Annotated in this window: 60 protein-coding genes (1 of these 60 only partly in view); 29 read left to right on the top strand and 31 right to left on the bottom strand. The window is 61.1% G+C overall.

Translation table 11 applies throughout. The annotated features are described in order from the left end of the window. Positions 1-1334, top strand: a 1334-nt coding sequence (locus tag VHX65_11645) for a hypothetical protein (protein HEX3999196.1), incomplete at its 5' end; no start/stop codon positions are given. 708 nt (positions 1335-2042) lie between these two features. Here the strand turns inward: VHX65_11645 and ilvC are convergent. After that, positions 2043-3047 carry a ketol-acid reductoisomerase gene (gene ilvC, locus VHX65_11640; GenBank protein HEX3999195.1) on the bottom strand — a complete coding sequence of 335 codons (1005 nt, stop codon included), beginning with the start codon at positions 3045-3047 and terminating at the stop codon, positions 2043-2045. 139 nt (positions 3048-3186) lie between these two features. Continuing rightward, positions 3187-3750 carry an acetolactate synthase small subunit gene (gene ilvN, locus VHX65_11635; protein HEX3999194.1) on the bottom strand — a complete coding sequence of 188 codons (564 nt, stop codon included), beginning with the start codon at positions 3748-3750 and terminating at the stop codon, positions 3187-3189. 176 nt (positions 3751-3926) lie between these two features. On the opposite strand from ilvN, the gene rpmE reads away from it, so the two are divergent. The 10 genes from rpmE (at position 3927) to ftsY (ending at position 14988) form a co-directional block, all read left to right on the top strand. Then, positions 3927-4196 carry a 50S ribosomal protein L31 gene (rpmE, locus tag VHX65_11630; GenBank protein ID HEX3999193.1) on the top strand — a complete coding sequence of 90 codons (270 nt, stop codon included), beginning with the start codon at positions 3927-3929 and terminating at the stop codon, positions 4194-4196. A gap of 257 nt (positions 4197-4453) precedes the next feature. Then, positions 4454-5527 carry a peptide chain release factor 1 gene (gene prfA / locus VHX65_11625; GenBank protein ID HEX3999192.1) on the top strand — a complete coding sequence of 358 codons (1074 nt, stop codon included), beginning with the start codon at positions 4454-4456 and terminating at the stop codon, positions 5525-5527. Positions 5528-5713: 186 nt separating this feature from the next. Then, positions 5714-8779, top strand: coding sequence for a DNA polymerase I (polA, locus tag VHX65_11620; GenBank protein HEX3999191.1), 3066 nt, complete (start codon positions 5714-5716; stop codon positions 8777-8779). 67 nt (positions 8780-8846) lie between these two features. After that, positions 8847-9599, top strand: a complete 753-nt coding sequence (locus VHX65_11615) for a hypothetical protein (protein ID HEX3999190.1) — start codon at positions 8847-8849, stop codon at positions 9597-9599. Positions 9600-9634: 35 nt separating this feature from the next. Further along, positions 9635-10090, top strand: coding sequence for a type II toxin-antitoxin system VapC family toxin (locus VHX65_11610; GenBank protein HEX3999189.1), 456 nt, complete (start codon positions 9635-9637; stop codon positions 10088-10090). Between the two features lie 163 nt (positions 10091-10253). Continuing rightward, on the top strand, positions 10254-10853 hold the full coding sequence (gene coaE, locus VHX65_11605; GenBank protein HEX3999188.1) for a dephospho-CoA kinase: 600 nt from the start codon (positions 10254-10256) through the stop codon (positions 10851-10853). A 464-nt stretch (positions 10854-11317) separates the two neighbouring features. Then, the gene (gene rho, locus VHX65_11600) at positions 11318-12760 is read left to right on the top strand and encodes a transcription termination factor Rho (protein HEX3999187.1); all 1443 of its coding nucleotides are present in this window, start codon (positions 11318-11320) and stop codon (positions 12758-12760) included. 48 nt (positions 12761-12808) lie between these two features. Continuing rightward, on the top strand, positions 12809-13279 hold the full coding sequence (gene ribH, locus VHX65_11595; GenBank protein HEX3999186.1) for a 6,7-dimethyl-8-ribityllumazine synthase: 471 nt from the start codon (positions 12809-12811) through the stop codon (positions 13277-13279). Between the two features lie 201 nt (positions 13280-13480). After that, complete coding sequence (nusB, locus tag VHX65_11590; protein HEX3999185.1) at positions 13481-13894, top strand: transcription antitermination factor NusB; 414 nt, start codon at positions 13481-13483, stop codon at positions 13892-13894. 53 nt (positions 13895-13947) lie between these two features. Further along, entirely contained in the window at positions 13948-14988 is a 1041-nt protein-coding gene (gene ftsY, locus VHX65_11585) for a signal recognition particle-docking protein FtsY (protein HEX3999184.1), read from the top strand. Positions 14989-15114: 126 nt separating this feature from the next. On the opposite strand, the gene VHX65_11580 is transcribed toward ftsY, so the two are convergent. Continuing rightward, a complete protein-coding gene (locus VHX65_11580) occupies positions 15115-15393 on the bottom strand; it encodes a DNA-directed RNA polymerase subunit alpha C-terminal domain-containing protein (GenBank protein HEX3999183.1) in 279 nt (92 codons plus the stop codon). 711 nt (positions 15394-16104) lie between these two features. On the opposite strand from VHX65_11580, the gene VHX65_11575 reads away from it, so the two are divergent. Then, a complete protein-coding gene (locus VHX65_11575; GenBank protein ID HEX3999182.1) occupies positions 16105-17436 on the top strand; it encodes a hypothetical protein in 1332 nt (443 codons plus the stop codon). A gap of 339 nt (positions 17437-17775) precedes the next feature. On the opposite strand, the gene VHX65_11570 is transcribed toward VHX65_11575, so the two are convergent. Both VHX65_11570 and VHX65_11565 read right to left on the bottom strand, forming a co-directional pair. Further along, entirely contained in the window at positions 17776-18339 is a 564-nt protein-coding gene (locus tag VHX65_11570) for a tetratricopeptide repeat protein (protein HEX3999181.1), read from the bottom strand. A 305-nt stretch (positions 18340-18644) separates the two neighbouring features. Next, positions 18645-19571, bottom strand: a complete 927-nt coding sequence (locus VHX65_11565) for an HDOD domain-containing protein (protein HEX3999180.1) — start codon at positions 19569-19571, stop codon at positions 18645-18647. 394 nt (positions 19572-19965) lie between these two features. Here VHX65_11565 and VHX65_11560 point away from each other — a divergent pair, with 394 nt between their 5' ends. Next, the gene (locus VHX65_11560; protein HEX3999179.1) at positions 19966-20277 is read left to right on the top strand and encodes a hypothetical protein; all 312 of its coding nucleotides are present in this window, start codon (positions 19966-19968) and stop codon (positions 20275-20277) included. Positions 20278-20350: 73 nt separating this feature from the next. Here the strand turns inward: VHX65_11560 and msrA are convergent, their stop codons facing one another. From msrA to VHX65_11545, 3 genes are all read right to left on the bottom strand, one after another. Continuing rightward, positions 20351-20959 carry a peptide-methionine (S)-S-oxide reductase MsrA gene (gene msrA / locus VHX65_11555; GenBank protein HEX3999178.1) on the bottom strand — a complete coding sequence of 203 codons (609 nt, stop codon included), beginning with the start codon at positions 20957-20959 and terminating at the stop codon, positions 20351-20353. 155 nt (positions 20960-21114) lie between these two features. Further along, entirely contained in the window at positions 21115-21423 is a 309-nt protein-coding gene (locus tag VHX65_11550; GenBank protein HEX3999177.1) for a carboxymuconolactone decarboxylase family protein, read from the bottom strand. Further along, entirely contained in the window at positions 21420-21812 is a 393-nt protein-coding gene (locus VHX65_11545; protein HEX3999176.1) for a helix-turn-helix domain-containing protein, read from the bottom strand. Before VHX65_11545 ends, VHX65_11550 begins: the two co-directional genes overlap by 4 nt. Positions 21813-22043: 231 nt before the next feature. Here VHX65_11545 and VHX65_11540 point away from each other — a divergent pair, with 231 nt between their 5' ends. Further along, the gene (locus VHX65_11540; protein ID HEX3999175.1) at positions 22044-23144 is read left to right on the top strand and encodes a trypsin-like peptidase domain-containing protein; all 1101 of its coding nucleotides are present in this window, start codon (positions 22044-22046) and stop codon (positions 23142-23144) included. Between the two features lie 143 nt (positions 23145-23287). Continuing rightward, on the top strand, positions 23288-25078 hold the full coding sequence (locus VHX65_11535; protein HEX3999174.1) for a hypothetical protein: 1791 nt from the start codon (positions 23288-23290) through the stop codon (positions 25076-25078). A gap of 214 nt (positions 25079-25292) precedes the next feature. On the opposite strand, the gene sthA is transcribed toward VHX65_11535, so the two are convergent. Beyond that, the gene (sthA, locus tag VHX65_11530; protein HEX3999173.1) at positions 25293-26699 is read right to left on the bottom strand and encodes a Si-specific NAD(P)(+) transhydrogenase; all 1407 of its coding nucleotides are present in this window, start codon (positions 26697-26699) and stop codon (positions 25293-25295) included. 225 nt (positions 26700-26924) lie between these two features. Here sthA and VHX65_11525 point away from each other — a divergent pair, with 225 nt between their 5' ends. From VHX65_11525 to VHX65_11505, 5 genes are all read left to right on the top strand, one after another. Beyond that, the gene (locus tag VHX65_11525) at positions 26925-27446 is read left to right on the top strand and encodes a phosphatidylglycerophosphatase A (GenBank protein HEX3999172.1); all 522 of its coding nucleotides are present in this window, start codon (positions 26925-26927) and stop codon (positions 27444-27446) included. Between the two features lie 192 nt (positions 27447-27638). Further along, positions 27639-29603: a BatA and WFA domain-containing protein gene (locus tag VHX65_11520; protein ID HEX3999171.1), complete on the top strand. Its 1965-nt coding sequence runs from the start codon at positions 27639-27641 to the stop codon at positions 29601-29603. A 139-nt stretch (positions 29604-29742) separates the two neighbouring features. Continuing rightward, positions 29743-30486, top strand: coding sequence for a class I SAM-dependent methyltransferase (locus VHX65_11515; GenBank protein HEX3999170.1), 744 nt, complete (start codon positions 29743-29745; stop codon positions 30484-30486). A gap of 208 nt (positions 30487-30694) precedes the next feature. Continuing rightward, the gene (locus VHX65_11510; protein ID HEX3999169.1) at positions 30695-31657 is read left to right on the top strand and encodes an aspartate carbamoyltransferase catalytic subunit; all 963 of its coding nucleotides are present in this window, start codon (positions 30695-30697) and stop codon (positions 31655-31657) included. A gap of 198 nt (positions 31658-31855) precedes the next feature. Then, the gene (locus tag VHX65_11505; protein HEX3999168.1) at positions 31856-33142 is read left to right on the top strand and encodes a dihydroorotase; all 1287 of its coding nucleotides are present in this window, start codon (positions 31856-31858) and stop codon (positions 33140-33142) included. A gap of 450 nt (positions 33143-33592) precedes the next feature. Here VHX65_11505 and VHX65_11500 read toward each other — a convergent pair whose 3' ends face one another. From VHX65_11500 to VHX65_11480, 5 genes are all read right to left on the bottom strand, one after another. Beyond that, positions 33593-35290, bottom strand: coding sequence for a hypothetical protein (locus tag VHX65_11500; GenBank protein HEX3999167.1), 1698 nt, complete (start codon positions 35288-35290; stop codon positions 33593-33595). A gap of 88 nt (positions 35291-35378) precedes the next feature. Beyond that, a complete protein-coding gene (locus VHX65_11495) occupies positions 35379-36494 on the bottom strand; it encodes an SgcJ/EcaC family oxidoreductase (protein ID HEX3999166.1) in 1116 nt (371 codons plus the stop codon). 391 nt (positions 36495-36885) lie between these two features. Then, positions 36886-38274: a folylpolyglutamate synthase/dihydrofolate synthase family protein gene (locus VHX65_11490; protein ID HEX3999165.1), complete on the bottom strand. Its 1389-nt coding sequence runs from the start codon at positions 38272-38274 to the stop codon at positions 36886-36888. A gap of 228 nt (positions 38275-38502) precedes the next feature. Further along, positions 38503-39198 carry a hypothetical protein gene (locus tag VHX65_11485; protein HEX3999164.1) on the bottom strand — a complete coding sequence of 232 codons (696 nt, stop codon included), beginning with the start codon at positions 39196-39198 and terminating at the stop codon, positions 38503-38505. Between the two features lie 21 nt (positions 39199-39219). Then, a complete protein-coding gene (locus VHX65_11480; GenBank protein ID HEX3999163.1) occupies positions 39220-40344 on the bottom strand; it encodes a DUF1559 domain-containing protein in 1125 nt (374 codons plus the stop codon). A 452-nt stretch (positions 40345-40796) separates the two neighbouring features. Between VHX65_11480 and VHX65_11475 the strand changes: the two genes are divergently transcribed. From VHX65_11475 to VHX65_11465, 3 genes are all read left to right on the top strand, one after another. Continuing rightward, positions 40797-41735 carry an ABC transporter ATP-binding protein gene (locus tag VHX65_11475; protein ID HEX3999162.1) on the top strand — a complete coding sequence of 313 codons (939 nt, stop codon included), beginning with the start codon at positions 40797-40799 and terminating at the stop codon, positions 41733-41735. Positions 41736-42009: 274 nt separating this feature from the next. Next, positions 42010-43896: an ABC transporter permease gene (locus VHX65_11470; GenBank protein ID HEX3999161.1), complete on the top strand. Its 1887-nt coding sequence runs from the start codon at positions 42010-42012 to the stop codon at positions 43894-43896. A 93-nt stretch (positions 43897-43989) separates the two neighbouring features. After that, entirely contained in the window at positions 43990-45690 is a 1701-nt protein-coding gene (locus VHX65_11465) for a hypothetical protein (protein HEX3999160.1), read from the top strand. Between the two features lie 78 nt (positions 45691-45768). On the opposite strand, the gene VHX65_11460 is transcribed toward VHX65_11465, so the two are convergent. Further along, entirely contained in the window at positions 45769-46308 is a 540-nt protein-coding gene (locus VHX65_11460) for a hypothetical protein (GenBank protein HEX3999159.1), read from the bottom strand. A 337-nt stretch (positions 46309-46645) separates the two neighbouring features. On the opposite strand from VHX65_11460, the gene aroC reads away from it, so the two are divergent. The 3 genes from aroC (at position 46646) to VHX65_11445 (ending at position 49620) form a co-directional block, all read left to right on the top strand. Beyond that, positions 46646-47785: a chorismate synthase gene (gene aroC / locus VHX65_11455; protein ID HEX3999158.1), complete on the top strand. Its 1140-nt coding sequence runs from the start codon at positions 46646-46648 to the stop codon at positions 47783-47785. A gap of 78 nt (positions 47786-47863) precedes the next feature. Beyond that, positions 47864-48256: a hypothetical protein gene (locus tag VHX65_11450; protein HEX3999157.1), complete on the top strand. Its 393-nt coding sequence runs from the start codon at positions 47864-47866 to the stop codon at positions 48254-48256. Between the two features lie 50 nt (positions 48257-48306). Then, positions 48307-49620 carry a hypothetical protein gene (locus VHX65_11445; GenBank protein ID HEX3999156.1) on the top strand — a complete coding sequence of 438 codons (1314 nt, stop codon included), beginning with the start codon at positions 48307-48309 and terminating at the stop codon, positions 49618-49620. A 187-nt stretch (positions 49621-49807) separates the two neighbouring features. Here the strand turns inward: VHX65_11445 and ccsA are convergent, their stop codons facing one another. The 6 genes from ccsA to VHX65_11415 form a co-directional block, all read right to left on the bottom strand. Beyond that, positions 49808-53746 carry a cytochrome c biogenesis protein CcsA gene (gene ccsA / locus VHX65_11440; GenBank protein ID HEX3999155.1) on the bottom strand — a complete coding sequence of 1313 codons (3939 nt, stop codon included), beginning with the start codon at positions 53744-53746 and terminating at the stop codon, positions 49808-49810. 314 nt (positions 53747-54060) lie between these two features. Beyond that, entirely contained in the window at positions 54061-55242 is a 1182-nt protein-coding gene (locus VHX65_11435; GenBank protein ID HEX3999154.1) for a hypothetical protein, read from the bottom strand. A gap of 657 nt (positions 55243-55899) precedes the next feature. Beyond that, positions 55900-56739, bottom strand: a complete 840-nt coding sequence (locus tag VHX65_11430) for a sugar phosphate isomerase/epimerase family protein (GenBank protein HEX3999153.1) — start codon at positions 56737-56739, stop codon at positions 55900-55902. Positions 56740-56830: 91 nt separating this feature from the next. Beyond that, on the bottom strand, positions 56831-57784 hold the full coding sequence (gene epsC, locus VHX65_11425; protein HEX3999152.1) for a serine O-acetyltransferase EpsC: 954 nt from the start codon (positions 57782-57784) through the stop codon (positions 56831-56833). Positions 57785-58027: 243 nt separating this feature from the next. Continuing rightward, on the bottom strand, positions 58028-59227 hold the full coding sequence (locus tag VHX65_11420; protein HEX3999151.1) for an alanine--glyoxylate aminotransferase family protein: 1200 nt from the start codon (positions 59225-59227) through the stop codon (positions 58028-58030). Further along, positions 59217-59813: a hydrolase gene (locus tag VHX65_11415; GenBank protein ID HEX3999150.1), complete on the bottom strand. Its 597-nt coding sequence runs from the start codon at positions 59811-59813 to the stop codon at positions 59217-59219. The genes VHX65_11420 and VHX65_11415 overlap by 11 nt, the downstream gene beginning before the upstream one ends. A gap of 203 nt (positions 59814-60016) precedes the next feature. Here VHX65_11415 and VHX65_11410 point away from each other — a divergent pair, with 203 nt between their 5' ends. Further along, entirely contained in the window at positions 60017-61999 is a 1983-nt protein-coding gene (locus VHX65_11410) for a hypothetical protein (GenBank protein HEX3999149.1), read from the top strand. Positions 62000-62146: 147 nt separating this feature from the next. Here VHX65_11410 and VHX65_11405 read toward each other — a convergent pair whose 3' ends face one another. The 6 genes from VHX65_11405 to VHX65_11380 form a co-directional block, all read right to left on the bottom strand. Then, positions 62147-63385 (bottom strand): pitrilysin family protein, encoded by a 1239-nt coding sequence (locus VHX65_11405; protein ID HEX3999148.1) that lies wholly within the window; start codon positions 63383-63385, stop codon positions 62147-62149. Between the two features lie 139 nt (positions 63386-63524). After that, positions 63525-64754, bottom strand: a complete 1230-nt coding sequence (locus VHX65_11400; GenBank protein ID HEX3999147.1) for a pitrilysin family protein — start codon at positions 64752-64754, stop codon at positions 63525-63527. Between the two features lie 64 nt (positions 64755-64818). Then, a complete protein-coding gene (locus tag VHX65_11395; GenBank protein HEX3999146.1) occupies positions 64819-65454 on the bottom strand; it encodes a hypothetical protein in 636 nt (211 codons plus the stop codon). A gap of 133 nt (positions 65455-65587) precedes the next feature. Further along, positions 65588-66145, bottom strand: coding sequence for a GNAT family N-acetyltransferase (locus VHX65_11390; protein ID HEX3999145.1), 558 nt, complete (start codon positions 66143-66145; stop codon positions 65588-65590). Positions 66146-66318: 173 nt separating this feature from the next. Continuing rightward, a complete protein-coding gene (locus VHX65_11385; GenBank protein ID HEX3999144.1) occupies positions 66319-69384 on the bottom strand; it encodes a hypothetical protein in 3066 nt (1021 codons plus the stop codon). A gap of 550 nt (positions 69385-69934) precedes the next feature. After that, complete coding sequence (locus VHX65_11380; GenBank protein HEX3999143.1) at positions 69935-71362, bottom strand: LssY C-terminal domain-containing protein; 1428 nt, start codon at positions 71360-71362, stop codon at positions 69935-69937. Positions 71363-71608: 246 nt separating this feature from the next. Between VHX65_11380 and VHX65_11375 the strand changes: the two genes are divergently transcribed. After that, positions 71609-72997, top strand: coding sequence for a Gfo/Idh/MocA family oxidoreductase (locus VHX65_11375; protein HEX3999142.1), 1389 nt, complete (start codon positions 71609-71611; stop codon positions 72995-72997). A gap of 21 nt (positions 72998-73018) precedes the next feature. On the opposite strand, the gene VHX65_11370 is transcribed toward VHX65_11375, so the two are convergent. The 4 genes from VHX65_11370 to VHX65_11355 all read right to left on the bottom strand — a co-directional run bounded on the left by VHX65_11370 (position 73019) and on the right by VHX65_11355 (position 78554). Beyond that, complete coding sequence (locus VHX65_11370; GenBank protein ID HEX3999141.1) at positions 73019-74596, bottom strand: NPCBM/NEW2 domain-containing protein; 1578 nt, start codon at positions 74594-74596, stop codon at positions 73019-73021. Between the two features lie 16 nt (positions 74597-74612). Continuing rightward, positions 74613-75962, bottom strand: coding sequence for a mandelate racemase/muconate lactonizing enzyme family protein (locus tag VHX65_11365; protein ID HEX3999140.1), 1350 nt, complete (start codon positions 75960-75962; stop codon positions 74613-74615). A gap of 112 nt (positions 75963-76074) precedes the next feature. Continuing rightward, on the bottom strand, positions 76075-77373 hold the full coding sequence (locus VHX65_11360; GenBank protein ID HEX3999139.1) for an MFS transporter: 1299 nt from the start codon (positions 77371-77373) through the stop codon (positions 76075-76077). Between the two features lie 230 nt (positions 77374-77603). After that, a complete protein-coding gene (locus tag VHX65_11355; protein ID HEX3999138.1) occupies positions 77604-78554 on the bottom strand; it encodes a sugar phosphate isomerase/epimerase family protein in 951 nt (316 codons plus the stop codon). A gap of 216 nt (positions 78555-78770) precedes the next feature. Here VHX65_11355 and VHX65_11350 point away from each other — a divergent pair, with 216 nt between their 5' ends. Then, positions 78771-80993, top strand: the 5' portion of a protein-coding gene (locus VHX65_11350; GenBank protein HEX3999137.1) for a PQQ-dependent sugar dehydrogenase. Its footprint extends 1002 nt past the window's final position; the window shows 2223 of its 3225 coding nt (coding positions 1-2223); it begins with the start codon at positions 78771-78773; its stop codon lies off the right edge, out of view.

Here is an 80993-nt window from a genome sequence, read left to right as displayed (position 1 = left end):
CCACTCTTGCCATGCCCGAACTTGCCGTGACCTTGGTGGCCGTGATGGCCTTTGCCACCGAGGTGACCGGCGCCATGAGTTCCGTGGCCTTTGCCATGGCCCATGTTGCCGTGGCCCTTATGACCGTGGCCCATGCCCTTTATATGACCATGCTTGCCGTGATGACCGGCAGCGTGGGCGCCGCTCTTGCCATGCCCAAACTTGCCATGGCCTTTGTGGCCGTGATGGCCTTTGCCACCGAAGTGACCGGCGCCATGAGCTCCGTGGCCTTTGCCATGGCCCATGTTGCCGTGGCCCTTATGACCGTGGCCCATGCCCTTTGCATGACCATGCTTGCCGTGATGACCGGCAGCGTGGGCGCCGCTCTTGCCATGCCCAAACTTGCCGTGACCTTGGTGGCCATGCTGGCCCTTGCCACCGAAGTGACCAGCACTAGCGCCGTGGCCTTTGCCACGGCCCATATTACCGTGGCCTTTTCGGCCGTGGCCATGTTTGCCATGCTGTCCGGCCTGGCCGAAGCCACCATGGCCGTGACCGCCGCGGCCCCACGCCCCACGACCATGGCCACGTTCTCCGCGACCGTGACCGCCGTGCGTGTTGCCAGCAAATCCACCGTGGCCAGCATGACCGTGGCCAGCATGACCGTGGCCGAACCCGGCGCCGCCGAACCCACCGTGACCATGATGGCACCCGTGATGTCCGGAGAAGCCGGCTTGGTGGCCAGCGAAGCCACGTTGATGGCCGCCGAAACCTTCGTGATGATGACCGTGGAACGATGCACCGAAGGCCTGATGATGGCCGCCGAAACCCCCATGTCCGAAACCAGGATGACCGGCGCCCATGAAGCCGCCTTGATGACCATGCTTGGCGTGATGGCCATGCTTGGCATTGCCTGCGGTCATGCCGCCGGCTTTCTTACCCTTCGCAGCTTCACCATGATGCGCTGGCCCTTGTGGAGCGCCACGATGGGCATGGCCGGCCCAAGCGGCCTCGCCGTGCCCGTGTTTCTTCTTTGCTTCGCCGTCCTTGCCGTCGCCATCTTTCGGAGCATGATGCTCTTTGGCTTCATGCTCTTTGGCTTCGGGATGACGCCCGTCGGCCGCAAGTTGAGCATGCGCTCCATGGTGATGGGCATGACCGAACGCGCCGCCAGGCCCACGTTCGCCGGCCGGTGCCTCCGAGTCGCTCGGCGAAGCGTGATGATGATGACCTTCGTAGGCCGGCTCAGAACCAGGCCCCTGGGCGATTTGCACTTGAAACGTCGGACCGCCAGCTCGCATTGCGGCTTTCAAGGTCGAAAGCTCTTTCTTTTGGTCATCGTTCAAGAGCGATAAAGCCTTGCCGACGTATTCTTTACGCAGATCGAGATATTTTTCGCGGGCCGGGACGAACAGTTTTTCCACAGCCGCCCGATCACCCGACGCTTGCGCCTTTTGGATGTCAGCTTGCGACTTTTCAAGCTCCGCTCGCACTTTGCCCATCATTTCGAACTGGGCTTTCTGATACTCCTCTCGCAGCTCCGAGAGCTTCGTTTTTTGCTCATCCGAAAGCTTGAGATTTTGATCTATGCCCGGCGGCAGCAATTGGGGTGTAAAAGCTCGGAACGCGACCGCTCCGCGAAATCGCGGCCCTGGCCGCGAGGCAGGCCCAGCCTCATCCGCCGCAAAAAACATCAGCGGCGAGGGCTCAATCGACACCAAAGCCTGCTCGTAACTCTTCAACTGTTCAGACGCTACGGCGATGATATTCTTCGAAACGGCAACTGTCGCTTGCGAAACAGCAGCCTTCGAAACAACTGCCTGTGAAGTTGTCGAACTGTTTTCCCGTCGCGGTTCGGCACAAAACGCCACCGCTGGCAACAGTGCTACCACCCCTAGGCTCCGCACCAAACGTGGTAAGCCGATCATTCCAGACGCCTCCTACAAAAAAGGGATCACCGCCAATACCACATTGAACAGCCGGTTCCGTCAAAAGTTTCGTGGTCGCGAAAAAAGATTCCAAGGAAGCTGCTCCCAAACGGCCCATCCCCGCTATGCGACCGATCATACCTCTTTCGACTTGATCCACGGCATTAACCGCCGCAGCCTACGGCCGACTTCTTCGATCGGATGGCTGCGCTCCGCCCGGCGCATGGCCTTGAACGACGGCGCCCCTGCCTTGTTTTCCAAGATCCAGTCCCGTGCAAACTGGCCACTACGGATTTCCGCAAGAATTTTCTTCATCTCGGCCTTGGTCTGGTCGGTGACGATCCGCGGTCCGCGCGTGTAGTCGCCGTATTCCGCCGTGTTGGAAACGCTATAGCGCATATAGTTCAACCCGCCTTGATAAAACAGATCGACGATCAGCTTCAGTTCGTGCATGCACTCGAAATAGGCCATTTCCTCTTGGTATCCGGCTTCTACGAGCGTTTCGAATGCCGCCTTCACAAGTGCACTAACTCCGCCGCAAAGGACGGCTTGCTCGCCAAAGAGGTCGGTCTCGGTTTCTTCGGCAAATGTGGTCTCGATCACGCCGGCCCGCGTGCCGCCGATGCCCTTGGCATAGGCCAGCGCCAATTGCCGCGATTGCTGGCTCGCGCCGGGGCTCAAGGCAATCAGGCACGGAACGCCGCCGCCGCGCTCGAACTCGCTGCGCACGAGGTGCCCGGGCCCTTTCGGCGCCACCAATGCCGCATCCACGCCCGGCGGCGGTTCGACCTGCCCAAAATGGATATTGAAACCGTGCGAGCTGAGCAGCAAATTGCCGGCCTTGAGATGCGGTCGGATGTGCTGGCGATAAATGTCGGCCTGCACTTCGTCGGGCAAGAGAATATTGATCAAGTCGGCCCGTTTCGAGGCTTCCTCGACCGGCATCGGTTCGAAACCATGGCTCACGGCCAAGTCGTAATTTGCGCCGCCCGGCCGCTGGCCGATGATCACCGTGCAGCCGCTATCGCGCAGGTTCTGGGCCTGGGCATGGCCTTGCGAGCCGTAGCCAAGGATGGCAATCGTTTTTCCCTTCAACAGCGACAGATCGGCATCGGAATCGTAGTAGGTCTTTGCGGTCATCGCTGAATTTTTCCTGTGGGCAGTAATTTCCAAGCAGTGACTTCTAGGCCATTTCAAAGCGGAACGGCCGAATAAAAACAGCACGACGACTCGCACGTCCGTGTCGTCATGTCGCGGGTTGCAAACTGGATCACCGAATTCACACCGAGCCGGTTGCACTGGCAAGCGATGCGTCGGAGGCGGATGTGGTGAGCGAATTTACCGGCTTTGCCGCCGCACGGTCGCAGCCACCGCGGACCATCGCAATCCGCCCCGTGCGAACCAATTCGATGATGCCGAACGACCGCATGAGATCGATGAAGGCCTCGATTTTTTTCTCGGGCCCGGCGATCTCGACGATCGCTTCTTCGGCGGCGACATCGACGATGCGACCTCGAAAAATCTCGGCCAATTCGCACACTTCGCTGCGCCGGCCCCCTGCCGGCGCCCGCACCTTGATCAACATCAGATCGCGTTCGACGAAGTCTTGCGAACTGATGTCGACGACGTGCACGACGGTGACGATCTTTTCCAATTGCCGGCTGACTTGTTCCAAGACGCGATCGTCGCCGACGACGACGAACGTCATTCTCGACAGATTGGGGTCTTCCGTGGCTCCGACCGCGAGGCTATCGATGTTGTAGCCGCGCGAGGCGAGCATTCCGCTGATATGAGCGAGCACGCCAGGAACGTTTTGAACCACGGCCGAAATCACGTGACGCATGCCGGAATCCTTGTTTTCCCGAGATTTTGAGTCTCGCATCATAGCCCGTCCACCCCGAGGCTAGCAAGAGACGGTCGCGCTTTCGCGGGGCAAGCGGGCACGCGAAGCACTTGCCTTAGTGCAAATCGATCGGTAAACTTCCGTGTTTCCGCTGATGTCGTGAAGGAACTCCGAACATGAAAGATGGCATCCACCCAAAATACGTCCAAACGATGGTTAAGTGCGGGTGCGGCAATACGTTTACGACCCGCAGCACCGTGCCGGAGTTGAAGGTCGATATCTGCAACGTCTGCCATCCGTTTTACACGGGCAAGCTGAAGTTCGTCGACACCGCCGGCCGGATCGAAAAGTTCAAAACGAAATTCGCCGGCGCCGGTTATGCCAGCCTGAAGCGCGGCAAGAAGCAACCTGCCGACACTGCTGCCGCCCCCGCGGCCGAATCGTAGCCGCAGCCTCTCTTTTCGCCGTCTGCCCGTGGGCGTACAGTGCCGTAGGTCAGGCTTTCCAGCCTGACTGCTGTTTTCGGCTCCGCGTTCTCTAACGCTCGTCGGCCTGGAAAGGCTGACCTACGATGGGCCGACCGCTATTGCCGCCCCGCGCCCGCGGCTGCCATACTTTTGCGTTGCCGAGCCAACGGGGGGAACGCAAATTCGCTATCGCCCCACGCCCGTAGCACTTTTGCCCGCATCCAACAAAAAATCCCATGCGTGACGTTCTCGACCAAAAACTGGCTCGTTTCGAAGAGCTCGAGCGATTGCTTGTCGATCCGGAAGTGCTGGCCAATTCGGCCCGCATGGGTCCAATCGCGCGCGAACACGGCTCGCTGGCCAAGCTGGCCACGAAATTCCGCAAATTCAAGCAGTTGAATTCGCAAATCGCCGAAACGCAGGAAATGATCGCCGGCTCCGATAGCGAGATGCGTGAATTGGCCGAGGCCGAACTGCCGGAGCTCCGTGCCGAGCGAGAAAAATATTGGGACGAACTGCTCGATCTGACCGCCGGCGGTGACGACGCCAATCGCAACCGTTGCGTGATGGAGATTCGCGGCGGCACCGGCGGCGACGAAGCGGCCCTATTTGCCCGCGATCTTTATGAAATGTATCGCCACTATTGCGAATCGCGCGGCTGGAAAATCGAAGTGCTCGAAATGAGCGCCACCGAATTGGGCGGGTTCAAGGAAATCGTGCTCGGTCTTGAAGGCGACAGTTGCTTCGCCGATCTGCAATACGAAAGCGGCGGCCATCGCGTGCAGCGTGTGCCGCAAACCGAAGCCAAGGGCCGCATCCACACCTCCGCCGCCACGGTTGCCGTGCTGCCGGAGCCCGAAGACGTCGAAGTCGAAATCAAGCCCGACGATTTCCGTAAAGATATTTTCTGCGCCAGCGGGCCGGGTGGACAGCACGTCAACAAAACCGCCTCGGCAATCCGGCTTACGCACTATGAAACCGGCTTGGTGGTCCAATGCCAGGATGAAAAGAGCCAACACAAGAATTTCGCAAAGGCCCTCCGCGTGCTTAAGACGCGGCTCTATGAATTGAAGCGGCAACAGGAACACCAGCGCCGGGCCGACGAACGCCGCACGCTTGTCGGGTCGGGCGACCGAAGTCAGCGCATCCGCACCTACAACTTTCCCGACAACCGGCTCACCGATCACCGCATCAACCTGACGCTCTACAAGCTCGACAGTATCTTGGCCGGCAACTTGCAGCCCGTAATCGACGCGCTGCGCGATTTCGACCGCCGCGAACAGCGCGAAGCCTTCGGCAGCATCGATTGACCCTCGGCTTCGCAACACAAGCCTGGTGCGCTACGGCGCGGGCGAGTGTGCTTATCGGCGGGTTTTGAGACAGTGCGTCGCAAGGAATACTCGGCGGCCGCGCTGCGAATAACTAACCGCGAGGCGCGCGCGAACGCTTCTTTCCCCGAACACTGCGCCTGCGCGGCGAGATTGAGTCGATCAACAATGCCTTCGTCAAAAAGCAAAAGTCGCGATCGGCAGACGATGTTGCCGGAAATGGTTGGCACGCCGCCCGGCATTGTCGAACAACCGCCGTCGGTTGCCGTGCCGCAAGCGCCCGTCGCGGTCGCCGAAGAAATTCCCGTCGCTTCCGGTGCGCTGCCGTCGACCGAGGATGCGCAGCTCGGCTTGCCGGAGAGTTTGGCGGGGAAGACGGTGTCTGTCGTCGATTCGTTCTCACTTATTTTCCAGGTCTTTCATGCGTTTCCCGAAATGACCGGGCCGCGCGGTGAACCGGTCGGTGCGGTGCTCGGCTACACGCGCGACATGCTGAACCTACTGGAGCAGCGCAAGCCCGACTATTTGTTTTGTGCGTTCGATTCACCGGGCGGCACGTTTCGTAGCGAGCTATTCGATCAATACAAGGCGCATCGCGGCGAAATGCCCGAAGATTTGCGGCCCCAGATCGGCTCGATCCGCCGCGTGCTCGAGGCGATGGCGATTCCGGTTTTGGCGGCCCCAAACTACGAAGCCGACGACATTCTGGCCACTGTGGCGCGATTGGTCGACGAGCGGGGCGGCGAATGCTTTTTGGTCACCGGCGACAAGGACTGCCGGCAATTGATCACCGAGCGCGTGAAGATTTTCAACATCCGCAAGAATCAGGTCTACGACGCCGCTGCGCTGGCAGCGGATTGGGGAGTCCGGCCGGATCAGGTCGTCGATTTCCAGGCGTTGGTGGGCGATTCGGTCGACAATGTGCCGGGCGTGCCGCTGATCGGCCCGAAACTGGCCCGCGATCTGTTGCAAAAATTCGATTCGCTCGACAATCTGCTCGAGCACATCGACGAAGTGGCGGGGAAAAAGCGGCAAGAAAATCTCCGCGAGCATCGGCAGCAAGCGCTCCTGAGCCGGCAACTCGTACGGCTCGAATCGCGAACGCCGGTGCGCATCGAGTGGGAACGCGGCCGACCGGGTCGATACGATCCGGCCCGGGTGGCGGATATTTTCGCCGAGTTCGGTTTCCATAGCCTAACATCGAAGATGCGCGGGCAAGCCGCCGATGTGCGCTCCGTAGCCGCGCCCATCGAAACCGCGTACGAGACGATCGACACGCCCGACCGGCTCCGCTGGCTGGTTGAACAACTCTCGCAGCAACCCGTGATTTCGCTCGATACCGAAACCACGAGCATCTCGCCGCGCTGGGCCGAGCTGGTTGGTATCTCGTTCTCGTGGCATGATTGCCAAGGCTTTTATCTGCCGATTCGCGGGCCTGCCGGTTCGCGAGTGCTGGATTTACAGCCGACGCTCGATGCCTTGCGGCCAGTGTTGGAAAACCCGGCGATTCGCAAGATCGGACAGAATCTGAAATACGATCTGATCGTGTTCCGATCGGCCGGGATCGAGGTGCGGGGTGTGGCGTTCGATTCGATGCTCGCCAGCTATCTGCTCGACGCCGGCGAACGGAACCACAATCTCGATGAATTGGCCGTGCGGTATCTGAACCACACCACGACGAAAATCAGCGAACTGATCGGCAGCGGCAAAAATCAAAAGCGGATGGATGAGGTTCCGATTCCGCAAATCACGCACTACGCGGCCGAAGATGCCGATATCGTGTGGCGAATTCGCCCGCCGCTCGAGCGGCGGTTGGCCGAAGCTGGCTTGAAGGAGTTGCTGGAAACAGTCGAGGTGCCGCTGGTGGAAGTGCTCGCCGAACTGGAATACAACGGCATCCGCGTCGATTCGGCCCGGCTCGCGGAATTGAGCAAGCAATACGGCGAAAAGCTGGCCACGGCCGAGCAGGAAATTTACGCCCTCGCAGGCCGAAAGTTCAATATCGGCTCGCCAAAACAATTGCAAGAGATTCTCTTCGACGAACTGAAATTGCCGCGACTGCGGCGGACCAAGACCGGCGCAAGCACCGATGCCGACGTGCTCGAAGAACTGGCCCGGCGGCACGAACTTCCGGCCAAGATCATCGAATACCGGCAGTATGCGAAGTTGAAAAACACGTATGTCGACGCGTTGCCGCAGCTGATCCATCCCGCGACCGGCCGCGTGCATGCGTCGTTCAATCAATCCGTGGCCGCGACGGGCCGGCTTAGTTCGAGCGATCCGAATCTGCAAAACATCCCGATTCGCACGCAGGAAGGCCGCGAAATCCGCTCGGCTTTTTTGCCGGGCCAAGACGACTGGCTGCTCGTGGCGGCCGATTATTCGCAGATCGAATTGCGCGTGCTCGCGCATCTCTCCGAAGATGCAACGATGCGGGCCGCCTTTGATCGCGACGAAGACATCCACGCCCGAGTGGCCAGCCAGGTGTATGGCGTCGGGCTCGACGCGGTCACGTCGGAAATGCGGCGCGTGGCGAAGGCGGTGAATTTCGGCGTGATCTACGGCCAGAGCCCGTTCGGCTTGTCGAAAATGCTCGGCATCGATCAGGCCGAAGCGGCGGAATTCATTCGCGCTTATTTCGCCGGCTACCCGGGCATCAGCCGATTCTTGGAAACGATTTTGGCCGACTGCTGCCGGCAGGGCTATGTGAGCACGATCCTCGGCCGGCGGCGAGCGATCCGCGGCGTTCGGCCGCCGAACCTGTCGGCAAATCTGGCCGCCGCACCGGACGACATTGCGGGCGAAGAGGAATCGGCGGGTTCGCCGGAACCCGAAGGGCTGCCCGACGCCGATTTTTCGCCCGCCGACGCGGGGCTGGAGTGGGAACCGATCGACGTGGCGCCGCCGGTGCGGGGCCCAAAATGCATCGCGGTGCCGCAGCGCAATCTCGCCGAGCGAACGGCGATCAACACCGTGATCCAAGGCTCGGCCGCCGATCTGATCAAGCTGGCGATGATCAACATTCATCGCCGCTTGCGAGCGGAGCCCTGGTCGGCGCGGATGCTGCTCCAGATTCACGACGAATTGGTTTTCGAGGCTCCGCTGGCGGAAGTCGATCGTCTGGTGGAAATGGTGCGGCAAGAAATGTCGAGCGTATTGCCGTTGTCGGTGCCGCTGAAAGTCGACGTAAAAACCGGCCGCAACTGGGCCGATTGCGAACCGTGGGGTGTATAGGCCACGGCTTTTCAGGCCGAGAACGGCGGAAATATTCGCCATTTTCGCCCGGGGGACAGGATTTCCCTTGTTTCGTCGTTTTTCAGCTTGCAACTTTTTTATTTTTAACTATCATATCCGGAGCGAGCGGAATTACCGCCGCCGGATGTTATATCTATGCTATGAAAATTGTCGTATGAGTATCGTAAGGACCATTGGGCAAGTGCAGGCGGAACTCGAAGCATTGCTCTCGCGTATTGACTTTTCCCGCGAATCCAAGGCGCTTCAAGCATTCGTTGCTCCAGCAGGAATGGAAGCGCGCGTTTCTCTTCGCTACACGGACGGCCATCGCAAGATACGCCGGACTGCCGACGCATCCTATTTCGATCCGGCGCTGTGCGAGATCGTGATTTCGTTCGAGCCTGCCGAGCAATCAGGCACCGGCGCGAAGGCCTCCATGGCTCCTGGCGGCGCGAGTGATCCGCTGGCGGACTTGGTTCGAACACTGGACGCAGCCGAGCGCGAGCCGCGATTCCGCGAGTTTGTGGGACTCAAAACTTTTCGCGATTCTTTTCTTCCACTGCGAGGTTTTGATTGGGCGCGCGACCCTGATGGGCGGCGTGCCGTCCTCTCCCAGGCCATCGAACAGGGTGTCGTGTTGCGAAACTCCGTTCCCAACCCGCGAGAGCCGAGCTTTCCGACGACCGCGATCCGTGTAAATCGCGACCATCCGGATGGCAAGCGGATCTTGGCTGAATCGGCCGCCGAGCGATCTCTTTTCAGCCCGATCGCACTGCGCGGTCCGGAATTGTCGTCCACCATCCTGGCGGAGCGCCGGTAGGCAGTGGCGATTCTTTCTAGTGGCGATTCTTTCTAGTGGCGATTCTGTATCTTGACACGAGCGCGTTGGTGAAGCTCTACGTGCGCGAGACCGGCACGGAGCGAATGCTCGCGCTCGCGCATCCCGATGCGGGCCACCGCCTCGCGATCGTTTCTTTGTCGCGAATCGAGTTTCGCGCGGCGATTCGCCGCCGCGCGAAGCTCGGCGATGTGGAACCGCTCGTGGCGGAGGGCCTGCTGCGTGATTTCGGACAGCACGCGGCCAACATCTTTCAGGTGCAGCCGCTGAACGACGTGGTTTTGGACGAGGCCGCCGGTGCAATCGATCGCCACGCTCTGCGGGCATACGACGCGGTGCAATTGGGCGGCTGCCTCGCCCTTAGATCGAGCCTGAGGTCGGCAATCGAGGTCCAATTCGTCTGCGCCGACGCGTCACTTTTCGCAGCAGCGTGCGCGGATGGGCTTACGGCTATCAACCCGTGCGAGGAATGACGGCCAGCGGCGCGGGGCACGGGCCGGCATGTCTGCGCAGAAGGCTTGGGGCACATGCGGCGGCCGACACAACGCGATATAATGGGGCCGCAAGCGGGCTCGTGGTCGCCACGCCCCAGCGCCTCTCCGCCGCGGGGAGCATCACGCCTAGCAGCCATTTCCCATGAAAATCATCGGCCTCCTCGGTGGCGTCGCGGCGGGAAAGAGCCAAGTGGCGAGGCTCTTTCAGCAGCGCGGGGCCGAGGTGCTTGATGCCGATACGGTGGGACACGAAGTGCTTCGATTGCCGAGCGTGCGCGAAGCGATTCGGCGGCATTTCGGCCCGAGCGTTTTCGGTCCGGATGGTCAGGTGAACCGGCCGGCTTTGGGCAGAATTGTTTTTGGTTCGCAGCCGAATGCTCCGCAAGAGTTAGCCGTACTGGAATCCCTGACCCATCCGCCTATCCGCCATCAATTGCGAAACCAAGCCGATCGGATGCTAGCAGATGGGGTGCCGGTGGTGATTCTCGACGCGCCTGTATTGCTAAAGGCAGGCTGGGACGATCTTTGCGATGCACTGGTTTTCGTTGATTGTCCCGAGGCGGTGCGGCGAGCGCGGGCAGTGGCACGGGGTTGGATGAGCGAAGATTTTGCCGGGCGCGAAGCCGCGCAGGCACCCGTCGAATCGAAACGAGCGCTTGCGGATTTTGTCGTAGATAACTCGGGCTCTCTGGGGTATACTCAAAACCAGATTGAAAAGGTTTGGCAGACCCTTGTCGGCTAGTCCCACCCTTCCCGGCTCCTGCCGGTAGGCCAGCCCAATCGGCCAATCCCGAAGCGATCGGTGGCGTTCTCACCGGGCGCCAGCCAAAAAAGCCAATTGGTATTCCATCCTGCGGCTTCGTGTCATTTCGCCATCCGGAATTCCCGCCGTCGAACTTTGTTTCGGTTTCGCGTGTCTCGTCGAATGGGCCGCCATGGTCCAAACTTCGCCGGCGACAAAAGTATGCGTCGTGTTCAACCAGTTGGTAATCAACCGCTGGTGGTAGTCGTTGAAAGGCAGGCATTGCTCCTTTCGTCGGCGCGGAAAATGCTTCCGTTCGCTCGATTGCTTGGAGGCCAATCCATTTTTCAACGCCTGATGTGGCGTTCAATTCGCAGGATGTGACTGAACGAAAAAGCTGAATTCACCCGCCGTCGGCGCCTTCAGTGCGCTGACCACTCCGTTTCATTTCAGGAGAGAGTCGCATGTCAGATATTCGCGGATCCCGGGCACGCAAAGCGGCCCCGCCGGTCGAAGACACGCCGCCGTCAATCGATGAATCCCTGTTGGACGAACCGCTATCGCTGGCCGAAGAGCTGGCCGAGGAGGCCGATCGCGGCTTCGTGCGCGACGATACCGATCTTCGCTACGAGCAGGTGAAGCAGGGCGACATTCACATCGCCGAATTGCAACGGATGTCGATGCCGCAATTGATCGACGAAGCACGGCAAGAGAATCTCACCGAAATCACCGGCATCAAGAAGCAAGATCTGATTTTCAAGATCCTCAAAGAGCGCGTAAAGCTCAACGGCCTGATGTTTGGCGAGGGCACACTCGAAATTCTGCCCGATGGTTTTGGATTCCTCCGCAGCCCCGACTACCACTATCTCTCGTGCCCCGACGACATTTATGTTTCGCCCAGCCAGATTCGCCGCTTCGGGCTGCGCACCGGCGCGACGGTTTCCGGTCAAATCCGTCCGCCGAAGGAAAACGAGCGCTATTTCGCGCTCTTGCGTGTCGAAGCGATCAACTATCAAGATCCGAATCAGCTTGCCGAAAAAGTCTTCTTCGACGACCTCACTCCGCTGCATCCCGATCAGCGCATCGTGCTCGAAACGACGCCGGAAGAAGTCAACTCGCGCGTGATCGACCTGATCGTGCCGATCGGATTCGGTCAGCGGGGTTTGATCGTCAGTCCGCCGCGGGCGGGCAAAACCATCTTGCTGCAAAAGATGGCCAAGGCCGTGCTCGCCAACTATCCGGAATGCTACGTGATCATGTTATTGATCGACGAGCGGCCGGAAGAAGTGACCGACATGGAGCGGCAAGTCAAAGGCCGCAATTGCGAGGTGATCAGCTCGACGTTCGACGAAGTGTCGGCCCGGCACATTCAAGTGTCGGAAATGGTGATCGAAAAGGCCAAACGGATGGTGGAATACGGCTACGATGTCGTGATATTCCTGGATTCAATCACCCGCCTTGCCCGCGCCTGGAACGCCGAATGCCCGAACTCCGGCAAGATTCTCTCCGGCGGCGTCGATGCCAACGCCTTGCAGCGCCCGAAGCGATTCTTCGGTTCGGCTCGCAAGGTCGAAGAAGGAGGTTCGTTGACGATCCTCGCCACGGCATTGATCGAAACCGGCAGCCGCATGGATGAAGTCATCTTCGAGGAATTCAAAGGCACCGGCAATCTCGAAATCGTGCTTGATCGCAAATTGGTCGACAAGCGCATCTGGCCGGCGATCGATATCAATGCCAGTGGCACGCGGCGCGAGGAAATGCTACTAGACCCCGAGGAGTACCGCCGTATCTGCTTACTGCGACGCGTGCTGAACGATATGAATCCGCCCGACGCCATGGAACTGCTCACCACGCGGATGCTGAAGACGCGCAGCAATGCCGAGTTTTTGATGAGCATGAAGAGCTAGGGGCGAGGGACGAGGGACGAGTACGGCCGCGAAATGTCGAGAGGGCGCATGGCGAAGACTTTTCAGGGATCGCTCGCTGCTTCGCCCGGCCGGTGGGCGATCGTTGTCTCGCGGTATAATGATTCGATCACCGAGCGGTTGTTGGCCGGCGCCGTCGAGACGCTTGTTTCGCATGGCGTCGCAGGCGAGGCGATCGAGGTGGCGTGGGTTCCCGGTGCGTTCGAATTGCCGCTCGTGGCCGATCGGCTTGCGGGAAGCCGGCAATATGTTGCCGTGCTGGCGCTCGGGGCAGTGATTCGCGGCGAAACCTCGCACGATCAGCACATCAACCGCGCAGTGAGCATGGCCTTGATGGATGCGGGTTTGCGCAGCGGGATTCCCGTCTTGTTCGGTTTGTTGACGTGCGATACGCTCGAACAAGCCATCCACCGCGCCGGCGGCAACATGGGAAACAAAGGAGCGGAGTGTGCCGAGACCGCGTTGGAAATGGTCAGCCTGCTGCGCCAATTGCCGGAGTGAGGGGGTCGCATTATTTCGGAGCACGATATGGAATGGCGCAGTGCAGCGGAACCGCGCCTAAAGTAGCAGGCACACTCCGTGTGCCGTCTGCGCTGCTCTGTGCGTAGCGGCGCGCAGACGGCACACGGAGTGCGCCTGCTCCAATGAGGCAGGTTCGCCATTTGCGATCGAAGTATTAACCACACGTATTGATTTCACACGATGTCGCGACGCAGCCGAGCACGAGAAGTCGCCCTGCAGGTGCTCTACCAGGACGATCTGAATCCGGCCATGAATCCGGGCGTGGCCGATGAGTTCTTGCAATCGCGGCTGCGATTTGCGGAATTGGTCGAGTTTGCTCGATCGCTCGTGGCGGGAGTGCGTCGGAATCGAAGCGAGTTGGATGCGCGGCTTGCCCGCACGGCGGAGCATTGGAGCCTCGAACGGATGGCGACGACGGATCGCAACGTGTTGCGGCTGGGCGCTTATGAAATTCTCTATGCTGACACGCCCGACCGTGTGGCAATCAACGAGGCCGTGGAATTGGCCAAGCGATTTGGCACGGCCCAATCGGCGCAGTTCGTCAACGGTATTCTCGACCGCTTTCTCGAAGGGCACGGGAAGCAGGAAGAATAGGGTGAGGGTGAGGGGGCAGGGTGAGGGAATAACAGCAGCGAGGCGCATGAATAATGGGGCTATTTGATAAGTTCAAGAAACCGGCCGCGGCGGCGACGCCGGTTTCCCCGGCGCCACCAAAGCCGGCCGACGCGCCCGCTACGGAACCGGCCAAGCCGTCCGGCGTCTTCGGGCGGCTTAAGCAGGGGCTCAAGAAGACCCACCAGATTCTCTTCACCGACGTTCGCGACCTGTTCAAGAAGGAAGGTCGGCTCGTCAGCGACGAATTCTTGGAAGAACTCCGCGCGGTGCTGATCAAGACCGACATGGGGCCTGCTGCCGCCGAACAGATTGTTAACCAAATCGGCACCGATTTCCGCGCCCGAGTGGTCCACATGTCCGACGTGATCGGCATTGTCGCGCAGCAGTTGAAGCAGCTCATGGCCCAAGACGCCGCGCCGCTGCGAACCGCGGCCGAAGGGCCGACCGTGATCATGATTGCCGGGGTGAACGGCTCCGGAAAAACGACGTCCATCGCGAAATTGACAAGATTCTTCAGTTCGCAGGGGCAGCGTGTCGTGCTCGGCGCCGGCGATACATTCCGGGCCGCCGCGATCGAACAATTGAGCGAATGGGCCCGCCGGCTCGACGCCCAAATCGTCACCGGAACGCCGGGGAGCGACCCGGCAAGCGTCGCCCACCGTGCCGTGGCCACCGCCGTCGAACAGAATGCCGATGTCTGTATCATCGACACCGCCGGCCGCCTGCAGACGCAGCAAAACCTGATGGCCGAGCTGACGAAGATCCAGCGTGTCATCGCCAAGCGAATTCCCGATGCGCCGCACGAGGTGTTGTTGGTGCTCGACGCGACGGGAGGGCAAAATGGCGTCAGTCAGGCGCGCGGTTTCGCTGCTGCCGTGCAATGCACCGGCATCATCTTGGCGAAGCTCGATGGCACGGCGAAGGGGGGCGTCATCGTGCCGATCCGGCAGCAATTTGCGCTTCCGGTTAAATTCATCGGCACGGGCGAAAAGCCCGACGACTTCGCTCCCTTCGATCCCGAAACATTCGTTGACGCGATGCTCGCCGATTGGGAAGAAGCAGCGGCGAAGTGAGCGGTGGGTCGGGCGGCGATCCGACGCACGGAACCGGCAAGCGAACTCAAGCCCAATCGCCAGCGCGCGCATCTCGCTTGCGGTTTCGCGTGTCGGGCCCATCTTTGGCCAGCCGCTACCTTCGACTCAGATCGCGGCCGTCTCGCAGCGCGATGGCCGGAAGAATCCGATCTTCTCCAGCGCGATATAGACTTCTTCGAGCGTCTTCTCGCCGAAGTTTGAGATACTCAATAGATCTTCGCGCGTCGAGTGCAGCAGATCGTTGACCGTGAAGATGCCGCGTTCTTCGAGGCAATTGGTCGTGCGCACGGATAAGCCGATCTCGGCCGTGCTCATGTCCAAGCGATCGCGAAGATCTCGAGCGGCGCCGGCGCCATGGTTCAATGGAATTCGAGTACGAGGCATCGAGGAATCCCTCCCTGGGTAAGAATGAAACATCCGTTTTCAAGCCGCTGGCGGTAGAACGCATCGCGGCTCAGCCACTGCTCGCGTCGTAGTATAACGATTCGGCCGATTCTGGCTACCATTTTTTCGGCCAAAAATGTGCCGGCCGTGCTGGCAATACCAGCATTAGCGCATGTAACGGCCCGCGACACTCCGTGGCTGCCGGGCGCCATGCCCACGGTTCTGCGTGGACATGTTTTCTCTGCGATGCATGCCCAATCCGCGGCTTCCGGGCCACGAATTTCCGCGATGGAATCTCGGCCGCCGGTTCGCTTGACAATCGCCGACTGCGAGCTAACTTGGCGCCCCGCGTGGTTGCCGCTCCGTACTCGGTTGGGGTTCTGCCGCCTTTGCAGAGTGCGCGTGTCCACGATACGGATTGTGCGATGCGTCGGGCTGCGCGACTTTGTGCCCACCATGCGCGACACACCATCGGCAGCGATTGCACCGTCATCGACTTGAAGATTCTTCGTTCGCGGGGCGCAGAATCCCGCACATTCTCGCCCCACTCCAGACGATCCCTAATTTGCACAAAGGATTGACGCGTACGGGAACGGATTTCCCATCTCTCACGGTTGCCCGTGACCGCGCGATCCGTCTGGCGATCTCTCGCCCCCGGCTCCGCTCGGCCATCGGCAGTATGGAAATGTGTTTCCCAAAGGAGTGTAGAAGATGAGAATCACCAAGTTTGCTTTGGCAATGGCCATCGGTGCAACGGCCACGACCGCGTGGGCACAGAGCCCGACCGGTTATGGAACGGGTCCGGCGCTTCCGCTGCCGGAAATCTCGTCCAGTTGGAATACCGGCGCCGCGCCGACGGGCGTGGTCAGCACCAGCTACAACTCGCCGAGCGGTTCGAGCTGGGATCAAAACCCGCAAGGGGCGATCGTTCATCCCAACACGAATCAACCGGCTCCGCCCCCGGCGACCGACGACTCGGTGCCTTCGGTCGCGACCGCTCCGAGCTATTCGAGCGAACCAACCTGCGGCGCCACGCAACCGTCGTCGAGTTGCGGCTGCGAAGGCGGTTATGGCGGCAACGGCGAATGCGGATGCTGCTGCAATCCGTGGTACGGCTACGCGGGCGGTCTCGTCATGACCCGCACGCAGCCGAACCGCTACTGGACGACCTACAACGAAACGAACAATGCCGATCAGGTGCTGAACACCGCCCAAGCCAAACCGGGCTGGGATGGCGGCGCCGAGTTCACCATCGGCCGCTGCTTGGGCTGCGACAGCCGCATCGAGGCCACGTACTGGGGTGTTTGGAACATGAATGGCTCGGCCAGCATCAGCGGCCCCAACGACCTCGGCACCCCGATGGACACCACCGTCGGCAACGTGATGATCGGCACCCAAACCGCGGACAGCTTCTTCACCCACGCCGATGAGGTGTTGTTGAAGCGCAATGATCAGGTGAACAACGTCGAAATCAACTGGTGCTACAACCCGTGCGGAGCGGATCGTAGCTGCGGCGTGTCGTCGTCGTGGATGGCCGGTTTCCGCTACTTCCGCTTCGATGAAGATCTGCTTTGGACCTCGGTTGCCGCCAATGACTATTACGGCGAAGCTGGGGGCGCGGATCAAGCCAACCTCGAGATCCGCTGCAAGAACGATCTGACCGGTTTCCAGGTCGGTAACCGCTTGGATTGGAGATTCTGCAATCGTTGCGGATTGTTCCTCGGCACGAAGGGCGGCATCTACGGCAACGACATGTCGACGACTTCGAGCCTGTACAGCGGCAGTGGTGTCCAAGGTTTCAATTACTCGGGTCACAAAGAGGGTGTCGCGTTCATCGGTCAGGCCGACTTGGGCCTCACCTACGATTTCAATTGCCGCTGGTCGGCAACGCTCGGCTATCGTCTAGTCGTCGCGTCGGGCCTGGCCCTGTCCGACAATCAGATTCCGTTCTACCTGGCTGGACAAGGCGACTTCGAAGAAGTGAAGAGCAACGGTGATTTGGTCCTCCATGGCGGATTCGCGGGCGTGCAGTTCTGCTGGTAAGTTCTTGATCGTTCGTATCCACCCGGGAGAGACATCCAAGGCGGAATCCGTTCAAAAACTTTCGTTCCCAATTTGCCCCGGCCGGCGGAATGATCCGTCGGCCGGGGTTCTTTTTTTGGCGAACGCCGAGAACACGGCGGACACGCGAAGGCTTGGCCGAAAAATAACTTCTCCACAGGCCCCTCTCCCCTTGCGGGAGAGAGTAGGGCGAGAGGTCCAAAAAGCGGAAGTTATTTTTTGGCCGGGCCGAAACCGCAAGCGAGTCGCGAACCAAGTCGCAAGGGCCGGCGCTGCGCTTGCCCTTGAGCGCGTCTGATTCGCTGCGAATCGCCGGCCGCGCTAAACGATCACGCTCGTCAGGCTCCGAAAGCCGGGGTCATTGCGGATCGGATCGAAATCCGGCTCGCGCTCCGCTAGGGAGCGAAAATCCGAGTCGAGCGCCAACGCTCGCTCCAAGTGATGTAGCGCCAAAGAAACGTTTCCCGCCAAGCTCCAATAGCAGGAAAGGTTATAGTGAATGATGCCCTGATCCGGGCTGACGAGAAGCGATTGTTTCAGCGCCTCGATCGCCAACTCAAGCCGGCCGCTCCGCTTGTAACACCAGCCCAGCGCTAGCCAGCCATCGATCAAATTCGGATCGCCGGCCACGGCGGCCTGTAGAGGCTCGATGGCTTCGGCATATTGTTCGGCGGCTCGAAAAGCCAATCCGCGGAGCAAGAAGGTTTGCGGATTCGGAGTGCTGCGCTCGGCAAGCCGGCTCAACGTGTCGAGCGACCGTTGGGCTAGACGCCGACGAATCGGCGCCGCCGGCACCCAATCTTCACCAAACAGGCCGATCAGTTCCAGATAGCCTTCGGCCTCGCGAAGGATCTGTTGCCGGCGTATTCGTTCGACCGCAACCACGGCGGCGTGCTCCATGTTCCCGTTTGGAAACGCCCAGTGCGCGATCCGCACTTTGCCTCTGCTACATTGTAGCCAACCGGGACTGCAAGCCAAATCCCGGTGGTCCAAATCGCGGAAGACCACAAGCCGCCTGTGGGCCGTGTTGTAGCGAAAAGGCAAACCGGCGCGAAGAGCAGAGCCGCAAAAGCGAAAACGAGTCGGCAAACGGGCCGGCAAAATTCTCTTTTGCGCCCCCCGCCGCGCCGTTGGACACGGCGCTATTGGGCACCCCCCCGAATCGACAGCACCGGCTTCGCTACGTCACCTTATGCCACGACCTCGGCCGCTTGCCGCGCTTCCTTGTGCCAAGCCGCAAGCGTCTTGGCCGGAGCCGCAAGCTTCAACACCGGCGCGAATTCCTTGAACTCGCGATCCGTGCGGTCCAGGATTTCCACCACCGTCGGCCCTTGCGGCAATACCCGGGTGTAGACGCTTTCGAACTCGGCATACTCATGCCAGCCGGCATCGCTTCCCGCAGGTAGCAGTGCCGACAAGCTTACGGCCAATTGCGTCATCTCCGCCGGCGTCGTGGGTTGTCCATGCGGGGTGGAGGTGTGGCGGTAGAGCACGTCGGCGAACGCCTCGGGCATCTTCCATTTTCGGGCCATTGTCGCCGCCGCTTCGGCATGGTTCCAGCCGAAACGCTCGCGTTCGAGATCCGATAGCCGTCGCGGTCCCTCTTCGCGGGCCTCGAGCAGCTTCACGTATTCTTCCGGCAATTCCTTGGCAAGAAGCGGGATCGCCATATCCTGCAACAGTGCCGCGGAAAATGCCTCCTCCGCCTCTTTCAGCCCGAGCAGCTTGCCCATCGCCCGCGAAAACAGCGCCCGCCGCAACGAATCCTGCCACAGGGCCTTCAAATCGAAGGGTCCGCATTTCGGGTTCGGCAACAGGCTGAACACGGCGCTCCATAGCGAGAAGTTCTTGATCGTACGGATGCCAACCAGCGTGATCGCCATTCGCACGTTGCTGATCTCGCGCGAGAATCCGAAATACGATGAATTCACGAATTTGAGAATCTGTCCGGCCAAGCCCGGATCGGCTTCGATCGGCACCGCGAATTCCGGCGGGCCGTTGTCAGGATCGCGCGACAGCTCGAGCAGCTTGATCGCGCTTTGCGGCAGCGCGGGCAGTTGCGCCGTTTGCAGAATCCGGCCAAGATCGAACTGGGAGGGAGCGGTCGGGTTGCTCATCGGGTCAGCCTTCGACTGATTTCTCGGGTTTCGGAAGAACGCGGCGCCTTGCCCGAGCCACGCCGGGCGCGTCGGATAATCTCGCTATTCTGTGCTCCGACAACCTTACGCCATATCTGCCGCTTCAGCAAACCTTTTGGGCAAAACTCGGCCTCGGCGGGCATTTTGGGAAACGCGTGGCGATTTTGCAGCGATGGCGTGTGCAAACCACAACGCAGACCATCATCGGAGATGCGGAAAAATCGGCGCAAAGAGTTTCCGCATCGATCTTTACGGCGCGCCTGGTCGCGCGCCTCGAAATAGTGGTCCGGCGGTTGCTTGCTGATTGGCTGCAACCGTGCGGCGACGGTGCTGGCCGCCGGACTCTTCACCGCCCTTTTTCCGAGAGGCAGCCTTGCGCACGGCGATCTGTTTGTTGCTGTTGCTGGAATGTGTGGTGCTTGGCAGCGCACGCCTCGACATCCAATCCATTGCGCCGTCGACTCCGACCCCCGCCGATTCGCCGTGGCGGCGAACCATTGATGGTTGGCAACGAACCGACGGCTGGCGGGGCAGTGGCCTGGCAGAAGCGCCAATGTCGGCAAGCCGGCTTGCGTCGGGTCGCACACCGCCGCCTCACCCGGCGATCGTCGCGCTATTGATGCTCGGGCTATCGCTATGGTTCCTGATCGCCTTCGCGCCAGCCGAGTACGGCCCAGGAGTCTGAATCGCTAGCAAGGGAATATGCTTTCGTGGTCGGTGCCCCTGCTCAACGTTGCTGTGCGCCCATTTGCGCATATTCACCGCACGTGGCAACTCGCCTCGCCGCGTTTTTCGAGATAGCGCTGGTGATATTCTTCCGCGCGATAGAATTCCGCTGCTGGAACAATTTGCGTGACGATCGGCCGCGCAAAGCGGCCACTTTTGTCGAGCCGCGATTTTGTTTCTTCCGCGGCGCGCTGCTGCTCGGGAGTGTAATAAAAGATCACCGAGCGGTATTGCGACCCGAAGTCGGGTCCTTGCCGGTTTCGCGTTGTCGGATCGTGCATTTCAAAAAACAATTCGAGCAATCGCTCGTAGGACACCCGCGACGAATCGAATTTCACTTGCACCACTTCCGCATGCCCGGTGCGATCGGTGCAAACATCCTTATACGTCGGGTTGACCATGGTTCCGCCTTCGTAGCCGACGGAGGCGTCGACCACTCCGGGCTCTCGGCGAAATTCCGCTTCGACGCCCCAAAAACAGCCGGCGCCGAATGTGGCCGTCTGCAGTCTTGCCGCGTTCGCCGAAGCATCCGTGGATTTTGCTGAATCCCCGAGATTTGAGCTTGCTGCCGTTGACGCCCTTTCATTCGACTCGGCCGCGTTGTTGGTGGAGGACAAATCGTCCGAGGGTCGGGCAGTCATGGCAGTTCTCCTGCGGAATGAGCGGAACGGCGGCTGGGCTTCGACGGTTTCTGCCGTCATTCTATGCCGCTAGGCTCGGCCAGGAAAACGACTGCGGCGAGCCGGCAATATTGGCCGGCGGGCGGAAGCCTCAGGGGCGAGCATCGCTGTGTCGATTAGTCGATCGCGTGCGTGCCGTGTGTCACCGAAGCACCGGCTCGCAATGCCGCGGAAACGAGCACCGCCTCGACGATTTCCTGCTCCGTCGCGCCGATCTTTTTGGCCTTCGCGCTGTGATACTCGATGCAATAGGGACATTGCGTCGTCATCGCTACGGCCACGGCGATCAATTCCTTGTATTTGGCCGGAATCGCGCCGTCGGCAGTCGCCGCTTCGCCCAATGCCTGATAGGCCTTCATCGCGGCCGGGGCCAATTCGGCCATCTTCTTGATTTTCTTCAGATTGGCCATGTCGTATTGGATCATGGGATCGTCTCCTTTTGCGGGTTTTTGTGGCCAGCGAGGAATTCGGGATTTCCGTCGAGAGGGCAATCGTCGGGACTGCATTCCGATTCGTGGCCTTGCATTCCCCATTGGCACATCGCTTCGACCACGGGGCGAAGCGATTCGCCCAGCGGTGTGAGCGAATATTCCACCTTTGGGGGCACTTCGGCGAATACCTCGCGGTGCACGACCCCGTCGCGCTCCATCTCGCGCAGTTGCTGCGTGAGCACCTTCTGCGATACGCCTTTCAAGCCGCGATGCAACTGGTTGAAACGTCTGGTGCCCTGAAACAAGTGCCACAGAATCAATATCTTCCACCGGCCGCCGATCACGGCAAGCGTCCGCTCGGCAGGGCAAGTGGAAAGGGGCATCGGGGTGAGGGTGAGGGTGAGGGTGAGGGTGAGGGATTAGAGCGCGCTGCCGGCTCAATCAGTATTGAAGCTCGCTTGCGGTTTCGCGCGTCGCTTTCGTCGTCCGTTCTACTGCCTGCGTTTCCTTGCGGTGACTATCGCACTCGGCGGTGCGTTCTTTCCTCGCCGCCGCGTCACTATAACATTCTGAGCGGCGGGTATTGAAGCCGCTTATTTCAAAAGGAACCTTTTATGACCAGCCGATTTCATTCATTGTCTGACCCATCCGGAAGCTCATTGCCGTCGGAACGCGGCGAGGAGAGCGGCCAATTATTGCCACGGTTGCCTGGCAACCCCGCAGCAAGCGAAGCCGAAGCGCTCGACGCGTATTCGCAAGTCGTGATCCGAGCCGCGGAAACGGTTGGTCCGGCGGTCGTGAATATCGAAGTCCAACACGCAAGCCACGGCGGCGAACATCGCGGCGGCGAACCCAGCGGCCGGCAAGGCCGCCGCTCCGGTCGACCGCGGATGTCAGGCAATGGTTCCGGCTTTGTGTTCACTCCCGATGGCTTCATCCTGACCAACGATCATGTCGTCCACCGCGCCGAGAAGATCGAAGTAATCTTCGCCGACGGCCGGCGCATGCGGGCCGATCTGGTCGGCAGCGACCCCGAGACCGATCTCGCCGTGGTGCGCGTCGCATCGAACGATCTCACTCCGGCTCGTTTCGGCGATTCGAAGCAATTGCGGCCGGGCCAATTGGTGATCGCCATTGGCAATCCGTACGGCTTTCAGTTCACAGTCACGGCCGGCGTGGTCAGCGCGCTCGGCCGATCGCTACGAGCACGCTCGGGCCGCTTGATCGACAACGTCATTCAAACCGACGCCGCCTTGAACCCGGGCAACTCGGGCGGGCCGCTTGTCTCCTCGCGCGGCGAAGTGATCGGTGTCAACACGGCCATGCTGCTGCCGGCGCAAGGACTCTGCTTCGCGATCGCTTCGAGCACGGCCGAGTTCGTCACCGGGAAGCTGATCCATGACGGCCGAGTTCGGCGCGGCTATCTCGGCTTGGCCGGGCAGGATGTGCCGGTGCCGCGGCATTTGATCCGCTTCCACAACCTGCTCGCCGACAGCGGGATTCTCGTTGTTTCGGTCGAAGAACACAGCCCGGCCGAGCGCGCCGGGATCAAGGAGGGAGATGTGCTGGTCGAATTCGACGGCGAAAAACTGACCGGCATCGACGATCTGCATCGCCTGCTGACCGAGGCCCGGGTCGAACGGCCGATGTCGATCGCGCTCGTGCGGCGAGCCGAGAAGCTGATTCTGGAAGTCGTGCCCGCGGAATCGCGCTGAAACGGCGCGGATGTCACTGCTGGCAAATCCCGGCACGTCGATTTTCCGTTCACCGCTTGAACGTTCGGCTCCGCGAGCGACAATGAACGGCTGGAGAGCGGCGTCGGCCGCCAGGCAACGAGCTAATTTGCAGCGAGGCGGGATTGTTTATCGGGCCGGTGTTTACGCGCGAACTCGTGACCGCCCCGCGGCGGATACGGTTTTACGTTGCCCGAGCCATCTACGTGGCCGCGTTGCTAACGCTGGTTTGCACCGCATGGCTATTGCTCACCGGCACGCAAGACGTGCGCAATGTCGGCGATATGGCCCGCTTCGGCGCGACCGTATTTCAACTTCTCGCGCCGCTCCAGTTGGCGCTGGTGCTGTTCTTCTCCGCGCTGTTGACGGCCAGCGCGGTGGCCCAGGAAAAAGATCGCCGCACGCTCGTATTGCTGCTGATGACGCGGCTGTCGAACAGCGAACTCGTGCTCGGCAAATTGTTTTCCAGCTTGCTGCAAGTTTTGGTGCTACTGATGGCCGCGCTGCCTTTGTTCATGCTGATCGGATTATTCGGCGGAGTGTCGCTTCCGCAAATCGGTTGGGTGTTTGCCGTGACATTGGCCACGGCGCTCGCGGCCGGCAGCATCGGGTCGACGTTTGCGCTGTGGCGGGAAAAGACGTTTCAGACGCTGGCGCTGGTGTTTCTCTTGCTGATGTTTTGGCTCGCCGCGGCGGAACTGCTGATCGCGGCCGGCGGATGGGGAGTACGATGGCATGGCATTTCGGCGGCCGCCTGGGGCGAGGCCATCAGCCCATGGCGGGCGGTGTTGATTGCCGCCCGGCCGAGCGTCGGGCAAGCGGCCGTCATCGGCAGCTACGGATCGCCCGCCCATTTGTTTCTCGGCGTCGCGGCATTGATCACGGTGGCGGCCAATGCCTTGGCAATGCTGCGCGTGCGGGTGTGGAATCCGTCGCGCGAAATTCAATTGCAAACAGCTGCCGGGGAAGATGTTTTCCACAAGCCGGCCGATTCTCAAGCGGCTGATGCATCGCTCGCTCCTTCGCCGCATGCCGCGCCACAGCCGACGCGGCACGTTTGGGACAACCCAATTATCTGGCGAGAAATCCGCACCTGGGCTTATGGCCGCAAGGTGCTGGCGATTCGCGTGGCGTATCTCGTGCTGGCCGCTCTTTCGGCGCTGGGCGTCCACGCGGCGGCCACCGTCGATTTGCCCAATCGTGGGGCCATTGCCTTGGCCCTCGCGCCGCTTCTGGTGCTCAGCTTGATCTTGGTGAATGCGCTGGCCGTCACCTCGATCACCACAGAACGCGATCTCGGGGCTCTCGACCTGTTGCTCGTGACCGATCTGACGCCCGCCGAGTTCCTGTTCGGCAAACTGGGTGGGGTCTTTTATGTCGCCAAGGAAATGATCGTGTTGCCGGCGGCGCTTTGCATTTATCTTTGGCTGGCGGGCGCGACTACGGCAGAAAACGCGTTCTATCTGATCGTGGCCCTGGCGATCGCGGATCTCTTCGTCGCGACGCTTGGCGTCCACGCGGGCCTGACCTACATAAACTCGCGGCACGCGGTGGCCGTCAGCCTGGGCATGGTTTTTTTCCTGTTCGTCGGCATCGCCACTTGCATGCGAATCATGATGTCGTTCGGCGGCTCGTTCGAACTGCAATTGGCGCCCTTCCTCGTGTTCATGGTCGGCGGGGGGATCAGCATGTTCGTGGCGCTAGGACATCGCAATCCGTCTGCCGCAATCGGGTTGGCATCGATCGCTTGCCCGACGCTGACGTTCGTCGCCATCACCAGCTTTCTCCAGCAACAAACGCTGGGCGTGTTTCTGGTGGTCGTCGGGGCCTACGGTTTCACGACCGCGGCAATGCTGATTCCAGCGGTGTATGAATTCGACGTCGCCAGCGGCCGAACGAGCGCCGCGGAAGAATAGAACCGGCCGGGAGCTGCCAAACGGTAGCTCAAATTCCGATGGAAATTGCGGCAAGCACGAATGAGCGAATGACGAGGGCTTTAAGAATGACGAAGCGCGAATGACCGAATGACGAACTAATCGTCCGCTTTGGATCCGTGTTCATCCGCGTGATCCGTGGTTCCCCTCGCTTCGCATTCGCGTCTTTCGTGGTTGCTCTGCCTTCCGCCCGTGTTCAGAATAGCCGGTTGTAGCCGTTGAGGGCGGCGACGCGGTAGGCTTCGGCCATGGTCGGATAGTTGAACGTCGTATTGATGAAATACAGCAGCGAATTCGCACTGCCGGGTTGCGACATGATCGCTTGTCCGATGTGGATGATTTCCGACGCATTGCTGCCAAAACAGTGGATTCCAAGGATTTGCAGTGTTTCGCGGTGGAAGAGCAGCTTGAGCATGCCGGTGGTGCGGCCGATGATTTGGGCCCGAGCGAGGCTGCGGAACAGCGCGTGGCCGATTTCGTAGGGAATTTTCTGGTCGGTTAGCTCCTTTTCGGTGCGCCCCAGCGAGCTGATTTCCGGACTGGTGTAAATCCCCGTCGGAAACTCGCGCACCATGACGTGATCGCCCGCCCCGGTCATCAAGTGCGTCGCAGCGAAGCGACCCTGCATGTAGGCGGCGCTGGCGAGCGAAGGGAAACCGATCACGTCGCCCACCGCGTATATATGTGGCACGGCCGTCTGATACGATTCGTTGATCGAGATCAAGCCGCGGGCGTCGGGCTTGATCCCGATTTCCTCGAGGCCCAGGTTGTCGGAATTGCCGGTGCGGCCATTGGCCCAAAGAATAATGTCGGTCTTGAGTTGCTTGCCGCTTTTCAAATGCAGCACGACGCCGTCGTCGCGCCCTTCGACGCGCTCGTATTGCTCGTTGTGCCGCACGAGCACGCCCAAATCGCGCATGTGATATGCCAGAGCGTCGATGATCTCGTCGTCGAGAAATTCGAGCAGTTTGGAGCGCGTGTTGATCAGGTTGACCTTGCACTCCATGTTGCGAAACATAGTCGTGTATTCGCAACCAATCACGCCGGCGCCGTAGATCGTGATCGATTGCGGCGTTTCTTCCAGGCCAAGGACGGTGTCGCTATCGAAGATGCGCGGATGGTTGAAGTCGATGTCGGCCGGGCGATAGGGGCGGCTGCCGGTGGCGATCACGAATCCATCGGCGGTGATCTGCTGTTTGGCGCCGTGCGGACCTGCGATCTCAATGCGATGCGGATCGACGAAGCGCGCGTGCCCGGAGACCACCGGCACATGATTGCGATCGTAGAACCCGCGCCGCATATCGACCTGCCGATCGATCACGCTGCGCGCGCCGCGCCGCAAATCGGCAAACGAGGCATGAATTGCCACCCCAGCCGCTTTATAGAGCGGATTTTGATTGGCCTCGGTCAGCCGGGTGATCGCATAACGGAGGGCTTTGCTGGGGATGGTGCCGAGATGGGTGCAACCGCCGCCGATCCGCTCGAATCGTTCGACCACGGCGACACGTTTGCCGTGTTTGACGGCCTGCATGGCGGCCCCTTCGCCGCCGGGCCCGGTGCCGATGACCAACACATCGAAGTGGCCAGCCGGGGGTGCGACCATTTTCGTTACCTCGTCCTGAGGATTTTTTTCCGCGAAAATCGAATCCAGGCGAGCAGTATACGAAAGGATCGGGAAAGGCACTAGATGAGGGTTAGGGTGAGGGGACGGAGGACGGACGCGCGAAACCGCAAACGGGTTTCCACACGAATCGAGAAGGCCTCTCGCTTGCGGTTTCATGGGTTGTCCGTTGTGCGCGTGGGCGCGGGGCGGTAGCATCCAGACACGATGGAAACTCAACGAAGCGATCACGCGGGGATTCCTTGGACGGCTCCGTCGGTCGTCTTGGCGACAGGGCTTTGGACCGGACGGATTCCGTGGGCGCCGGGCACATGGGGCGCGCTCCTGGGATTGCCGTTGGCGTGCGGCATCCACAAATTCCCGTCGCCTTGGATGCAAATCGCCTTGACCGCGATGATCTGCCTGGCGGGAGTTCCGATTTGCACCGCGGCTGCGCGGCGAATGGGCGGACGCAAAGACCCGGGCTCGATCGTGTTGGATGAAATCGCCAGCATGCCGATCGTGTTTTTCTTCGTGCCCGCTGCGGTGGTGGGCAAGTGGCCGATTTTGGCGGTGGGGTTCGTGTTGCATCGAATCTTCGACATCAGCAAACCGCCGCCGGCTCGGCAATTGGAACGGCTGCCGACCGGGCTCGGCATCATGGCCGACGATTGGGCCGCCGCCGCGTATGCGTGTCTTGTGTTGCACTTTTTGCATTGGTTCGGGCTGTTTGGATCGATTTGGCGATGAGCAATATTTTTCGGCAAGAGAACGCGGTATCGCCGCGCGTCCTCGCTAACGCTTCGGGCTAGTGTGCATATACTGACCCGAAGCGTCGGGAGCGTTTGCCAGCGTCATACTAGCCCGAAGCGTTAGCGAGCGTGACGGGGTGACAGGCTTTGCGAAATAGCAGATCTGCCACCGACGTGCGAGATTCCGACGATGGAATTCATCAACATGCTTTCCTGGTGGCAATGGGCTCTGTTGGGCACCGTGCCGCCGGCGCTGGTGGCGCTGTATTTTCTCAGGCTCCGCCGCCAGCCGCTCGAAGTCCCCAGCACGTTTCTTTGGAAGCGGTCGATCGACGATCTGACCGTCAATACCCTCTGGCAACGGCTGCGGCGGAATCTATTGCTGCTTCTGCAATTGGTCGTCGTCGCCGCGTTGATGCTCGCCCTGTTGCGACCGAGTTGGCGGTCGAACCGGCTTAGCGGCGGGCGGTATATCTTCCTGGTCGATACCTCGGCGAGCATGAGCGCCACCGATGTAGCGCCAAATCGGCTGGCCGAGGCCAAACGCCGCGTCGGGCAAATGCTCGACGAAATGAACAGCGGCGACAAGGCAATGCTGATCAGCTTCTCCGATCATGCCCGAGTCGAACAAGGCTATACCGACAGTATCCAAGAACTGCGGCGCGCACTGGCCGCCATCGAACCGACGAACCACGGCACATCGCTCGAGGAGGCGTTGCATCTGGCCTCGGGATTGGCCAATCCGGGCCGCAGCGCCACGGAAATAAGCGGCACGCAAGTGGCCGAGCCACTGCCCGCCAAGCTCTATATCTTCAGCGACGGGCGGTTTCCCGACGTGCGCGGTTTTTCATTGGGCAACCTGACGCCCTATTTCGAGCCGATCGGCAATGCGGATGCGGGGAATGTCGGCATCGTCGGTTTCAGCACCGAGCGAAATCAAGACAAGCCGGATCAATTGCAGGCCTTTGCGCGACTCGAGAATCACAGTTCGACGGATGCCTCGGTGTCGCTAGAGCTGCGATTGGACGGCAATCTGGTCGATGCCCGGGACGTCAAAATCCCGGCCAATGGAGCGGATAGCGAGGCCTTCGCGGCGGACCAAGTCGAGAGCGGCGTGCTGCGGTTGGCCCTGTCGCCAGGCGATTATCTGGCCCAAGACAACGAAGCCTGGGCGGTGGTAAATCCGCCGCGGCGGACACGCGTGCTGCTGATTACGCCCGGCGATGTTCCGCTCAGCCGAGCGTTGACGGGTCGGGCGGCCCGGCAATTGGCCGACGTGAGCGAAGCGAAGACCGCCTTCTTGAATACGCCCGATTACGGCAAGCAAGCGGCGTCGGGCGCGCTGGATCTGATCATCTATGACCGTTGCGCCCCGAAACAGATGCCGCAAGCCAATACGCTGTTCATCGGCACACTGCCGCCGCTCCCTACATGGGGCGCGGGCGAAAACGCCGTTCAGCCGCAGATCATCGACACCGATCGGGCCCATCCGATCATGCAGTCGTTGGAACTTGGCGACGTCGACATCATGGAGGGCCGGCCGCTGAAGCCTCCGGCCGGAAGCGTCTGGCTGATCGACAGCAACAAGGGCCCGCTGCTGGCGATCGCTTCCCGCGAGGGATACGAAGATGCGGTGCTGGGGTTCGAGCTGATTTCGGTCGAAAAAAAAGAGACGTTTGCCAACACGACTTGGCCGATCAAGCTTAGCTTCCCCGTGTTTTTGTCGAACGTTTTGCAATATTTCGGCAGCAATCGCGAGGCGGCGATCGGATCGACCTATCGGCCGGGGCAAACGGCAGCGCTGCATGCCGATGGGGGCGGGCCATGGGTGGTCGTGACGCCCAGCGGCCGTGCGTTCGAGATGCCCGCGGGGCGACAAAACGCGTCCCATTTCAGCCGCACCGACGAACTGGGCGTTTACGAAGTTCGCTCCGCGGGCAAGACGATTCATCGGTTTTCCGTGAATCTCTTCGATCCGAACGAGAGCGACATCCGCGCTCGCAGCGACGAAGCGATGAAGATCGGGAATGTCGAAGTCGACGGACGGAGGCATTGGGAGCCGGCACGACGCGAATTGTGGCGAATTTTGCTCCTCGCCGCACTAGGCGTTTTGTTATTCGAGTGGTATATCTACAACCGGCGTGTGTACGTATAGGGTGAGGGAATCGGGTTAGGTGTCAGGACGAGGAGTTGAGAGGTGCGGGGGCCGGTATAGAAAGTGCTGCTGGGGTTTCGGCGGTTTTGACCATTTCTCATTTGGCCGCGAACGATCCCGTTCGCACTAGAAAATCGCCATGCCGCCGCAACAGCCACCGACGGCTCCGCCGCAACAAACACCCACGGCCCCGCAGCGCCGCAAAAACGTCGTAAATATGCTCCTGGAAGACCGCTCGATCGAGCGCGTCAGTTCCGATGAATATCGCGACAAAGTGCGCAGCGTCTACGCCGGACCAAAGGGAGCCCTGCTGGCCACGTGCAGCTTTCTTTCGCTGCACAAGCCGCTCGGCGAACGGCTGCTGCGCGAACGAAAATTCGATCTGCATGGTTGCCGGCAGATCTTGGATGTCGGCAGCGGCGCCGGCCAGATCGCCGGACATCTGCTGAAATACGCCGATCGCGATGCCCAGATCACCTGCATCGATCTGTCGCCGGAAATGCTTCGCCGGGCGCGGCGGATTTTGAAAAGCACTTGGCCGCGATTCGTCGTGGCCGATCTTTCGCGGTTGCCGCTGGCCGATGAGATGTTCGATTGCGTCACGTGCGGCTATGTACTCGAGCATTTGCCAGATCCGCGGATCGGGTTGGCCGAGCTGGCGCGGGTGATGGTTCGCGGCGGCAAGATGCTATTGCTCACGACCGAAGACAGTTTTGGCGGAGCTTGGACGAGTCGCATCTGGTGTTGCCGCACTTACAATCGCGCGGAGCTGCTGCGTGTTTGCCACGAGCTGGGGTTAATCCCGCGGAAGGAACTGTGGTTCACGCAGGTTCACAAGCTCTTCCGCGCCGGCGGAATTTGCGTCGAGCTTGTGAAAGAGTGATCGCCGCACGGGGCGCCGCCCAAGCCCAGGGAAGGCCGCCGGCGCTGTTTTCCTCTTGCATCGCGTCCTCCGGGCCTTCCCTGGGCTTCCGCGCGCCCAGTGATCCCCCAATTCTCGCCTCACCCTCGCCGCTCGACCGCTAGCATGTTAGAATCGTCGCCGTGGCAAAATTATCCAGAAGCCATCACCCAAGCGGCTCTTTTGATCCATGAGCATCGCCACGTTCGAAATCGGCGCCGTCCCGGCGGCTTGGACGCGACGTCATCTGTTGGATCTCGAAAGTCTTTCGGCCGACGAAATTAACATAATCCTCGACACCGCCGTGGCGATGCGCGAGGCCACCGGCGGCTGCCAACAGAAATTGCCGCTGCTTTCGGGCAAAACGTTTGCCAACCTGTTTTTCGAGAATTCGACGCGCACGCGGACGAGTTTTTCGCTCGCGGCCCGGCGGCTCGGCGGCGACACGATCGATTTTTCCGCTTCCGGCTCGAGCCTTTCGAAGGGCGAAACGTTTATCGACACGGGGCGAAACATCGAGGCGATGGGCGTCGATGTCGTCGTCGTTCGGCACAGCACGCCCGGCACTCCGCAATTGCTGGCCCAGAATCTAAGCTGCTCGGTCGTCAACGCCGGCGACGGCTCGCACGAACATCCCACGCAAGGCCTGCTCGATATTCTCACCATCCGCCAGCGAGCCGGCCGCATTGCCGGTCTCACGGTCGCCTTGGTGGGCGACATCGCTCATAGCCGCACCGCAAGGTCGAACATCTGGGGACTGAAAAAGCTCGGGGCGCATGTGATCGTTTGCGGGCCGTCCACGCTGGTGTCGCGGCGGTGGGAAGAATTGGGCATCGAAGTGTCGTACAAGCTCGACGACATTTTGCCGCGGTGCGATGTGCTCAATCTGTTGCGGATTCAATTCGAGCGGCAATCGACGCGGCCGTTTCCTTCGGTTCGAGAATACGCTCTCCTCTATACGATGAACCGCGAGCGATTGGCCCGCGCGAAACAAGATATTTTGGTGTTGGCGCCCGGGCCCATCAATCGCGGAGTTGAAGTGACGCCCGACGTGGCCGATGGCCCGCATTCGCTGATCCTTGAACAAGTGACCAACGGCTTGGCAGTGCGGATGGCAGTGTTATGGCTAATCACCGGCGTCGGAAGCGAATAACGCTTGGCGAACGTAGCCGCAGCAGACGGATGGCCGAGACGGCGGAGCCGCAACCAAAGTAGCAGGCATACTCCGTATGCCGTCGGCGCGCTCTGTGCGCAACCCGCTGTGGAGCGCAGACGGCACAGGGAGCATGCCTGCAACAGTTCACCGGTGGCACGCACGTTTTCCCCTAACCCCTCAAGCCTGTAGCCTTCGATGCCCTCGCTTCTCATCAAGAATGGCCGCGTGATTGATCCCAGCCAACGCATGGATCGAATTACCAATCTGTTGGTGCGCGATGGCAAGATCGCTGCGTATGATGTGCTGCCGAACGGACAAGATGTCGTTGTCGATGCCGCCGGCAAGATCGTGTCGCCGGGCCTGATCGACATGCACGTGCATCTCCGCGAGCCGGGACGCGAAGAAGACGAGACAATCGCCACGGGCACGGCCGCCGCTTTGGCCGGCGGATTTACCAGCGTCGCCTGCATTCCGAACACGGAGCCCCCGATCGACACGCAAGCAACCGTCGAGTTTGTCCGCCATCAAGCCGCACGGGCCGACAATTGCAATGTGTTCGTCGTGGCCTGCGTCAGCAAAGGGCGCGAAGGGAAACAACTCGCCGAGATCGGACAGTTGGTCGAGGCCGGGGCGGTCGCTTTCAGCGATGATGGAGCGCCGGTCTACGATTCAGAACTGATGCGTCGGGCGTTCGAATATTGCCTGATGTTCGACAAGCCGATCCTCAACCACGCCGAGGTGCGCGAGCTGACCGTCGGAGGCGTGATGCACGAAGGGCTCGTGTCGCTGCTGCTCGGGCTGCCGGGAATGCCGGCGGCGGCCGAAGACGTGATGGTCGGCCGCGATATTTCGCTGGCCCAGGCCACCGGCGGGCGAATCCACGTCATGCACGTCTCGAGCGCCGGCAGCGTCGAATTGATTCGCCGGGCAAAATCGCGCGGCGTGCGCGTGACGACCGAAGTCTGCCCCCACCATTTCGTGCTTACAGACAAGTCGCTGCGCACGTTCGATTCGAACTTCAAGATGAGCCCGCCACTACGCGATTCGCACGATGTCGACACGTGCATCGCCGGCCTCGCCGACGGAACAATCGATTGCATCGTCACGGATCATGCCCCGCATGCCCGCGAAAAGAAGATGCTCGAGCTCGACAAGGCGCCGTTTGGCATCGTCGGCTTGGAAACGTCGCTGGCACTCGTGGCTACATGGCTGATCGAGCCGGGCCATCTGGATTGGCCCACCGCGCTGGCCAAGATGACGATCAACCCGGCCCGGGTGCTGGGGATCGACAAAGGAACGCTGGCGATCGGCGCCGATGCCGATATCACGGTGATCGATCCCGACGTGCGCTGGACAATCGATCCAGAGCGATTCCGCTCGAAGAGCATCAACACGCCGTTTGCCGGTTGGAATCTCCGCGGCAGGGCCGACACGGTCATCGTCGGCGGCAGAATAAAATTCACTGCGCGCGACGCGGTTTAGGCATACCGAAGACGTGCACAAGCCCGAAGCGTAAGCGAGGGAGCGCTCCGTTGCGGGCCGCCCTCACGAACGCGATCATCCAAATGTGCATGCGGCTTTTCCGTCTTCAGCGAGACGACGCCATTAGCGATATCGCACGCGTGCACAAGCCCGAAGCGTAAGCGAGGATGCGCTCCGTTGCGGGTTGGCCCTCGCGAACGCGATCATCCAATGTGCATGCGGCTTTTGCCGTCTCCAGCGAGACGATGCCGCCGTTGCGGCGCTCCCTCGCTTACGCTTCGGGTTTGTGTTGCGCCACATCAAAAGATCGCGGGTCGGTAGTGAGACGGCAAATCGTCGGGCGAATCGCTTTGATCATCCCAGACTCCAGCGTTGACGCCGCACTAGGCCGTTGCCCCGCTCAGGGCCAGTCGTGCGAGCGGCAAGGTGCTAGCCGCCGGTCAATACAAGCTATGATCGCGTAAACGTGAGGCCGGGATCGTTCGGATTGTCGCCCGGCATTTTGAAATTGAATTGCCGGTTATTCAACATCGTCACCTGTCCGACCATGGCGGGCGAATCGCCTTGCTTCAGGATCAGCAAGTTGTCGGCGATCGAATATCCGCCGCCAAAGTTGTGCGACTGGCCGCCGGCGGTGTAATTCCAGTCGAATTTCGAATCGCCGCCGAGATTCAAGACGATCGTGCCGCCATCCGGCCGCGTTGCCGTCCAGCGTCCGGTCAGCGCCGCCACGCTCACAGGCACGGCCGAAGGGGTTGGCTCGCCCGGAGCTGCCGAGCCAGTGGAGCCGCCCGGCAGCGGCACATAGCCGGTCGATGTCTCGCCGGGAGATGCTGTTTGCGGATTCGTGAGCGAAGCCAAAAGCTGGGCCGCGAGTTGGTCTTTCGGATTGAGCTGAACGACATCTTGCAACTGTGGAATCGCCTGATCGACGTAACCGCAGGTCAGGTATTCATAGGCCAGGAGGAACCGAGCGTCGGGCTGGTTCGGATGCTGACCGGCATATTGCTCGAGCGCCCGTAATTGTTGCGTGTAAACATCGACGTCTGGATAGAAACTGCTCAGCGTCGTCCAATCCCAGCCCGGGCCGACCGAAAGCGCTGCGTAGATCGAGGCTGCCGCCTGGCGGTAATCGCCTAAGGCGAACAGTGTCAAGCCGCGGAATTCATGCAACACGGCGTCGTTCGGCAACAGGCCAATCGCGTTGTCCACCTGCGTGAGCGCCTGTCGGTAGTCGCCATTCATGAATGCATCTCGGGCTGCCGCGAACGACTGCATCGCTTGGTCCTGCGCTGTCGTCTGGTTGACGCCGGCCGGCGGAGTGGCCAAAACGATCGGCTGCGCATAATCGACGACGGTGCTGCCGAACGTCAGGGGAGCGGTGTAATAGGGGTTGTAATAGGACCAGTAGCCCCAGTTCCAGGGGATCGTCCAAGCCGCGTAGCCAGGCAAATAACCGGCCCCCCACCAGTTATTTCCCCACCACCAAGCCGGCCGGCCATACCAATGGTATCGGCCATTGCCCCAAGAGCCGTGCCAATCGCCGTGATACCACGAGCCCAAAAGCGGATTGCGACCAACTGCTCCAGCGCCGGCGACGACTCCCGTCCGCCCGGTTGCACCGCGGTTGAAATACTCCGGATGATTGACGTACGATGGACGAACACCAAGTGCCGAATGATCGGCGATGCCGGGGCGGCCGAAGAAATCGTAGTGGTTTTGCAGATGGTTATCCAAGCCGATCCGGCCGATCGTGTCTGGCCGCCCTTCGATTGCCGGCCGTTGTGCGAATTCCGGATGATTCTCGAGTGCGGGCCGGGACACATTTGGTCGGGCTACGTTCGTTCTTGAGAATGTCTCGTGCGGTGCCGCGTGAAATTCCGGGGCGCGGGCGACATGGGGCGTGCTGAAAGTCGGTGCATGGCCAAAGCTGGACCGAGCGCCGCCGCCGAAATGTTCGCCCCCGCCGCCGACGTGGGCTCCGCCGCCGCTAAAATGTGCGCCGCCCCCCCGTTCTCCGCCACGAGCGGCAAAGGCCGGCCGAAGGGCAAACGCCGTGGCAGCCGCCATCACAATTGCCGCGGGCAGCATCAACGAAAAACGACGAATCGAATTCGCCAAGGGAACTGTCGTGATTGAAGTATTCATAATTGCACCTTGCTTGCGGTCGGAAAAACAACCGCCGATGGTATTGGTCTTCGTTGGAATTCGAGCCTCTCAAGATTGAGCTGTCCGGCTATTGCCCGATGGTGTTGGTCCGCGTCGCCGTGCTGCTCTCGGGCACCTTCTTCGGCGCAGACGATCGAGATGTCGAAACACCCGGGGCCGGCGCTTGCCGGACGATCGTAATCGGGCCGATGTCGGGAGTCTTTTCGCCGCCCACCAGCCGATCGCGAGATTCCCACGTCATGCGGTGCTTGTGGAGATGCGTGAGGTAGTTGGTTGACGAGGCCGCTTTGCCGTCGCTGGTAACGCCGGCAGTCTTGATGATCCACTGGTTGCCTTCATGGGTCCACGTGCCATCGACGAAGCCTCCTTCGGAATCAAAGGACCAAGAGCGGATCGTTTTTGCCAGCGGATCCCAGCCGAAGCGCTGTGTCCCCTTGATCGCCATTTTGCCTTCGAAATTCGCCGAGAAATCGCCGAGGATGTAGTGATGATCGTCCGACCAGCGATACGACGTGTGGACCACCGAGTCGGGGCTCTCGTCAATCCAGTCGCCGATCAGCCAATGCAATTGCTGCAATTGATCGACGCCGGAGGGTTGCTCTTCCGATAAATCGCGAGCGGTCGCCATCCGCCATTGGCCATTTTGTTTGACGTGAACCGCTTCATACCGCTCCCGCTCGGCGGGTTGTTCACGATCGTGAGTAACCAGCGACGTGCCGGTTTCGACGGCCAAGGTGGGACTCAAAAAATGGATATTCGCGATATCGTCTTTGATCGTCGTCTTCGGATGTTCTTTAAAGATGTCGACGAACTCCGCTTCGATGGCGTCGCGGCCTTGGTGCGTCGTTCCGTCTTCGGCGACGATTTCTCCCTCGGGAATAAACAACGAGGCGATCGCTTTGGCATCGCCGGCGTTATAGTCTTTGCTGAATGCTGCGACGACTGCGCGAATTGCCGTTTCATCCGCGGATTCTTCAGCGTTCGCCAACTGGCCGGACGGTTGGGTCGCAGCATTTGCTTGCGGCTGCGTCGATTGCGGCCGCGTGGATTGTATTTGCGTCGATTGTGTTTGCCCAGCCGGCTCCGCGGCACCTCCGGCCTGGCCGAGCGCGATGCCAGCAGCCGTAATCGCACATAACGCACCGATGCAGATGGGTCGAGTCAGCGTGGCCGATGGTGGCATGCTAATTCCTTTCATTCCGGAAACTCGAGAAGTCTTTCAGGCGGCTGCAACTTAGATGCCGAGCGGGACCAAATGCCCGAGCCACACGCCCCATTTAAGTCAAAAATACGCCAAGAATCGGGTTGGCCAAATAGATTAGTTCCGAGACGCTAGCGATTTCCACGCCGTCAAGCGTGCAAAGAACGTGCACATTGGACTCCGAAACCGCAGAGTTTTCCACAGGCCGCCACGGTTTCTGATCCGTTTCTGATCGGCCCTATTCAATTATAGGAAGCGAGGGAAACGCGATTCGATCCGACCGGTCGCCTTGATAAGATTTAACCCCTGGGAGGGCCGTGAGGCGCCGTCGCTGCGCGCGAGATTCGTGAAGGGTTTTTTTTCCGTCCGGCCGTTACTCGCCCCTCGCCTCTCGTCCCTCGCCCCGAACCACCCCTCTCAGTTCGGCGGCGAGGAAAAACGAGCCGGTCGCGCAAATCAGATGATCGTCGGTCGCCAATTCGCATGCGCGGCGCCAAGCCAACGCGGGCGTATCGCAGAGCTCGTGCGGCGTTGCAAAGATCGACGATGCCAGAGCTGCCAGTTCGTCGATCGAAACGCTACGCGGATTGGTGGTGTAGCGCGTCAGCAAAACGTGATCGAACCGTGGCAGCAATAATTCGAGCATTTCGCGGACCTGTTTGTCTTGCGTGGTGGCAAAGATCAAGATTCGCGGCGCCGACGTCGAAAAGCTCTCGTCGAGCGTTTGTAATAACGAGGCCACGGAAGCGACGTTGTGAGCCGCATCCACCACGACAGCCGGCCGCCGGCGAACGATCTCGACGCGCGCCGGCCAATGCACTTCCGCGAGCCCCCGGCGAATTGCCGACTCGGAAATCTGCCAGCCACAGGCGCGAATCTGCTCGATCGCCGCCAGCGACACCGCCGCATTGGCGGCTTGATGTCGGCCCACCAACGCGAGCCGCAAATCTGCATAGCGGACAATGCCGCCGCTGGTCGGCATCAAAAAATCGATCGTGCCAGCCGACTCGCTTTGGTCGAGATCGCGCGGCACTTGGTAGCGATAATCAAAATCTCTGCCGAGTTGAATGATCGGTGCATCCTTGCCGAAGCGAACCTCTTCGATCGCGGCTTGCGCTTCGACGTTCATCACTCCGCTGACCACCGGCACGCCCGGCTTGATGATGCCCGCCTTCTCGCGGGCGATTGCGCCGAGAGTAGAACCAAGTTGCTTCATGTGGTCGAAGCTGATGCTGGTGATGATCGACACCAGCGGATGGACGACATTGGTCGAATCGAGCCGCCCCCCCAGGCCGACTTCAACCACCGCGATGTCGACCTGTTCGGCCGCGAAATGCAACAACGCCATCGCCGTCGTGATCTCGAACCATGTCGGCGCTAAATGATCCGACGACGACCGGTCGGGCTCGATCCCCGGCACAGCATCAAGCGCCGCGACGATCGGCCCTACACGATGCACGAGCGAAACCAGCGCCTCGGGCGAACAATACTGGCCGTCGATGATGATCCGCTCTTCGAGCCGATCCAGGTGGGGCGACGTATACAGACCCGTGCGATAACCGGCCGCGGTGAGGGTCGCCGCCGTCATGGCGGCGCAAGAACCTTTCCCTTTGGTGCCGGCCACGTGGATCGTCGGATACATTTGCTGAGGGTTTCCAAGCCGGCCGAGCAATTCATGCATGCGGTCGAGCCGGAACTCGCGTAGCGGCGATTGTGCGGTCGTGCTCCGTTCGTAATCGATCCGTCCGAGGAGAAACTGCATCGCTTCGTGGTAACGGGTCGGAGAGGGCGCAGCCTCCGGCGCGGGTGAAGATATGGCGATGGGCTGCATACGCTCTCGCGGCAAAACACGGCATGGGCCAAGCCGCTAATTTAGCCCCCGCCCGACGAATTGCAACGCGAAAGCGAGGCGGCCCGCCCGTGAAAACTCTGGCCGTCGAGATGCTTTGTTTTCCCGAAATAAGCGCGACGGGGCGCACTGCCTGCACGTTTAATGGCAATCCAGATCGACGTCGCCGCGCGGTCGCGGCGGGCTCGGCACGCGGTTCATTTTGGCTCCCGACGGCGCGGCTGGCGACGTGGCGGCTGCCGGACGCGACAAACCCGCGCCTTGGGCGATGGCGACTGGCGGTCTTTCCGGAGAGAAATACCACTTATCTCCGGAGCAATTCCAGGTTTGATACTCCACGACAGCGGCGGTCGCCGTCGGGCTAGCCGCCTCCGAGAGTCTAGCGGAAATTTGGACATCGAGGATGGCGCCGTCGTTGTCGTCCCGGTGGACCGAGACGGTCTTAATCGCGAGATCCGACGGCGGAAGCCCGGCCAACGCTGCCGGAACTGGCGTCGATGCAATCCATGCCCCCAGCTTCGCTTCGTCGGCCGAACGCACGAACTGCCTCATCGCCACTTTGTCCTTGGCGAGCCATGCTTTGGTGAACAGCGGCGCGCGTGCCGATGCCGAGGCCGGCATGCCGCGGCCCCACAAGCCGATCGACCAGCCGCCGAAAAGATGGCCGGCGACGGCGACAGCCAAGGCCATCGCCGCAGCCAGTCCAGCGAGTGAAGCAACCCGCGCTGGCCAACTCAGCGCCAACACGCCGACGATGGGAGTCGCGATTCGTTCCGAGAGGGCACGCCGGCCCAATACGGGATGGTGCGATACCCGGGTTCTAGTGATGTAGGACATTGGACTTCACCCGATTGCCAACTATTCGCCTTGCGATTCACCTTGGACCGGCAGCAGATTCGAATTCATGATAATCTCGCCGCCGGCGCGGGTCGACAGTGCTTGCCAAGTGGCCAAATCCACCAGATTCGAAACGAAATGCACGGAGCCATCCATGTAGGAGACGTTCACGCCGCCGATGTGATAGCTGCGCGAGGTGACTGGTCCGAAAGTCGGGTTCGTGTTCGAGGTTCCCTCGTTCTGATTGTCGAAGTCGACGTCGTAGATGTTGCCGTCGGTGTAGGTGTAATTGACGGCGGTGTTCGGGGTGAACGTGGTCGTGAAACCAGCCTGGGGCGTACGGCCGTCGCCCCATTCATCGTGTCCCGTGTTTTGCTGCAGGCTTGGCCCGAGCCGGAACGACGAGGTGCCGGGAATCGACAAGGTGGCGAGCACTCCGGCGGGCGTAGCACCAGTTGTGCCGGGGGTCGGAGCCGGCGGCATGGTGGCATCGGTATAGCCGGCAAGTGTGACATACGGCTGGAACGCCTTGACCTCGGCGGTCATGAGAGTCTTGCTTGTTCCATCGACGAAAGCGCCGGGTGTGAGCTGGGCATTGCAGAAGAACGCGCCGTTGCCACCGGTGTTGGCAACTGGATCGTAGCTGAGCCAAGTGCCGAGGTTGAACGCATAGTTGGCCGGATAACTGGCGGGCGTCGCCGGAGTGACCGCAGTATCCATAGCCATCGTGTCGTTTTGCTCCGAGGGGCAAATGTAGCTGGCGATGCGGACGGTCTGCAGCACCACGCCATTTGGCAACGTGTAGCTGCCGGGGCTTTGCGAAAAATCGATCGCCTTGTAGACGGCCCCCTCTTCCATGAATGGCAGGATGCGAGCCAGCGTGCTCCAGGAGCCGCCCGTGAGAGCTTTGCTGGTGGAGGTGTTCCACGCCAAGGTGCGAGTCGGAGGGAAATAGCCGTAAGCGCTTTCAAAATTCAATGTGGCCAAAGCCAACTGATGCGAGTTGTTTTGGCAAGCAGCCCGACGCGCCGCCTCGCGAGCCGACTGAACGGCCGGCAATAGCAGTGCGACCAGCAAGGCGATGATCGCCATCACGACGAGCAATTCGACCAGCGTGAAACCTTTCCGAGGCGATCGCAGTGACATGGCACTTCTCCGATGTTGAATTCGGGCTCTTGCGGGAAAAACGAATCGCCGAATCCTTGATGCAATTGAGACTCAGTATCAAATGAATGCCCGATTCTAGCCGATCGACTCGGCCTGTCAACCGGTTCTTTGCTCGCCTCCCCAAACTTTTTTCCCCTCGCCGACCGCCGGTGCATTCTTGCGGCTCCTTGAATCGCGGTGACGACGCTCCTATAGTGAAGTCCGAGGCGGGCACCCTGCTCGGCGGCCTGTCGCGGGGGACAAGTTCTTTTCTGTTGCCAAAATCGAGCGGTCGAACTTCGGCCGCGGCGATGCCGTACAAGAACTTGTGGCTCAAATCGTTGCGCCGTTCGGCGACCGGAGACACGCCACTTCCCATCGCGTCTTGCCAGAGCGTTGTTACCGCTTCTTCGTCCCCTAACCCCTCACCCTAACTCCTCACCCTATTCCTCATGGCGACGCAAGTGGCTCCGGCGGTTCAGCCGCCCGTGGTCGGCGACAGTAATGTGGTCGTCGAAACCCGAAACCTGTCGAAGGTTTATCGCGATTTCTGGGGCCGGCAAAAGGTCCGCGCCCTAAAACCCCTCGATCTGAGTATCCAGCGCGGTGAAATCTTCGGACTGCTCGGCCCGAACGGCTCCGGCAAAACCACCACGATCAAATTGCTGCTCGGCCTGCTGTTTCCAACGACGGGCGAGGCCCTGATCTTCGGCCGCGACGCCACCGACGTATCGAAGAACGAGCGGATCGGATTCTTGCCCGAAGAATCGTATCTCTATCGCTTTTTGAATGCCGAGGAGACGCTCGACTTTTACGGCCGGCTATTCAACATGCCCTCGGCCGTTCGCCGCCGCCGTACCGCAGCGCTAATCGACATGGTCGGGCTGAATTGGGCGAAGCGCCGTCAATTGCGCGAGTATTCCAAGGGGATGGCTCGCCGCATCGGGCTGGCCCAAGCGCTGATCAACGACCCGGAACTGATTCTTTTGGATGAGCCGACCAGCGGCCTCGACCCAATCGGCACGCGCGAAATGAAGGATCTGATCCTGAAGCTAAAGAGCGAAGGGAAGACAATCATCATGTGTAGCCACCTGCTGGCCGACGTGCAGGACGTGTGCGATCGGATTGCGATCTTGCACCAGGGAGAGCTGAAAGAACTGGGCCGCGTCGATAGCCTTTTGCGGATGCGCGACTTGACGCAAATCCGCGCCTCCGGGCTAGACGACGCCGCCAAGGCCGAGATTCGCGCCGTCATCGAGCGGCATCACGGCACGCTGAATTCGATGGATAACCCGACCACCACGCTCGAAGAACTGTTCCTGTCGATCGTCCGCGACAGCGAAGCCCGCCCAGGCCGCCGTGGCCGAATTGAAGAGGACGGCAAAGCGTAGCAGGCACACTCCGTGTGCCGTCGGCAGCGGAATACGGCAAGCGTGCTAGAGAACGGCGAAGGCCGGTTTGCGGTGAACCTTTTGGCGAGGTTTGGCGGATTCGGTTTGGAGACGTTTGACTAACGCGGACGGCACACGCAGCGCGTGTGAAAGAATGGGGACTGGCTCCGTACTCGCTTGATGAAACACCGGCAAAACTGGTCGGCGCGAGGCGCCTGTCCCCATTCTTTCACAGCCTCGCAGTGTGCCTGCTATATAACTACCGAGCATATTGATGGTTCGCGATTTCGTCATTCCGCCGTCATATCTGGCTTGGCTGCCCGATGCCGTGCTGCATTATCTTTTCGTGGTCGGGCTGCTTTCGGTGGCGGGGTTGGTGTTCGCGTTCTTCGTGGCCGCGGTGCGGCATGGCCCGATGCGTTCGGGCGACATGATCTATCGCGTTATGGCGTCGGTTTGGTCGGATTTGCTCAATTTTTCGCCGCGGCGGGTATTCGCGCTGGCGCGATTGGCGGTGCAAGAATCGATGCGGCGCCGGGTGTGGGTCGCGCTGGTGATCTTTGGCGTCGTGCTCTTGTTTGCCGGATGGTTTTTGAATCCGTCGTCCGATCCGAACAAGCTCAGTAGCTTCGATCCCGGAAAGCTCTACATTAATTTCGTGCTCACGGCGACGACCTATCTCGTCATGCTACTGGCGATCTTTTTGAGCGCCATGAGTCTGCCAAGCGATTTGAAAAACCGCACGATCTATACGATTGTCACCAAGCCTGTGCGAACCGGCGAAATCGTGCTCGGCCGCATTTTGGGTTTCGCCGTGATTGGAACAGTGCTGCTGACGGCGATGGGCGCGGCCAGCTTTGTGTTTGTGAACCGAACGCTGAACCACACCCACACGCTTACCGCAGCCGATCTGAGCGATCTGCCGCCCGATCCCGGCGCGATCAGCTCCGGCGGCAAAGAAGGCTACACGTCGATTGACCATAATCACCGGCATCACGTCGTGCTCGATGCCAATGGCAACGGCGTGACTGACGTGCAGCAAGGGCATTATCATCATGTCCACGGTGAAATGGGGAAAGATGGCCGGATGCATTACACGGTCGGGCCCCCCGAAGAGCAGCTTGTCGCCCGGGTGCCCATTTATGGCAGCCTGCGAATTCTCAATCGCTCGGGCAAGCAGGGCGAGGGAATCAACATCGGCAAAGAATGGACCTATCGCAAATATCTCGATGGCGGTACGCCGATGGCCGCGATTTGGACCTTCACCGGCATTACGCCCGACCGCTTTCCCGCGGGCAAGCTGCCGCTCGAGATGTTGCTGCGTGTGTTCCGCACCTACAAGGGCGAAATCGCCGACGAAAAGAAAAACAATCGCACCCTCGGCATCCTCGGCAGCATCGAACTGGTGAATCCGGAGCAGCCGAGCATGAAGAGCAACGCGATCATCTTCCAGGTCAAAGACCAGGTGATCGACAAGCACTACATCCCACGCAAGCTCGAGCGCAACACCGATCGCGGTGTGACCGCGGTCGACGTGTTCGACGATCTTACCACCAAAGACGGCCGGCTCGAATTGCGGCTCCGCTGCCTGTCGCCGTCGCAATACATTGGCATCGCCGAGGGCGACGTATATCTGAAATCGAGCGACGGCTCCTATCCGCTGAATTTCGTCAAGGGGTATTTCGGCATCTGGATGCAGATGGTGTTGGTAATCGGATTTGGAGTGATGTGGAGCACCTTTCTGAGCGGGCCGGTGGCGATTCTGGCCTCGCTCGGCATGCTCATCATGGGATTCTTCACTGAGAATGTGCTCGCTCTGTTCACGGCCGTGATCGAGCACAACTATAAGCTCGTTCCCGGCGGCGGACCGGTTGAATCGCTGATGCGGCTCGTCGAACATTGGAATATCACCATGGTCTTAGACCCCACCGTGGCGGTTCAAGTGGCGCAGTTCGTCGACAAGATTTTGATGACGTTCATGGCAGCTGTCGTCCAGGTGCTGCCGAACTTCAACGACTATGCCAACGTGCAATTCGTCGCCGACGGTTTCGACGTGCCGATGACGCGCATCCTGCAACAAGCCACGCTCGGTTTTGGTTTTTTGATCGCCCTCTTCCTCGCCGGACACATTTTCCTCCGCATGCGTGAAGTGGCCAAATAGGGTGAGGGATTAGGGGCGAGGAAGCCAATCCCCGCTCGGAGTCTTCACTATTCGCTTCTAACCCCTAACCCAAGCCCCTCACCCTAATCTCCCATGGGCCAACAAAAGGCATTTTGGTGGAAAGTCGGCTACATCGTAGCGATTTTCGCACTAGTAGTCCCGCTGCATTTGCTGAGCCAGCCGGCGACGCGGCACAGCGATGGCGGCAAGCTCGCCCGGCTGCGCAAGGAATACGATCTGAGCGAGGCCAATCTCGGCGAAGTTGACGTTTCCGCCGAAACCGTCAAGCTGGCCACGCTCGGGCTGCGAGGCATCGCGGTCGATATCCTCTGGAACAAAGCGGCCGACTACAAAATGAAAGAGGATTGGGCCGGTTTCGGCGCCGTGCTCACCCAAATCGCTTACCTCCAGCCCCATTTCTATTCCGTCTGGGATTTCCAGGCCCACAACCTCACCTACAACACGTCGGTCGAGTTCGACGACTATCATGCCCGCTACTACTGGGTCATGGAAGGCATCAAGTTTCTCAAGCTGGGGCAGAAGGAAAACATTCACGAGCCGCGGATTACCGGCCGCATCGGCTGGTTCATCGGTCAGAAGATCGGCAAGGCCGACGAGCATCGGCAATATCGCCGCCTCTTCAAGCAGGACGATAAATTCCACGCTGAAGACGATCCGTCGCGCCCCCTATCACAGCGCGACAATTGGCTCGTGTCGTACTCGAAATACAAACAGGGTCAAGAACAGGTGCGCCGCGGCGATCCGCTCCGCACGACGCCCCTGATCTTCCACTCGCAGCCGATGATGTCGCTGATCAGCTACGCCGAAGACCTCGAAAGCGACAGCACCGCGGGCGAAACGCCGAAATTCGGCGAGGTGGCCAAGAACGCCTGGGACCACGCCGACCGCGAAAAAGACGAATTCGGCGCTCGTGATCTCGCCGCGCCGGACAACACGATCGTGCATCTCAATGCCGAAGAAGATCTCATCGCGCGAGAAAAGCGCCTGGAAGAGCAACTCGAAAAGTTGCTGCCCGGCGAATTCGAAAGAGTGAAACTGGCCACTCGCGACAAGCAAACGCCGCAACAGCGCATCTCGCTCGACTTGCCCTTCGACAAGCGAACCGCGCCGCAGGAAAACGATTGGATCCTGTGGTGGAACGAGGTTGCGGAGCGCACCAGCCCCGACCGCCGCGCCAAAGCCCGCAAGCTGGCCGCCGACCTGACCAATACCGAATCGGCAGCCCGGGAAATTCGCATGTCGCGCGACATCGTGAACTATAACTACTGGAAAACGCGCTGCGAGGCCGAGCCGACCGACGACGCGCTGGCCGCCCGCCAATTGATGTATCAAGCGGGCCAGGAGCAGATGGAAGCCCGGCCGACGACCGCCAAAAAACTCTACGAGCAATCGTTTGCCGCGTGGCGCAAAGTGCTCGATCGCTGGAAAGTGCTCCGCGAAGACACGCTGATGGCCGAAGACCTGGCCGACGTGGTCGAAAAGTATCGCGACGTTTTGCGGCAGTTGGCCGGCGCGGATTCCAAGTTTCCCGCTCATTTCATCCTGCAAGACGTGCTCGATCTCAACGACCGGACGAATCCCCGGCCGAAAATGGCAGTGAAAGGGGAACCGCAAACCGCCGCCAAAACGAAGCCAACTGGCACAAAAACGCCGGCCGAAAAAACTCCCGCCGCCCAGCGTCCGGATAGCAAATCTCCAGCTCCGGCAGCGCCAAAAAGCAAGGCGCCCCCGGCCGCTAAGCCGCCGGCAACCAAGTCGGATGGAAAACCTTAGGATCCGCCGAACGCCATGCCCACGGCGCGGGCACGTGAAGGTCGTGCCGGCGCAGCTACAGTATGGCGGATGAGTTCGTCATTGCGAAATGTCATTGCTCGCGTGCCATTGATTGCCGCCTGGGCTGCTTGGAGGCGCCGTGGATACGGCGGATTCGGCCGACGGATTGTAGTATTCGTCGGCCGCGGAAGGCGACGATGTCGTGGGATGCTGCGTGTCGGAAGCAGATGATCGTGCCGAAGCCGCGCGAACGTTTGGGCGGCGGTCGGCCAACTCGGAATCGTGCGGACGTTCTTCCGCCGTGTCGAGCGATTTTTCGCTCGGCCGATTCGCCGCGACGGTTCCCCCCGGTCCTCTGGCACCATCATCGCACATCCAAGGCGTAAACACCGGACGTGTCGGCACGGGGTTGAACATCGAATGCGGCGCCAACACAGGTACGCCATCGGCGTCGCAATCTGGGCAATCATCGCCATGCCGCCATGGCCATTTGAGCGAGATCGGCCCGCGCGGCAAACATCCTTGCAGCGTCAACAATGCCGCGGTCAGTAAGATTGCCCAGCATGCGAGTCGCAGCGGCACTTTGCCGATCGGCGTTTTTCTGCGATCCATTTTCATTCGCGGCAATTCCAAGCGAGCGTTGTTAGTTGCGTCCTGCTTCACGCCATTGCAGCATTGCTAGCAAGTTGCCGGCAAATCATTCGTTGAATGGCGGAGTGCGTGTCGTCATCGCAATCCAATCGGCCAGCGGCCGGCAGAAACTTTGGCACAACCGGCAAAGGTCCGGCAGTTTGCCAGGACCTTGCGCGCCCGTTAACTCCGCCTCCACGGTCTCTGCTTCTCGTCTTACCCCGCCCGAACCGATCTATCAGCACTATGCCGGCCCAGATAAAATGGGTACTTGCAGATGGGGCGCACCAGACAATCCGGGCACCAGCGGGAACGATCGGCGAACATGTTGCGATATCTGACAGCCGGCGAATCGCATGGCAAGGCGCTCGTGGCGCTGGTCGATGGATTTCCGGCGGGCGTGAAAATCCACACCGCGCCGATCGATGCCGAACTGCACCGCCGGCAAGGCGGCTATGGCCGAGGCGGCCGGCAGCGAATCGAATCCGACCAAGTCGATATCAAGAGCGGCATCTGGCACGACACGACCCTCGGCAGCCCCATCGCGCTCGAGGTCGTCAATCGAGATTACAAACTCGAACGGCTGGTTGATTTGGAGCGCCCGCGGCCCGGCCACGGCGATCTGACCGGGGCAATCAAGTATCTCGGATCGATCCGCGGCACGCTCGAACGAGCGAGCGCGCGGGAAACGACTGTGCGCGTCGCGGCGGGAGCGCTGGCGGCACAATTGCTTGCCGAGTTCGGCATTCGTGCGTTGGGCTATGTCGTCGAATTGGGAGGCGTCGCGGTCGTGCCGCGGCCGGGAACGCTCGAAGAGCACCGGGCCCTACGCGATCGGAGCGAACTGTACACGCTGAATCCCGATCAGGATGAGCAATTCAAATCGATGATCGACGAATGCGGCCAGGATGGCGATACGCTAGGCGGCATCCTCGAGGTGCGGGTCGAGGGCTTGCCGTTCGGTCTGGGAACGCACGCCCAATGGGACCGCAAGCTCGACGGCCGGCTGGCGATGGCGGTCATGTCGATCCAGGCGATCAAAGGTGTCGAGATCGGGCTGGGATTCGAGGCGGCCCGACGGCGCGGCTCGCAGGTTCACGATCCGATTCGGTTCGATCCTTCTCAGGCCGGTTCGCCAAATTTGGGATATGTCCGGCCCACCAACAATGCCGGCGGCTTGGAAGCCGGCATGACCAACGGCCAGCCGCTCGTGGTTCGGGCCGGCAAGAAACCGATCAGCACGTTGCGCAAACCACTGGAATCGGTCAATTTGCGGACCAAAGAGCCGGAGAACGCGCAATATGAGCGGAGCGACGTGTGCGCGGTGTCGGCAGCGAGCGTGATCGTGGAAAACGTGGTGGCATTCGAGGTGGCGGCGGCGCTGGTGGAAAAGTTCGGCGGCGACAGTTTGACGGAAATGAAATCGCGCTACGAATTGTTTTTGAAAGCGGCCCGCGAGCGATAGAGTCAAGAAAATTGCCGGTTTGACTTGGAACCCGATTCGAGGGAACGTCGATTGCGGCGAGTCGGCCGCGAATTCGTAATGAAGCCGAAAAGCCTATGCGAACGACTGTCAGTCGATAGCATTCGTGAATTTCGCGCCGCCGCTAAACAACGCGACAAAGACGCGGCGGCGCTAGCCAATATCGCCGATCGCACGGCACGGCGGCGATCTACTTGTGGGGCTATGCTGTGGAAAGTCGACCCGGCGGTACGCCCTAGCGATCCGGTGACGTTGGAACAGTGCAAGGATGCGATGAGAACAATGGGAGCATCGACGGTCATAGATCCAGAACGCCCGCAATTGCGATTTTCGAGGCTGGAGGACGCGCAAGAATGCTTGAAGCGCCTGGCCGAAACGCTTCCGGGGAGCGAGCAGGTTTGGATCGTCCATCAAGAACTTCCTCCAGCCGATCGGATTCCCGTTTTACTCTGAGGCACCGAGACGAACTCGCTTCCGGTGCTGCTGACAAGGAGGTCCGGCAAATGCACGATCGAACGCGGCGGCAACTTTGCCGAATTGCATTCTTGATGCTGTGTGTGCTACCGTCGGCGGTCGTTCTGATTTGGACCGCTTGGCGCGGCGGCAAGGGACACCAGCGGGCCTGTGCGGCGGAATTGTCGCACACCGTGGGCCTGAATATTGCTTGCGCCGCGGTGTCGTTTCCGCGGCCGGGGATCACGCTGTATCAAGGGGTTGAACTGTCCGACCCCGAAACGGCGTCTCCCTTGGCACGAATGCGGTTTCTGGAAACTGGCGGCAGCGGAACCACGAGCGTTTGGGTGGCATCGCAGCCCGAACTCGACGCCGCCCAACTCCGTGATTTCTGGCTGCTGGTGGATCAGCGTTTGCGCGAAGCGAGCGACACCGCCGCGACCACGCGGATCTCCGCCGCCGAGGCAACGCTCCATTGGCCGGCCGGCGCGCAAACGCTGACCGATATCGTCGGCCAAATCTCGATGCCCGCCGACGGCGAGCCGCGGACTGCGATGCTCAGTTTTCGGATTGCTGGAATTGACATGCCCGAGCCGGTGCGGCTGCGCGTGACCCGTCAGCGCGACAGCACGCCTACAAGCATGGCCGGTGCCAGGGGCTCGCAACTGAAAACCAAGCTCGAGTTCGACACCTGCGGCGGCGCATTGCCATGCGCGATGCTGGCTGTTCCCCTCGGCATTGCGAATCACCTCGGAACGCAGGCGAAATTTCGCGGCTCGGTTTGGGCGACCGAAACGGCCGACGGTTGGGACGGAGAGCTTTCGGGCCAGTTTACCGACGTCGATCTGCAAATCCTCGTGAGCGAGCAGTTTCCGCATCGGCTGAGCGGCGCCGCCGAAATCACTGTGCAAAAGGCTCGCTTCCGCCACGGGCGATTGGAAGAAGCGGCCGGCACGCTGTCGGCCGGCCCGGGCGTGGTTAGCCAGTCGCTGGTGGCGGCAGCGATCGAGTTTCTGCATCTCGCACCCCGGCCTGCGAATCATCATGCGGAAGATATGCTACGGCAATATGAGCAACTTTCACTTGCGTTCGTGGTCGACGCATCCGGGCTGACATTGCACGGGCAGTGCTCGGGCGCAGCGGGCGCCGTGATGCGGCTCGGCGATGGGACGGTGTTGAGCGAGCCGGCAGGGTCTTCGGGCCCGATTGCGGCGCTGGTGCGCACGCTCGTGCCGCAAAGCGCAGTGCAGGTGCCGGCGACGAGAGAATCCGGTTGGTTGATCGGCCGCTTGCCGGTGCCGCAAGTGGTTCTACGGGAAGACCAGCCGCCGCAAGGGCGGTTGCGACTCGAACGCAATCCGTAAACCAACCGCTCCAACTCGGCTCCGCCAAGCTGCGAGCCTATTGTAGCAGGCACACTCCGTGTGCCGTCTGCGCTGCTCTTTGGGTAGCCCGCTGTGTTGCGCGGCCGGCACACGGAGTGTGCCCATAGGTTGGCTGCGAGTGCGCGCGGCTGCCATGCCCTCTGCGCTGAGCAGTCGGCATGTCACGTTATGCCGTCGCGGGATGCGGCGGGTTGCGGAAGCTACGCCAGAGGCGCTTGGGGAGAGAGCCCATGATGATTAGTGCGAGTTGGCTGGCGACAAAAATCGAGAGCCAAAGCGCGACGCCATTCGTGAAGCCATACGAATGCAGACCGGCGCCGAGTTCGTTTACGCCGAACCCCGACCATGCCACGGCAATATTGCCGCCGATGGCCAGCACCGCCAGCCCACGGTCTTTCACGATCCCGTCCCAGCGGGCATGCAGCACGAGGGCATTCCAGATGACGATGATCAGAGCCCCGTTTTCTTTCGGGTCCCAGCCCCAGAACCGGCCCCAAGAATCATCGGCCCACAACCCGCCGAGCACTGTGCCGACAAAGCTGAAGAAGATCGCGAAGCAGAGCACGCCGTAGATCATGCGGATGATTGTTTTCGATCGATCCGACGACGTGGCGAGGTCGTGGGCGACTATTCCCGTCAGCCCACCGGTTAGTGCCGCGTAAACTGCCAAACCTTTTGAACGAGGGGTTATTCGACGTTGGCTCGGAGATAGGGCCGGAGTCAAAACGCCGAGAACAACATACAACACACCCAGCAACCCCGCAAAAAATGTCGTCGCGTAGCCGAGCGTGATGCAAACCACATGCGTGGCGAGCCAAAACTGCGTATCCAGAACGGCCTGCATGACCGTGAACGTGTCGCCGCTGCTGGCGAGAAAGTGGGCGATCAATAGCGTCATGAAACCTGCCAGAGCGCCGATCAACGTTCCAAGGCCGAGGCCAAAAAACACCTCCAGCAAAAGCCCCATCCCGACGCCGGCCCACCCGATGAACAACGCGGCGGAATAGAGATTCGTTACCGGCGGACGGCCCGAAATATAGATCCGGCCGATCATCGCGGCCGTGTGCAGCACCAGCGTCGCGGCGACGAGCCAGAATGCCGCGCGATTCAGCGGCACGCTCCAGCCGAGCAGCGCAAAGCAGGCCAAACTAAACGCCACCAGATAGAGAATCATTCCGTAAAAGAATGGCTCGAAATGGTTGAAGAATGCCTCGAAATCAAGCTTGTCGGCATGTTGGATGAGCCCCAGTTTCCGGCTAACGACGGGCACGATCCATAGCGAAGAGTTGTTGCTCTCAGCCATGAGTTTCGGCGGCGAGGCTACGAGCGAAGCGGCATATTTGGCAACCGATGCATTGAACTCCGCGGCGTTTCTTTTCACGTAGTCGTGGAAGATGCCGGCGAGGGCGACCGTGTTCGGATTTCCCTCGCTTCCGTGGATCACGCGATCGATGAACGCTTGATCGATGGCCGTGGCAAACGGCTCCCATTCCCCGTTGCCATTTTCCGGCGGAACCGACAGCGGCACTTGCCGCTGCGCCAGATCGGCGTGAAACTTCGGCATGTCTTCGCGAAGCATGCGGCCAATTTCCTCGGCCACGGCCCGCGCGCCCTCGGGATCTTTCCGGATTTCTTCAGCGCTCGGCAGCGGCGGAAGATCGAGCGGTTGAAAGGAATCCTGCACTGCCCGATACACGCTCAATCGCCGGGCAAACTCCACGATCTGCCGCTGCAGCGGAGTGCGCTCGGCTTCGACCACCGAATCGGCCTGCTTCCACTGCTTGCCGAATTCCTTCAAGCCGTCGCGAAAGTCGGCGATCGAGTAGCGATTGTCTTTCCTGCGGCGAAGGAAGCTTTCGTCGGCCGCGATTGCCGCCTTGTCTTGTTCGGCCTGGGCATTCTTGTCGCTCGACCGGGCGGCGAGATTTTTTTCCGCGGTGGTTTGCTTGGCGGTGAGACCGAGCATGTCGCGCAGTTCCGAATCGTCGATGTGGAACACCGGTTCATTCGCGGCGACTTCGGGATCGCAGATCACATCCAAAAGCCATTCGATGGCCGGATGCTGATGCTTGCGGCGCTCGACGCTGGTGCCGTCTTGCGGGTCGCTATCCGTCCACGTTTGCTTTTCGGAGATGGCCTTCAAAGCGTTGCGGGCCAGCGTGTCAAACGGCTTGACGCGGCCTTCATAGACCACTGGCAATTCGCCGAACTTGTAGAAATTCAGCGCATCGGGCCGCGAAGGGGGCGGCACCGCAAAGCTCAGCGCCCAACCAACCAACACCGCCACAGCCACCCACGGAAAGAACTCGCCAAGCATCGACGACCAGGAACGATTCAAGATCTTCTCGCGGGCCAGTTCCGCCAGCGGGACTGCCGGCTCGGATTCGTCGCGCGGATCGAGCGAGCCGCTTGCTCGACGGCGCAAGAACCGTGTCAGCACGGTCAAGAAATGCGACAGCAAACCCACGGCCACGATCATGCAGCCGATATACGGAATCATCCAGCCACGGTTGGCTACGACGGTGAGCGTCGTTTGCGGCTCGCCGGATTTCGGGTCGATGCCGAAGCCGCTTTGGTAGAAGGTTTCGCCGTTGTAGCGAAGTGGGTTGTTCATCCAGATGTGGATGTTGTCGCGATCGGTGCGGTTGGTGGGATCGATCAGATGGATGTCCGACGAGAAATTCCGCGGCGTGTCGGTGCCGGGATAATTGTCTTTTCGCGCTTCGAGCAACTGCACCATGAATGGCTTGTAGGTTCGCTTGAAGCGCAAGGCGACGTCGTAATTCTTGCCCTCGACCGTGACTGATTGCGTTTCCTCGGGTTCCAGGCTGACCAGATACGTGCCAAGCGGCTCGTCGGTCCCCTTCTTCTCCAGCGTGACATACGCCGCAGAGATATCGACCTTGGAATCGGTGTCGGTGCCGGTGCCTGCTCGTTCGGGCACCGCATACCATTCGAGGCCGAGGCCCGCGGTTGCCAGATTCGCCTGTCCCTTCGGAACCGGGCGGCGAATATCCGCATTCTGCATGAACTCGACGACTTTCACGTCGAACGGCAACCGTTCGTCGCGAATCACGTTATTGGGAAACAGCATTTGCTTCGGCACCACGACGACGCTGTTTTCCGTCTTACCGGCCGAATCGACGACGGCCAATTCCACCGTGCGGATGTCCTCGACGTAGTTGTGCACGGCGCCGGGCGTCATCCGCATTTGCGCTTCGGCCGACGTCATGCCGACATACAGTTCGTTGAACATCATCAGCGCGACACCGGCGTGGATCAGCACGATCGCGCCCCGTTTCTTGAACGCCAGCACACAACCTGCCAACAATACCAGCCCGAGAAATCCCCCTTGCACCAATTGCCACAAGATCCGCATCGACGACGGATCGGGCACATAGTCGCTGCGATACAGCAGGCACGCCAGAACACATCCCTCAATGACCGTTGCCGCCGCGAGCAAGCCCAGTTCCAACCGCCGGCTCCAATCGAGTTTGACGAGGAAATAGACCGTGCCCGCAAGCAGGCCAGCCAGCCCGAGCTTCATGCCAATCCAAAGAATCTTCGCTCCCATTTCGGCGAGCCATTGTTCGAGAGCCGATTGAACGGCCGCACCGCCCGGCGCACCCGAGGTTGCCATCGCGCCCAGGGCGCCGGCGCTATTGACCACTCCCCACGTGAGCAAGATGCCGGCGCCGATCACTGCCAAGCCAGCCCACAATCGGGTGCCGCGCGCCTGAATCTTGAATCGCAGCGCATGCGCCGCCAATAGATTGACCACCAACAGGGCGCCGATCAGCCAGCCGCCGGGGAACGGAAAACCGCCAGGGACGTGCAGTGTGCGCGGAAAGAAAATTTGCAGGTCGATCCAAGTGAAAAAAGAGCGGAAATAATGATGCACCACGGTCCAGACATCTTGATTCACCTGCGCCACGGTTCCGGCGAAAATGATGAAAATCGCGAACGCAAATAGAACGACCGTCAGCTTCAACGACGCCAATGGCCGCAGTAGCGTGACCCATAGGCTCCTTTCTTTCGCGGCCGGTCGCGGTTGCCGACCGCGGGGCGAAAGATAAGGGTCGTTCGAAACGACGTTGGTTGCCATAGGCTGCGATCCTCAAGAAATCCGCTTTGACTTTCAACCCGCAGTTAACCCCACCAGCAATTCAGCACTGCCAGACGGCGCTGGCCAGTGGCACACACGGCCGCATCGTGTGCCACTGGCCAGCGCAGTCGGCCAGTGGAATCGCCGCTAAACGCAAATTTATCGCATGCGGCTGAACGTCGGCCGACGTCGCCGCGGTCAAAACCTCACCTCAACTCGCGGGGCGGCACTGGCAGACTGCGCTTTGCCAGTGGCACACAGTCCATTACCCGCCGACCGAAATTTGCCGGCGTCGCAAGGCCGCCTTCTTTGGTTCATTGTCCGGCAAATTTGAGCGACTTCAAAAACGACTCGAACTTCGGCTTTTCGCGCTCGGCCAACTTGGTGTCGCCTTGCAGCTTGACAAACCACACGCGGTCGGCCGTCGCCGCCATTGCTCCCAGGATCGTTTGCTGCGGCGCGGGATCGGCCGGTCCGGTTAGGTTTACATAACTTCCTGGCGCGCCGCCGATCGACATCGGCTTGACCACGTTGCTCAAATCGTCGGCGGTGATTGGCGGCAGATGCAGTTGTCCGCGCCAGCGGTTTACGTTGGGCAATAGATCGCCGGCAAATGGGGGCAAAGCGACGACGGTGATCGCAACTTCTTGCGGGCCGTCTTTGACTTCGAATGCGGCTTTGCGCATCTCATTGAGTTGGCCGGGCTCCCATCCGGCGGGTGTTTCGTACTTCAGATCGGGCGACGATTCGGCCGGCGGCGGGGTGGAATCGGCAGTCTGATCCGGAGTGATTGCGGGATGGTCGGGCGGAAGTTCGGGATGGGCAGGCGGGGGAGCGCTGCCGTCAGGCTGGAAAGCCTGACCTACGGGGTGGCCGGGCGGCAACGCGCCGCCGGCGAAAGGGGGCATCATCATGCCGCCGCGCAATTTGCCGACGAGATTGACGAGCGTCGCCGTTTCGCCGCCGATGTCAACCGTTTTCGTTTCTTTCGCCAATTGATCGCCGGCGATCGGCTTGAGACCCAACTGGCCACGCCAACGATTGACGTTTTGCAGCACGGCTCCTTGGGCCGCGGCCGCCTCGGGGGGCTTGGAAAGCATCGACACCGAAACTTCAAGCCGCGGCGGCCCGGGAGTGATCTCAATCGTGGCAAATCGCATGGCATTGCCCGGCTGGCGCGTCCAACCTTCGGGCAGCGTCCAATCGGGAGGCGATTCGGCTCCGTCAGCGAAATGGATCGACGACATAAAGCTCAAAAATGGAGCCGCCTGCTTGGCGACTGCCTCGTCGGGTCCGGCCAGCTTGAAGAACCAGAACTGCGAGCCGTGCGGCACGACCGCAGCAACCATTCGGTCGGTGCCGGGACCGTTTGTGGCAACCGCGTCGGGCGATTCGTGGAAATATTTCTCCGCCAATACGTCGGGCTTTTCGACCGTGTATTGTTCGATCTTTTCTGCCGGACTACATCCGCCGAGCGAAGCCAGCAGCCCAACCAAGCAAACTAGCCCGAAGCGTAAGCGAGGGAGCGTTTGCCACCGTAGCCCGAAGCGTAAGCGAAGGGCCGTTTGCCACCGTAGCCCGAAGCGTAAGCGAGGGGCCGTTTGCCATCGTAGCCCGAAGCGTAAGCGAGGGAGCGCCTCGCCCAACGTTGCCAACTCGAACCGAGTGTGAGCACACGATGCAGGGCATCCTCGCTTGCGCGTCGGGTTGTTGTCGAAAAGATTGCCCATATAGAACCGAATCTCCGACCGCCCGGCCGTTCGAACCATTTCACGGCGACGACCAGCCCGCGCCGGATGAGGTGGGTGCCGGATTCGATATTGGATAGTTGAAAGTGGGCCGTGCCGCGGATCATCTCGACAGCGTGCGCGACGGTCCGGACAGGTGGCGCGCCCGCTCTCGGCAGACGCTGGGGGGACAGCAATCGATTATAGCGCCGCGGGGAGTGAATGTATAGGGAAAGAAGCGGCCAGCGGCGGTTCCGTAAGTTGGCATCTCGGCGTCGCGGGCGACGTTTTCGCTTCTATCGTGGCGGAGGAATTACGGCTCGGCCGCAGGCAGGGCCAGGGCGGTGAACAGCTTCCCGGGGGAAGAAGGGTGCGATTTCTGCCGCGCGGCACGAGAATAGCGATGCTGAGCGGTCGCGGGTTGGCTTAGCCGATCTTGCATTGCAGAAATTCCAAGAGCTTTAGAGCGCGGCCGATTTCGGCTTTTTGCCGCTCCGGCTCTTGGGGAATTTCGCGCTCGATGGTCAGCGGGCCGGTGTAGCCCACCTTGTCGAGCGTGCGCAAGAATCGGTCGAAATCGACCGCCCCCTCGCCGAGCGGCACCTCGGCGCCCCATTCCGCGCCCGGGCGGGCCGCCCAGGTCGCGTCTTTGCAATGGACGCTGCGCACGTATCGGCCGACCTTTTCCAAGGCCGGGATCGGTTCGCCCGAGCCGTAGAGGATCATGTTGGCGGGGTCGAAATTCACGAACAAATTGTCGCGCTCGACGTCGCGCAAGAATTGCAACAGGTCATCGGCCGTTTCTTGGCCGGTTTCGAGATGCAATGCCTGGCGGTTGCGGCGGCAATGCTCGCAAAGTTGCCGCGTAACTACTACCGCATCGATATACGACCCCGACTTGCGATCGTGCGGCACGAAGCCGAGATGAAGCGCGACGACGTCGCATCCGAGCGTGCGCGCGAAATCGGAAATTTCGCACATCTCTGCGAGCCGCGCCGCCCGTGTGACCGGCGGAATGAGACCGACGGTGCGCATCACGGTGGGAATATCGGCGTAGCTTTCTCCTTCGAACCCGCCGAAGACGGCCGTCAGCCGAATGCCGAGTGATTCGAGCCGCTTCAAGAATCGTTCCGCATTTTCCAGAGTTCGCGTCTTCTGATGCGGCGCGTGCAACTGGATCGTCGGCACGCCTAGTTCATGGGCCACATCGAGATTCACGCCGAGACCCGCATCGATACTCGCAAAAACACCGAGAGGGCGAAGCATAGAGGTATAGAATGAGAGTTAAGGTGAGGGAAAAAGCACAAGGGCCTGACGAGCGCTTGCGCGTCCCTATGCCTCACCCTAACCCCTCACCCTAGATTTGCCAATCCAGGTCGGCCGGCACGCTTTCGTCGGCGCGGATCCGCAGCTTTGGCTTTTCCAGAACGACGGTCGTTCGCGGATCGACGCTCCGCGTCAGCCACACGTTCGATCCGATCACGCAATCGTGGCCGATCACCGTCGCTCCGCCGAGGATCGTGGCATTCGCATACACCACGACGCGGTCGCCGATCGTCGGATGCCGTTTCGTACCGCGCACCAGATTGCCGTCGATATCGGTCGCGAAGCTGGCCGCCCCGAGCGTCACGCCTTGATAAAGCTTCACGCGTTCGCCGATCTGACATGTCTCGCCGATCACCACGCCGGTGCCGTGGTCGATGAAAAAATACTTGCCGATCCGGGCACCAGGATGGATGTCGATCCCTGTGCGCGAATGGGCCAGCTCGGTCATCATCCGCGGGATGAATGGGATCCGCAATTCGTAAAGCACGTGGGCCAAGCGATAGATCGTCACTGCTTCGAGGCCGGGATAACAGAATATCACTTCGTCGAGATTCCGCACGGCCGGATCGCCGTCGTAGGCGGCCTGTACATCCAGCGCCAGCATTTTGCGCAAGTCGGGCAGTTGCTCGAGAAACTGGATCGCCTTTGCCTGACCGAGAGCTTCGAAATCCTGATCGTCGGTGCACATTTCGCTGGCCCCGGCATCGTGACGCAGGGCGCGGCCTATTTGCAGCGTCAGCTTGTCGTGCAGCTCGTCGACCAACTCGCCGACATGATATGTGACGTTCCCCAGGTGCAGCCCTTCGCGGCGGCGAAATCCCGGGTAGAGAATCTCCTTCAGGTCCTCGCAAACCGAGATGATCACGTCGTAGCTCGGCAGCGGGCAATGGCCGAGATGATTGATCGTCGAGACCTCGCTATAGGTCCGCACGATCTTATCGGTGAGCTCTGGCAACTGCTCTTTGAGACGGAAGTCGGAGGCCATGACCTCTTATCCTAGGCGTTAAAATCGGCAAAATCAACGTACCTGGAATACTAGTCGTCCTGGGCGGGCTCGCGAGTTGAGGGGAAAACAAAAAGGCCGCGGCGGCCAACGCTAGCCGCTGGCTGCAACCAGGCATGGCCCGCGGAGTTTACGAAAGAATTCGCCGCCGTTGCCACTAGCCTCGTAAATGGCAATGTAATCCTGAATTCGTGTTTTCGGTCAATATCCACCGTGCCTCGTCCGTCAGCCGCGGAGGTATACGTTCTGCGCCGCGGCGACGGCGACGCTGACGCGGTGGCCATGCTCTGTGAGCAGTTGCTCCAGGGCCGAGAGCAGTAGCAGGACGTTTTCGCGGCGCGAGCCGTGGCCCATTACACCGATTCGCCATGCCTTGCCCTTGAGCGCGCCCAGACCGCCGGCGATTTCGATGTTGAATCGCTCCAAGAGCTGGCGGCGAATCGCCGCGTCGTCGATCGAATCGGGAATCTTTGCCGCGGCCAGCATCGGCAGGCGATATTGCTCGGCGACCACTTGTTCGATTCCCATGGCGGCCAGTCCCGCGGAAAGCGCCGCGTGGTTGAGCCGATGCCGGGCAAAGCGGTTTTCAAGCCCCTCCTCGAGCACCATTCGCAAACTCTCGTAGAGCGCGTAGGTCATATTGATCGGCGCAGTATGGTGATATACGCGCTGCTCGCCCCAATATTGCGACAACAGCGTTACATCGAGATACCAGCTTCGCACCGGCGTGCGCCGAGCCCGCACTTTTGCCATCGCGCGGCTACTAAGAGACAGCGGGGCCAAGCCGGGAGGGCAGCCCAGGCATTTCTGCGAACAAGAATACACCGCATCGAGTTCCCAGCCGTCGGTTTCGACCGGCATGCCGCCGAGGGCCGTGACCGCGTCGACGATCAACAGCGCCCCCGCCTCGTGCACCAGTTTCGCAATCTCGGCGATTGGTTGGGCCGCGCCGGTCGATGTTTCGGCCATTACGATGCCGACCACTTTCGGTTTGGACTGCCCCAGGGCAGCCTTAATCTCGTCGGGTGAGAAGACGTCTCCCCACGGGCGCTCGATCCGCGTGAGCTTCGCGCCGGCACGCGTCGCCACTTCGGCCATCCGCCCGCCGAACACGCCGGCCACGCAAATCAGCACCGAATCGTCCGGTTCGACCAGATTGTGCACGGCCGCTTCCATTCCAGCCGACCCGGTGCCACTGATGGCCAGCGTCATCTCATTGCGGGTGCGCATCACCTCACGGAGCATCCGCTGCATATCGCTCATCAGCGCAAGGTAATAAGGGTCGAGATGGCCGATGGTGCCGCTGGCGAGCGCGGCGAGAACACGAGGGTGAACGGGGCTCGGGCCGGGTCCCATCAAAATCCGCGATGGAGCATCGAGCGGCGCGGCGGGAACCGCAGATCCGGTTGCTGGGCTATCCGACATTGGGCGGCGTCTCCTTGATCAGCTGACTGAGTTGCTTGAATTCGGCTCGGTTGGAATCGGCACACCATTCGAACAGAGCCGACTCGCACGTCGTCAGCGTCGCGCCGGCCGATTCCATCCGCGCCAGCGCCACGCGGCAATCCACCTCGTGCCGCGAGCCGATGGCATCCACTGCTACGAACACGCGAAAGCCGGCCGACAACAGGTCGAGCACCGTCTGCAGCACGCAAACATGGGCCTCGATCCCCACGACAAGCCATTGATGCACCGGCAGGCGTTCCAATTCGCCCGCGATCGCTTCGCAGCCGGCCGAGCTAAATGTCGTTTTGGCGGCGATCGAACCGAGCTGCCCGGCCAATTCGCCGACCGTTCCGCCCAATCCCTTCGGATACTGCTCGGTCGCGAGCACGGGCAAGCCAAACAGCTTCGCTGCATCGAGCAATCGACGAATGTTCCAAACAATGCGGCCATGGTCCGGCAACAGCCGAATAAGCCGCTGCTGCACATCGACAACCAGCAAACCGGTGCTGCTGGCCGACATCAATTCGGGGCTACGAACAAAAGAAAAATGCTTCGATGGATCCATGCCGGCAAGCATAGCAGGGGCAGCGGAGCGAGGCTACGGGCGGAGCGCTACAGACTAAAGGCTACCGCGTTTGCGGACTACGTCGGCAAACCCGGCCTCGCCATGATCGCCTTGCGGCCGCTCGGCCGCTGCCCCATAATTGACGAAGATTTCAGGGGAAGTTGTTCGACCGTTGCCGTTGCCGGCCGAGGGCGGAAGCCGCGATGCCTCCGACATTCGATCCTTACTACAAATGGCTGGCGATCCCGCCCGCCGAGCAGCCGCCGAACCATTACCGGTTGCTCGCGCTCAACGTTTTTGAATCCGATCCGGATGTCGTTGCAACCGCGGCCGATCAACGGATGGCCCATGTCCGTTCGTTTCAAGGGGGCCAATACGTCGAAGCCAGCCAGCGTCTGCTGAACGAATTGGCGGCGGCACGGATTTGCCTGCTCAAGCCGCAAAAAAAGGCCGCCTACGATGCGGCCTTGCGCGCAAGCCTCGCCGATCAAGCGGCTCGTTTGGCCCCGCAAATCGTTGCACCGGCGACGGCCGTTGCGGATCCGATTCTCGATGCTCCTCCACTGCTGCGAGATGTGCAGGCGCCGATTGCGCCCGTGCCCGCCGCGCCGGCTCCGATCGTGTTTCCGGCGTTTCAGCCCGAGCCGGTGCCGGCCACGTTCGTTGCGGAAACCGATCGGCCCAATACGTGTCTGGAAATCGATGCCGATCCCAGTCCCGCGCAAGTCGTTGCCGCTCAGGCTTTCGCCGGACAATCGCCCGCCGCCCAGGCGGCCGTGGCGCCTCTCGCGGTCCGAGCGCCGGCCGGCCAAACGGCCGAGTGGAACGAAGACGATCCGCTCGGCTTGGGCGATTCGTTGTCGCGAACGAGTGCGCCGGCAACGCAACTGAGGCGACGAAAGCCGGGCCTGCCGCGGATTTTTTTCATCGGCCCGGTGCTGGGCATCGCGGCCGTCGTCGGAGCAGTCCTCTACAACAACGTGCGCGATGCGATGCAGGAATCCGACGCCGAAGTCGTTACTCGTCAAAACCAGCCCACTCTCAAGCATCCGGCCGAAGCGTCCCTGTCCGCGAATTCCAAGGCAAAGCCGCATCCGGGATCGCTGAAACCGGTTCCGGCCGTCGGCTTCACGCCGCAAAGCGATCCCAGCGGCGACACCTCGTTTCCATCGCTCTCGAACGTGTCGGAATCGATGCCGTCGCAACCATCGCAGCCATCGCCGTCCGAAAGTTCATCGCCCCTGGATAAACCGCAGGAAATGAAGCCGACCGCCGCCCGGCTTCCCGTGCCCAGCGCCGACGCGCAGCACAAGGCGCTCGGGGAAATCAAGAAGGTCTACAAAGAGGAGTTTGCCAAAGCGACCTCGATTGAAGGGCGCGAGGCGCTGGTGATAAAATTGAGCGATGAGGCGACCAAGACAACCGACGATCCGACGATGCGCTATGTCATGGCGTCGCAGGCCCTGGAAGAAGCGATCAAGATTTGCGACGTGAAGCTGGCCTCCGGACTGGTGTACGGTCTCTGCTTCTACTACGACGTCGACAGTTGGGAATTGAAAAGCAAGACGCTCGCCCAACTTGCCGCCGTGGCCAAGTCGCCTGACATGCGCCTCGGCATCGCGAATCTCGCTTACGGCCAGGTCGACAGCGCCTTGAGGGAAGAACGCTATGACGCGGCCGTGCGGCTAGCCTCGACCGCCGCGGAGCTTGCCGCCATCGGGCGCGATGTCTCGCTGCGAGAGAAGACTCGCGAGGCGAATTCCCGCGCCCACCGCATCCAACAGGAAGCCATGGAAGTCGAAGCCGCTCAGCAACGCCTGGCCCGGCAATCCGACGACGCCGCGGCCCATCTGCTGATCGGACGATTCTATTGCATGGAGCGCAACGACTGGGATTCCGGGTTGCCGCATCTCGTTCGCGGAAGCGATCCGGACCTGAGCGCAATCGCCCGCCGCGAAATGGCCGGCGCAGCCCAGTCGGCCGAGCAAATGGCGCTCGCCGATGCGTGGTGGAACCTGGCCGAGAGCAACCGCGAAGCCGTCGATCCGCCGCTTGTGAAAGGAATGCGCAATCGAGCCGTGTACTGGTACCGCCGAGCGCTCGGACAACTCAGCGGCTTTGCGAAATCGAAAGCCGAAAAACGGATCGCCGAAGCGACGGCGAGCAAGGCCGCAAAGCCGAAGTGACCGCGATTGCAGTCGGATGGTTGCCTCATCAAGGGGAGCGCATGCCAGCGAATGGCGTTCGTCGATTTGGGAGGCGGTGTCGGCGGGTCGGTTCCATAGATCCTCCTTTATCGCCGCCCCGCCTGTCTGGAAGCCGTGACCGACGGATTACTCCGTAGGAGCTAGTTCGGCCAACGGCCCGACGGCAACCGACGTGCAGCGTGTGAGCGGGTATTTTGCCAGCACGGCCGCAACGCTGTCGAGCGTTACCGCGTCGATCGAATCGAGATCCTCTGTCACGCTGCGATAAGCTCCGCGGTGGGTCCAATTCGTGCCCACCGAAAACAGCCGGCTTCGTGGCCGCTCGCTTCCCAGCACGATCCGCGATGAAATCTTGCTCTTGGCCTGTGCCAGTTCGGCCGCGGTGAATTCTTCGGCTTCGGCCTGTTGATAAACCTTTCCGACGACCCGGAGATTCTCCGCCGCATTTTCCGGATCGCAACTCATGTAGGTAAGAAACGCGCCGGCGCCGACGAACTCGAAATGGTGCAGACTACAGCTTTCAGCCAGGCCGGGATCGATCAGCTCCCAATAGAGCCGGCTGCCGGAGTCGTCGCCCAGCATCGTGGTCAGCAATTTGGCGGCGAAGCGATCTGCGTCGGTCGCCGACGGCCCGTCCGACATTTGCAGCAAGTATTGCTGTGTCGCGGTCGGCTTGTGAATTAATTCAAAGCCGGACCGCGAAGCGACCGGTTTCACATCGCGCGGGACCTCGATGCGGGCCCAATTGCCGCAAACGTGTTCGGCCACGTCCACCAGCGCGTCGAAATCGATTCGCCCCGCGGCGGCCAAGACGATGTTTTGCGGACTGTAGCGGCGGGCGAAATATTGCCGCATCTTCTCGACCGGCAGCGCGCCCACGCTATCCACGGTGCCCAACACGCTCTTGCCCAGCGGATGGCCGGCGAAATGGGCCGCCCGGCATTTGTCGTCGGCCCCGAACGGCGGTTGATCCTCGTACATCTTGATCTCTTCGAGAATCACCTGCTTTTCGGTGGTGAAATCTTCCTCTCGCAGCGCGGGGCGCAGAATGTCGCCCAAGAGCTCAACGGCGCGGGATTGAAACTCGGGCAGCATGGCCGCGTAGTAGACCGTGCTTTCTTCGCTGGTGAAGGCGTTGTAGTGCGCGCCCATTTCATCGAACTCGCGATTCACGTCGTCGGCCGATCGGCTGGCGGTTCCCTTGAACATCATGTGTTCGAGGAAATGGCTTACGCCCGACACATCGTCGGTTTCGTCACGAGCGCCGGTCTGCACGAAATAGCCGACTGACGAAGTGTGGGCTTCGTTGTTGCATTCGGCGACGATTTCCAGACCGTTGGCGAGCTTCGCTTGGAGGAATTCCATGAAGGGTTGGCTCCGGGGGGCAAACTAAATTTGTCGATCTGCTCTACAACGCGCGAAACCGCAAGCGAGCACGGATATCAAACGCCGGCATGCAGATCGCTTGCGGTTTCGCGCGTCGAACCGCCGCGGGTTCTCGTATTCAGACCTTGAGCGGCTCCGAACCGAGCGTGACAATCGTGAAGTCGTCGGGCGGATTTTCCGCCAGATAGCGGTTGATGCTCTTGTCGGTTAACTCATCGACCAATCGGCCCACTTCGTCGAGCGTTCGCACCCGACCCAAGTGATACCAATCCCGGGCGATTGCCCCGCTACGGGCGGAGCTCGATTCTTGCTGCATCACCAGCGAGCTTTTCACCCGCGTCTTGAGCCGCTGGAGCTCTTCCGGCCGAACGCCCTTGGCCAAGAGCCGCAATTGCCCGAGCGTCACATCGAGCGTTTCCTGCGCCCGCGGAGCGGTGGTGCCGGCATAGCAGAGCACGCAAGCGCGATCGCGATGTGTGTGGTACGATGCATAGACGGTGTAGCACAGCCCGCGTTTTTCCCGGACTTCGGTAAACAGCCGCGAGCTCATCCCGCCGCTGAGCACGCCGACGGCCCCCGACGCCTGGAAATAATCCGGGTGCCGATAGGGCACGCTAGGATAGGCGATGCCGATCTGTGTTTGGTTCGATTCGTGGTGCAATTGGTCGAGCTTCGGCCCCCGGGCCCCCTCGGGCGGCTCAGCCGTTTCCTGCGGCTCCCAATCGCCAAGCAACTCGCCGACTTGGTCGACCAACTGTCGCCAATCGATTTTGCCGGCCACGCCGATGATCGTGCCGTTCGGCCGAAAAAGCTGCCGGTAGTGCCGGCGGACGTCGTCGATCGCGATCGCTTCGAGCGATTCCATATCCCCTTCGCTCGGCTGGCCCCAGGGATCGGGATAATGCCGTCGCTTCAGCTCGAGCATCACCTTGTGGCTCGGCTCGTCTTCGATCGCCCGCAGCTCTTGGATCACCACTTGCCGCCCGGCATCCAATTGTTCTTCGGGCAGGTGAGCCCGGCGAAGCATGTCGGCATAGATGGCCAGCGCCGGCGGAAGATTCTTGGCCAGCGTCGCCCCGCTAAAGCCGGTGTGCACCGAGCCGACCGATTCGCCGCGCTGCACGCCGAGGTTTTCCAAGTCTTCGATCAACCGCCGGCTATCGCGCTCTCCCGCCCCGCGAAGCGCCATTTCGCACGACAACGCGGCCAGCCCGCTCCGCCGATGCGGATCGTAGATGCAGCCCGACGGAATCAGGAACGTGAACGCTGCCGATTCCAGCGAGACCATCGGCTCGGCGGCCAACACCAATCCGTTGGCGAACACATGAGTTTCAATCGTTTGCTTCACGATAATCCGGTTGGAACAGGGCGAACTTGGTCCAGATCAATGCATTCCATGCGGTTTCCGCCACCTAATCCTCGACCGGAAACTCGGGTAGCTCGTCGAGATAGTCTTTCGCGGCCCCTTTTAGCCAAACGTAGTTGCGGTTGAGTCGCTTGATTGCCACGATGCGGTCCGCCCACGCAACAAACAAACCGCCAACAAATGTCACAACGACGCTCCCGATCGCCCACGCCAGGATGCAGGGTCGGGGAACCTTGGCGCAAGCCACGAGTCCAACGATACCGCCAACGATCAGGACGAAGCCCGCAGCCGGCAGCAATTGGTGGAAGGTGGAGTGCCGCTTGCATAATCCGATCCGCACCGCCGCATGCTCGGCCCATACCTGGGCGACGCGGAGATAAACGATGGGAGTGAGCAAGAGAAACGAATAGATCATTGGGTGATGCCAATGCAGCACCCGCGCAATCGAGTTGCCGTCCGCGGCAGCATTGCATCGCACGTAGCGGTCGGGAAGCTTCGCAGCTTTCAGCCGCGCCGATGACTGCGAGGGCCGATTCATGCCCGTGTCGTCGATTGGCTTCACGCGCCGGCAGACGAGCAGATCGCCATCGCGCCACGCTTCGCCGGTCGCCTCGTGCGTGGGGGACGGCGGCACCGAGTCGCTCGTCAGAAAAGCGTAGGGATTGATATCGTCGTCGCTCATCCTTCATGCTCACTGCCAATCCACAAGAGCGCGGCAGCAGGCGCCACACCGCGAGCGGCCACGGCCGGGCTGGGGGCAAAGCCAAAATGCCAACGCGCCTGGGCGGAGTTAAGAAATGAGCCTAACCGTTGCTCTACGAGTACGCAACCTCGACGACTTTGTAGATGGTGCGGGCCTTGTGAAAGCCCAGCCGGCGGTAGAGGCGAATCGCAGCCTCGTTTTGACAAGTGACTTCCAAAAACACCCGTTCCAGCCCGACCTGTTGAAACCCGTCGAGCGCCTGGATCATCAAAGCCTCGCCCAACCCGTGACCGCGGTGATCGGGCACGACGCCCAAATTCTGCACGGCTCCCATTCCATTGCGATCGATGATGCCCTGGATCGTGCCGCAAAATTCGTCGTCGCCATTCGAGCCGCGGCGGGCGACCAGCCACGTCGCCTCGGGCAGGAACCCCGGCTTCTGGCGAATTTCATGCATCAACCGCACACAGCCTGGATATTCCCCCAAACAGGGGAATACATTGGCGTCGATCTCGCTGCGAAAACTGAGGTACTTCGTTTCCGCGTGGGTCTCCAACAGTGACTCGTCCCACGCGACGAACTGATACCCCTCGGCAGGCCGAACCGCTGCGAGCGATCGACCGGTCAGGTCGATCTCCATTCGCAACCGCTTGAAATAGGTCAGGCCCATGGGAGGATCCTCGCGGAAATCACCGCCGCTTATAACACAATCATAATCTAGCGGTGCGTGGCGGCGGGGTCAAACTTTTTTGCTAAAGCCCAATCGCCGGATGCGGTCCGTACCGGTTAAAACCCTTTCTACCGTCACTGTTTAGCATGCTCCTTCGCTCGGCAGGACAATTGCTATTTCGGTCCGGGTTCGGGGGGACTCGGAATCGGCGGTGGCGGCACGATTTCGGCTTTCGGTTTCGCCCTGGGCGCGACGACGGACTCGGCAGGCGGCGCGGCTGGTGAAGGTTGTGCTGGAATGGCCCGATTGGACACCGCTGCCGTGCCCGGTCGCTGCATCGCGAGCGCGGCGTGGGCCCAAAGGCCGGTTGCGTTGCTCCCCCCGTAGAGATCGACGCCGCGGAACCAATCGAGCGGCGGCGACTGAAAATCGGGCGGCGCGCTGGGCAAAACTCCGCCGCCTGCCTCGGATTGGCCGACGGTCGTCCAAGTGGGAAATTCGCCGGCATGGGTTTGCAATTCATACCGGCCGCCAATCGGCGAAACCAGTCGGGCATCCAACAGCCGCTCGGCCGTGTTCAACGCGTCGTTGGAATCGACGCCGAGTTGCGTCGTCAGCCGGTGCAAGAACCGCGCATTGCCGCGGCTCACGCCACGCGCTCGCAAATAGAGAATCTGGTTGGCCAGCCCAGCGATCTTCGAACCGCTGACATCGTCCGAATGTAGCCAGATTTGTGCCGGTTGCTCGACTTCGGCGACATTCAGGCTTCCGGCGACCTCCGCCAGGACATCGCGTTTCATCGACGCAACGGTGATCGGGCCCGCGGCGGTCGCGATCTGTCGCTGCCAGAAGTTGCCGCCGTAGCCATATCCCGCGGCGTCGATTTGAACATTCGAGCCGCCGATGCCGAAATTCGCAAGCGGCCCCGGCGACGGCCATCCACCGACGTACCATCGGAGCGCCTCGATCGCATTCAGCCCCGGCAGCACTTGCCCGAGCAAACCTCCGGCTGGCGATCCTTGGCCGAGGATTCCTTGCAGCGGAATTCCGGCGATCGCGGGAGTTTGCACCGCAGCGCCAGTCGCCGCAGCACCAGGCACCGCAGCACCGCGTATCGCGATGCCAGGAATCGCTGCACCAGCCGGCGCCTCGGCATCGAGAATGCCGGCAAACAGGTGCGTGGGCGACCCGCTGCCGCCACCGGGAAATAGCGATTTTAAGAGCCCGTTGCCGCTCGTGGAAATCTCCAGAGCCACGATGTCGGCCGGCAGCGGTGCGATGCGCTGCCGACTGGCCGGGCCGAGCGCCGGCCGAACGAACTTATCGGCATTCTTCTCGAGCGGCATCATGCGGATATCGAGCGTCACTCGCTCGCGCCCCGCCTCGGGCAACGGCGCTCGCTGAACGGCAACCTCCGTCGGTCCGATCGGGCCGGTCGCTCCATTGGCAACCAAGTCTGCAAACCGGCGATACGCGACCACTTCGGCCGAGGTCGCTTGCCGGACTTCGGTGTCCGGAATCGGCAAGAATGTGCCGTGAGCGCCGCGAACCGAATCGGTCACGATGCCATCGCCGTGGAAAATCAATTGGCTGCCGTCGGGCCGATGGGCCAGCGAAACGATTCGCCGCGATAAATACCCGCCGGAAATCAATTGCTGGATCGTCGCGGCCGGTTTGCGTTCGTTCTTCGCAGCCAACCGGGCCATTTCCACTAGTTCAATATCGGTCACCGAACGCAGCCGGCGCATCATTTCGAGTTGATAATGCGGGCTGGCCAATTGGCGGAAAAATGCTTCGGAAAGATACGCAAAGACCGAATCCGACTCGCTCGGCTTGCGATCGGCGCGGGCATGCCGAAAGTCGTTCGCCTTGCCCAGCGGCCGCTCACCGGCGCCGGCTTCATAAAACCGTTCGACGATTCGTCGCGACGTGGTCACCAAATGAAAATCGCCGTCCACCGCATAGAACGATCGCACGCGATTGTCAGGCGTTGAAAGAAACGAGACATCGTGGCCGGCAATCGCCAGATGTGTCTCCCTGGCGTCGGGATTCGCGGCCAGCGTTTGCGCGCGATTGTTGCGGATATCGTTGGCCAACAGCAGGTTTGCCCTGGCTTGAAACAACATTCCGATCGCGGCCCCTTCGCGCAGGAACGGATCGTCGCCGATGATCGCCATGTCGGCAATCACGGTCGGACCGAGCAGTTGCGACAGTGCCGATTCTTTTAGCGAAAGTTGCCGTTCGAGCCGTGCGTTCAGACCGTAATCGACGCCGCGAAGCGAAATCAGATTGCGCAGATCGCCTCCGCGTTCGTCGAGCGTCGAGCGGAACCATTGATAATTCGGGAAGCCCGCGAAGCGAACATACAGACATTCCTCCGGCACGTGCATCGCGAGCGGTTCGATTTGCACGTCGCCGATCAGCTCGGCCATCGGCGCCGCCTCGATCGACACCGGCTCCGGGAGCGGCTCGAGCGGTTCGGTAGCGAGTGTCTCGTCCGGCGGGCGCATCGAGTCGAGCTCGACCGCAAGCCGCCCCGATTCGGTGCCCAACACCAGGCCGAGCGACTGGTTTGGGTCGGGGAGTTTTTCGGCAAGCCAACCGCGCGGCCATTCGACGCGCGGCAGCGACAATCGATTCGCGAGCATCGAAGTCAGATACGCATCGGCAAGATGCGGATAGTCGTCGCTGCGATTCGGACGGCGGATGGCGGTCGTGTATTGTTTCCACCACTCAGCCAAAAGCTGCTGGCGCAATTGCGGATCCGGCTGGACCTGCATCCGCTGGGCTACACCGGCCGGGCCGAACAGCGTCAGATCGAGCGGCTCTTCGCCGGTGAAAAGAAAATACACGGTTACGGGCCGCGGCCGGGCGAGCAGTTCGCGAATCGCGGACCGCACCGGCGTGTCGACCGCCGCGGAATAGAACACGCGGCCGTTCGCTTCGGTCAACGTCAACGGCGGTCCATCCAGCAGCGAGCCGCCATTGGGCGCCGCCGTGTCGGGCGGCAATTGCACTGTCAGGCGGCCGACGCCGAACGGAGTTCCCGCGACGGCGATGGTTTCGCCATTGGGCTGGCGAAGCCGCTCGGCCAATCGCGCGCCAAGCCGGCCGCCGCTGGCGCGACCGCCGAGAATCTGCCCGTCCGCTGGCATTGCCGCGAGCGCAATGATGGCCAGCGCGATCCAGATTGCACCGGCAGAGCCCACAAGCTTTTTGATCTTGCCACTGCGGCGCATGGGCTATCTCCACTCCATAGGGACGCGCCGGGATACGAATAAGGCTCGGCCGAAAAATAACTTCCGCTCTCCGAACCCCTCACCCTGCCCTCTCCCGCGAGGGGAGAGGGTCTGTGGAGAAGTTATTTTTCGGCCGAGCCGACGTTGCATTGCAACCGCTGCAAGTGCCGGGTCGAAGAACGCGAAAAACTGAACCCCTGGCTGTGCCGCTACCATCCTATGGCGTCGAGCCCCGTGAAACTAGTTGCAAGCAGTCCACTTGCCGCAGTTCTAGCACGCAACTCCAACTTGAACCGTATGCTAACTTGAACCGTATGCCAACTTGAGCCGGGTGCCAACTTGAACCGTATGCCAACTTGAGCCGGGTGCCACTGGCCAGCGAAGTCGGCCAGTGTGAGCGTCGCAAGACGCGGCAACTCTCCGCCCAATGCCGCCGTTTGCCAAGCATTCTCGCGTCGCACATGTCCGAGCCTTACGTCAACTGGCAGGGCGCACTGGCAGGACTGCGCTGGCCAGTGCCACACAAAAACTGGCCCTCAATGCAGCGATTCTATCCCCACAAGACGACGCGCGGTTTGGCTCGCGATTCTGAAATTAAGACGACGGCACGTTTGCCGTCGGTGTAGTAATCGTCGCCGCAGAGATTCTTGCGCGGGGCGGCAGGTTCGCACGGCCCGACGCCTTCAACATAGGCCACGGCTTGCACATGCTCCGCCGCTAGCAAATCTTCCACCACGTAGTCGCGCGATTCGTCGACATCCGGATTGATCCGATGCGTCGTCAGGTTCCACGTTCGGGGCGTGAACCGCACGCCGATGTCGCGGCTGATCTGCCCGACCCACACCGGCAGGCCCTCGAAGCGCAGCGGCGAAAGCCACAGCCGCAAATGGAGCCGATCATTGATCGTGTGCCGGATCCGCTGCAAGGCGACATCCTGGCTGCGGCCGAATAAATAGAGCGGGCTGACGGGCGAATAGCGATATTGCGACCCCAACAGAAACGCGCAAGCCGTCTTCCAACATGTCGCTAATGTGATCGTTTCGCTTTCGTCCCAACGCGGCGCGAAGGCGGTCAGAATCGTTTCGAATTCGCCGATCACGACCAGATTCACCGGGTCGCCGCGCCGCGTGCCCAAATGATTGGTCGTCGTCGGTGGCATCTTTTGCAGCCGATCCGCCAACGTCGACACATCGCATGGCTCGATCGAATCGGCCGGACAGATCTCGCCAAAATCCCGATGCACGTGGTCGACCTTGATCCCGGGCACGGTGATTGCGAACGTGAAATCGCTGATGAGCTGGTCCGTCGGCACTCCGATCTCGGCGTCGTCGGCAATCGTTGCCGTTGAGTCCGCAGAAGCGGCCGCCGGCACTTGAGCAGTCGAGCCTCCGGCGACCGTTGCCGGCGCGCCCGAGGCGATTGCATGGGCCAATGAATTGCCTGCGGAATGGAGGCAAATCCGCAACACTTTCGTGCCGGCATCGAACGGCGTGAACACAAATCCTTCGACGGCAGAGCCCGGCGGAATCGGCCGCAATCGAAATGCCGACGCCTGAAACAGTGCATCCATTCGCCGGTTCGCGCGCCAAGCGGCATAAAGCTTGAATGGAATGAACAGCGCCAGCACCGGCAGCACGATGAATCCCAGCAATCCGAAAGCGGTGAGCCGTTTGACGATCGAAAAATGATTGGCCGCGGCGGCTTCCAGCGGCGTGAAATAATTCGGGTTGATCGCCAGCAAGTAGAGCCGCAAGGGTCGCTCCGAGCGATTCGTGATTCGCAGGAACACCGGCTGAATGCCCCGCCGGGCCAGCGGCACTCCGAACCGTCGTGAGCTTTCGCGGGCGTCGAGCACCGCGGCGGTCACGTCGGCACTGGCGTCGCTTTGCATCTGCGCGCGAGCCATAAACGTGCACAACGTCGCGTCGGGGTCGTAGGCGAGCGTAAAAATTCGCTGCAATAATTCGAGCTTGAACATGGGAGAAAATCTAACAAGCGGGCGCGGAATGCACCACACCGCGGCGAGCCCGCGTTACAATAGGTGCCTTACAGGCTGCACGACAAATCAGCGCGGTATTGCGACGCTCCCTCGCTTTAGGCTTCGGGCTAGTGGTCGCTGGACATTAGCCCGAAGTGTTAGCGAGGGGGGCGGCAGTAAACGCCGAAATTGGTTCCCAACGCCACCACAGTTTCCGCGAAGGAACAGAAGACCGGAGATGCTGACGTGCGCTACCAGAAAGAATCCCACGGCCTGCGGCCCAATCGCCGGCAAATACTTAAATCCGCGGCGGGCGGCGCTGCTGCTGCGGCAACCGCCGCGCTAGCGGCTCCCTATGTCGTGCCATCGCGAGTTTTCGGCGCGACCGCTCCAAGCAATCGCATTGCCGTCGGCGTCATCGGCACCGGCAATCGTGGGTTCGAAATCCTCAAGACGCTGTTGAATCAAGATTCGGCGCAGATCGTGGCTGTGTGCGACGTGAATCGAGCGAGCTTTGGCTATCGCGACGAAAAGCAGTTTCTCGGCCGCGAGCCGGCCCGAAAATTGGTCGAAGATTTTTACGGCAAGCAAACGCGCTCCGGCAAATTCGACGGCTGCGCGATGCTCACCGACTTTCGCGACGTGCTGGCCCGCAACGACATCGACGCCGTGGCTGTCGTCGTGCCCGACCATTGGCATGCCCTGATGAGCATCGCGGCCTGCAAAGCGGGGAAAGACGTGTATTGCGAGAAGCCGATGTCGCTCACCATCGCCCAAGGCCGGGCGATGGTCGATGCGGTCCGGCAGCACAAACGGGTTCTGCAAACCGGCAGCCACGAACGCTCGAATCCGCGCACCATCCATGCCATCGAGCTGGTGCGCAGCGGACGGATCGGCAAGCTGAAGCGGATCACCACGTTCGTCGGGTTCAACAACAAAATCGGGCCCGGCCCTGGGTGGAAACCGATGCCCGTGCCCGAGGGCTTCGACTACGCGACGTGGCTTGGCCCGGCGCCCGACGCTCCCTTTCACCAGGATCGCTGCTTGTATCGATTCCGCTTCAATTACGATTATTCGGGCGGGCAGGTGACGAATTTCGGCGCTCATTCGAACGACATGGCCCAATGGGCTCTGGGCGCCGACAACACCGGACCGACCGAAGTGGAATTGATCGAAGCGAAATTCTTGCCGGCCGGAAGCCTGTTCAACACGGCGCTCGAGACCAAGTTCCGCCTGCGGTATGCCGACGGCGTCGAGGTGGTTTGCCAGACCGACAAATCGCAAGTCGGCGCCCGCTTCGAAGGCACGGAGGGAGTGGTGCAAACCGGCTACGCCGGACTGTTCACCGAGCCCGCCGCGCTGAAAGCCGACTACGTCGAGCCGAAAGATGTGCAGCAATTCGCGGTCGACGCGCATGTGCGGAATTTTTTGGATTGCGTCCGCAGCCGAAAGGATCCCGTGGCCCACGTCGAGATCGGCCACCGCAGCGCCAGCGTTTGCCATTTGGGCAATATCGCGGTGCGGCTCGGCAAGCAGAAGGTCTTCCAGTGGGACCCGGCGGCCGAACGCTTCACCAACGACGACGACGCCAACGCGATGCTAACGCGACCAATGCGCGGGCCGTGGACGATCTAGATCGTTGGGCGCGGTGAACCGCTACTTTTTATCCGCGGAGTGCTTGAGGACGAATCCGGCATCGACCCAGTCGCCGACCGAATACGGATTCGGAGTTCCGGGTGTCGTCGCCACGATGTGAATCTCCGTGCTTCCCGGCGGGATTTTAACGTCGAACGGCCAGGGTTCTTGCGATAGCCGCATCGCAGGGCTTTTCGCCGCAAGCTGGCCGTCGATATATACCTCAAATACCACGCTGCAATAGCGGCCGAGAAAAAAGGCGTGGTCGCGCATGCGGAACACGGCGTCGTCGACCCCCGCCAAGGCCACGAACCGATCGTAGCGCGGCTCCAACTTCCAGCGGATTCCAGACGGAGCTCGGCCGCTGCACCCCGCTGAATATTCCCTGCCGCGGATGCTGAGTCGGGCGCCGTCCTGAGCCTGCCCGATCCGCACCGGCCAGCTCAGCGGATTGGGGCCCGATTTCGGCTCCAGACTCTTTAGCTTGGCGATCGCCAGCTCGGGTTGTGGCGGCTGCGAGGGCAGTTTGCAAAAGAATCCGCTCGTCGGAATGCTTGCGCACGCGCCGCCGCGAAATGCAGCGCAGCGGAGCGTCGTCGTTTCGTTGAGCGAGATCGCGTGCTCATAGCGCGGCGATGCGGCAGTCGGCGCCGAACCGTCAAGCGTGTAATGAATTTCTGCCCCTTCGAGCCACGGCGCCGTAAGCGACACCGTCACCGGCCGATCCCGGAATTGATACGGTCGAGCGGCCGTGCCCCATGGGGTGATTCGCACCGGTTCGGTGATCCAAGCCGCATCCCAAACGCCGGCATGCTTCATTTCTTCGCCCATGTTGATCGACGGAATATCGCTGCGCTCCAGATCGCGCACCACTCGGGCCGTCCCCGTGTCGGGAGTGAATCCCTTTGCAGGATCATATTCCGTCAGCGCGTCGGTCAGATCGCGGGCAATGAAACATCGCAACCCGGCGTCGTACATATTCTTGATCGCCGGTCCCTTGCCGAGCACGCAAAAATTGGTGTGCACGCCCATGTAGATCAACTGCGTCAGGCCGAGCTTTTCGCACAGGGAATACATGCCGGCTGCATCGCGGCCGACAATGTAATCTTGCGGCGCGATGATCAGATCGGGGTGCATTCCATCCCAGCCATAATCGGTCGGACAGGCGAAGCCCGGCCCACAGAGACACTGGCCCGCCAACGTTCCACACCAGGGGAGCGAGCGGATTTTCGGCAACGCCCGCTCGGCGACGGCCATTGCCCGCTCGCGCTGCGGAGTGCCGACGTACAGATCGGCCACATCGGTCGGGGCCCAAATCACTTTCATGCCGAACTTCCGAGCCCCTTCAAGGGCTCGATTCATCCGTGGCACCATCGCTCCGACGCGCTGCTCGGCCGTCATGCAATGGTGATAGTTCCACATGTCGACGATCACGATCCCGGTCTTCGCGGGATCGAGTCTTTCGACGGTCTCCGAAACCTTGCTGCCGCCGGCGTCGCGGCTGCGCAGATGCAATTCGAAGCCCCGCTCCTGGGCGCTAAAGCCGACCGCGCCAAAGCAAAAAATCGCTCCAGCAGCCAGACCGCTCAAAAACTTCATCGCGAGAACTCCTGTATCAAAAACCCAGGCCGGGGCCGTCGAGCACGTCGGTTCCCAGCATGCCATCGGTGATGTTGAACATCGTGGGGAGTCGCTCCGCCCAACCGCGATTGCCGGCCGGGCAGTATTGCCGCGCATTGCCTTCGATCGCGGCCACGCCCGGGATTCGGGCCGAAAGCGTCGCCGAATGCAGGAACGAAGCGCCGGGGCACGTCAGATCCTGCACGCACAGAAACATGCCATATTTTTGCGCCGCTGCGCCCATCAGCAGCGCTCCGCTGTGTCCTTTGCAGGCCTTGAGCGCAACGCCCGAATAGCCGAGCTCCCGACTCCGCAGCAGGCTTTCCAAGTCGATCAGCGATTCGTCGATCACGACCGGCTTGATGGCCGCGGCGCGATGCATGCGGTTGCCGGAATTTGCCCGCAGATCGCGCTTCGTCGGCTGCTCGACATATTGAATCCGCGCCAGCGCTTGCGGCGAACGCTCTTTGATGCGGGCCAAAAAATCGAGCAGATATTCGACATTGGCGCATTGCTCGTTGAAATCGGCCGAGTAGCACCATTCACGGCAACCGCGAATCTGTTGCGCCTCGGCCGCGACGCGCTCGATCGACAGCATGCGATCCACATCCCACGCCAGATCGTCGCCGTTGAGCTTGATTTTCAGATGCGTCAGCCCGTCGGCGGCAATCCACTCGGGAAGCGTTTCCGGCAGGCCGTCATTGATGCGCGCGGCGATGTCGGCATCGGTCAGCGGGTCGAGCGCTCCAACCAAGTGATAAAGTGGCATCCGCGGCTTCGGGCGGCGCAATGTGTAGCGATCGAGAAATTCGCCGGCAAATTCAGGCGTCAGATAGTTGGCGAGATCGCTGGATACAAACTCGGGGCCCAGCAAGTTGTACGAGTTCTGCCCGAGCGCCTTGCCGAATGCATCATGAATGGCCGCATCCAACGGGCTGGCCGCCACGAGTTGCGCCAGCCGCGGCATCGCTTCGCTGAGGGCAGCCGCCCGAACGACGGCATCGGCTTCCGACTGGAGCGAGTCGTCTAGATCAGCGACGATTGCCAGCGGATGGTCGATGCCACGATATTCCCCGGCCATGCTCACCATGCGGCGGCCGAGATCGACCATCGCGGCCAGCGTTTGCTCGGGCGCGATATTGCGCGTCGGCCAGGCCCAGCTATTGCCCATCGTCATCGACCCGCAGCCTCGCCCGCGCCGACCATCGCGCGTCTCGACCGTCACCGCGACATCGAGCACGACGACGTCCGTCACCTCGCGGCCGCCGAATTTCATCGGCGCGCGGTATTTGAAATACTGCGTGCTCGACGAAACGTTGCAGAGGCGGATGTCGGTTGGGCGCATGGGGGGAAAGGCTGTGAGGCTGTGAGGCTGCGAGGCTTTGAGACTTTGAGGACGAAGGCACAGCAGACGCTTCGCGTCCGCCTCAAAGCCTCACAGCCTCAAGCCTCACCGCCTATTCCGGCAACGGTTTTCCTTTGGTCTCCGGGCAGAACCAGATCAGCACCATGCCGACGACGTAGACCATGCTGATCGTGGTGCAGGCGCGGGGGTAACTGTCGTGAAATAGGCTCATCAAGCGGCCGGTTTCGAGCACGGCGCAGGCGGCGAAAATTCGGCCGAAGTTGTAGCTCAATCCTTGGCCGGTCGCGCGCACGCGGGTGGGAAACAACTCCGGCAAGTAGAGTGGCAGCCAACCGTAGAATGAAGCGGTGAAAAATCCCGCCACGCCCGCAGCCAGCAGAAACAGGTCGTCGTAGCGGCTCAATCCGCGAAACACGAATTGGCAAATCACGAGCGACGCGAGGCACAGACTGAAATAAACGATCCGCCGGCCGAACTTCCCGCCCAGCAGCGGTCCCAAAAAACTTCCCAAGATGGCCCCGATCGAAATCGCCACGAGCGTCGACCCTTTGGCAAACGGATCGGGCGGAGTCGCTTGATTCGCGATTTGATCGGCCCACGAGGGAAGAAACGCCTGCACGCAGCCCCAGGTTCCGATCAGCGCGACCGACGCCAATCCGATTGCCAATAGCGTGGACCGAATTAGCCGCGTGGTGAAAATCTCGCGCAGCGGATGCGTTTTGGAGAGCCGCACGGCTTGCCGCCACCGCGGCGATTCGGGAATAAACGCCAGAATCAAAAGCGCCAACAGGGCCGGCGCCGTGCAGGCCAGCATCGTCCAGCGCCAATGCTCGGGCGTTACCGGAAACGTCTTGAGCAGCATGCCGATGATGAAGTAGCCCAGATTTCCCGCGGCGCCGATCACGCCGGCCAACAGCGGCCGCAACCGGTCGGGCCAACATTCGATCACCAGCGCCACGCCCAACGCCCATTCGCCCCCCATCCCCAGCGCCGCCAGAAACCGCAGCACGCCAAGTTGCACCGGCGCCGTGGCGAAATAGGCCGCTCCGGTAAATACCGAATAGCCGATGATGCTCAACGCCATCGCGCGCACACGCCCGATCCGGTCGCCAAGCCAACCGAACAGCAATCCGCCGCAGGCCGCGCCCAGCAAGAAAGCGGCCATGAGATACGAAATCCATTGCCCGATGTCGGCCTCCGCGACCGAGCGGCCGAGCAGATCTTGCAAGGCCGGCCGGGCAACGCCCGAAAAGAGTCCCATCTCGACACCGTCGAACATCCAGCCCAGGATGGCCGTGATTAAGACAAGCCATTGGGCGACGGAGAGCCCTTGCCGCCTAACAAGCGGCGGTGCAATTTCGACGGCAGTTGGCTCGACGGGCGGCGGCATGAGGTTCCATTCGGGTCGGCACGAAAAATACGCTCGCGCTGAGGTCGTCCCTCCCTAACGCTTCGGGCTAGTGTGTTCCTCGCTAACACTTCGGGCTAGTGCTTCCCTCGTTCACACTTCGGTTTAGCACACTAGCCCGAAGCGTTAGCGAGGATGGCGGGGGCGGACGGCGAAGCAATTCATCGGCGTGCAGCGCGAATTCGGCGCGCGGGCGACACACGGAGTGCCTGCTACGTTGCATGTTGCCACCAATCGGCGACGGCGCGGCGACTGCGCTGGAGGGTTTCGATCATCGCCGCTTCGGTTTTTTTGCCGTCCGGCGCCCAATCGTATTCGATGTGGATCGACATCGGCGCATCGTAGTCGATCTTCTTTAGCAACGCAAAGAAATCGGTGTGCGAAAACTCGCCATCGCCGAACGGCACGAACTTCGCCGGGCGGCGCACGTCCTTGACGTACACGACGCGAATGTGGTTCTTGAGCCTTTCGAATCGCTCGCGCCACCCGTCGCCATGCGTGATGATCGCATGTCCCAGATCGAAAGCGACGGCAATCTGGCTCGGATCGAAATCCTTGACGATGTCGTACAGCTCGTCCAAATCGCCGCCGGCAGGAGCATTCAGCCGACTGCCGGGCGAGGAATGGTTTTGAAACAAAGCGCCCATACCGGTTTGCCGATTTATCGCCGCCAAGTCTTTCAAGCTCGCCTGAATTTCTGCCACAAGCGTTCGCGCCGGCTGCTCTGGCCGATGCGACCAATAGCCGAGCCGATAATAGCGGATGCCGAGTTTATGGCCCGCGGCGAGAATCTCCTCCGCATAGGGCGAATGGGCGCCGAGGATGTCGGTCGTCATCAGCAGCATCCGCAGGCCATGCTTGCCGAGCGCCGCGGCGTAGCGCGGCATATCCTCAGCGGCGCGCTCGGGAACGATTTCACCTTTTTTCCGCACGGCGCAATCGACGCCGTCGAGCCCGGCCGCGGCCGTGACGCGAGCCGATGGCTCGAAGTCCAGTTTCAGTTCTTGATAAACTTTGCCGAACACCGCCAGCGGCGGCAGCGGATGGGCTCGCAGCGCCTCCGATTGCGCGGCAACGGCTGCGCCGGACCGGCCGACGGAAATTGCCGCCGCGGCACCTCCGGCAACGCGCAGAAAATCGCGCCGTGTTAATTCCAGTGTCATTCGTCGCGCATCTCGCAAGGAATTTCTCGTTGTTCAACCATTCTGGTTCGATTGTAACTTGCGGTATTTCAGGCCGACACCCATTCGCTTGGAGCGCTTCCATGGGACCGGCCGCGGCTTGAATTGGCTACCCGCGTAGCGGATACTGCGATGAACCCGGCGGGGCTTCTTTTCTCCTCCCACTTACGGCTGATTCGTTCGCGCGAAATCCTCGTCATGAAGCAATCTATCTTGCGAGCGGCAATCGTGATCGGCGTTGTTTGGCTGGCCTGCCCAGCGACGTTCGTTTTCGTTCATCGGCCTGCGGCATTCCGATTCTCGGCGAACGCTGCGGCGGCTGAATCCCCGTCGCACGCCGCGGAGCCGGTTTCGCCGCGCGTGGCGTGGACAACATCGCACGTCACCGGTGCGCCCGAGCCGCCGCCGCCGTATGTCACCCCGCGCATATTTCCCAAGCTGGCCTTTACGCATCCGTTGGAAATGGTCGTCGCGCCCGGGAGCGACCGGTGGTTCGTCGTCGAACAAGGCGGCGAAATCTTTTCGTTCCCAAACAGCCAGGATTGCGCGAAAGCCGACCTGTTTCTCGACATCCAGAAACAGAGCCAAATGCTGCCGCCGAGCGTCGTGCTGGGCGACACGTATGGCTTGGCGTTCGATCCGAAGTTCGCCGAAAACCATTATTGTTATGTCTGCTACAACGTGTACGGCAAGCCCGGCAACACGCAATTGCCCGACGGCACGCGCGTCTCGCGATTCCGAGTGACAGGGATCGACCCGCCGCGCGTCGATCCGGCCAGCGAGAAGATCATCATCACCTGGCTGGGCGGAGGGCATAACGGCGGATCGTTGAAATTCGGGCCCGATGGTTTTCTCTACATTTCCAGCGGCGACGGCGGATTCCCGAATCCGCCCGACCCCCACAACACCGGCCAAGACATCAGCGATCTGCTTTCCTCGATTCTGCGGATCGACGTCGATCATCCATCGGGCAATCGGCCCTACACGATTCCGGCCGACAACCCGTTTGTCGACACCCCCGGCGCCCGGGGCGAAGTGTGGGCCTATGGCTTGCGAAATCCCTGGCGGATGAGCTTCGACCGCCAAACGGGCGAACTGTGGGCCGGCGATGTCGGCTGGGAATTGTGGGAATCGATCGACCGGATAAAAAAGGGAGGCAACTACGGCTGGAGCATCGTGGAGGGCCCCCAGCCCGTCTATCCCGACCATAAGTGTGGCCCGACGCCGATCCTGGCTCCAAATCTCGCTTTCCCGCACACCGACGCGTGCTGCATCATCGGCGGCTATGTGTATCGCGGTAAGCGGCTCAAGGAACTGGTGGGCAGCTATATCTGTGGCGACTGGGAAACGCGCCGCATGTGGGGCACACGGTTCGATGGCGACAAACCGGTCTCGCATCGCGAGCTCGTCGAGGGAGGACCGCGGATCGTTGCATTCGGCGAAGCCCATGATGGCGAACTGTGCATCCTCGACTACGATTTGGGAACGATCCACGAACTTCAGCCCAATCCCGAGCGCGACACGCACGCCGCATTTCCCACACGGCTTAGCCAAACTGGATTGTTCGAGCCGGCGGAAACCGATCGGCGGGGGGCTCCGCCGTCGGCTCGCGGCGTTTTCCGTCGGCTCGCGCCCGGCGTCGTGCCGTTTTCGATCGTCGCCGAGCAATGGGCCGACCATGCGACGGCCGAACGGTTTATCGCACTGCCGGGGCTGTCGAGCGTCGAGGTGCATCGCGAACCGGTCGACGTCCCCGGCTCGATGTTCAGCCAGCAGGAAGCGTTCCCGAAGGACGGACTGCTCGTAAAAACTTTTTCGATGGAAATGGAAAGCGGCAACCCGGCGTCGCGGCGGCGGCTGGAAACGCAATTGCTGCACTTCAATGGCCGCGATTGGCGCGGCTATAGCTACCGCTGGAACGACGCCGAGACCGACGCCACTTTGGTGGCCGCGTCCGGCGAAGACCGCAAGCTCGCGGTCGCCGATCCCCATGCGCCCGGCGGCAAGCGCATCCAGACGTGGCACTATCCCAGCCGCAACGAATGCCTGATGTGCCACAATCCGTGGGTCCGATATCAATTGGCGTTCACACCGCCGCAATTGGCCGCCCACGATCAACTGAGCCGGCTGGAAAAGATGGGCATCATCCGGTGGGCCGCCGACCCGTCGGAAGAATTTCCCGATCCCGACAAACTGCCCCCTGTCGAGTTGGTCAATCCGTACGACCGGTCGGCCGATTTGGATCGCCGGGCCCGATCGTATCTGCACGTGAATTGCTCGCATTGCCACCAGTTCGGCGCCGGCGGCACGGCCGACATCGAGCTGCGAGCCAATTTTCCGATCGCCTCGACGAAGCTGCTCGGGGCCCAGCCGAAACAAGGCTCCTTCGGAATCAAAGACGCGCAGATCGTTGCCGGCGGC

The sequence above is a fragment of the Pirellulales bacterium genome (genome assembly GCA_036267355.1).
In the GTDB taxonomy this organism is placed as follows: Bacteria; Planctomycetota; Planctomycetia; order Pirellulales; family DATAWG01; genus DATAWG01.
This window is presented reverse-complemented; position numbering and strand designations above follow the sequence as displayed.

Coding starts and splice junctions, on each gene's coding strand:
- ilvC (HEX3999195.1), bottom strand. CDS start 3,047: ATGACCGCAAAGACCTACTACGATTCCGATGCCGATCTGTCGCTGTTG.
- ilvN (HEX3999194.1), bottom strand. CDS start 3,750: ATGCGTCACGTGATTTCGGCCGTGGTTCAAAACGTTCCTGGCGTGCTC.
- rpmE (HEX3999193.1), top strand. CDS start 3,927: ATGAAAGATGGCATCCACCCAAAATACGTCCAAACGATGGTTAAGTGC.
- prfA (HEX3999192.1), top strand. CDS start 4,454: ATGCGTGACGTTCTCGACCAAAAACTGGCTCGTTTCGAAGAGCTCGAG.
- polA (HEX3999191.1), top strand. CDS start 5,714: ATGCCTTCGTCAAAAAGCAAAAGTCGCGATCGGCAGACGATGTTGCCG.
- coaE (HEX3999188.1), top strand. CDS start 10,254: ATGAAAATCATCGGCCTCCTCGGTGGCGTCGCGGCGGGAAAGAGCCAA.
- rho (HEX3999187.1), top strand. CDS start 11,318: ATGTCAGATATTCGCGGATCCCGGGCACGCAAAGCGGCCCCGCCGGTC.
- ribH (HEX3999186.1), top strand. CDS start 12,809: ATGGCGAAGACTTTTCAGGGATCGCTCGCTGCTTCGCCCGGCCGGTGG.
- nusB (HEX3999185.1), top strand. CDS start 13,481: ATGTCGCGACGCAGCCGAGCACGAGAAGTCGCCCTGCAGGTGCTCTAC.
- ftsY (HEX3999184.1), top strand. CDS start 13,948: ATGGGGCTATTTGATAAGTTCAAGAAACCGGCCGCGGCGGCGACGCCG.
- VHX65_11580 (HEX3999183.1), bottom strand. CDS start 15,393: ATGCCTCGTACTCGAATTCCATTGAACCATGGCGCCGGCGCCGCTCGA.
- VHX65_11575 (HEX3999182.1), top strand. CDS start 16,105: ATGAGAATCACCAAGTTTGCTTTGGCAATGGCCATCGGTGCAACGGCC.
- VHX65_11565 (HEX3999180.1), bottom strand. CDS start 19,571: ATGAGCAACCCGACCGCTCCCTCCCAGTTCGATCTTGGCCGGATTCTG.
- msrA (HEX3999178.1), bottom strand. CDS start 20,959: ATGACTGCCCGACCCTCGGACGATTTGTCCTCCACCAACAACGCGGCC.
- VHX65_11550 (HEX3999177.1), bottom strand. CDS start 21,423: ATGATCCAATACGACATGGCCAATCTGAAGAAAATCAAGAAGATGGCC.
- VHX65_11545 (HEX3999176.1), bottom strand. CDS start 21,812: ATGCCCCTTTCCACTTGCCCTGCCGAGCGGACGCTTGCCGTGATCGGC.
- VHX65_11540 (HEX3999175.1), top strand. CDS start 22,044: ATGACCAGCCGATTTCATTCATTGTCTGACCCATCCGGAAGCTCATTG.
- sthA (HEX3999173.1), bottom strand. CDS start 26,699: ATGGTCGCACCCCCGGCTGGCCACTTCGATGTGTTGGTCATCGGCACC.
- VHX65_11525 (HEX3999172.1), top strand. CDS start 26,925: ATGGAAACTCAACGAAGCGATCACGCGGGGATTCCTTGGACGGCTCCG.
- VHX65_11520 (HEX3999171.1), top strand. CDS start 27,639: ATGGAATTCATCAACATGCTTTCCTGGTGGCAATGGGCTCTGTTGGGC.
- VHX65_11515 (HEX3999170.1), top strand. CDS start 29,743: ATGCCGCCGCAACAGCCACCGACGGCTCCGCCGCAACAAACACCCACG.
- VHX65_11510 (HEX3999169.1), top strand. CDS start 30,695: ATGAGCATCGCCACGTTCGAAATCGGCGCCGTCCCGGCGGCTTGGACG.
- VHX65_11505 (HEX3999168.1), top strand. CDS start 31,856: ATGCCCTCGCTTCTCATCAAGAATGGCCGCGTGATTGATCCCAGCCAA.
- VHX65_11500 (HEX3999167.1), bottom strand. CDS start 35,290: ATGAATACTTCAATCACGACAGTTCCCTTGGCGAATTCGATTCGTCGT.
- VHX65_11495 (HEX3999166.1), bottom strand. CDS start 36,494: ATGCCACCATCGGCCACGCTGACTCGACCCATCTGCATCGGTGCGTTA.
- VHX65_11490 (HEX3999165.1), bottom strand. CDS start 38,274: ATGCAGTTTCTCCTCGGACGGATCGATTACGAACGGAGCACGACCGCA.
- VHX65_11485 (HEX3999164.1), bottom strand. CDS start 39,198: ATGTCCTACATCACTAGAACCCGGGTATCGCACCATCCCGTATTGGGC.
- VHX65_11480 (HEX3999163.1), bottom strand. CDS start 40,344: ATGTCACTGCGATCGCCTCGGAAAGGTTTCACGCTGGTCGAATTGCTC.
- VHX65_11475 (HEX3999162.1), top strand. CDS start 40,797: ATGGCGACGCAAGTGGCTCCGGCGGTTCAGCCGCCCGTGGTCGGCGAC.
- VHX65_11470 (HEX3999161.1), top strand. CDS start 42,010: ATGGTTCGCGATTTCGTCATTCCGCCGTCATATCTGGCTTGGCTGCCC.
- VHX65_11465 (HEX3999160.1), top strand. CDS start 43,990: ATGGGCCAACAAAAGGCATTTTGGTGGAAAGTCGGCTACATCGTAGCG.
- VHX65_11460 (HEX3999159.1), bottom strand. CDS start 46,308: ATGAAAATGGATCGCAGAAAAACGCCGATCGGCAAAGTGCCGCTGCGA.
- aroC (HEX3999158.1), top strand. CDS start 46,646: ATGTTGCGATATCTGACAGCCGGCGAATCGCATGGCAAGGCGCTCGTG.
- VHX65_11450 (HEX3999157.1), top strand. CDS start 47,864: ATGAAGCCGAAAAGCCTATGCGAACGACTGTCAGTCGATAGCATTCGT.
- VHX65_11445 (HEX3999156.1), top strand. CDS start 48,307: ATGCACGATCGAACGCGGCGGCAACTTTGCCGAATTGCATTCTTGATG.
- ccsA (HEX3999155.1), bottom strand. CDS start 53,746: ATGGCAACCAACGTCGTTTCGAACGACCCTTATCTTTCGCCCCGCGGT.
- VHX65_11430 (HEX3999153.1), bottom strand. CDS start 56,739: ATGCTTCGCCCTCTCGGTGTTTTTGCGAGTATCGATGCGGGTCTCGGC.
- epsC (HEX3999152.1), bottom strand. CDS start 57,784: ATGGCCTCCGACTTCCGTCTCAAAGAGCAGTTGCCAGAGCTCACCGAT.
- VHX65_11420 (HEX3999151.1), bottom strand. CDS start 59,227: ATGTCGGATAGCCCAGCAACCGGATCTGCGGTTCCCGCCGCGCCGCTC.
- VHX65_11415 (HEX3999150.1), bottom strand. CDS start 59,813: ATGGATCCATCGAAGCATTTTTCTTTTGTTCGTAGCCCCGAATTGATG.
- VHX65_11410 (HEX3999149.1), top strand. CDS start 60,017: ATGCCTCCGACATTCGATCCTTACTACAAATGGCTGGCGATCCCGCCC.
- VHX65_11405 (HEX3999148.1), bottom strand. CDS start 63,385: ATGGAATTCCTCCAAGCGAAGCTCGCCAACGGTCTGGAAATCGTCGCC.
- VHX65_11395 (HEX3999146.1), bottom strand. CDS start 65,454: ATGAGCGACGACGATATCAATCCCTACGCTTTTCTGACGAGCGACTCG.
- VHX65_11390 (HEX3999145.1), bottom strand. CDS start 66,145: ATGGGCCTGACCTATTTCAAGCGGTTGCGAATGGAGATCGACCTGACC.
- VHX65_11385 (HEX3999144.1), bottom strand. CDS start 69,384: ATGCGCCGCAGTGGCAAGATCAAAAAGCTTGTGGGCTCTGCCGGTGCA.
- VHX65_11380 (HEX3999143.1), bottom strand. CDS start 71,362: ATGTTCAAGCTCGAATTATTGCAGCGAATTTTTACGCTCGCCTACGAC.
- VHX65_11370 (HEX3999141.1), bottom strand. CDS start 74,596: ATGAAGTTTTTGAGCGGTCTGGCTGCTGGAGCGATTTTTTGCTTTGGC.
- VHX65_11365 (HEX3999140.1), bottom strand. CDS start 75,962: ATGCGCCCAACCGACATCCGCCTCTGCAACGTTTCGTCGAGCACGCAG.
- VHX65_11360 (HEX3999139.1), bottom strand. CDS start 77,373: ATGCCGCCGCCCGTCGAGCCAACTGCCGTCGAAATTGCACCGCCGCTT.
- VHX65_11355 (HEX3999138.1), bottom strand. CDS start 78,554: ATGACACTGGAATTAACACGGCGCGATTTTCTGCGCGTTGCCGGAGGT.